The following is a 115,343-nucleotide window of genomic DNA, read 5'->3' on the forward strand; positions in this document are numbered from 1 at the left end:
TATTTATAGACAAGGGCTACAAGGATGAAATTATGAAATTGTCGCATTGCACAGGTTTAGCATTGGTTCTTTTACCTTTTAGCCTCTTTGCTGATGACCAATTCTATTGTCCGGAGAACCATGCCTACATTAGCATTGGTATGACTCCAGATGAGGTTATTGCCGCCTGTGGCCAACCCATAAGTCAACAAGACTCGAATCAGCCCGTTTTAAGAAAAATTCCTGTACAACAGCTTATTTATAATAACAAAGGTGCCGCCACAGCATTCTACGGTGTATGGAACATCCCTACAGGTAATGGGGGTGCTCAGCTGGAAGTTGATATCGCGGATCAAAAAGTACGAAATATTAAATTAAACAGCTCTGATAGTAATTCCGTTTCTATTTGTAGTGGTAACAGTATTCAAATAGGCGATCCGGTGGAAAAAGTTTATTATTCCTGTGGTAGTCCCTCACTCACCAATAACACCTACATTAATGAAGTAGTGCCCACGGCAGAAAAACCTAAAGTGTGGATTTATCAACCTGGCCAATATCAACCAACAGTAACCTTGACTTTTGTTAATGGCAAACTACAATCCATCAACTAATTAACATGAGGTACCACTTGAATGACGGAAACAGTTGACGATATTACCATTGCCTTTAGCGAAAACGGTACAGAAGTAACTAAAGAACTGGATAAACAGGTATTAAGCAAAGGAGCCTGGACCACAATTATATTTAAGTACCAGGATTGGGATAATAGCAAAAACGATTTTGGACCAGTGAAATATACTATCCGCCGTTACCAAAAACGTAATAATCAGTACTGGCAGAAGTCTAAGTTTAATATTTCGAGCGCTGATCAAGCACAAAAGATTGTTGATATTCTTAGTGGTTGGTTGAAGTAAGCCCCCATTTTCCCTAAGAGAAGCCAAAAGTGTAGTCAGGATGCGGCATAGCGTAATCCGGAAGGTCATGAGCGAAGTGAATTCCTTATTGTAAACAAAGTGAAGCAATCCAGTACGATGCCTTATTAGAAATCAGTTCTGGATTGCTTCACTTCGTTCGCAATGATGGCGGTCGATGATTAGCGTTAACTAACCCACTCCAAACCTGTATGCCGGCGTTCAAAATAATTTGCCACCATGCTATCACTGACCATATCCAAGCTTTCTGGATTCCAATGCGGGTCCTTGTCTTTATCAATCAATAAAGCACGTACGCCCTCATAAAAATCCTTACCATGCATGAAATGGCTCACCAAAGTGTAATCCATTTGCAAACATTCAGCCAAGGTTAGTCCCTTCGCACGATTCAATTGTTCTAAAGTGACTTTAAGGCTCAATGGCGATTTTTGTGATAAGGCATTCTCAATACTAACAGGCCACACTCCTTCCTGATCCTGTAATGAGGCTTTAATCATTTCTATACTGGGGTGAGCAAAACATACATTAATCGCTGGTTTTATTTGGCTGGGCTCAGAATCAGAAGCTGATGCAGCATATTCATGCAAACATTGATCAACCGCTTTAGATGCATCTGCTGATAAATCGGCTTGCTGCAATGCCTTGAGTAGCGCAGGAATATGTTCTGAAGACATTACCTTCTTCACTAAACCCGCTTTCAACGCATCGTAAGGACCGAGTCGATTACCGGTTAATCCCAAATAAGTACCTAAATGACCAGGACAACGAGTTAATAAATAACTAGCCCCAATGTCGGGGAAAAAGCCAATACTGGTTTCTGGCATTGCAAAAACAAAACGATCACAGGCTACAGGATGGCTGCCATGCAATGAAATACCAACCCCCCCTCCCATAACCATGCCATCAATTAAAGAGATATAAGGTTTACCCAAGTGATGAATAAAATGATTTAAACGATATTCATGCCAGAAAAACTGCATTTGTTCTGAATCATTTAATCGGCCAGAAAAATAAAGTGCACGAATATCTCCTCCGGCACAAAAAGCATTCCCCGGTGCTGCTTGTACTACCACCGCACGAATACTGTCATCCTCTTTCCATAAACTTAATTGCCTTTGCATGGCAAGAATCATGGTTAAAGTTAACGCATTCAAAGCACCTGGACGATTTAATGTAATTAACCCTAACTGACCTTCCTGTGTAAAAAGCACGTCCTCAGTCATAATTATCTTCCTTTAAATTGTGCAGGTCGTTTACTCAAAAACGCAGAAACTCCTTCTTGCTTATCCTCTGAAGCACATGTTTTGGCAAAATGAATTGCTTCTAAATGTAAGGCATCAGTCAGTGATAAATCATAACCATGATCAATAACCTCCATCACTCCAGCAATTGCTAGCGGTGCCATGCTCAAAATACCTTGCAGCAGCTTTTTACCATGTTCAATTAAAGACTCAGGTGCAACCACATCGCTTACTAATCCCCAATTCAATGCAGTTTCTGCTTGAATAAAGCGACCAGTCAGACATAAATCTAAAGCACGACCTTTACCAATTAAACGCGCCAAACGTTGGGTGCCACCATAACCAGGAATAACCCCCAGTTTTACTTCAGGCTGACCAAATTGCGCCATAGTGGATGCAATTCTTAAGGTTGCTGAAATCGCTAATTCACACCCGCCACCAAAAGCAAATCCATTAACTGCTGCTAAAGAAGGTTTGCCCATAGTTTCTAATAAACGAAATACTTCCTGTCCACGACAAGCAAAGTCATAGCCTGTTTGCGCCGTGCATTCTGCCAAACGACTAATATCAGCCCCCGCACAAAAGGCTTTGCCATTACCTGTAATCATTAACGCCTTAACTTGGGGATTTTCTTTAGCAGCATGAAAGATTTCTGCTAATTCATTGAGTACTTCTGCACTTAAAGCATTCAGCTTATCGGGTCTATTTAATGTTAATAGTAAAATTCCCTGACTGTCTAATTCTTGTTCAACTACATTCATTGTATTACTCCTGATTTAATCCTGTTGATTAACGTAAAACAAAACCATCATCCAAACTAGCCTTCGCAATAATTTCGCGCATAATTTCATTCGTTCCCTCAAGAATCTGATGGACTCTTAAATCTCTAAAAATACGTTCAATTTGATAATCACGTAAGTAACCGTAACCACCGTGCAATTGCATCGCTTTGTCACTAATATTAAAAGCGACATCAGTGGCCATGCGCTTTGCCATAGCGCAATACATTGGTGCATGTGGCTCATCTTTATCCATCGCGGCCGCAGCGCGATAAACCATTAAACGAGCCGCTTCAAAATCCGTGAGCATATCAGCAAAATAAAAGCGTAAGGCTTGCATTTCACTTAATTTTTTACCAAATTGTTTACGCTCATGCATATATTGCTGAGATAAACGTAAACAAGCAAGTGCCCCCCCCAAGGAACAGGAAGCAATGTTAATTCGTCCACCATTCAAAGCATTTAAAGCTATTTTAAACCCCATTCCTTCATCACCTACTAAGTTACTTACCGGAACGCGGCAATTTTCAAAAAAGACCATTGAGGTGGGCTGACTATGCCACCCCATTTTTTTCTCTAGCTTACCAAAACTTAAACCTGGAGTACCTTTTTCGATTAATAAGCAGGTGATTCCATGATGGCTTTCGTCACCTGTACGCACCATACATAAATAAACATCACTGACCGAACCACCTGAAATAAATGATTTTGAACCATTGAGTACATAATGGTCGCCATCTTTAATTGCTTTGGTTTTTAAGGAGGCGGCATCAGAACCTGATTCAGGCTCCGTTAGACAATAACTGGAGAATACTTCCATTGCGGTTAATTTAGGACCCCACTTAGCTCTTAGCTCTTGTCCTGCATAGCGATCGACAAGGGTAGCAACCATATTATGTATAGAAAGATAGGCGCTGGTACTAATACAACCGGTTGCCAGTTGCTCAAATAACAATGCAGAGTCGAGTCGAGTTAATTGAGAGCCGCCAATATCTTCACGGGCCATCATACCAGCCATTCCTAATGCGGCTGCTTCACGTAAAATTTCAATTGGAAACTCGCTGTGCTCATCCCAATGTTCCGCCATAGGGGCCAATTTGTCACGAGCAAAATCCGCAGCCATCTCCTGAATCTCGAGATGTTCCTCTGTGAAATTAAAGTCCATAAACCATCCTTAGAAATTTTGTTATAATCAGTATATATCTTACAAAAAAAAGCAGTTGACTCATAACGCAAATGACTAATGTCCTGAAAAATTTTAAAATTCAATACACTAAACATTCGAAAGTAAGAGACCAACTGTTTTAGGTTTATATACCTGAGGTATAGAAACTCTATATTATTTCCAATTTTTTCGAGCCGGAAAAGAGTTATGTTGCAAATACTTTCTTTACAATACCATAATTATTGGCTTAACGAAGTCTTGGGCTAGGATTATGATGCGAAATGAACTCCTCCATCAAGGCTTGCACATGAACAAATTACCCCGTGTATTTTATGAGCGTGACACAGTCACAGTTGCCAAAGAACTTTTAGGCAAATACCTAATTCATGAAGACCGCATAGGAAAAATTGTCGAAGTTGAGGCGTATATAGGCCAACATGATCTTGCCGCACATTCGTCTAAAGGTCTCACACCAAGAACCAAGGTGCTCTATGGCACTGCAGGACATGCTTATATCTATCTTATTTATGGAATGTATTATTGCACTAATGTCGTTACCGAAACGGAAGGCATCGGTTCCGGAGTGCTTATACGTGCTTTGGAACCAATACAAAATATTTACGAACGAACCCAAGGCCCAGGTTTACTCTCTAAGGCCATGCGTATTGATAAGCAACTCAATGCGCATGATCTGACGAGTGATAATTTTTATATTGCCAGCCTCGAAAACCAAGAACCCTTCACTATCATGGAAAAACCACGAATCGGGGTACACTACGCCCAAGAATGGGCAGAAAAATTATTACGCTTTTACATCAAAGATAATACTTTTATTTCCAAGCCATGATGATATGATTGCAAGCCTTAAGGGCCTGTGAAAAACAAGAATAAGCATATGGAAACATTAGCGCCAACCATGTCTGCCAATAAAGAAGCACTGGCAGTACTCAAAGAATATTTTGGTTTTGACTCCTTCAGAACGCCACAAGAAGATATTATTAATGATGTTATTGCTGGACTTGACGTACTCGTATTAATGCCCACTGGCGGTGGAAAATCGCTTTGCTATCAAATTCCCTCTCTCGTCCGACCTGGCGTTGGCATTGTCGTATCCCCCCTTATTTCCTTAATGGAAGACCAAGTAACAGCCCTTAAATTGCAAGGTATTCGCGCAGCCTACTATAATTCATCGCTAAGCAGTGAAGAAGCAAAACAAGTCTTAGCCCAATTACATAATGATGAACTTGATTTATTGTATATTGCCCCGGAACGCATCATCAGTCCTGCCTTTATTGAACGCTTGCAAGAATGCCACATTTCCTTATTTGCCATTGATGAAGCGCATTGTATTTCACAATGGGGGCATGATTTTCGCCCAGAGTACGCTTCTTTAGGATTGTTAAAAAGCCATTTTCCTGGAATTCCGGTGATTGCTTTAACCGCAACTGCAGATAAACAAACCCGTCAAGACATTGTGGTTAAATTAAATTATGCACCGAAAAAATACATTGCCTCATTCAACCGTCCGAACATCCATTATAAGGTAGTACCCAAAACCAGTGTTATCAAACAACTAAACCAATTTTTAGAATCAGTAGAACAACAATCAGGTATTATCTATTGTGGTACCCGAAATAGCGTGGAAAACGTAGCTGAAAAACTACAAGACTTAGGGTTCAAAGCCCGCGCCTATCATGCAGGACTATCGCATAAAGAGCGAAAAGAGGTACAAAATTTATTCCGCTATGACCGCATTGATCTCGTTGTTGCGACCATTGCTTTTGGCATGGGCATTGATAAACCAAATGTACGCTTTGTCATTCACCATGATTTACCTAAAAACATTGAAGGCTATTATCAAGAAACTGGGCGCGCCGGACGTGATGGCTTACCCGCTAAAGCCCTACTGTTATACGATGCAGCAGACAGTGCCCGCTTACGCTCCTGGATCATGAGTACCCCAGGAGAGGAACAACGTCGGGTAGAAAGCAACAAGCTCAATCATATGCTTGCTTTTGCTGAAGCCTCTCATTGCCGTCGGCAAATCCTATTACGGTATTTTGATGAACCTTGGGATAACGAATGCAAATATTGTGATGTTTGCGATAGCCCACCCATAACCGCCGATGCAACAGAGGATGCCCAAAAATTTTTATCCTGTATTTACCGACTGCGTCAAAATTATGGACTTACTTATACCATTGAAGTTTTACGCGGCAGTAGTTCGGAGAAAATCAAACAATTTGGCCATGAGCAATTAAGCACATTTGGAATCGGCAAAGATAAATCTGCTCATTATTGGAAACAATTAGCATGGCAACTTATTCATAAAGATTATTGTTTCCAGGACATTGGCCATTTTAATGTACTGCGCTTAACGCAAAAAGCTATTCCCCTACTCAAAGGTGAGGAAAAAATTTCATTAACGATTCCTAACAATGATCTGCAAAGCACCAAAAAGAAAAAGAAAGAACGTTTGCCGTTTCAATCCAGCAACAGTCCTTTATTTGAAGTATTGCGTGCCTTAAGACGAAAGCTTGCTGATGAGGAAAATAAGCCGCCATTTATGATCTTCAGCGACGCAACCTTGCAAGCCATGGCTGAAGCGAAACCACAAAATACAGAGCAACTACTTGCCGTACCCGGAGTGGGCCAACATAAGTTAGCCCATTATGGTAATGATTTTCTTAAAGCCCTTAACGAATTTAACGAACACGGGTAATTGCACAGCCTAATACCTTGCGATATTCTAAATCTTGCTAATAAACACGTCATTCCAAGGGGCACAGCCACTAAGTCAAGGAAATTTTTTAATAATCTAGGCGGGGTGTATGGCCCAACATTGAAGTGTGCTTCGATGCCATGTTGGGTCATGGGCCAAACCTACAATGTATTAATATAATCCTTAACTAAATGCTAGTAAGCCTAGGGAGATTACGATAAGGCTTTTCTGAATAGAGCATGAACCAACCTAGGGTGTCTTATCCTATTCAGGAAATCCCTTACTTCGTTCGGGATGACGCTAATGCAGAAGTGAATACGATACTTCTGCCCCACAATCAAAGGAGATGTGTTCATGACGAGCTTAAAAGATTTAGTTAAAACAATTAATGAAAATGAAGAAATTGGGAGCTTTTCAAAATCACATAAAACTGTAGGTGGCAGCCACACATATAGAATCCCCTTTGCATTAAAGCCCTCCCAACAAATTATCGCAGCTCTTGGTGGTCCTGAAACCTATGATGATAAACACGTATTACTTACTGCTAAAAAAGATATAAAAACAACGGACAACCCCAAAGTAAAAGTAACCAGTTTTTCCCAGAACACATCCGAAAGTACATTAACTCTTAGTGGAAAACGCCTAGACCGCCTATTCAGCAGCGCTAAAATTTATGTAGATACCAGTATTTTTCCCTCTGGCCACTATAAAAAAACACTAACGGAAAAATTAGCCACGCAAAAAAAATTACCAAAAGAAAATAACAAAGTGGATTGGGAAAACCTTGCTGTTGCCGTCTGCCATGCACAAGAAATCGACTTACTAATAACAACCCATGTAAGTAGCCACGGAAGAGCTCATACCACCATTCGGCCCAATGCCAGCATTCATTCAAATGCCTCAGCGTTCCTTCTCCTTTCTAGCCCGAAACTTAATCTCAATAGCGATCACAGCAAAGCACTAAAAGAGAAAAGCGAACAATTAAAGTTTCTTACCAGCATGTATCGTAACCTCTTCAATGCAGCGGTTTCTGAGCAACGTGAGTATCTAGTGATGCCTGCAGCAGGACTAAGCAATCATGGTGGCAGTCCTCAGATGCACTTTAGTGCGCTAATGGTCGTAGCTCATGAATATCCAACTTTAAATATTATTTATAATGCGGATATCCATAAAGACGCTTTTGATAGCGCATTAAAGACTGCAAACAATCCTGCTAATGTCGCACGTACGACGAAAGATATTATTGCTGTTGCAGACTATTTAATGAATATTGAGGGGAAATCCTGTGCTATTTATAACCCTTCAAGCAGTAATGTAGTCTATGGGCTTAGTGATGTGGGAGAACACTGGCAATCTGCGCCTCATACTATAGGAGCTAATCCAGGAAAAACGTTACAAGCCTATATTGGTACTGTAACAACTGCTCCATTAAACAGTTATGGTATTAATCCAGAAGCCTTTGCAACCATCATAGAACGCAACTTGGCTCAACTTACGGCAGCACAAAAAAATGAGAGTAGCCCCGTAAATACTACTCCAAACACGATAGATGAAGCGGAAAAAACACCTATAGAACCTGAAGAGCACGATACCGTTGAAACACCTGCAGATCCTGTGCTTCCCCCACCTGTGCCGGTGAAGACTCCTATTCCTACCCGCCAAGATATACCTGTGACGAATGCTCAACCCTCTTCGGAACAAAAGCCAGTACCCTCTTCATCAATCGATATTCCAGTGATAGAACCCATTCCACCCCAAAGAAAATCCTCTTCAGGTTCCATTGGTATGTTTCCTCAGCCCAAATCAAGTAGCGATACCTCAGTTCAAAACTCATCATTAAATCCTGAACAACTAAATGAGGTTAATGATGCAATTAGTAGTTTGTTTAAAGAAATTCATAGCTGCTGGCCTTATCCTAATAAGGGTTTAAAGCAGACGAAAATGGATGCTCTTAATGCTCTGATAACTAACTCATATACGATGAGTGTGGCTAAGGCAGTGGAAAGGGTAAAAAATGACTATCCAACGGCACTATCTGGACATACCGTATTCGGACTTTCCAAAGCTGGATATGTAAGTACACGAACTCGAGATTTATTAGATAGGTTAGAAGCAGCGGAGGCTCGGTTAATGCTAGAGCAATAATACTCTAGTTGCTTGCTATGGATAGCGAGAGGGGTCTGATTGCAAGCACTTACTTAAAAAACAGAAGAATTCGCTGCGCTGTATCCAGGCTATATTTAAAATTGCCTGGATGCAGCGCAGCGAATTCCTTAAGCAGTGCCCTTAGTTGCAAGCAGCCAGGCTAGAATCAACTATTCCAAATCTTGAGCCACTTGTTTTATAAACTCTTTAAATGGTTGTTCCAATTCAGGACGTTTCAACGCGTAAGTTACATTTGCTTTGATATAACCTATCTTCGAACCACAATCAAAATGCGAACCATTAAAGCGATAAATGTGAACATTTTCTCGTGAGAGTAAGCCGTGAATTGCGTCGGTAAGTTGTAATTCATTATTCTTAGTTATGGTGTTTTTTTCTAATACACTAAAAATTTCTGGCGGGAGAATATAGCGACCTAATATTGCTAAATTCGAATCAATTTCATTAGCCGTAGGTTTTTCAATCAATGCCTCCACCTTAGTTTCATCGGGGTCATTGCTGCGCAAAGCAACAATTCCATAATGCTGGCGCATGCTTGGGTCAACCTCTTTTGTTGCTAAGACGCAAGAGATATCCTCATTCGACTCATATAATGAAATCATATTTTTTAAACAGGAGCTATTAGGTTCTTCCATCAAATCATCAGGCAGAATCACCGCAAAGGGTTCATTACCAATTAGTTTTTTGGCACATAAAATTGCATGTCCGAGCCCTAATAAATCGACTTGTCTTAGATAAACATTAGTTACATTTGGAGGTAATATATGATGGATTAATGAAAGTAATTGTGACTTCCCATCCTGACTTAATTTATTTTCCAAATCCGTGTTTTTATCAAAATAATCTTCAATATCAACTTTATTTTGACTAGTCACGAAAATAAGCTCATTAATACCTGCATCAATTGCTTCTTGAACGGCATATTGAATTAATGGGGTATCAATTACAGGCAACATCTCTTTTGGAATTGTTTTAGTGATAGGGAGAAAACGTGTACCAAACCCCGCTACTGGAAATACAGCTTTTGTAATAGAACCCTTCTGTCTCATGGAACGATACTCCTTTATCACCACAGCTTTAAACTGAGTATAGTTAACAGAAATGAAAGTGCCAAAAAAGAATAATATTATTTATTTTCAATCACTAAATAAGAACAAAACAAAATCTACATGATAAAAAAAAGAACAAATTAGCTAACTGATCTATACTTATTTTCATTGGTGTTTTTTTGAGCAATGATGATCATTATTAATTTGCCTCTCCGAGGTTTTGATCCTACAGAAACGGCAATACCTTGGTATTTTTTATCAAAAGCCAATATCCGAGTTGCTTTTGCCACTCCAGATGGGCAACCAGCACATGCAGATGAGCGAATGACCTATCAAGGACTTGGTTTATTGTCTCCCTTCTTAATGACACGTAAGAAGGTACTGCAACAGTACCAGGAAATGATCCAAACACAGGAATTCAAGAATCCTCTTTCTTACCAAGAAATCAATACTGATTCCATTATGGGAATGGTTTTTCCTGGCGGACATGGAGAAGGCATAAAATCCATGTTGGAATCGACCCTGTTGCAGCAAAAAATAGTTGAGTGTTTCGACCAAAATAAGGTGATTGCAGCTTTATGTACTGGGGTACTTACAGTTGCCCGCAGCATTGATCCTAAAACGCAAAAATCGGTTCTTTTTAATAGAAAAACAACTGCTGTAACCCGTTGGATGGCCAATGGAAAACATCTGCAAAGACAGCTCTTTTGCTGAACTGGGTTTTGACTCTTTGCTCATGGCCGAACTAATTAGCCGCTTAAAATTAGAATTGCCCGAACAGATTGAATTGCCCATACAAGACATTTTAGCTATTTCTGATGTAGCCTCTTTAATTGACCTCATCCAGAAACAACTGAAAGGCACTAATATTCCAGAAAAATCAATGAAACCCGCACTTCCTACCAAAGTTTATTCTTCGGAAGAACAACGATGGATGGAGTTAAAACACTTACCTGAATATCAAAAAATACAACAAACACGCACGATGCTGGGAGAGGAACTTGCAGCACAATTGTATTTTAATACCATCAACGGCATTTCTGATAATTGCATTCAGTTAGAACAAACAAGCCTCATTAATTTTTCTGGATACAATTATTTAGGTTATTCGGGTGATGAACGTGTCATCAAACTGACCTGTGATGCGATAAGTAATTATGGTACCTCCGTATCAGCAAGCCGATTAATTTCCGGGCAAAAACCAGTTCATATGCAATTAGAACAATCCATTTCCGATTTGATTAGTACTGAAGACACTGTCGTATTTTCTGCTGGACACGCGACGAATATTTCAGTTATTACCCATTTATTCGGCATGGAAGATGTTATCTTCCATGATGCCTTGATTCATAATAGTTCGTTACAAGGTGCTATTTTCTCCAAAGCCAAACGTATCCCCTTCCCTCATAATGATTTTAATACCCTAGCCAAATTAATGGCAACAGAGCGTTCGCATTACCGGCGAGCTCTAGTGCTAATTGAAGGCGTTTACAGCATGGACGGAGATATCGCAAATGTGCCTGAGTTTATCAAAGTAAAAAACCAATATAATGCGCATTTAATGATTGATGAAGCTCATTCTATTGGCGTGCTCGGTGAACATGGCGCGGGCATCTGTGAATACTTCAATTTGTCCGCAAATGATATTGAGCTGTGGATGGGCACCCTTAGTAAGGCCTTTGCAAGCTGTGGGGGATATGTTTCCGGTAAAAAAGAATTAATGGATTATATTCGTTACAGCTGTGCCGGTTTTGTCTTTTCTGCAGGCATATCTCCTGCGAACACCACCGCCGCGCTGGCTAGTATCCAACTATTAAGGAAGGAACCACATAGACCCCGACTATTACAAAAAAATGCACAAAGGCTACTGCTTGATTTAAAAAGCCATGGAATCAATACAGGTGCCAGTGAGAATACCCCGATTATTCCTATCATCATTGGAGATGAGAAAAAAACAGTACAACTCTGCCTAAACTTGCGTCAGCAAGGGGTCTATACACACCCAATTATTTATCCTGCTGTAGAAAAAGATATGGCACGCATTAGATTATTTATTAATTACATGCACACCGAAGAGCAATTAGCGTATACAGCAGAAATGATCTATAAATATTTAGCTTAAAACGATTAGTGAACGATGTTAATCGCATCGTTCACTAGTATAAAACCAACTCCCTTAATACCGCTGTTGCATAAGACCCCGCCGGTAAATTAAATGACAGCTCTGCGATCTGGTCTTGAATCACACAACCAAATTGTTGCACGTGCAAAATATTTGCCCGCCACGCTTCTTCTAATCCTAAACGTTCTAATCCAGCTAACCAGGATTGCCAATCAGCATAGATTTTCTCGATCAGTACCGAAGCTTCTCCTTGAAGCTTATGCTTACTTTTTCCCGGCAAAGGGCTAGCAGGGGAAATGTCCTTTTCCTTAATACGCTGCCTTAGTTCTTCTTGTACTTCATCAATAACAAAAATACTCTTTGAGCCACTAAGTTGCATCACATCACCTGTTAAAGGAGTATTCCAATTTTGCTCACGAACACGATGTGCCAAAATTAAATTGAAAATCCATGAGCGTGCGGCAGAACAATACATTCCTTTACGAAAACGGTCTTTTACTTTTCGTCCTTGCACCAGCATCTCTTCAGCGCGACGGAGATTGCCTGCATCATGGCCGAAACGTTGCTCACCAAAGTAATTTGGTACCCCTGTTTTTTTAATTTCTTCTACGCGCTGTAAAAAAGCTAACTCATCAGTCAGTTCACGCAAACGAATAACAAACTGGTTACCCGTTAAAAACCCCGGTTTAAGCTTTTTATGATGACGTGTACATTCTAAAACACGCCATCCAGGCGCGGAAAGCTGCTCAATCCCAGGAATTTCCTCTCCTGGCGCATGCACGCTTAGCCATTGAGTGGTTAATGCTTGGCGATCTTTTAGCCCAGCATAACTAATCATTTTAATTGGCTTATTAATTAAGGAAGCAAGCGATTTCACCACCTCTTCAGTATTCAAACCACTTTTCTCTATTCTTAAAAGAATATGCTCACCCTGACCACTAAAGGGTGTATCAAAGAATTCGTTAACCTGAAAATCTTCAGGTACGTATTTAAAATGTGCAGTAGATTGTGGTAAACCATAAACCCGTGCCCAATCCAAAGAATACATTATTACAACCACCTATCTAAAAAATATCGGAAAAACCACCTGAACTAACAAATTTAAAGTGCATAGTTTAAAAATAATCCGTAAAATCTATAGCATTTGCAGTTAACTCGGATAGATTAACATCGAAACCTAGGTAGAAACTAGGGGCTGTTACCCGTCGCCTTCGGCAACATATAACAACGAGAGAGAAAGAATGAATCGCCCAACTGAACTAAACTCATGGAAAAAGCTTAAAGGATGTGCCGCAAGTTTATCTAAATCATCTTTATCACAAAACGCATGCGTTTCAAGCGAACACCTTACTCTGGATTACAGCGGACAGCCAATTAGCGAATCAATATTAAACCTATTACTTGAACTTGCTCATGAAAGCAAATTGTCTGAGCATATGCATGCCCTACTTGAAGGTAAGCACGTTAATAATACAGAAAACCGCCCAGCCTTACATACTGCCCTACGTGCTCAGGCACACGATGCAATTTATGTTAATGGCCATAATGTTGTTGCTGATGTCACTGACGTGCGCCATAAAATGCAGGCGATATCCACCCAGATTAGAGAGGGAAAATGGTTAGGTTACACGGGTAAACCAATTACCGATGTAGTTAATTTAGGAATTGGCGGGTCCATGCTTGGTCCCTTCTTTTGTATCGATGCCCTGAGCGATTACGTTACGAATCAATTAAATTTTCATTTTGTTGCGGAAGTTGATCCGAATGCCTTTGCACGCGTCAGTGCCAAATTAAATCCTGAGACAACTCTATTCATTGTCTCCTCAAAATCATTCACCACACCAGAAACTTTATACAACATGGAAAAAGCTTTGGCGTGGATGAATCAAGACCAGCATGTAGATAAACATTTTATTGCCATCACCGCCAACGTAGAAAAAGCCGGTGAACTGGGCTTTAAACAAATTCTTCCTATTTGGGATTGGGTTGGCGGTCGTTATTCGGTTTGCTCTTCCATTAATTTAATTACCTGTATTGCTATAGGTTATGAGCATTTTTCTGCTCTGCTTGAAGGCGCCAACAGCATGGATCAGCATTTTAGAAGCACCGAATTTTCCAAAAACTTACCCATTCTTTTAGCTTTGTTAGGTATTTGGAATATCAACTTTTTAAATAATAATAACTTATTAATGCTGACATATTCTGAGGATTTAAAATACCTAGTTCCCTATCTGCAACAGCTGGATATGGAAAGCAATGGAAAGTCAGTGAATAAGCAAGGGCAGCGTGTTAATTACGATACAGGCCCTATTATTTGGGGAGGACCAGGAAATCATGCCCAGCACAGTTATTATCAATTACTGTGTCAGGGAACACGCAAAATTGCTGCGGATTTAATCAGCGTTAAAACCTTTGATCAAGAGCCCATTAACAAGATGTGTCTTGGTCACCGAAAAGTACTCACCCAAGGAGTTGCTACAGAGGATAATCCTTACAGCTATGTGCATGGGGAAGTTCCTGTAAATCATCTTTCCTTAGCAGATTCTTCTCCGAGAACACTCGGCGCGCTTATTGCCTTGTATGAACATAAGATTTTTGTGCAAGGAGTAATCTGGAATATTAATTCATTTGATCAGCCAGGAGTTGAAAGCGCTAAGAAAATATTTAAACAATACACCTAGGTATCCATATGAACAATCAAAAATCTATTTCTCTTATCGGCGCGGGCCATCTTGGCCGCGCGTTGCTGTGCGGATTAATCAAAAGTGGCTATCCCACTCAATCAATTACAGTCAGTAATCGTAACCAAGACAAATTAAATCGTCTGGTGCATGAATTGAATGTGTTACCCGCAAGCAATAATGACGCAGTCGATGCAGGCGAAATAGTCATCTTAGCAGTAAAGCCTCAATTTATGCAGGATGTATGTCAAGAAATCGCCGCTAAAGTGCAAATGAAAAAGCCTCTTATTATTTCACTGGCTGGAGTAACAGAAATAGAACAGATCGCTCAATGGCTTGGAGTCACTGATTTAAGCATCATCCGAGTCATGGCTAATACGCCTATGGAATTTTGCAAAGGAACCTCTGCCCTTTTTGCAAATTCATGTTCCTCAGATGCCCATAAAAAAATAACTGAAGCACTCTTTAACGCTGTAGGTTCTGCATTCTGGGTTGAGAAAGAACAACTTTTAGACCCACTCACAGCCGCTATTGGCAGTGCCCCAGCCTATGTATTCTTATTCATGGAAGCGCTACAAAAAGCGGCTGCCAGCCAAAATATTCCTGATGAGTTAGCAGAGAAAATAGCCATTGATGTAGTAAGTGGTGCTGCGGTCTTAGCAAAACAATCAAACTACTCTTTTGCTGAATTACGAGCCGGGGTAACAACCCCTCATGGCATTACCGAACACTCATTAAAAACCTTAGATATGGAAGATTTTTTTACCCGTTTTAAGAACATATATCAGGCTGCAAATGAGCGTATTGAACAAATTAAATCGAAGTAAAGCCTAGAGACCCCATAAAGGAGCTCTGTCTCATTCAAAAGCTCCTTCCTTACCCCTCTGGATGCCCTGTTCCTTTGCCTCTATAGAGCCCATCAGAAAAAACAAAATACAAGCACAAACTTTTATTATTGCTCTTTTGGTGTAAAATTAAATCAAATGCACATCAATAATGTCTCCCATGCCTAACTCTACCTTCGATGCCCGTTTTCTTCAAAGTAGCCACACTATAGCTCCAGTTAATCAACAACAGCTCTCCGCATTCTATAATGAAGCGGCACCGATTTATTTTGAGGCTACCGACGATCCGGATACAAACGCACAATTACAGGCCTTTAAAGCAAGCCCTTCGTACGAACCATTTCAGCAACAATACCAGTATCTATTAACCTGTATTAGTGAATGGTGCGTAGCTAATAATGTTCCACTAAAAGAGGTTTGGAGCGACGACAACGAGCCAAAAAGGCTTTCAGCATTTCAACTACTTGATACTCGTATGTTTGGCCCAGTGGATTTTTTCAGTACTCGAGCAACTATACTTTTTAGCGAAGGTAAGCAGTCTTTAGAAGAATTATACATTTTACTAAATGATGAACGAATTCCGTTTGATAGTAAAAAAAATGTGTTAATGAACTTCCAACAAGGGATGGTGGTCTGTGGCGATGGCTCTTTAACCAATATTGTTGATGCTAAAGATGATTTAAAGGCAGCAATAGGCCTTGATGCAACCATTGCAGCAGCTAAGAAAAAACTGATTCAGCAAGAAATATTGCATTTCATCCAGTTGAAACACTTCCACATAAGGCCAGGCAACGAAATACACCTTGTTAATGCATTCTATGATGTTGTAGCAGAAAGTTATGGGATGTCCAAAAGAAATGATAACGTTAAAATACCCGGCGCTGAAAAATATTCAGACCAGCTTGTAGCGCATCTAAATGCCCAACTAACTCCACAGATTGTCATTCGCCTTTTAACAGAACAAATACATCTAGATGTCCTGACTATCCAAGCAAACCTATTTAAAGGACGAGAATCAGTAGATTGGTCAGCTAGTTTCATTAATGAAGCAGAAAAACTGATTAACTCATTTAATGATCGGTATAGCCCTTTAATTACGATTGATATACACTCAATAATTCAAAGTGATGAAGACGCTTTGGTACTTGCACCCAAGCCAATTAATGAAACTGCGCTCCAAGTAACCGTCATAAAACAATTCCACACATTATTTTGTAAGCAGAATATGCTATCCAATGTCATAACACTGGCGGATGGGCCTAGAAGCCTAAACTATATTGAGTCATTTATCTGGATTGAAGAAGGCTCAGAAATAACAAGTTGTACACCCCAACAGTTTTTTGCGTCATATCTTCAAGCTAAAACTCCCTTTAAACGCGAGCAGCCCTCATGGCGGCCCAACATAGCGCCCCAAGGACTCATGCTACTGAACCAGTTATGGACCTACTACCCCACTTATAAAAATGAATTGCTGCAATGTCTTTATGAGCCTAATGTCGATGTTGCTTATTTGTTGTCGGGATCTAATGTGGAGCTCATAGAGGCAATCTTGCACAATCAACTTCAACCCCAAAACAAATTTTCATTTGTTGTAGATATGAATGTAGTGCGCTTATTGAATAGAACAGAAAGATTTGACCTATTGAAACAACTAAGTCAATGCGGAATAATTGATACCTATACACTAGTACTAAATAAAGAATATGCACTGCTAGACTCCTTGCTGCAGCACGAGGTATTAAGCCCAGCTCATTTTGAGCGCCACTACCACATCACAAGTTCTCTAAAAATATACGAAACCATATATTTATTAGCCTCTAGGAACCAATTTGACTTGATTGGCAAGCTATCCGATAAAGGCTTAATTTCCCAAGAAATGCTTCGATACACTTCAAACAATATTACAACCTCCGTATTAACTACATTATATGTTCAGAAAAAAATGGACCTTATTAAACAACTTTTTCGCAATGGCTCATTAACTACGTTACAACTTGCTACCGATAATAAATGGGAAATTCTTAGCTCATTATTAGCAGAAAATGCAATTAACTTGGAGCATTTGAGCTATAGAGCAGCGAGCGGTACTCATTTTCAACAAAACACTATTTTCATTTTAGTCATTAATAATCAAAAAGATTTGCTCTTGAGTCTCCTTAATCGGCAATTACTCATACCCGAGCAATTCGTTGCCAAAGCAGGGAGTGGTGTTTATAAAGGACGGACCGCTCTGGATTTACTTCTTCAAAAAGGTGAGTTTGATTTAATTAAATCACTGCTTGAGCAAAAAGTAATTAATATCCTAACGATTGCTGAACACAAAGAGTTTTCCGCATTAGATAAGTTAATCGATCTCCAAGTGCTAAGCCGCGACGATTTAAGTGAAGAAGTTAGAACAGCAAAAACCACTAAATCTACTCTCAAATTTATTGTTCGCCATCAAAGATATGATTTATTGCAAAAATTGGCTGATCAAGGTGTGTTGATAGAGGCTCATCTTTCTCTACAATTAGCACCAGGTAAGAATCTTGCACAACTGTTGCATGAAAATCAACAACAGGGTTTACTACAGCAATTAAACAGTGCAGCAGAAATACGCGAAGCTCCTACACAAATGGACGTGGATGAGAGAGGATATATTGAAAATCCTCCAAATAGGCCTAAGAGAACCAGAAACAAAGAAGAATTTGAGCTAGAGCTAGCACAAGATGCACCTGCAGTTAAAAGACCCCTTACCTTCTTTGCTGAGGTTCCTGAGCCTAATAAGGATGCTGCTCCATCTAATGATAGGGCAGCCGGCACTTATAAAAAGCGTTAAGTGACGATTGATTTATTGTTGGGCTGCCGTAGTGCCCAACAAGCGTAACTTGAAATAATCTCCATGCTGGGCTCTGTGGCAACCCCAGCTCCTAAGGCTAACACTAACCCAAGGTAGCAAGAGGTCGTACCCAAGGGTTAAGGCGCTTCAATGACGGTGGCAATTTTTTAATAGACTCCTGAGCATCAGTCATATTGCTGTATTCCCCAATCGTTAATACATACCAAATAACATTATGTTCTGTGTAATGGTTTAACTTTGCTGTGGAGTAGAGTAACTTATTGCTTTTGATATAGCGTTTCATATCAATTTTATCAGTGCTAGCAACCAATTGAATTGTATATAATTTTTCTTGCAAAGCCTGAGTAAGCGCGGCTTTGTTCTGCTCAATCGAGGCATGTCTTTGTGCCTGCTCAACAAGAGCAATAGTAGCTCCGTTAGCTTCTTTGCTAATCACATCTAAATTTTGTTTTACCGCTAAAGTATGCTCAACCAATTCTCGTGTAGCTTCCTCTTGCCATGAAGGAATTTGGCTAACTAATGTTGCTTGTTGGACCGGTTTAGCCGCTGCAGCAATTACCCTATTTGTAGAAGGCTCTTGATTAAACGCTTTGGCAATAAATAAACAGCAAAGTGTAGAAAGCACTGCACTCCCTACGGGAATACCGAATTTTTTCACTTTATCAAGTGTTGTAAGTTCTTTCTTATTAGCAAAGTTAAAAATGAATGATTCTAAACTCGAATTGATCTTAGCAACATTTCCCTTAGTTAGCTGATAAATTTTTTTAAACTGGGCTTCGGACAGTGGTTTGTTAATCAAACGCGAAGCGGTTGCCCGTTCAAGTACATAAGTTCTTGTCTCAGCTTCAGTTAATGCGTTCAACTCAATGGTATGCACTAAACCATTAAAGAATGATGCGGAGAACCCATTTAACGCAGCGACAATCGAATAATCGGACAATAAACATAGATGAAAGAAATTAAAACCTTCCTGGTTTTTAATTGCTAACATGACCTCTTTAATAAAGACTTCTGGTAAATGCTGAGCATCATCAATCAGCAAGAGAACATGTGCTCTACGCTCATTAATTTGTGCAACCAAGGAGGACATATCCGTATGTTCATCCTGCTTCAAATGAAATTGCTCAGCAATACTGCTGATAATATCTTCACGATTACAGGGGGCTTTTATGGTGATTAAGAGTGGATTTATTTGCGGATCTAAATGCTCTTGCAGTAAGGAAGCAAATGAAGTTTTCCCCCCAGCTTTTTCAGACAATACGGTAATCAACGTATTGTTAAAAAGAATCAAATGATTAATGAACTCAATCTTTGACAACCAAGAGTCTGGTTTTAACAATATTCTAGGTTGTATCACAGCTGCTAATTCAGACTGAAACAATCCATCCCTCATTTTTACTCTCCTTCAACTGCAACACTCAGCGTATCATATAAACTATCTTCTGTTACCTGCTCTTCCAGATAACAATCTCCTGGATTTCTAATCAGCACAAAACGTAAACAATTATTTTTAATTTTTTTATCTAAACTCATCAGCTCTCTTAATTTTTGCAAATCAATAGCTGCTGGAATTTTATGAGGTAGTCCCGCATCACGTAACATTTGTTCAACGAAATTAACGAGCGGCTCCTTAATCAAACCGATTTTATGAGACAACACCGCGGCGCAGTATAAACCTATAGCAACTGCCTCACCATGTAACCACTGCTGATACTGAGTATAAGCCTCTAAAGCATGAGCAAAGGTATGGCCAAGGTTTAATAAAGCACGCTGCCCTCTTTCTTTTTCATCCGTCTCCACAAAACGGGCTTTAATCTGGCAACATGCAGCAATAAGCTGCGGTAACTCTGGGCTCTTAGCAGTTAAACCTTGCTTTAATGCCTGGCTTAATTGCGCTAAAAAATCCCCGCCAGCAAGCAAACCATATTTAATTATCTCCGCAACACCTGCGCGAAACTCCCGTTCGGGTAAAGTATCTAAAGTAGCTGTATCAATCAACACAGCCTGCGGCTGATAAAAACTGCCAATTAAGTTTTTACCTTGAGGATGATTAATTGCAGTTTTTCCCCCCACCGAAGCATCAACCTGAGCCAATAAAGTAGTTGGTATTTGGATAAAACCAACCCCTCGTTGATAGGTTGCAGCAGCAAAACCAGCCATATCACCAACTACCCCTCCACCTAAGGCGATAATGGTGGTATCTCGATGATGTTTATTTTGAATTAATGCATCATAAATGGCAAACAAACTGTGTTGATTTTTATGCTGTTCTCCATCTTCTAAAATAACTACATCGCATTGAATCCCGCTCAATGCTGATTGTATGTAATTTAAATAAAGTGGAGCAACAGTGTAGTTCGTGACAATAAGTGCTTGAGGAGACTTCACGAAGGTTCGCAACCAATCAGTGCAGTCCAAACCATCGCGACAGATACTAATAGAATAACAATGCCCGGTTAATGAGACATCAACCTGCTCATAAACCTTAAAGTTCGCCATAAATATATTTTATTATATTATTTGCTACCGCTTTAACTGTTAATTTATCTGTTTCAAAACTTACATCGGCTAACTCATCGTAGAATGGCTCGCGCTCATCTCTTAATGATTCTAATCGTCCCTCAAGATCATTCGTTTGCAACAAGGGGCGTTTCGTATCACGCTTGGTTCGCTCAAATTGTTGCTGTAATGATGTTTTGAGGTAAATAACAGTCCCTCGTCCAGCAAGTGCGTTTCTATTTTCAGGCGTAATTACAACCCCACCACCAGTGGCTAAAACAATATTGGTCTTTTGCGTTAACTCATCAATAACTTTTTGTTCACGGCGTCTAAATCCTTCTTCGCCTTCAATATCAAAGATCCAAGATATATCTGCGCCAGCGCGCTCTTCAATGACCTCGTCTGAATCAAAAAATTCTAATTTGAGCTCCTTTGCCAAAGCACGACCAATTGTGCTCTTTCCAGCACCCATAGGCCCAATCAGAAAAATATTTCGTACTTTAACTATGCTCATTTTTTATTACATACCTCTTCTACTGTGATGTCATAAATTAAACATGTTATTATAACAATAAATCCCACTATCCGCAGTCATTAACTGGGCTATTTGTAGGAGAATTATCAACTATTCCTAAAACTACGTTGAATATTCTACACAAATACAGGACAAAAACCCATAAAATTATTTAATATGAGTTGGATATAACAAATAATACTATTTTTTATATCGATTTTGCGCCAAAATTGACAAACTAGACACCCCTCTCGCCCTCCTCTGAAGGCTAAATGACTGTCCTTATCCAAATCTTACTTTTCTCGGCGAGTGTTCACCAAGGAATTTATTATTTTCGGCGTAATGAAAATAAGCAACTCATCATTCTTCAATGAAACTTGCGTATTTCGAAATAAATTCCCAACAACAGGCAGCTGCCCTAAAAAAGGTATTCTTGTGATTGTCTTACTCTTGTCCTGCTGATAAATACCACCAAGGACAATAGTCTGACCATTACTTACTAGCACATTTGTCTTAATTTCCTTTGTAAGTATAGCAGGAACCCCGTTAAATAGTTGCGTTGATGCAGTATCTTGATTAATTTTTAATTCCATCAAAATTTTACTATCCGGAGTAATTTGTGGGGTTACTTTTAAGCTCAAGACCGCTTTTTTAAAAGATACTGACGTTGCCCCACTAGCCATCGCCTCCTGATAAGGAATTTCTTGCCCTGAATTAATTAAAGCGGGTTGCTGATTCGTCGCGATCAATCTTGGGCTAGATATTAATTCAGCGCGCCCCTCGCTTTCCAAAGCAGAAAGCTCCAAATCAAGTAAGATGTTGTCACTCAGTTTTGCAAGCGCGATTCCGACAGAAGCAGGATTCATTCCCGCAATGGGAACAGCAACCAAATCTAAATTTAATCGTTGCGAATAAGGATTTACATCCGCAGGTTGAATGCCCTGCCCCATTTGATTCACACCGGCCAAAGTTCCACTCAACCTGCCTGGTTTGGAAACGCCCCAGCGAATCCCTAGATCACGAGAAAAATCCTTAGATACTTCAACAATACGTGCCTCAATTAAAACTTGTTTGACTGGCACATCCAACCGGTTCACTAGCTGACGAACTGCTGCAATTTTAGCAGCGCGATCTTGAATCCAAATAGAGTTAGTACGCACATCAGCGCTAATCTTTCCCTCTTCAGAAAGCACAGAGTTGTGGCTATCGTTGACTAACGCCACAATATCAGTCGCTTTAGCATAATTAATTTGGAGTAACTCAGAGCGGACTTGCTCACTATGTTGTCGCTTTTTACTGTGTAGTGATCTAGGCTTAGCTTTCGATGCCTTGGTATCAATCAAGATGACATTATTTTCTGCATGCATCTCCAAACCATGAGTTGTTAAAATAATATTCAAGGCTTGCTCCCAAGGAATATCATTTAAGCTCAAAGTAATATTCCCATGGACTCGCTTACTTACCACAATATTCAAATGAGTGAACTCAGCAATTACTTGTAATACGGCACGAACACTGATGTTTTGAAAATTAAGCGAAATATGTTTGCCAGCAACACGACTTTTTTTATCTTCCTGTTGTAGAAGTACCGGTCGGCCAATTAGGTTTAGGGGATGCATACTATGCTGCGCAGATACCGCCGTAAAACTAGCAACTATTAAACTGATGAACACGACAATCTTTTGCACCATTACTCCTGTTTTTCTGTATACAATTTCAGAATAATTCTATGCTTTTCCCTAGCACCAGAACTGCTCTTGATGGTTTCCTCTAAGCGGATTGCATCCATGTTAATTGCTACAACACGCCCCCCACCTTTTCCCAGATAATCCCCAACATGCACTTGAGTAATCAATGCTTCAGGCCCTGCAATTAATCCTAAACGTCGCCTTCCTTGCATTAAAACTCCAACCAATTTTAATGACTGTAAGGGATAAGCCTCTAAGCACTTTTTTCCAGGCGGTAAACCTGGCTTTTGCAAACCAGTGGGGTTAAATGGATTCCGTTGCTTCATCGCATTGGGAGTTTTTAAAGGGGCTATCTGATTTAATAGAGGATTGGCAGGTACAGGCTTTTGTTTTCGGTGCGTCACCTGTTGTATATACTGCGCTAAATCATGATTATCATTGGAGCATGCCCCCAATAATAAGGAAAATATACAAACTAAAATTTGTGATTTATGATTCATTTATTGAGTACGGTAGCGGTATACTTTAGCTGTGACATTCATCACGAGCACATCTTCACAGGCTGGTTGATTACAACGTGACAGCCCCCCTTTAATGCGAAAATCATGAAAAGTAACAATACGCTCCATAGTTACTATTCGCCTTAGAAATGAAGCTAATTGAAAATAATCTCCCTCAATAGAAATTTTTATTGGCAAGATGGTATAAAACCCATGTACCTCTTCAGGTTGAGGTGCAAATAAGAGAAACTTAAGACCAGAAACCATTCCCGTTTTCGAAATCTCTTCTAATAAGCCATAAAGTTCATTTTCTGTGGGCAAGTACTTAAGTAAGGACGTAAACTGTTCTTTCAACTTAAACAGCTGATGACGATAAGCATCTAAATTAATCATCTGTCGTTGCTTAATTTCAAAATCTGCCTTCAAAGCAATTTCTTGAGCTTGTAACTCCTTGTAACTAATAAAATTACTATGAATTACCAAGCAATATCCCATAATAACAATTAAACTACTCAAGCCAATTAACAGTCCTGTTTTTACTGCTGCTGGCCACTGCCCTATGGTTTCTAAAGTGAGCTCGTGAAAAGGGATACGGCTCATGATTGTGTTCCAATTGAATGTTTAGACCCAAGCATAAATGTTAATTTAAAGCGACTACGTACTGACTGTTGCTTATCTTGTACTTGTTTAACAACGTGTAATATAGGGTGCTGAATCCATTCGTTGTGCTCCATATTTTGCAAAGCCCAAGAAACATCGATATTAGACTTAGCATAGCCAAATAAAGAAATCACATTATCCTTTTCTTCCACTTTACGCAGATAAATACCTGTCGGAACAACCCAAGTTAACTCATCAAATAAATGAACAATCAATTCCCGTCTTGAGAGTAATTGGTGTACCGTAGAAATTTGCGACAAGAACCTAACGCGAGTCTTTTCCAAAATTTTTAGTTCATTTATCTTACGCTCACAAACAGTCAGTTCCTGTCGCAGCATTTGGTTTCTGATACGCTGATTATTCGCTAAATTCAATACATAATAATTAATCGAGAGTATCGTTAATAAAGAGAGAGTGCCGCCAAAACTTAGTCGCCTGATGAAGGCTCTTCTTTCTTGCTGGCGTTTCTGATCACGCCAAGGTAATAAGTTAATTTGGACCATGATATTGAGCTATATTCCTTAAGGCTAATCCGCAAGCAACCATCAACTCTGGAGCGTCATGATATAGTGCACTCCGATTAACCCCCTCTCTAAAAATCATATGAGTAAATGGATTCGCAATAATTGCCGTGATTCCAATGTGCTCCTGAACCCTCCTTATTAACCCAGGGAGCCGTGCGAAACCTCCAGCCAATACGCTATGCGTCACTTTTGAGTCGTGATTTACCGAATCATAAAAGTGCAACGTATGTTTTATTTGCACAGCAAGATATTCTTCAAGAGCTTCTAGATCAGTAGGTACTTGCGTCCTAGCCAATGGTGTTTCTCTGGAGTAAACCAACTCCATTTTCTGTACTACTGACAAGTGGATGCACTGAGCATTAAGCTGAATAACCGCAATTATTTTATCGAGCATGTCGTCAGGTAAATCACGGCTCAATTGCTGTGTTGCACGAGCAACAGCATAAGAAGCAACATCGACACTATGCACTTGCAAGCCAGCCGTGTTCACCAAAGCAACCAGATTCATTACCTGTTCGGCACGTGAGGCAACAATGAGCACATCAACTAGAGAAGCATTCTTTCTTGAAGGCCCGATAATTGCAAAATCAAGATAGATTTCATTTATAGGGTAAGGAATGTATTTATCTGCCTCGAGATAAATGAACTCCTCAATTTCGGCATCATTTAAATAGGCCTCGATCTGGATTGTTTTGCTAATAATCACCGCATCAGGAAGCGCCAAAGCGACCAGCTTGCAATTAGGTTGCACCTGATGAACCAACTTTTTAATTGTATTGGGAACTGCATCAATGGTACCCAAAGCATTAGGCAATAAGAGTTCGCGCCCATAACATTCGACACAAAGAACTCCATCATCTTCAGACAGCGCCAACATAGTTATCGCTGTTGAGGTTATATCCAGTCCTATAATTGAATTTCGCTTAGGTTGAACCATGTCATGCAGGCCTCGTATTCCATTGAGTAACCTATGCATCACAAAAACTCCATAAATCTAGCAGCGAATAGTAACGTAACTTTATAACAAATTGAATATTTTTTTTTTACGTAGTAAACGTCTTGAACTCCAAGAAAACATTTAATATAGTAAGAAATCAATCTGTCATGGAATTTCACATTTGTTTTATGGAGGAAGAGTTATATGGCGCATTCATTAAATGATTTAATTACATCGCTTGCAACGATTTTAATTCGTTATCACGACAGCCAAGGAATCAATGTTTGTATTAAAGAAAGTGAACCAACCGCAATAAAAAAAGCCTCTCGTGAATACGCAATGAAATTGTTGCAATCAACTGATTTTGAGCAAGAATTTGAAAAGCTTAATGACGAATGCACAAAGAAATACACTGAACGCAAGGATTTACTTAAATTTATAAAAGATGAAATAGTGGAACTCAAAAAGATATCGGAACGAACCACTCCGTTTAGCGAAGGGGGTTCAGAAACTGATGAGTTAAGTGAATATAAAGACAAAGTAGCTCTATTACTCTTTGATTTTGTAAATTTACTGACTACTCTAAAAACCGCTATTTATCCTGTTCATGTCAAAGTACTTAATGGTCCGAAAGAAACGACTCTAGGTTTATTAGGAATGAAAATCAATACAGGCTTTATGTATGGATTTGGTATGATAAAAAGCTCTCCCTTATCTCCATTTTGTAACTCTGGAGATTTGCTCAAAGAAGAATTACTGGAACGATTCAACCTTTCTGAAAAATCGATACGCTCGGAGATTAAAGTGGTCGCCGATCTCATCTGCGAAGGCCATCAACATGCTCTAATGGCAGCGAAACATAAAGAATTACAAACCACCACTACAAGCAAACCAGAAGCGCAAGATGAACAAGAAATTAGTTCTTTAAATACCGAGATAAAACTTTTAGAAGCAAAGCTTAGCGAAAAAGAAGAAAAGTTGCTGCAATTACAAAATACTATTAATGAGCTACAACAGAAAATAGAAGTCGATGCGCAAGAGAGTAAAGTGCTAGAAAGTAAGCTTGTGGAAAAAGAAAAGGCATTAAAAGAGGCTGAGGTTACCATTGAAGAGCAAAAGCTCGCCATGGAAAAAATGCAAGAAGAGTTAAAATCCCTCAAAGAAGCAAAAGCAAGACCAAGCAATTCTAATAACATTCTTCCTCCCTTCTATACCACCAGTAGATTCCCATATCCGCTAATGTATGGCATCACTAAGGCTATGAGGGATGAGCCTAAGCAGGGTAATACATCATCCCCACTAGACGAGCCCCATGATGCAACGTTCGATCTTTAATTAATTCGTGATACGTAGCCATATTAGCCGCGCTAATATGGGCTACTCTTTCTAAATAATCTAACCTAATTGCAAAATTCTGCTCTTTTTTGTACAAAACTCGCAATCTTATAAGGAATCACGGTATAATGCGCCCCTAATTTCATTTTAAACAACATGACTCTATGAAAAAAATGGCATATTTCTGGCGTAAAGGTCTATGGGCGCTAACGAGCCTGTTTTTCCTGTTATTAGGTGCAGGTAGCCTGGTATACCTCTATCTAGAAAGCCAGCTCCCCAATGTAGACTCATTGAAAACAGTGCAATTACAAGTTCCCTTACAGATTTTCAGTAAAGAAGGTTTATTGATTCAAGAGTACGGTGAGAAAAAACGTATTCCCGTAACTTACGATGAAATACCACAAACACTAATCCATGCACTTGTTGCAACCGAAGATCAACGCTTTTTTGAGCATCCAGGCGTTGACATCATGGGATTAGGACGTGCCGCAGTACGTATGGTGCGCACAGGAACCAAATCTCAGGGTGGTAGTACTATCACCATGCAGGTAGCACGTAACTTTTTCCTGTCACGTAAAAAGACCTTTCTACGTAAATTCAATGAAATCATGCTGGCTATAAAAATAGACCGCGAACTCAGTAAAGAAAAAATCCTGGAACTCTATCTAAATCGTATTTATTTAGGTAACCGCGCCTATGGTGTAGGTGCCGCTGCAATGGTTTATTATGGTAAATCTCTAAAAGAACTTAATTTAGCTGAGTTGGCAATGCTTGCAGGGCTGCCTCAAGCACCATCTACACAAAATCCTATAGCCAATCCACTCGCCGCTAAAAAACGTCGCGACCACGTATTAGAACGCCTTCTGGAAGAAAAATACATTACTGAAGAACAATACCAAGATGCGATTAACCAGCCAATCACTGCAAAATATCATGGCACTGACATTAAAGTTAGCGCACCCTATGTTGCGGAAATGATTCGTCAATCTTTATACGATAACTTCGGCCCTGATGCTTACACTAAAGGGTACAAGGTGTACACCAGCATTGACGGTAATCTACAAAATACAGCAAACCAAGTTGTAGAAAAGAATCTGATTGCCTACGATCATCGCCATGGTTATCGCGGTCCAATTGCCACCATTGGTGAGCAAGACAGCAAGTCCTTGAGTGCAATCCAAAAAAACTTGGAAAAATACCCTGCCCTAAACCATCTAGTTCCAGCAGTAGTTACTGAAGTACATGACCGTGCAGCAACTGTAACCTTACAAAATGGGCATACAGTAATTATTCCTTGGGCCGGTTTATCTTGGGCAAGACCCGCTCTTAAAAGTGGTTGGATGGGTAAACCCCCAACTAAAGCAATGCAAGTTGTTGCGGTAGGTGACATAGTCTATGTGCATTCAACTAAGGAACATTGGGAATTAGCTCAAATACCTGAAGCTGAATCGGCTATGGTCGCTTTAAATCCTAACAATGGTGCCATTGAGGTATTGGTTGGTGGATTTAACTTCCAAAAAAGTAAATTTAACCGGGCTACTCAATCAAGCAGGCAACCAGGCTCCAGCTTTAAGCCCTTTGTTTATGCCGCAGCATTAAACAATGGTTATAGCTTGGCGACCTTAATCAACGATGCGCCGATTGTTGTTGATGATCCAAGCCAACCTAATTTATGGCGTCCTCATAATGTTAATTTAAAATTCAATGGACCCACTCGCTTAAAACAAGCTTTAGTTCAGTCGAAGAACCTAGTATCTATTCGTATTCTGGACGATATTGGGATTAATTATTCCATCGACTTCCTGTCTCGTTTTGGCTTTAACAAGAAAACATTACCAAGAGGCTTGTCTCTTGCTCTAGGAAGCTTATCAATTAGCCCTATGGATTTAACTGCTGCCTATGCCGTATTTGCAAATGGTGGTTATAAAGTAGAGCCTTATCTTATCGACCACATTACCGATAAAGATGGTAAAGTTCTGCTGCAAGCAAAGCCTTCTGTTGCCTGCTCTCAGTGTGATACGAATGTTGATCATTCAGCCTTAGCGCCTAGGGTAATTCCTGGAGACATTGCTTATCTAATGACTTCTGCATTAAAAGATGTAATTCAGCATGGTACTGCACGAGCTGCAAGAGTACTTAATCGTCAAGATATTGCCGGTAAAACGGGTACAACAAACGATCAAGTAGATGCGTGGTTTGCTGGATTTAATGGTGATTTAGTCGTTACTTCATGGATAGGTTTTGATAATCCCAAATCACTACATGAATACGCAGCGAGTCTTGCCCTCCCCTTATGGATTGATTTCATGAAGGTAGCACTTAAAGGTAAGCCTGAACATGACATGAAGCAGCCTGAGGATGTCGTTGCAGTTCGCATTGACCCAAGCAGTGGCCTCCTGGCTAGACCAAATCAACCCAATGGTATTATTGAGTATTTCCGCCAGAAGGAAATTCCTGCAGAGGAAGATCCAACTCTGATGTATAATGCGAGTAATGATCAAGGGCAAATGGCACCTGTCGAAGAAAGCTTGTTTTAATTCAAGCACCGCGAAGCCCAACATAGGGAGAATTGAAACTCCATTGTTGGGCTTCGTTGCATTCAACATCAATCCACGCCACCAATAGTCCAAAAAATAAACCGAATGCTCATAAATTAGAAAAAACTCGAAGTTCAACTATACTCACTTTGAGGATATAATAATCTAATAAAGGAGCAATTCTATGTTCATGTCCCATATGAAAAAAGTTATATTAGGCTTGGCTATTATCAGTTTTACCTCTACTAGTTTTGCAGCTTGGGTCACTAATAGAAACCATACTAATTGTACGGGCAATACATGTCACCATACTTCGGTTCATAAAACCTGCTACCATGGCAATTGCAAAGTGGTAAGGCATGGCAATACTTGGCATAGATAAGCTCAATGCAGTCATTAGCCAGTAGCCTTGATGTCGCGTAATCAAGGCTACTCAACAATGGAGATTCAATTCCACACCATATTGGGCTTCCCGCCAACTAGTATCCTAACTGAATTCTAGCGTAGATGTAGATGGCTCATCGGATATTGCTTTTGGTAATTTGTCTTTATAACAGTCCATTAATTTTTTATCACAGTCAGCTTTCCGGGCCAGAATATCTAACTTTGAGTCTTGCACCCGTTTTGCATCGTCCTTTTTTTCAGGCAAAACAACTGGAAATTCATTTACACTATCCAAATACTTTTTGAGGCTACTCAATGGTTGCTCATGTTTAATATAAGCCTCTGCAATGCGCGGATAGACCCAGAAATCTCTCAAATTGAAACTCAATTCATGTTTATGCGTCTCAAGCAGGTTTTTCATTGTTGCAAAATCTCCATGCTGCGCATAGGAGAGCATGCGCTCCCCTATCGATAATTCTTGAGAGACGCATAACAAATCCAGTGGGTCAATCTGAACATCATGAATCACTGGCTTCAACCCAAGCTTCATCGCACAGACATTAAGCGCCCTAATGTTTGCCGGTGAAAAATAAGCATGCGTATAATTTACTAACTGGGTCAAATCAACCTTTCCTCCAGCATGCACTGTGTTGAATAACTCTTGCGTGTATTTTCCAGTATCATGCTTAATTACACTCCCTATTTTAAACTGCCAATCTCCTTGCTCATCTTGAAAAAATAGAATATTTTCATATCCCATGGCATCCAAAATAATATTAGTGTCTTGATAAAAATCACGGTAATGTTCCAAAAATTCAATCATAACTTCTTTTAATTGCTCATCCTCATCCAAACGCTGCAAAATAGCCCCCATGCGCTCATCTAAGATTCCATAATCTTTTAGACTAAATCCATGCTCAGAGCCATTTGGCTGCATCAAGGCTTTATTTGCCTTAACAAATAACTCGTATTGATGCTCCATTAAATAAAGATCAAGCTCTATAGGCTCTATTTTGAAATCAAATTTATTATCCGCCTTGAAACATTTCTCATAAGAAACAATGGACAATGCTGCAATTCGAGGCTCTTCGCTGGGTAATTGTACCTCTGAAACCGTATGTTGTTCTCGTATACATCGTTGTTTGCCATTTTTGTCAAAACATTCGTATAAAACAGCATACTTTTTCTCGAGTTCTTCAAGTTCTTGAGTGGTGGAATTTTGTTTCATTAATTTAATAATATACGGAGCTTCTGGAAAGCGATAAAGAATATGCGTTCCCCCTTCAGCGATGCGCTCAGCCTGAGTCAAATCAATTGCCCCAGATTGAGTTTTGGGTACGGAAGCTAATAAGTTATTCATGGAATTTATCATTCTATGCTCACTTAATCTTAGATAGCCTGAAATTATACGGTAGATGAAATAAGCGATTTTTAACCAGTACATTAAATTTACATATCATTTACAACTCATTTAAATAGGTATTATTATGCAGATAACCTTGAAAGGAATATCAACTGGCGATGATAACACTACATGATGTTCACAAGTCATTTGATGACAATGTATCTTACGCAGTTAAAAACATTAACCTAAGCGTTGCTGATGGGGAAACATTAGTACTTTTAGGCTCTTCAGGCAGTGGGAAATCAACTCTACTGCAACTAATAAATAATACATTAACACCTAGCTCCGGTCGGATAGAAATTGATGGCAAATTAATCGGTGATTATCCTCAAGTGCAATTGCGACGTTCAATGGGATTTGTATTCCAACATACAGGCTTATTTCCTCATATGACAGTAGCTCAAAACATAGCCATTCTCATGCGCTTAATGAACATCAAAAAGAAGACACGAATTAGCCGTGTTCACCAATTATTAGAGTTAGTTAACCTAGACCCCAAGCACTATGTGAATCGCTATCCTGATGAACTCTCAGGCGGTGAACAACAACGGGTTGGTGTTGCGCGAGCCTTAGCAACTGATCCTAACTACATATTGATGGATGAGCCTTTTGCAGCACTGGATGCAATTACCCGTGACGCATTACAAAATGAAATCATTGCGTTAAAGAAAAAATTTAATAAAACCATTCTTTTTGTTACTCATGATATTAATGAAGCCTTTCGTTTGGCGGACAGAGTTGCCATTATGCATCAAGGCAACCTTGAACAAATTGGCTCGAAAAAAGATGTATTCACTCAACCTGCTACCGATTTTGTGAAGCAATTACTGAATAAAACAAATTATGGATAATTATTGGGATGTAATAAAAATACATTTACCTGAGCTCTATACTAAATTAATCGAACACATCTCCATATCGCTTTCAGCCATGCTCATCGCGATTATAATTGGTGTAAGTTTAGGGTTGCTTATTAACCACTACTCCAAATTAAGAACACCTATTCTCGCGCTTACTAATATATTTCAAACCATCCCCAGCATTGCATTACTCGGTTTCTTAATTCCCATAGTAGGAATCGGATTAGCTCCTACATTAATTGTATTAATAGTCTATGCCTTATTACCGATTACCAGTACCACCTATACCGGATTAAAAGAAATTCCAAACAGCTACCTGCATGTCGCAGATAGTTTGGGTTTTACCCGCTGGCAGCGCTTATACCTTGTTGAGTTCCCCCTAGCCCTTCCTGTAATCATGACTGGTATTCGAACCGCCATGGTAATGGTCATAGGAATTACAACCATTGCCGCCTTTATTGGTGCAGGTGGTTTGGGCGATTTTATTACCCAAGGGTTATCCTTAAATGATCCCCTGTTTATTTTATTAGGTGCAATTCCAGTTGCTTTACTTGCATTAAGTGTCGACTATGTCATGGCAACATTAACCACTTTACTATCAGGACGCCATCGTTTAACAGTGCGCTTTAAAAAAACGAAACTGATTTTAGTGAGTCTCATTACAGGAACCTTATTTTTGATTGCCGCCCAACCGCTAATCTCCTCATGTCTTCCAAAAAGCGTTATTATTATTGGCTCTAAAGACTTTACCGAACAATATCTATTAGGTCATTTGATGGCCGAGTTACTGGAGGTAAAAACTGATTTGCATGTGGTGAAAAAATTTAATCTAGGAAGCACAACGATTTTACATAATGCTTTATTAACAGGGCAAATTGACCTCTATCCAGAGTATACAGGCACAGCGTATCGTGTTGTGTTAAAAAAGGAGGATCAACTTAATCCGCAGCAACTCTACGATTATGTCAGCGCAATCTATAAAAAAAATTACGAGCTAATTTGGCTATCCCCCTTTGGATTTGACAACTCCGAAACCTTAGCCATCAAAAAAGAATTTGCCCAACAACACCACTTAGTCAATTTAAGTGACTTAAGTCAGATGGCAAATACACTAACGCTTGCCGTTCCCGCAGAATTTCTAAAACGTTCGGATGGCTTGCCAGGCCTTACTCGAACCTATGATTTTCATTTTCAGAAAATCATACAGGTGCAACCTAATCTGGTTTATCAAGCGATTAAAAATGATGCCGTACACGTCATCGCAGCCTTTACTACCGATGGAAAGATACCCGAATTTAATTTAAGCATCTTACATGATGATAAGCATTTTTATCCCCCCTATGATGCAGCCCCAATAATTCGCAATTCCACACTTAAAAACTATCCTCAAATCGCCTTAGTATTAGCTCCGTTATTGGGAACTCTAAATAATAAAACCATGCAGCATTTAAATTACCAAATCGATGTAAAAAAAATCCCCCCACAAAAAGTTGCTCATGATTTTTTGGTGAGCCGCAAACTTATTTAAGGCAGAAATATACAGTTGCAAGCAACCAGCCTACGTCTAAATTTAGCCTGGATGAAGCACAGCGTAATCCGGGAGGTCTTGAGCGCAGCGATTTCATTAAGTTACAATTCCGGTCAACCCTCCAGTATAAATCTATTTGATTCATCCCAACATAAAGCTTTATTATTCATACTTTCAATTAATTCATCGTTCATAAAACTTATGTTACATATTGTTCTTTACCAGCCTGAAATCCCTCCCAATACAGGGAATATTATTCGCTTATGTGCCAATACTGGCGCAAAATTGCATTTAATCCATCCTCTTGGATTTTCCTTAGAAGAAAAAGCATTAAGACGTGCCGGTCTGGACTATCATGAATGGGCCTCGGTTATTGAATATGAAAGTTGGGAGGCCTTTGTTCAACAACATCAGAATAAAACTATTTATACCTTGAGTTCTAAAGCAAAGACGACTTATAGCAGCGTTCAATATACTCAGGAAGATATGCTTTTATTCGGACCCGAATCTCGTGGCTTGCCGCGGGAAATAGTAAATCACTACAACTCGCTTTACATACCCATGCGGGAGAATAATCGAAGTTTGAATCTTTCAAATGCAGTTGCTGTTGTTTTATATGAAGCGTGGAGACAATTGGATTTTAAATAAACGACTGTAATCCGGGCGATGCTATCGTAGGACCACCATTGGGCTATTCCCAATGCTAGATAGACCTGACAAAACCACGCCCTATGCGTTACACTTAATATTTTTTGCCGAGATTGAAAAATGTTCCAAGATAAATGTTCCTCCAAAGGCCAAAAGGAAACCTATAGCTATCAAAGTGCGCAAGCAAAAATAGCTATATTACGCAATCAAGGGTATCACTTGGTTGGCAGTTTGCCAGATCAGGGAACGCCATGGAGTACCTTGAAAAGTGCTTGTTTCTTATTTATAAAAGACTCTCAATATTATCAATATCAGGGGAAATCGCTCTTATCAGACCTCCAACCCCATATTCGTTTTGATGAAACACAAACACTAGCGACTAAAGGATTTAGCAAGATAATGACGAATGATTACATTTATGTTATTTGTCCCCATAAAACGTTAAATAATGACCCAAAACCCATCTTCTTGTTAAGAAAAGGGGCCTTAATCTCTGGACACGAATTTTTAATCGCTCCTTATAAAATACACGCTCAAGAAGATAAAATTGTTGGTGGTGAACTTTATTACCTCAATGGAGCAATACTATTAATTAATCGAAAATCCGGAAGTTTCCCTACAAGTGAAGAAAAAGCCTTAACCTCAATTAGCGCAATTTTGGGACCCAAAGCCCAAGCAGCCTATCATTCTGCCATAGAAGAAGGAGAAGTCCTGGAAGAATTAAGAAAACGGACCCTAGCAAACGCGCCCGCTGCAGCAAGCTCCTTAGATCCCGCTCCTTGTTACCAAAACAAAAGTAGGGATTTACCCCAGAGTCACGAGTCACCTCAGTCCGTACACCACTCATTGCCAATATCAGCACTTAACCCCGCCACCCTCGCATTAAAGCATTCATTTAACCTAACATCTCCTAGTGACAGACTAATACCCGCACGAATCTCATTGGAAAACAATAACACGTCTAGCCAGCGTTTTTTTAATAAAAAATCAATGGCTAGCGCCAATCCCCCCCCTTCTTGTACGTCGTGCATAATACTTTAGGCCGGATTGCTCTGTGGTCATAAATGATGTTTATGGAGCGCGATTTTATTGTGAGTAATAAGTTGTCCGAAATGAGTTAAGGAGCGGTTATGAAAAGTAATTTATGGCGCTAGTTGCATATTAAGTTATTCTCCGGTATCAGGCAGCAATACGAATACCGTATCAATAAACTGCCATACTGCATCGATAACCATTGAATAATCCAAACCAACCCCTTATTGACTAATTTTTAGACACATATATAATACTGTTTTCTCTTTTGGAACGATTTACAGTGCTGAACAATACCTCGAATGAAAAAAGCTTCACTAAAAAATCATTTATTACGGTTTTTACCGAAACATATCCTTTATATAATGAATCAGGTTCTAAGCATTTAACTGAAGAGGATTATGAATATGTTTCCCAACCCTTGGTTGCAGTAACTTCTTTTTTTAATTTGCCTAATCATAAACGACATTCAAAAGAACTTTCGTTCTTCGATGTGTTAAAAAATATAATTCATTGGGATGTTGACGATGAAAAAAATAAAAAAATGGGATGGACAACAATCCCTCTAGCAGTACCGCGAACCATTTTTCATCTCGTTGTAGCACTCTTAGTTTTACCAAGTAGTACAGCAAAGCTCATTACCGAACTTCTACCAGGCCTTGCCGAAGAGTACTGTTACATTGGAAAAACTCAAACTAAATCGAATTACTTTCTCCAATCCGCTTACAAAGTTGGGCATTTCATCTTCAGTGGCGTGCATTTTGTTGGCCAATTAATCACTCCATCAATTAAAGGCTTTTTCCCAAGTATGCACGGAGAAAGCAGTATTGGTAAATTATTAAAATCAGCGGTTGTATATTACGGTCTACTTGCCTTGTTAGGAACTGCTTCGCTTATTGCATTAACAATTTTTGCCTTCAAACTACCAACCCTTGCCTGTGTAGGCATTCTAATTGCTGAAGCAGCTTTGATCACCTATGCTAGCCGCAGCATTTATAAGGGATGTTTTACTGCACCAAACTCACCGCAGCCCATCGAACATCCACAAGACGAAATAGAAATAATAGACAGCCCTACCGTTATGAGCACGATGATGCCAACTACACCTAAGGTTGAACAATCCTATTTCAGCTCGCTCTATAGTTATTTGTTTACATGTACTAAAAATGAAAAGAATCAAGAGACTCAACCTATTTTAGAACCCCGCCCCATGTAAAAATTAAATTTTTTTGTGATAATTGAGAAATATCTTACAAAAATTTAAGCATATTTTATGATGCATTTTTAATCGGTGTGTTCTAAACTTATAAAGTGAGAAGAGACAAAGGATGTCGCCACAGGGAGTACCAACGCCTCAGGGATGCGAGGTGGCGCCACAAGGATGTGGCATATTGTTTCCCCTTACCACACTCAGCATTTATCTGCTTGACAAAATCCAAAGTGAGAACCAAAGTTAAAATATCTTGTAATGAGATGTTCTTGATCTGGTGAGAATTTACAGTCTAATAAGGATATTTGTCATGAAAAAAGGTCTAATCTGTATCCTATTATTGCTCATTAGTTGCCATGTAAACGCCAAAAACTCTAATTTTACTGTATGTAAAAGTAAATTTGCTTTATGTACTACTGCCTTATGCGATCCCATACCCGGAAAAAAAGGTTGGGTTTCTTGCCATTGTAACGTTCAAAAAGGATATTCGGCTGGTACGGAATCTTGTGCAAGCTTAGAAAAAAGCACTAAAGGCTCGGCGATTAAATCACGTTATTATCCTATAAAATCCTATGCCATTTGTAAAAATGATCGTCCCTGGGCATGGTGCTTAGATAGCCCTTGTAAGATCGATAAAAAAGATCCACACAAGGCCGCTTGCCTTTGCTCGCTTGTCAAAGATAAAGGGGATTATGTTATTGTAACCGATACCTACAATGACAAAACCTGCACCACTGGAATCTATTCATCAGCGACCACTAAAGGAGTGAAAGAGGTTCGTGATTTCTTAAAAACCAATAAAAATCTGCAACCTTTTGATCTTAAAGTAGTAAATTAATGTATCTGTGAGATATATGCATGCGAGTACTATGTAGTTCAAAGAAAACCGAATTACTGTGGCTTGGCTACGGTAATTCGTGAGCATTATTTTTGAATATTCCATAAATGCAAAATGAATCAATATTGACCATTTTGGGATTTTTGTTATACTCCTGGCTCCTAAAATATTCAAATTAGAGGGCCTATGAACTACCATGATGAATGGACTGAATTAACTAAGAAGGGATTGTTACCAAACAAGGATTACCTTTCTCCTCAACAATTTACTACCCCTTTTTCTAACAGCGTGGAGTTTTGGTTTCATATTGGCTTCTCATGTGGATTACCTCTTGTAAATGGTTTAGCCACTTGTTATTACGCAACTCGTGCGGTGTGGGCGGTAATGCGTGCCGTTGGTAACTTATTAATATTAAAACCTCATTATACAGCAGAGGCTCTCAATGATGTTTGCAGTAATCTTACTCTAGGTTTTTGTGTTGGCGTAATGGCTCCAGTCCATTTGTTAACTCATTCAATGGAATTACTGACTCGACTCATTGCCTCCTGGATTGTCGGTGAAGAGCCTCGTGAGAACCTAAGCCAACGCGGATTCATCGACAAGATTTCTAAAAAAATTGGAGATAATCCAAATACTCTTCCCTCATCAGCTTATTTCAAAAAAGATAGGTTTTTTGCTCCTTATAACGAAGCACTAGACCTTATAAGCCAGTTTGCCTCTCCTGTAACAATCGCGCTTGCAAGTGGCTTTGAGTCATTAACTCATGCAGCTAAAGCCGTTACTGCAGCAATCGATTTAATTACTAATATAGCCATATGCAAACCAAGACATGCTCTGGAAAATGTTCGTGATATAGGCGTTAACTTTAGCTTATCTTTAGGCCTTGCCATTATGACACCAATCAATACCATAGTTGAAGGTATAGCCTTTATGACTCGGCTATTATCTACGTGGGTTCATGCTTGCGGTCCTGAAAAGCAAGAGAATAATTATCGACGCATGGCTCATAATTAATCGCGATTAATCTTATAATATGTACTGGGTCGTCCGTCAGGCCCAGTACATATTTTACACCACTTAACCTCATTACCTTACTCTTTTGGTGGCGTAGGCGATGTTTTAAATGGATTAAATGAACCCTCTTCTGGGCCTGTCATTTCACTCATATGAGAAGACTCCATGCCCATGCGCTGTGTTCTTTCCGAAATGGCAGAATTAAATTGTTGTAAACCACTGATTAAATCATTTTGCTGCTTACTTCCAAAACCACTTCGTTGAATATCATTCTGGATTTGTGACTTGATATTACTTGCACTTCCTTCATAAAGAGTACCCGAACCTGATGAAAACATATAATTATCTAAGGTCTTAAAATTCACATCGCCTTCTATGCCATAGGACATGCCCATGCCACCACAACAAAATTGTGTGCAATTTTTCGCCTCTTGATCATAAAATTCTTTTTTCTGTTTTTCAAAAAACGATAAAACAGGTGGAAACGCATTTAAAAAAAGTTTTCGTTCACTATTAGGTGCTTCATCCTTCAAGTAAGCATCCTTATACCGGTCAATAAAAGGAGAACTCTGCGTCCCTGGAACTAAGTTTTGAAAAAAAATTAACTGTTGACTATCTAAGTTATTTTGGCTCATTTTTTTCCTTCTAGTAATCAATTACTATTGAGTATAGCTCTACTTCAAGCTATATGAACTACTTTGACCATGATCTTTATCTCCTGTTGCTAGTAACGGCGCTAAAAATCCGTACTGATGCAAACCCAGTTTTGGATTTAATGGCTGATGCTCGATAACTTGTCCGTGACATGAACTTAAAATAAGTTGCCCCTTCATATTAAAGACAGAGAAATTATTAGCGTCCGGCAAATTTTTTATCGCTTCATTTGATAAAGAGCCCATTCTAGGATTAGTAATCAGTGCCGCATACAAGAAGTCCATCTTTTGTTCTGCTGTTGCCTGAGGCATCGCTTCAAAATATTTTTGTGCACAAAGGGATAATGGAGCCGCACTGCCAGCAAGCATTTTTACCAAACCTTTTTCACCAGTAGGCAAAATCCCTTCTTTCATCAGAAAATCACCGGTTCCATTCGTCAAATAAAAACTAGCCTGATCTTGGCAAATATCCAACGAACCTAATTTATATAATCCATTTTTACACCCTGTAGGGCCTAAAGCATCGGTTACAAGAATAATCTTATTTTTAATCGTGCTGTGAACAAGTGAAATAAATGAGGCAGATAAATGCACCCCATCCGTAATTAACTCAACTCCCGGGGGGCAGCGTTCAGGATTATTAAGTACCCATTGAACAAGGCGGCTTTTAGCATCATGAATACTTAGCTCGCGCGTATACCGGCTGCATGATTCTTGGCATGCATTTCCCAGATGGGTAAATCCACAAGCTCCTGCATCAATGGCACGCTCAATAGACTCCATTGTTTCCGGATTGCAATGGCCAATAAAAACCTTTACGAAAATACCTTCTTGCTCAAGTGCTTTGCATTGTTCAATAAATTCCTCAGCCCCCAACAAATCAGGAGCCAGGGTTATTTTCCAATGTTTGATATTCGGTGCTATATCAATAATATCTCTAAATTGGCTCATAGAAATGCTTTCCTGTAGCACATCTTCAGCATGAGCTCCTTTACAATATTTGGAGATAAATGGGCCTTCCAGATGCACCCCAAGAATTTGGGTCCACCCAGGAACAGGATTTTGTTCCTGTTTCTGAATAAATCCATTAATTTTTATTAATGCCTTTTTTAAGGAAGCGATAGGCATCGATACTAATGTTGCCAAGGCATATGGAAGACCTGTCGCTCCCAGCGCCATAACGATGCGTTCTAAACGTTGATCATCAACCTCATCACCTAAATCAGCAAAATCAATGCCACCCTGCCCATGAACATGGGAATCCAACATTCCCGGTATTAAAAAATAACTCTCCTTCGAGTCAACAACATCGGAGTCTTGAAGCTGAGATACATCCGTATCGAGATTCAAAATCACTTGCTCTCCATTATTAGTAATCAGCACATGCTTTAATTCTCTAATTCCTGTCGCGTTATAAACGTGGATGTTTTTAATTAGCATTGAACGAACTCCCATAATATCCCTATAAAAGGCTAGTCAAGCTTGTATCTTGCGCCAGTACATCGGCTTGTTTTCTTCGTTCTTGGCATATTGGTTTATCAAAAAAACCATTCCCTTGTCTTGATGTCGCCTGCTCTTTTTGCTCAAGTAATGAACACATCACATAATTTAAGCTTAGAACCATTTTGTATATATCTGCAAATCGGGTATAGCCATAATGCGCTGTGACACGGATATTATTGGGTGGGCGTACATCAACTTCGAATCGTCCTAAATCATTTTTATGTTTCAATAAAGCTTCGACCTGCCCCACATCATCAATACCATGTAGACGAAAAACCAGCATAGCACCACGCTGCGAAGGTACTTCAGGAGTAATCCACTCAATGTGCTCCCCCATATGCTGCTGCAACACACTATGCATATAACGTGTAAGGCATTCTGATTTGACTTGAAGTTTATCCCAACCTATCTGACTCATCGCTTTGACGTAGGTTTTTACTGGGGCAAGATCTACAGGTGATGGATTACTGCAACGAAATGCCCAAGCGCCTTTTGACATCATAATTTGCTCATCATAGCCATCAATAACCCCAAAAACCTTTTCTGACACAGCAGCCTTCCATCCTTGAAGCGGTGGGTATTTTTTTAAGTCGGTTTCCTTATTCACATAAATGCCAAAACCACTACCCGCAGAACCACAGAGATGTTTGTAACTACAACCTACAGCATAGGTAACCGGTAGGTCGCGTAGCATTAATGTCCTATTCCCAACCGTATGCGCTAAATCCAAACCAACAATAATCTGGTGTTGTTCAATAATCTCTTTTAGTTCAGTGAAGATGTGTTTTAGATCAAGGCGTTGACCAGTACTAAAAACCACGTCCGATAAATGGATAATTTGAATTTGCTCAACATTTTTTTTAATAAAAGCAATAATTGCTTCTTCAGAATAAAGCCCTTTTTCATCAGGAAGGATTTTTAGGGTTAGTTGTTCCGGTTTAGGAGTAAATGTTGATTGGGCAAAAACACCAAAATTTTTTGCCTGCTGTATTCCTCTTTTTAAAACGGATTCAATAATTGCCTGATCCGAAAAAAACTCCTTGCCTAAATGACAAATCGCTGTTTTCCCCGACTGCCAATCAGTTAACGTTGGCCGGTAAAATGTATCCAGCAAACGACCAAGATTAGCCGACAAGCCCTCTTGGGTGTAGAGGAATTCATAAGGCTCCGAAAAACCTAACATGGCTTGCATGGCAGAAATAGCATCCTGCTCAATATCACAATCAAACCAATTTCCACTTTCTTCTTTAGTTTCAGAAAAATGTCCCTCATGTAACTGCATTGCTTGTAATTGGTGTATGCGCTCAATTTCGGCAACCGCAGGCTTGAATACTGGCCCTAAAGAATGGCCTGCAAAAGGAATCAAATCGGCATAGGAATAGAGTTCTTGCGTGCTTTTTAGCGGATCAATTTCATCCAAATAAGCAGCATACTCGAAGGAAAAACCTTCGGGGTTTTCTGAAAGTAAACGAATAAACTCATCAGGATTAGTGGTTATAGCCTGTATTAATTCCCTCATAATTCCCTCTATAAATAGTACGATTTGAGCTGGTTCCGAATTGTAAAACACTTCCTGTAAATCGAATAGAACCCCCATAAAATTAACCTACTATAAACAAATAAAATTATGCTATAGAATGCGCGCACAAGAGTTTTAAGGTAGATTAACGTGACCTATCGTCCAGATATTGATGGATTAAGAGCGATTGCGATCCTGTTTGTTTTACTGTTCCATAGCGGCCTTAAATTAGTTCCATCAGGCTTTATTGGGGTTGATATATTTTTTGTCATTTCAGGATTTTTAATTACCAGTATTCTGCATAATTCTTTGCAAAAAAATCGTTTTTCATTCGTCGAGTTTTACAGCCGAAGATTATGGCGATTACAACCCGTCTTTATTTGTTTAATTATTACCACCATCTGTATCACTCTTCTTTTTTATTTACCTGAAGATTTAGTAAATTATTTCAACAGTGCACGCAAAACAACCCTGTTTACGTCCAATGCTTTTTTCGAAAGAGCAACCAAAGGGTATTTTTCAGCTAAAGCAAATGAATTACCGTTATTACACACCTGGTCATTATCCATAGAATGGCAATGCTATTTGATCTTACCCATTATTATGTATGCATTGCATCGTATTTTTCCCCTACGACAACTTAGTAAGCTCATCTACGTACTCACCCTCTTCTTTTTGGCACTTGCTTTATATTATTCAGCTAAGGAACCCAGCAAAACCTATTACTACCTATCTAGCCGGATCTTTGAATTTTTAATCGGCTCATGCGTTGCCTTTAGCTCGAACCGCTTTTCATTAAACAAATACATTTCAGAATCGCTCAATGTCGCCGCACTGTTAGTCATCTTTTATGTTGCAACACGCAGTAACATTAGCTTGGGCTTTCCCAATGGTTACGCCTTTATTTTATGTGCTGCAGTAAGCATTCTCATCGCAGCAGGTAAAAATAACCCACAATCCCTTCTTACCCGGTTACTTTCCATAAAACCATTAGTATTTATCGGCTTAATTTCTTATTCATTATATATCTGGCATTGGCCTGTATTTGTATTCATACATTATTTGGGAATAGCCGAAACAGCACCAGTTTTCGTGTTAGCCTTTAGCTTTATTTTTATCATTTCCTTTTTATCCTGGAAGTTTATTGAGAAACCAGCCCAAAAATTCAATACACTGAAATTCGGTTATAGCCTGATTCTTTTATTCATCACTCCGCTTGCCTTAGTTTATATGGGGAACTCTTTAGTCAAACACCACGAAGGCTATCCTCAGCGTTTTGAAGAAACAGCTCGCATTGCGAGCCAACTTAAGCGTTTCAATAATCCCCAAAGACCATTATGTCTTGGCGAAAAAAATGTGGCAATCAATGCCAATTGTGTTCTTGGAGCACGCCATTCCAACAGCAAAACCGGCTTTTTGTTTGGGGATTCTCATGCCAATCATTTCTGGGGATTTATAGATACACTAGCCCAAAAAGCTAATTTATCAGTTCTCTCTCATGCAACTTCAGCGTGTCTTTCATTACCCGGAATACATCAATATGATTGGAATGCCCAAGATTACACCGCCTGTTATGAACAAACTCAACGCTACTACACGCTGATCAAGAAAAACCATTACGATTTTGTGATCTTAGCCCAAAATTGGGATGGTTATTTAGGGAATATATTAATTCCTAAAGAACCTGCTGCGATGGTAAAAAAACGCATTGAGCAGGCATTAGATGAAGCACTGCAAATTATTATTGATTCCGGAGCAAAACCAATTTTAATTAAATCCATTGTACCAAAGGATTCATATCATTGTTTTCTACATCACATAAAAACACGCACAAACTATGACCGGAAGCAATGTGAGTTTGATATCGATTCGAATAAGTCACAGTGGCAAGATGAGCTATTTTCGCGTCTGCAAAATAAATATTCTCAGTTAATTATTATCGACCCAGCAAAAGTACAATGCCCTCATGGCAAATGTAAAGCCGAGATAAATGGCATACCATTGCTCCGTGATAAGGGGCATCTAAACGATTACGCATCGTATCATTTAGCAACTAGCTATTTAAAACATTATAACAACCCTTTTACCGCATAGAACCTCTTAGGAACCACGTCATTCTGGCCGCCATTTGGAATGACGTGTTGAGATGAAATCTTGTCCCAACCCCTCTAATGCTCTAAAATAAATCAAGGCAGTCAAAAATAAGTTTCACTGTAAAAAAATAGAAGAGGCAGGGGTTATGGCTAAATTAACTCATCGTGACCTATATCGCTTAGGTAAATTACTTGATTATCAGTTATCAGAAAATGGTTTATGTCACGGTTTTACCCTTATGTTGATACAAGCTATCCTTGCAGAAGATGAGCAAAACTTTTTTAAACGGCTTGATTTTATTGCGTCTTACAATCCTGATTTTCATAAGTTAAAAGAAGACCTCGAAAAAGCGAAAGAGAAAATCCAATCAACCCAAGATCAACCTGTTGATGAAGAAAGTGAGAAACTACTTGAGATATTGGCTTTTTTTGATGGATTAGAATTGTATTTAGTGCCTGCCTATCACCCTGAGTTTTTTGAGCAAGCCGCCTCGCAAGAGGACATCGACACAATTTATTCGCTCATTCGCCCAGAAAGGCTAAAAGACACTGAACTAACCCATTTATTAAATAAACCCTATGCTTGTGATAAACAAAACCTAAAAAATTATTTAAATGATTTAGCAGACATATTTAACAATATGAATACTTCGCCCCCTATTCTGTTAAGAAATATCGACCACTCGATTTGCCTCAAATACAATCAAAAGAACAGCTCCTGGCTTTATGTAGATATCAATGACTTTGAGCGAGATCTAAAGAATGCCGCTTATTTCCGCAACCTAAGTAGTGAAGAACTTAGCGAGAATATTTTTAAGTCATTTGCTCCAGAACAATACCCGCATGTCGTTATTAATGTGGAAATACTAGCAAACAAGGCAAATCTAATACTCAAATCAGCACTTGAAGATTGGCATGCTAAACATCCAATAACCACTGAACAAGCTAAGATGCTCGATCATTTCAACACCGGATTGCTTTTTCTTGCATGCCGACATGGGCATCTTAATGTCGTTCAAGATTTATTAAAACACCCCGATGCGATGATTAACACGAAAACCCCAAAAGAAGAAACTCCTTTATTAATTGCCTGTGCAAAAGGGCATCTTGAAATTGTCCGAAAATTATTAGCCCACCCCCAGACAGAAGTTAATGCAAGTAATTTAAAAAAACAAACACCCTTATCATTTGCCTGTGCAAAAAAATATACTGGAATAATTCAAGCAGTTTTAAAACACCCGCAAACATTGGTCAACGAAGCAAACAACGAAGGGGAGGCTCCCTTGCACAGGGCGTGCCAGCATAACGATAGTGATACGGTTCAAGCATTGTTAGACCACAAACTAATTGATGTAAATCTAGCAGTTGCAGACCAAGGTAAAAAAACTCCCTTGTATATCGCGTGTGGGTATGGACATCAAGAAATTGTCCAAAAATTAATCGATCGCGACGATATTTTAGTAGACCAAGGTGAGGCTGAAGGTATAACCCCCCTATGTGCGGCATCTTCACTCGGATTTGTTGAGATTGCTTGCATATTATTAAAAAAAGCAAATGTTAACCAACCCTCAAATGCGGGAAATACCCCTCTGCACTATGCCTGTGCATCCCTCCCCAATTCAGAGGAGAATAAGCAGGTAATTCAACTCTTATTAGAGCATGGAGCGAACTTAACTGCTCAAAACCACACAGAAGAAACGGCAATAGATGTTGCGTTGGATATGGAAAATACTACAGCTCTTTATATATTGTTGCAATTTACGAAAGAAAAAGGACTTGCCCCTGGCAAAGTGATGTCTACCGATACTTTTGAGGCACTAGAAGATTGGATTCAAGAGAACATCCCTGATTTTATTAACTATATGCGCCATTTTAATCAGCAAGAAAAAGTAAGTGAACTCTCCTTTTTTAACCATGCTGTAGATACTGAAGTTGTTTATGACACTGCCTATGATAATAGCAATAGAGCCCCAAAATAAAAAAACGTGTAAATTGGACCCATGGCCCAACCTACAATTTATGAGCGACGACAATACCGCCAAAACTCCAAATTTTTCTGAGCCGGTTGGCTCATAACCCAACATGAAACTCTGGCGAGCCAGCCCCTTTAAAAATTAAATAAATTTCTTTTCCATGCGTACAAATTTTAAAGAAATAGAGTTTGGAAGCACAACCCGTTCATTTGAAACAGCCTTATAAGCAAAAGCAGCATATAATTTAACCCCAGCAAGTGTTGCCATCATTTCAAAATGAGTAAATCCATGCAAACCAGCATCTTGCTCACAATGCTGTAACAGCATACTACCTAAACCCTGTCTGGCAAATTTAGGATGAATAAAAAAAGCCCTAATTTTGGCCGCATCCATTGTTGGGTCAAGATAGGCTGGTTCCTCTCTTGCTGAAAATTGATTCCCGCCAAACAAGGTTTTACGCCTACTCCATCCCCCACACCCCGCTATTTCTCCATTTTTTTCGATAACAAAATAAGTCTTATCATGAAGCAATTCCGTGTCCACCCCAAAGATGTACTGAATAGCCCCTTCAATTTCTTGTTTTGAATAAATATCGCGGCTTAATTCTCTAGCTGATAAGGTAATTAATTCATTTAAGTTTTGAATGTCATCAAAATTAGCCGCCCTTATGTGGATCATAATATTCCTTGATTTTTATTGGAAAACAAATCTAACATAAAATTTAAATTAAAAAATTTCTTATTTATTTTATAAAAATTACTTTTTATAATGATTTTTTGTTAAATTAGGTAATATATGAAAAAAAGCTATGATTCTCCACAAGCCAAATTGAATAATAAAACCTCTGTGCATGAATTATTAGATAAAACCGATAGAAAAATTCTTAATATCCTGCAAAAAGATAATCAGATTACTAATCAAGCACTTGCAGATAAAGTGGGCCTTTCGGCGCCACCTTGCTTTAGACGGGTAAAACGCCTGCGTGATGAGGGAATTATTCTCAACGATGTTTCATTAGTTGATCCGTTTAAAGTTGGCAAGCCGCTAATTGTCTTTGTAAATATTACCTTAGAAAAACAAAGAGAAGACCTTTTAGCACATTTCGAACGGAAAATGGCGGAAGAGCCTGAAATCATGCAATGCTATTTTGTCTCCGGGGATACGGATTATTTACTTATTATTCATGTGAAAGATATGAATGACTATAATGAGTTTGCACGAAGAGTATTTGCGAATGAGCCCAACATCAAACAATTTCGCAGCAGTTTTTGTCTTAATCGCACCAAATACAACACACAAGTTGTTTTATCAGAAGATTAAAAAATGAACCATGAATGCATGTATACTTTGCTGTATTTTTTTATCTTGTTTTTTATCTCAGGCCTTATTCATCGTGCGTATAAAAAAGAGCCGAGAACCCAAACAGCTGACGGTAGTATTGTGATGGCTATAGGGATATTTTCCTTTGATGCATTGCCAAGAATCCCTTTTATTCCCGCAGTGATTAAACAATTGATTATCCTGGAATTACTGATTATTTGCTTGCACTTAGTTATGAGTTACCTTGAGCAATATCGAGATGGATATTTCAGCCGTAACATTCAGCTTAAAAAAAATCAATTTGGTGTTGGAACCTGGGTTGCTGGTTCGTCTTTGCTTGCTGTATTGTTGTTCCAGACAATTCCTTGCTTTCATGTTGTAGTCTGGGGAAGTGCCTTTATTGCTGTTCTTATTTGGTTAGTTTATGTATTTTGCTCCTGCATTAACTTAGTACAACTGATTATTAAAGAAGGCAGAGTAAATGTTGGCATTATTTTATTACCTACCGTAAGCACACAAGCAATAGCTTTGTTATGTTACTCTTTATTTCCCTCTCTTCCGCTGCTGCTCTATCAAACCCTAATTCACCTAGGCTGTCTCCTGTACGTAACCGGTTTTTTTATCATTACACGCCATCTGTTGAGCCTGCGCTGTAAACGCATCATTTTAGGTTGGAATAGCACCAATAGCATTCTGCATGGCGCGTTATCCATTACAGGATTAGCAGCAACCACCACAGCCGCTTTGAATGATACGCTGATTATCGGTACATGGTTTATCGCTACCTGCTTTTTCTTTCTTGTTGAAAGCATTGCATTACTCAAAAGCATCTACCGGTTTAAAGCGGCTGGTTTTATGCAAGGGCTTTTTATTTACGATACAGCACAATGGGCCCGGGTATTTACCTTTGGCATGTATTACACCTTTAATTTAAATCTAGTAACCCATCGTATTTATGTGAATGATTTGATTGGCATGATTATTGATTATGGGCAGTATGGGGTTTTGGCACTTTTATTATTTGAGCTAGTTAATTACCTATGGCATCAATTTAAGAGGTAGAAACCAACCCCAACGCGCAGCCCTACTTTCCAAGTAGTCACACCTTCGCCAAGAGCATCAATCCAACCCGCAATTTCATGCCCTGGAACATCTGTGTGACATAGCCCAGCGGCTTCCACTCGCACACGAACTTGGCCAGGTCCTGGCTCACGAACAGGTCGCGCAACAATATTCAACTGACCAGGAGTCGTAATTTCTACAGCTTTATACGTTTTCATTGGAACTCTCCTTGTTGCTTCGCTGTTTATTATAAAAACTCTAGACCAATTACCTCTGTTTGCAATTCAGAAGTCCCTGTGCTTGTTTGATTTATGGTATATAATTGATATAGATGTCTTTTTTGTTGTTTTCCCTACACGCTGATGAATATAGAGACTGAGAATGAAATGGACCATTTTAGCATTAACAATTTTATCGCTTCAGGGGTGTTGTCTTAGCTCTGAAATTATATGTAGGGAACGTGCCTCTGCCACAGTGGTTGAACCACTGATAAGGTATCCATATAGAAGCCCCGTTGATATCACTACGACCACCATTGATTTTTATTAAAGGATAGCCTGTTTTACAAAACAGGCTATATCATATCATTACCGCGAATTGCTGAATTCGGATTCATCACTATCAGTATCTCCAAAACTAAAATCTGCCCCCTCGCTCTCCGTTTCGACAAAACCCAAATTCATAATCAACGAGACACCATAATCACTGTTCATATGTTCCTTATAGGAGTCAAGCGCCTTAATATCTTTCGGAATTACTTGTTCATAAAAAGCGAATAAACTATCTTGCTCTTCAATAAAACCAGTCAGAAAACTCAGTGGTCTTAGCACCTCAAAAAAGGAATGATGCCCTAAAGCAACCGTTGCTGAAGCAATTAATAATCCCAAGAGTTTATACTCTTTAGAAGAAAGAAAGCACAACGCGCTTATAGCGCTGACTGTCTTACCAGTAGTGCCTGAGGCACCACTAATCACAGGTAAGTAATGTTCACGAAGCCAATCAGCCATTTCACTGTCTTCTTTGGGTGCATACACTTGCTTACTGGGGTAATTAGCAAACGTTAAACCATTAACAAGGGGCTTAGGAATTGTTGTATTCTTATGTTCAGATAAAATCCCTATATTAAAACTTGGTTTTACCTTAGCATTATCCACGTCAACACACCCTCTATGCTCATCTGAAAACAAATAGTCCGGGCGCATTTTTTCCAATAATAATTTCTGGGCCTGAGCAGGGCTTTTGCTAAATAAACTATAATGTGTCAACGCTTTAAGAGATTCGGTAGGATTTACTGTTTTTAACGGAGGATAGTTCAAATCCGGCATAGTCATGACGAACTCTGAGAAAAACTTTAAAAATTCATTCCATACAAGCACTGAGCCTGACTCTTTTATTGCATTTAAATCAGTCATCGTGGGATGGCTTTGCGTTACTTCGCTAAGCACGATAAACAGTCTTCGATCAAAGTCCGTATTCCCTTCATTGGCTTTGAGAAAAGCATCTAGTGCACTGTACATCTTATTAAAGAGCGTATCAAAAATTTCTGGATGCTCAAGAAAATACTTCGCTAAGAAACTTTCAAAAATACAAACTTCAACAATGTTATTTTTGTCATCAAAGGTCACAACAAGCCCTCAATAAAATTGGAAATAAATCACATTGTACTTTATTTTCGCACTCAATCCTACAGTTTTTGACCACTTTTATTCCTTTAACTAATTAAAAAAAAGAGCATAAAAACCAAACTCAAAATAATCACTAAAGGATTCAATTTTTGCCGGGTAAAAAGCTTCAAAACAGTATAAAGAATAATTCCGCCCCCAATACCATTAGCAATCGATGAAGTAAAAGGAATCATCATGATTGTAGTCATGCTTGGAGCTGTTTCGCTGATATCCGTTAATTTCATATCAGTTAAATGTTTCATCATACAACAAGCCACATACAATAATGCCGGCCCTACCGCATAAGCAGGAATCATTTTTGCCAAAGGAAAGAAAAACAACATGAGAATAAATCCCAGAGCAATAACTAAAGACGTTAGCCCTGAGCGCCCCCCTGCCTCAATACCTGTAGCCGATTCAATATAGGGAGAGGTACTCGCTGAGCCTAAAAGGCCCGCTAAGGTTGAGGCTGCAGCATCAGCGGTCAATGTATAACTAATGCGACGGGCATAATCTTCTTTCTGCTTAAAAATGGTAGGATTAAGTAAACCAATTAAAGTTCCAGTCGCATCAAAAATAGCAATTAAGAAAAAAGTGAATATAGCTTTTAAAGCCACTGCTGTCGTCATGCCGGAAAAATTAAGTTGTAAAAAGGTTGGTTCGATTGAAGGAGGCACATCAAATACGCCTTGCCATTGGGTGATTCCCAATATCAAGCTTAAAATGCTAATACTAAGTATGCCAATAATAATCGCTCCAGCAATACGATAATAATCCAGCACAAGAATGATTAAAAATCCCAAAAAGAATAAACCAATTTCAGGTTTACGAACATCACCTAAGCGCATTAAATTATGAACATCATCCACAATGATGTGGTTGGCTTGAAGAGCAATTAATGCGATTAGTAAACTAATACCAATCAGAATTGCTATTTGTAAATTATAAGGTATTGCCTCAATTAATAAACGCCGAACCCCAGTTAAGGTCACGAAAAAAAACAAGACTCCAGAAATAAACACCATAGCCAGCGCATGTTGCCAATCAATCCCCATTCCCTGCACCACGCTGTAGGAAAAATAAATATTTAAGGCCATTCCAGGAGCAATCCCAATCGGGGTATTGGCAATAATACCTGTTAAGGCACAAGCAAATGCAGTCACCAAACAAGTGGCAGTAAACACGGCACCTTGATCCATACCCGCATCATGTAAAATCGTTGGGTTTACAAAGACAATATAAACCATCGTTAAAAAGGTGGTAATACCGGCCAGAATTTCTTGTTTTAGGGTTGTTCCGTTAAGAAAATAAGATTTTAAATAGTTCATGACGCAGATGGATGGAAGTAAAAATTAATCCTACACAAAGCATAGGGATGTTTGCAACAACTCATTTATGTGAACATCAGTCCAAATTATCATGGCGTACTAATTAGATGCACCAAACATTCACGAATTTCCCTCCTTAAGCCATTTCTCCACTAAAGTCGCAACCCCCATTGATCCACAAATTGCAAACATTACGGGAGCTAGAAAGACAAAATCAACCCGAGTAAATTCAAAAATTATAATGGTCGCTGTTAAAGGCATTTTCTGAGCTGCAGCAAGAAAAGCAGCAGCGCCAATTACCGCGTAAGCTGCCAATGGAGCACCTGGCCAAATAAAATTCCAGATCCCTCCTAGAAACACGCCAAATAATGCACCATTAGCTAAGGCAGGGGTTAATAGCCCACCCCAGGCGCCAGAACGTAAGCTACTCCACACAATAAAACTTCTTAAGAGCAAAATCAAAGCGCTCATGCCTATTGATAATAACTGGCTAAATTCCAGCTGTGCCGCACTTTTCCCATTCCCTAATAATGAAGGAAAATAAATGGCCAGAAAACCGATCATGATGAAATTTGCGAAGCATGCAAAGAACATAGGCCAACCATGAAATGCCTTAGTTCGTTGCCTATTTGCAATTTCAATAAACCAAAAAGCAAAAAAACCTAAGAGAGGGCCTACGACGATAGACCAAATAGCTAAAGAAGCACTAATCGAAGTTAACTCAGGAATTTGATAAGTCGCCTCCTGCCCCAGTCCCCACCAAGACACCACCGTAGCAATGGCAGAAGTAGTGAATGCAGGAAGTAAGATAGACCAATGAAAATTAAACAGAAGTACTTCCATTACAAAAACTGCGCCGCCTAGAGGCAGATTATAGACTGCCGCCAAACCTGCACCTGCGCCACAAGCAAGCATAACTTTCGTTTCATCCACAGAAAGGCCGGCTTTATGAGAAAGCCAAGTAGCAAATACTGCAGAAGCTTCTCGCGGAGCAACCTCTCGCCCCAAAGGGGAGCCTAATGCAATCGTAATGATCTGGACTAGAGCATGGCATGTCGTAGTTAACGGAGGCATTATTTTGCCAGTTTTGATGGATTGGGCAATACTCACTAAGGGCTTACCAAAACGCTGGATCATTAACCAGCCGCCTCCGGCGACTAAGCCACAGGCTCCCAAAACGAAAAGCCTACGTGTTGGGCTAGAAGCACTCACTCCCTCTAAAAAACTTTCAGGACTGATAATGTGTAAAGGGCTATAGCCATAAGCAATATGTTGTAAATAATGGAGTAATAACGCCAATGACATGCCAATTAAACCAGAACCAATACCTACCCCAATGGTTACTAAAATTAGAACGCCTATTGATGTCTTGGAATTTGTGCTCTGTTCCTCTAATAACTCCATTCCTGCTAGTCCTTTGGGGCGTTTTTTATTTAATGCGTCATTAAAATTAATCAAAATATAAAACTGGGTCAAGATAAATGCGGATATCTAGGAAAAATTAACGCAAATAGCGTCGAGCCAGTATTACGTTGCGCTAATACGCGCTACGTCTAATGAGCTTTTTTTAAGCTTATACTGCGTAGTATAAAAAAGAATTTTTTCAAGCTGTCTTTTCATTTTTTTTTTTGTTATCATGCCGGGGCAGAATTCTTAATCCATGCGCAATATCTGTGAATAACTTCTAAATTCTCCCCATCTTTTTTTAAAGAGAAAATCTAAAAATATCCTCTAGCCCTTTATTCATATGACATTTCGTCCAGCATCATGCCAATTCTTCCTTAAAAATTATCCACAAAATCTGTGGATAAGTCTGTTAACAGAGGCTGAAAAGATTGGTGAAAATACTTAAGTACCCATCTGGGAACACCATCAAGCGAGACTAAATATAGGGATCGCTCACCCGTAACCTATCAGCTCAATCTGATTCAGTTTACAAACAACACTTTATAGACTACATAATTAATTACCATAAGGACTACTATAAAAATAATCATGAAAAAATGGATTGGGTTGTTCTCTCTCGTTGTAATCGTTCTCATCGCTTATTACGTTATGGGAAACATGGCAAAAACCACGTTAACCCGGAATATCGATTCATTTCCTAAATCGTCCGTAATAACCTTACATTTGGATCAATACCAACAAGGCTGGTTTTCATCTAAAGCTCTATTAGATGTAAAAATGCATATACCTGCCCAAAAAATTACGGATACAAACGGCATTGCAAAAATGGATACGCCTCTTGATCTGGATATAAGTATTCCCATCCATATCAAACATGGACCATTCATCTGGACTGATAATGGCTTCCGTTTTGGTATTGCTGAAGTAGCGACACGCCCAGAGACGCACTATAAGGCCTTAATCAATTATTTAAGGGAAACCGTAATTAAATATTCCCTCCCCTCTTTTGATCTAAAAGGCAATGATGGCACTGCTGATGGAGCGGTACAAATCAATTGGAAGGGTTTAACAACAGTACTTGGTGTCTCATCAAATCTTGACAAAATTAATGCCAATTTTAGCTTATATGGCCTCAGTGGCTCCGCCAGCAATATTGAATTTAATTTTTCAGAATTAGAGCATGATGTGCAATTATGGCGTCATCAAGAGTGGCTATGGCTCGGCCAATCTCATTTAGGCCTTACTTCTGCAACGATTAATGCGCCTGACGAGCAACATTTTCAACTGCAAGGACTCGATCTACGATTTAATTCCGATGTAACCGAAAATAAAATGGGAATTGATTGTAAGTTATCCCTAGAAAAACTCGTCGTCGATAATCAAAACTATGGTCCTGGCGTTTTTAAACTCAGTATTAAAAATTTAGACCCGAATGTAATGGCCAAACTCAATCAGCAAGAAGCCAATATGGTTGAGAATAATGTGGATCCTAATCTTGCGATGCTGGCTATAGCTGCAGAATTACCTAAGCTACTTACCAAAGGCCCGGTTATCGAGCTTGCTGAAATGAACTTAACTTTACCTGAAGGCCAAATTAACGGTAACTTTAAAATATGGCTGCCTGAAAATGAAGCTAAAGACGCATCTCAAGCAATGCAAAAAGTCCGGGGTGAAGGTCATTTTAAAGCGCCTATTCGCTTGGTAAAATCACTAATAGTGGCCTCAATAAAGAGTGATCTGACGAAGAAAGTCCAGCAGCAGCAACCTGCCTCAGTAACTAATCCAATAGCCGCCTTCCCTGCCCCTGTAAATCCCGATGCAGAGGCACAAAAACAAGCAGAGCAACTCGTTGCTGATTTAACTAATAAAGGATTTTTAAAAGTGGATGGCGATAACTATGTGGTTGACTTTACATTGGAAAATCAAAAATTACAGATTAATGGAAAACCTGTGAATCTCTGAACTTAACCCAATCAATCGTGAGCTCAGCGAAGCGTGGATTGCTTCGCCAAGGCTCGCGAAAGTGTGTGTCATAGTGACTACATACGTCGAGAAGGCGCCGAAGAAGAAGACGACGACGTAACAGCTGAGGGAGAACTCTCACTTATATCGGCATCAATACCCGCATCAATGAAGTCATCAAACTCAGGATCATCGTAAGATGAAAATAAAGAAGAGAACTCCTCAAACATTTTCTGTTTCACCTGCTCACGAATCTTATTCCAAATAGGCTCGACATCGTAACTTTTTTTAAACATGCCATTAACTAAAAGTGCGTTCGTTTTATACCAGGATAAAGCCACTTCTTTCACTACTGCATTTAACTTTAATGAAGCAACATCTTTGGTAATAAAATCGATTTTAACATCAGGGTGAATACCAACTAGTTTTTCCACTAGTTTATTAAACATCCCGGGTTCACAGACCTCTTCATCCTCTCCACCTAAATCAACTCCACCATTCGATAAGTTATATCCTCGCTGCAATTCATAAAGCCCTTCTTGGAGCATAACAAGTCCATCATCTATGCTCGTTTTTCGTTGCAATGCGTCATGAATAGCCATCCAACAAAAAAGTAAAAGCTCTTTCAGAGAAACTCCTGTTTCTTCGTGAGTTATCGTAGCGCCCTCTAAAATCGAGGTTAATGCTCTTTGAGCAGCATTAGTTGTAGCATCAGCTACCTCTAAACGTTTTCCCCAAGCCAGCAAATCACATGCCATTTGATCCTTATCAGCTGGTGAAAACCGCCCCCCATAACGATTTTTAAGCCGCACGATTGATTCTGCAACGGTGCGATCCACGCTGCTTACGTGGGTGCTTTGTTTGGTACTAAGAGGAAAAGCTATATTCATTGTTACCATTTTCTGACGCAGAATATTTGCTAAAGCAGTATGGCCGTGGCGTTCCGCTTGGGAGATGTATTCTTCTTCTGCAACAGGCTTAAGATCAGCCCCTTTATCCAATAACTTTTTTACTATATTCAGATCACCAATAGAAATAGCTATTTTTAATGGCAAACTCTTTTGTGTACTAACATCGGCACCCTCCGCTATCAAATAGTCAACGCATTGAGATTGACGATGGCGAATAGCGAGGCATAACGCCTCATCATTACCAACATGTATATCAAAACCATGCTCACTTAAAGATTGCAAAACAGGAGTGAAACCACCTGAGGCAGCACTCATAATTGGGCTTGGATCGAGTTTATTAAGTTTATTAGTGCTCGCTAAAATCATCCGGGAAAGTTCATTATTACCCACATCACAGGCGGCTATAAGCGCTTCCTGAGAGGGAAGTTTTAATGAAAGAAGCTCGTTCATTAAAACCATGCTCTTAGTCTTGGATTTCGCTGCTAACTCAGCAGCTCTTGTTAATTGAACCTCCGACCAAATTAAAGCAAGCTGTTTCAGCTCCCGAAGAGCCCCATCATTTTCTGTCAAACAACACGCTTCGAGAAGGTTATAATTCCTGGAAACGTTGCCAACTCTCACAAGTCCAGACATAAGAACTACAATTTTTTCGGCTGTAAGCGCCTTTAATTCCTGATGAAACTGCTTTATATCGTTACTTTCAATTGCCTTAAAAATGGCAGGAGAGTTCTTAAAAATCACAAATCGCCCCTTAGTGAGTACATTTAATCCATTTTGTTCTATTATTATAGAATAAGAACCATTTTAATCCATAGTGATTCTTTGCAAGCATTAAACATTGTTAAATTTTATACAATCATGCGCTAAGGAGCAAGTCATGGGCAAAAAAACTAGCGATTTAAAGAAAATGTTGTCCTCTAAAAACATAGATACTTCTGATTTCATTTTGATTGCCTTAGACATACTCCACAATGAAAAATCCACGTCTAACGAGCCAGAACAACTGACTAGTCTAATTAAAGAGTGCAAACAAAATTATTTAGACCTTGATTATGAGGCAACAACAGAAAAACTCATTACCGTGGCAAGAACTCTAGCTGATAAGAGTATTGCAGGTTTATTAGAATCAACTGCCAAAAGAGCAGCTAAAAATAGCAACCCTGAAAAAGTTCAAAGTAGACGCTATTTTGAAAATCACCTAGTCAATGAGCAATGGGCTTCTCTGAACAACGAATCCCATAAAGACAGTATGGATCGTTTTGCCAAATTCATGGCAGGTGCTAATTTACTTTACTCCGAACAGGAAAATTTTGCCAAATTGAAAAAAGTGAATAACCTGGAAGACATGGAAATGGTTATTGCAGCAATGAGGGGCTTTGGTGAAAAAACTGAATCTATTTTGTCCCGCGAATCATCCATGAGAAAAGAAGAAAATGAGCCTTTGTCAAAATTTAAAGACCGAGGAAGAAAACGTGATAGCAAAGACGTTGGCGACACCTTAAATCCTGGTATTATTAAAGCGAACACGCCTACGCCAGTAGATGAGCTTCGGGAAAAAGCGGTTACGGGAAGTATTACAGACAGTTTTTTGATTAATAAAAAAATTGAAAGTGGTTATTCATCAACAAACGTAGATGTTCCTTTTGTAAACTCTGTTTCAGGTACTGCATATACCTTAGCAGCCGTATTGGATCAATATATTGAACAAAACTCGAAAGAACCTAATTTACAAACTGACGTCAATAACATTGTACAAGTCTTCGTTTCATTTACTTGCAAGTCTGGTTTTCATAGTTTATCAGAAATGGCTGATGTATTGCGAAGCCCAGAGGTAGAAGAAGTATTTCGCAAACATAACCTAAATATTAATTATTCTTGTCCTATAGAGATACTGGATGAAACCATAAAGGCATCAACACAATATGCAGAAACACGAGCCGCTCAAAAAATGTCCTTACATGAGCTGCACAGCCAATCACTCTTCAACAGACACTCAGGAGAGAAACCCACTGGCAAAGCATATCCTCACGAGTTGCAAATGCTGGTACGAGAAGAAAAACAAAGCGGTCCTAGAGTAGCTAGAGCACTAAAAGAACTGTATCAAAATGAAAAATATGGGCCAGATGACTGCAAGGATATAGCACAACGATATTTAAATTATGCAACAGCAAAACATCCTCATGCGAATACCCGAGACGTTAAAGAATTTATTAAAGAAATGAATACTGCCATCACGAAACGTATAGATACAACGGAGGATCGTATCGAACACTTATCTCCGGGCGGTATGATATAACCCCATTAAACGTTCCGTGGATTTTCCATGGGATCTATTAAAAAATCAACCTTCATTGCAGTGATTGCAATGAAGGCGTTTTCTATTTTAAATTTCAAAATTTACATCTCTTTGGCGGGTGCAATTAGCGGAATTTATTAACGTAGGAATGAGGTTTGCACTGCAGGATCAGGTACATCTGCATTCATGTTATTTTTTAATTCCAGGATAAACCCATATAATTTATTTTTCACTACCGTATTAAAGTATGCTTTATCCTCACTACTTAGATTGGAAATAATTAGTTCTGGTTTATTTAAAAAAATAGTGATGGGCTCCAGTTCTTTAGGTAAATTAGCAATCTCAGCACCATCTACTATTGCTTCTAAATTACTAATCAGTTCCGCATAAGAATGGTGATTTTTTTTTAATTGGTTGAATAAAACCTGTAATAAATTCTGTACCGAATTGATTTCGGTGAAAAATTTATAACTATTCGTATTTGTTTTTGTCATAAGAATCTTCTATCTTTTACTTTGCAGAAAGGAAAAAAAATATTAACCTGATATAATTATACATTAATTTGGTCAAAAATTTTATGAATTTTAAAACTGAATTTTCTTTTTTTCAAAAAGACAGCCAACAGCTCACTATGGATGACTTTGATCTGTATTTTAGAAAACTAGTACTCGATTCCTATGAAAAACGATTTGATAGCGTAGCGGATGCTAAATTTCATCTTGCACTGCAAGGATGTGATTTGCAGACTATGGTAAACGTGTTGCTCTTGTTTGAAAAACTGGGCGTCTTGGAAAAATCGATTGAACAATCGCTATTTTACCCTGTGGGCTGTGGTGACATCGCAAATGCTTTCTGCAATATTCTGACCAAAAGTACGCTATTTACTCCCCTTACGGAAAAACCACCACAAATTTCCTCTTTAGCTAAAAAATTAGGTAAAGATTTACCTAAAATCATTCGCATCGATATCCCAGGACATTCCTATGTGATGCTCGCATGTGAAAAGATTGAGAAAGAAGTTTTCGGCTATATTTATCAATCGAATATTGCTGAAGGTATGGAGGACAACTCATTCTCACTGAGTGCCTGGCTCATGGATGCTCGCTCACAGAAAACGAACTTAACTAAGCATTTAAACAAAGTGATGCAACTACTTGATGTCGGTACTGATAATGAAGAAAAGATCTCTATTTATGAGGAGTTATTTATTGCTACCCCCATAGTAACAGTCAAAAATCAAGCAGATCTCAATGCAATAATTAAGCACATCAATGAGCACCCTAACTCATCTAGGTATAAAGCACAGCACGTTACTCCTAAAAAGGTAATTAGCACCTTACAACGTTTTGAACAAGAGTACAGTGGAACTCATACTGAACATAAACAATTATTAGGAGACTTCATAGAACAAAGTCGAGTACTTATGAAAGCACGTGAGCAGGAAGTACAAGACCCAACAGCAGAGCTTGATTCACCTAAACTATAAACCTCGTTGTGGAGATTCAGCTGCAATTTGCTCCATATTGCGCACAATATTTTTCACAATATGATGTAATGGCAAATCATTATCGCCTTTTCCAAAAGGCTCTTCCAATTCTTCAGATAAAATTTCCAAACCCAGTAGAATATAGACAATCATCACCATCATCGGGATCACCAAGAAACCAAAGGTATTCACCCAACCAAACGGGAAAATTAAAGCATAAAAGAGTAAGGCTTGCTTCACAAAGAAAGCAAATGGTGGCGGCACATGTGTATTGGCAATGCGTTCGCAACCACCAACAAGCTCCATTAGATTAGCCATAGGCGTATCTAATGCCAAATATTGTTCTAATTGTAATTTATTTTCTTGGCGCAATTGATTGAGAATGACGTACATCCTCTGCATTACCAATAGCACTGGATTCTTTGAATCTAACTCATGAACACATAAAGATAACAATTCCGTTTCCAACTCATCCGTTTCTTTACGCAAATGTGCTTTGATAACAATGGGTAATTTAATGAGTAGCGCATAAAAATCCTGATGCTTATTTAAGCCAATAAATGCATCAAACTTTAGGGCTAAATTCCGGCAGTTATTGTTAATTCCTCCCCACAATATACGACCTTCCCACCAACGGGCATAACTGGTATTCACTCTAAAACTGATAACGATCGCTAAAATAAAGCTAAAGATCAGATGAAATTGTCCTATATTGTATTTTTTTGCATTTTCAAAAAAACATAGAATTAACACCGCATAAATAGTAACAATTGCAATAATCGGCAATAATTTTCGAAATACCTTTTCTTTATAAAATAAAAAAAGATGAGGCACCCAAGTTAATAAATTATATGATTTTAGCTTCACGAATGCTCCCTAACCAAAACATCATTCACCGTTCCAATGGCATACATAAAAACATAGCAGATTACACACCCAACAATAAACGCCTTATCAACTAGACCAAGAATTAATATGCTCCTATAGCAATGGAACCTTTATACCATGAACGAAAGGAAAGAGCAGCAGCTTGCCGCAGATTCATTTGGAGTAGGTAAATCTATTGTCATGGGAACTGCAGGTGCGCACCAGCATTTAGTGTCTCTGCAGCCATCGCATCACTTGTAGTAACCGTAGAAATTTTAACACCCGCCAGCATTTTATATTGTGGGCGAATCATGTTGGGAATTTCCTTAGCCCCTGCTCTGTATCCCGTGGCCTATCCGCGGGATCCAAGAGCTCTATATTAGAACACTGGCCCTTGGTCAAGCCTCAATATTCATGATTTAACAGCTCTTACTACCATAACCTAACTCGTCGCTCCACCTCCAAAGACAAGGCACGATGAGCCATATCTGTTGGATGTACCGTATCAGCAAAAATATGACCATTTGACGTCGTATCACAGACAATCGCAGGCAAAGTTCCACATACTGGCGTGTTGTAATTAGTAAAGAAAAAGGACTGCCCATTAATCACGGTAGGCTGCCCCAACTTGGCATTATCAATCAAATTATCCAACGCAGCATAGGTATCAAAATATAATATTTTAGCTCGATGTCTCTTTTGTACAGCACCTAATTTCTGATTCATAAAGGAATCAAACAAGAAACTGTAGTTTTTTATCTTTCCAGGAATTGTAGGATCACCTGTTTCCAATGCCAATTCACTAGCAAATGGCGTAGAACCTACATTAGGAAGCGACATCACCACGATTCGCTTCGCCCCTCGCGCAGCTAAAGTAGAAACCTCTTGTACTACCTGAGTACTGGTTGCATCCGCTACGTGTAACAATTGAGCTGATGTAGGCAGAGGCATAGAATCCAAAGCAGCTAATAAATCATTGGCCCCTGACCAAACAAAATACACCGCTTTAGGGTCAAGCTGCTTAGGTGCCGTAGATAAATACTGCTGAAGTTGCTGATGCAAGGATGGAGCCCAAATAAAATCAACTCCCGGGTTAGTATTAGCCCGACTGCCACCACAAGCATAATTAATTCCAGTTAAATCAGGAATAACATAAGGAACCACAGGGCTAATGGGGGTAGTATTATTAGTGATCTTATCAGCTAGGATGGGGAATGGACCGGTAGGTAAGGCAAAACCTTTAATGTCATGTGCCACATACTGGGACCAGGTGTAACCATTTAAGGTAGTAAAGGTGGGTGCCTTAGCAGAAAACCCCATCAGCGCCGTATAATTATTATTAAAACCGCTATCTGTTAGACTATCCCCAAAGAAATAAACCTGGCTAATCTCAGTAAATGGAATTGCTTGTGCACTCTGTGACACCATACCAACGGCTGAAACTATGCACATCAATGCCAGTACATGCTTTTTACCCTGCACTCCTATTTTACGTAACATTAAAATAATCTCCTTATTAATTAGCGCTATGAAGTAAATGAAGGGATAGAGTTTCACTTTTTATAATCAAGATCAATAATCGCCCTATTTTTAAATTCATTAAAACCCAGCTAATATAAGATCTCTTTAAAAATCATAAGAAAGGATTCCAAATGAGTGATTTTTTTCAATCGCCCCCAAGCTTAAACAATCAATACGATGATGATGTGCTGCTCAAAAACTACCTAGAGTGGAAGCTTCCGACTACTATGTTGAGTGAAATTCAACCTGAATTACAGCATTTGGGGCAACGGGTTATTGGGGAAATTTACCAGTTAGGCCAAGAAGCAGAAGCAAATCCTCCCAAGCATGTTCCTTATAATCCTTGGGGAAAACGAATTGATCATATTGAAGTACATGCAGCCTGGAACGCATTGGATCGTATTTCAGCCGAAGAAAAACTCATTGCTATTGGTTATGAACGTAAGCATGGCGCACTCTCACGTATACATCAATTTGCCAAACTTTATTTGTTTCATCCCTCCTCTGCGATTTACACCTGCCCACTCGCAATGACCGATGGCGCAGCACGTGCTTTAGAACTGTATGCAGATGACTCGCTCAAACAACGTGCTTTTTCACATTTAACCTCGGCTGATCCCTCTCAATTCTGGACCTCTGGGCAATGGATGACCGAGCGTACCGGCGGCTCCGACGTAAGTGGCACTTCGACTATTGCGAAAGCAGATGGAGCCCAATTTCGTTTAAATGGTGTTAAATGGTTTACTTCCGCAACGACCTCACAAATGGCCATGACCTTAGCGCGTATTGAAGGAGCCCCTGAAGGCAGTCGGGGATTAAGTTTATTTTATTTGGAACTGCGTGATACTCAAGGCATGCTCAATGGTATACGTATCAACCGCTTAAAAGAAAAACTAGGAACTCGCGCCCTCCCCACCGCAGAATTAACGCTGGATAATGCGCAAGCCACGTTGGTTGGCGGCATAGGTGAAGGGGTAAAAAAAATATCCTCGCTGTTTAATATTACCCGCATTTACAATGCGTGCTGTGCGGTGGGTTACATGCGTCGCGCACTTGCCCTTGCTCGTGATTATGCCAATAAGCGTGTTGCTTTTGGTCGCCCGCTGTCCCAACATGGCCTGCATCTGGAAACCTTAGCCCACATGCAACTGGAATTCACGGGGGCCTTCCATCTTGTTTTCCATGCAATTGAATTGCTCGGTAAAGATGAAGTAGGTACGGCTAGCGAACGTGAACGTTCCCTATTAAGACTGTTAACACCGCTTGCTAAATTGTACACAGCGAAGCAAGCTATTGCCGTAGTCAGTGAAGCACTAGAAGCTTTTGGTGGCGCAGGATATATTGAAGATACCGGGCTTCCTCAATTATTGCGTAACGCCCAAGTCTTATCTATTTGGGAAGGAACCACGAATATTTTAAGTCTTGATGTCTTACGAGCCATTGAAAAAGAAAATGCAGCCACTGCCTTTTTCGAGGACGTAGCCCAACGTCTTGACGTGATCACCCATCCTAAACTTCAGTTAGCCAAAAACAATACTGTAGAAGCAGTACAAAAAATTCAAAGCTATATGAAATCTATGGCTCAGATGAATCCTGAGGAGCAGCAAATAGGTGCCCGTCATTTTGCTTTTTCCTTAACGCAAACCTACATAGCTAGCCTGCTTTTGGAATATGCCGAATGGGCTTTACAAAAGAATAAAGATCCTCTTGCCCTAATTAGCGCCACACGTTGGTGTGCCAAAAATCTAACTAATTTACTTGAACCTTCCGAAACGCATAAAAAAGAGTCTTATCTGTTGGCGATGAATCAACTAGATAAGCTGTATTAACGCACTGAAATTTTTACCCCTAGCTCCCGTAATACGGCATTGTCGAATACGAGATACGATCATCATAAATACTCTATGAGCAAAAAATAGATCAAAAAAGTCTCGATTGTTAATATTTTGTTAATTTTTACTTCATACAATAACGGCCGATTTTAACGCTAAATGTAGAGGTTTATTATGCCAGGCGATTCTACAAAACCTGCCAATACAGACAAACAACAAGAACAATTACCAAAATCTGGCTCCCTTCCAATAACCATATCTCCTACTGCCTGGTATGCCAGTAATTTATTTACCGTTGCAGCAGCAACTAATATTGCCATACTTAGTGTGCAAAGCCCAACCAAAACCCTACTAGCACGCATGGCTGCCCAAGCTCCGGCAGTACCATCTATGTCAGGCGGTACCTTTGGCTTTTTTAGAGCACTCTATGCAGGAACAAAAACGAGCATATATGGCTCTGCAGCCCGAACTACTTATGTCACTACTACTAAAAATAATAGACCTACTGAGAATTTAATCAGCGAATCAGTTATACGAGAAGAAACAGCCCTTGAAGAATCAATCAGACCGACACAAAAAATCCCATTCAGTTATACAATGCATGCAGCGTTTTGGGATCTGGCAATAACTCAAATACCGGACTCATTGTCGCAAATGAAAAAAACCCCCGGTCTTTTGCCCCCTAATTTTAAATGGTATGCCCCTTATAATATCCGAGCACTTTTATTAAATGGCTTCTCAGCACGCTATGCCTCTGGAATTATCAATTTCACTGCCATGTTACAATTTGAAACATGGATGGCAAATCAATTAAACATGCAAAATTCAGCATCCAAACATGCTACAGCGGGAGCAATTAGTGGTGCTGTTGGCGCTTTAGCAGCCTATCCTTTTGCCTCGCTTAAAGATTTAACTTTAGCACGAACTAAAGTGTCTCATAACGGACTATTAGTTAACGAAACAACGTTTAATGTGTTAAAAAGTCTTTACAATGATTTTCACCAAAACCCAGCAAAAGCCGTTAAGGATTTTTTTACTTATTCAGGAAAACAAATTCCATTAAGAATGGCACTTTCAGCAATGATATTCTCGATTATTGCCGGTGTTGGAGAAAAACTAGGCCCTACTCCCCTAGAGAAAGTAGTTCCACAGAAGTATCAACCGGATACAGAGGCATTAAAATCGTGTGGCCTTTTTGCCACCAAAGAGAAAGCACAGGAGGCTAAAACTGTTCCCGAAGTATCTCCTACGCGACCAGGACCTAAATAATAAACATAACCCTATGTCGCGCGTAATCTAAGGGATCAACGTCCAAAGCGAGATCTCTAGATTACGCGAACCAGTCGTAGAGGCATGAAGGCAAAACGCCCTAAAGAAGTTCTAATTGTAAACTCGGTATGCTTATTCGCTCACAGGCGGGAAAAAGTGTAATTTTTATCACTTTAAAGATATAATAGCAGCATTTCAATAAGGGAAATGAATATGCAAAGTCTATTTTGTAAAGCAATGGCCAATACAGGTATAATGGTAGCCTCTACAACAATCGCACAGGTAACTTATTCTGGTGCCCACTCTTTATCCAATCTTATTCAAAATAGATATGTTCTGTGGCAACGCGCTTTACCCATATGTTCAGAATCCAATTCTTCTAAAAAAGAAGCAAAAGATGTGAATATAGTTACGCCCTAACTAATTTATTTTTATAATAAAAGCATCAAAAATGATGCTTGAACTCTTGAAGAATTCCCCCTATGATGACCTTCGAAATTTAACTCATTAGGGAAATTTTTATGAAAAAAATACTAGGATTTATCTTATTAGCTTGTTGTGTACCACTGGCATTAGCAGCAGACCAATTAAAAGTCGGTGTGGTCAATGTTACCGAATTGTATAACAAATCAGCATTCATCCAAAACAGCAGTAAAGCCTTACAAGAAGACATTAAAGGCATGGAAGAAAAATTACAGGCTCAAAAAGCTAAGATACAAGCATTAATCGCTTCTTATGAAAAAACCAGCGATGACAAAAAGAAATCTGTAGCTCAGGAAATTACTGCCGAACAAACGCAATTAAATAAAATGAGCCAAACGTATCAGAAAAAAATTCAAGAAGCACAAGCTACTGGACTAAAAAAATTCACTGATTTGGTAAAATCAACCGTTGATAAAATAGCCAAAGAAAAACAACTTAACGCAGTGTTAAACTCGAACTCAGTGGTCTTTTCTGACAGTTCTTGGGTTGATATTACCAATGATGTTGAAGCGGCTATGCCTAAAGAATAATTTGTTTTTTTAGCTTCTCCAGCCTCTCCTCCGGGGCAGTAGTAATAACGTGTTGGGCCATTGGCCCAAGCTACAATTTATTAAAACCTGCCCTATCTAAAAACCGCCTCACGGCAAGCAAATCAGCATAGGTCTTTTTCTTATCTACAGGTCTTCTCAACAAATATGCAGGATGATAACTAACCATAAACGGTATCTTTTTATAATAATGAATCTTATTACGTAATTGGTTTAACGCCACAGGTTTATTAAGTAAGAACTGACCAGCAAAACGCCCCAAAGCCAAAATAAGCTCCGGCTGGATCAAGTCGATTTGCTGCTCTAAATACGTACTGCATTGCTTAATTTCCTCTAATTGAGGATCACGATTATTAGGAGGGCGACATTTCAAAACATTAGCAATATAAAAATCATTCTCAGACAAACTCACACTGTGCATCATTTGGTTCAATAAACCACCCGCTTTTCCCACAAAAGGTTTACCTTGTTGATCCTCATAAAAACCAGGAGCCTCTCCAATAATCATCAGTTTCGCTTGTGGGCTACCACGAAAAAAGACAGTTTGCTTTCGGGTTTTATGAAGAGGGCAACGAGTACATCCCGCAACCTCTTTTGCTAATGCAGATAAAAGAGCTTCACAGGAAGGCTCGGCTTGAGTTTGAACATCAGACATGAAACACTCATAACATCAGAATAACACGGCGATACACTATAAGAAAAAAAGTGACCAAGCAAGATTTATCGGCATCTTTACCTAACCGCTGGTATGTTTTCTGTCGGCTTGATGCAGCACAGCGTAATCAAGGATGTGGTGGCGAAAGCTTAGTGTACAACAGGCGACTAAAGTAGCCCTACCGAAAAAATTATTTTATACTGCGCGCAAGCAAAACTGCGAGACATAAGCCATGGCATTAGAAACACAAATCAATCCCCATTCAGCAGATACAGCATTAAGTGACGGTCGATTACGCCAAGCTCAATTAAAAATGCTAACCATGCTGGAAGCTATCGATGCTATTTGTCAAAAGTATGGTCTGGATTATTGGCTTGATGCTGGCACACTTTTAGGTGCAGTGCGTCACCAAGGATTTATCCCTTGGGATGATGATATGGATATCGCGATGCCCCGAGCGAGCTATGAAGAATTCTTACGTATTGCCCCACAAGAATTACCCGAGCATATTTGGCTACAAACCATCCATACTGATCCAGGCTATTTTAATATGGCAACTCCATTAAAAATTAGAGATCGTTCAAGCCGTTATATTGAAAAACATGAGCACGGCGATGAGCCCTATGTGCAAGGGATATTTATTGATGTTTTTGTTTATGACCGCATGCCTGAAGATCAAAAACAACGTAAGCGCTATAAGTTTCTGGCCAAAAAAATTTCGCGTTTTCTAAGCACTAAATATGGCGCAGTTAGCATTGGCCATCATGCGGGAGTCTATAAAGTGCTGGGGAAGTTTCTTCCTAAATCCATGTTGGAATCGCGCTTGAACAACATCATTCAAAAAGCGAATAGTAGCAACAGCCCTTATTGGGGTCGCGGTTACAACTGTGTAGGAAAAAACTTCTTAAAACAAGAAGACATTTATCCATTAAAAAGAGCTGTATTTGAAACCGGTTGTTTTAATATTCCCAATAACGCAGCAGAACTATTAACCCAACAATTTGGTGACTACCTTACCCTGCCGCCAGAGGATCAGCGGATAATGCGTCATTGTAAAGAGTTAGTTCCGAATTTAGAGCCATCATTGTAAACTGGGCTACCACAAAGCCCTGCATCAAATGTGGTATGAACCCTGTTTGCTGGATACTGCAACAGCTCAGCTTACGCGCAAGTAATTGACAAGCCCTCATCCATTGATTAACATAATCGCAGTCAGATCTTATCAATGAGGCTCGAACACATCATGAACAAAGTTTCTTAAGTACGCCCTAATCCGGGCAAGGTAATTAATCGCCCTTTAGAACACTTAAGAGAGTTTATGATGCATAAGCCAATTCAATTTGAAAGCCTAAGTCTTTCGTTCCCCCATAAAACCTGTTTTGTCGATTTTTCTGGCCAAATTCCCTATGGCAGTCGTATTGCGATCATTGGGCGTAATGGTTCTGGGAAATCCAGCTTACTGAAACTATTTGCCGGCGTAAAAACTACCGTTGAAGGCACACTGTGTCTTCCCAACGCTCTTTCCTCCGGATACATCCCACAAATCGTTGATGTGTTTGACTCACTCAGCGGCGGACAATGCTTTAATAGATTATTAACTCAGGCTCTAGCACATACACCTGATCTGCTTCTGCTTGATGAACCAACGAATCATTTAGATAGCCACAATCGACGCACGTTGATGCGAATGCTCACTAATTTTTCAGGCACATTAATTATGGTTACCCATGACATTGAATTATTACAAAACACGATAGATACAATTTGGCATATAGAACAAAACCAAATACAGGTCTTTACGGGATGTTATAACGACTATATGCGAGAACAAGCTCAACGACGAAGTGCCTTAGAAAACGAAATAAGTCATATCGCCCGAGAAAAAAAACAAATGCATACTGATCTGATGAAAGAGCAAGCACGTGCAAAAAACAGCCGCCAAGTGGGTGAAAAACAACTGAAACAAAAAAAATGGCCTACCCTCGTCTCCGGAACCAAAGTAAGAAACGCCCAAGAAACCTCAGGCCGTAAAAAACAAGCATTAAACAATAAAAGACAAGAACTAACTGAACGTTTAACAGAATTGCATGTAGAAGAAATTATTACCCCCAAATTTGTGCTCCATGGTCAGCCATCCAATCAAGCTGTAGTGACAATTAGCGAAGGTAGCGTTCGTTATGCAACAGGCCCATTCATTTTGCAGAACATTAGCATTGTCGTTAAAGGTCAGGACCGCATTGCTATTCAAGGCAATAATGGCTCCGGCAAATCAACCTTAATCAAAGCGCTGTTAACTTCCCCTACCATAGAGCGAACTGGAATGTGGTATCTACCTCATGTAAAAGACATAGGATACCTAGATCAGCATTATCATAATTTGAGTATAGAAAATACAGTATGGCAAACATTGAGTTGTTTGTTACCCAATCGATCCTATACTGAAATCAGGAGGCATCTGAATGATTTTCTGTTTCGTAAAAATGAAGAGGTGGACGCTTTAGCTGGAACACTTTCTGGAGGAGAAAAAGCTCGGCTCTCTCTGGCGCAGATTGCTGCGATGACTCCTAAGCTACTGATTTTAGATGAAATAACCAACAACTTAGATAGAGAAACACGCGCTCACGTCATCCAGGTTCTTAACGCCTACCCAGGGGCATTAATCGTTATTTCACATGACCCTGATTTTTTAGCAGCGATTGGTATCACCACCAGCTATGAGATTAGGGACGGATTATTAAGATGAATACACAAATTTCGCTTTATCAATTTTTTATTAGGTTATTAAAACCCCATAAGTACTATGTTATCTCATTACTGTTGGTGGCTTCTTACTGGGGAATTAATAATACGCTCTCGCCTTATGTACTTAAACTTATTATTGATAAAGTAACTGCTTTTGAAGGAAATAGAGCGGCAGTATTCAATGCCGTCCTCCCCGAAGTAATTCTCTACGTGGCATTATGGATAGTAATTGCCATTGATATGCGCTTAGTAGACTGGATTCGTTTGCAGTTATTCCCCAAGTTACGCTATGACATTGTCGATACCATGTTTTCTTATTTGAATCGGCATTCACATCGTTATTTTCAAAATAACTTTGCCGGTAGTCTCTCAAATAAAATCTCAGATATGACTACCGGTACTATTACCATTTTTACCACCATTGATGATGCATTAGCGCAAATCATTGGTGTGGTGATTGCAATTATCAGCATGCTGCTGGTACATCCTATATTTGCTCTTATTCTCTTACTATGGACTATATCCTTCCTCACGATTGCCGCGGTCTATTTTAAGCCCGTTCGTGATATGTCCAATATATTTGCTGCCAGTAAAACCACATTGGTAGGAAAAATCGTGGACAGCATCAGCAATGTCACTAACCTGCGTCTGTTCTCCAGATCAAGCTATGAAAATAAATTAATCCAAAATGCAACCCAAGATACGGTCGTCACAGACCAAGCCATGCAATGGGTTATTCTTAAAATGCGTATCTATTGGGATGTGAGTATTATTGTCTTAATTGCCGCCAATTTATACATGCTCGTGGTGATGTATAGTAAAAATCAAGTCTCTGTAGGTGATTTTAGTTTTATCATTGCCCTATCCATCAGTATTTTTTATAACCTCTGGTATCTGGCTAGCCAATTTGTGCTCTTTGCTGAAGAATTAGGTAAATGCCGCCAAGCGCTAACCTTAATTACTGAACCTCATGAAATTACGGATAAACCTAATGCTAAGCCTCTCATTGTCACCCAAGGAGGTATTGAGTTTAAGAATGTAAGTTTCCATTATGATGAATCCGCACATCTATTTAAAAATAAATCCATCGTGATTGAACCTGGACAAAAAATTGGTTTGGTAGGATTATCTGGCTCAGGGAAAAGTTCCTTTGTAAATTTAATTCTGCGCTTATTTGATGTGGAATCAGGGCGCATTTTAATCGATGGACAAAATATCAAGACAGTAACCCAAGATTCATTACGCGAGCACATCGCTATGATTCCTCAAGATGTCACCTTATTTCATCGCAGCCTGATGGACAACATACGTTATGGACGAATTGATGCTTCTGATGCTGAAGTGATTGGCGCCTCTAAAAAAGCTCATTGCCATGAATTCATTACTCAACTTCCTGAAGGATATGACACTTTAGTAGGTGAACGAGGAATAAAACTCTCAGGCGGACAAAGGCAACGAATCGCCATAGCCAGAGCCATCTTAAAAAACGCTCCTATTCTTATATTGGACGAAGCAACCTCGGCTTTGGATTCGCTTACAGAAAAGCTAATCCAAGATGGTTTACATTTAGTAATGCAAGAACGTACAACCATTGTTATTGCTCATCGTCTATCAACCTTATCCGAAATGGATCGCATTTTAGTTTTTGAAAAAGGACGCATTATTGAAGATGGCTCTCACCACGAATTGCTTCAGCAATCAACTTATTACAGCCGCATGTGGAAAATGCAAGCCGGTGGCTTTTTGCCCGATAAGTTGTAATACCAGTATTTTTACACAACATCCCGTATTACGACTTCTCCTAATACGGGCCGCAACCCCATTCTGATCAAAATACAATCAAACAAAGACATTTCTTGTGAATTAATCATTTTTTTATTAATAAACAAGGTGGCTAATTCTAAAACACCTCATCTATACTCAAAATGTGAGCCATCACAATGTGATCCGCCAAGGATGCAATATAAGGCTACAGAAAAAGGAGTTTGCTATGAAATTTAATTATTTAGTTGCCGCGCTTGTTTTGGTGCCGCTTTTCGCATTTAGCCACCCGAATGATAATCATCAAATCATGTTACTAACCCAAACCCCAGAAAAAAATACTCAAACGATGAGTTACTCTAATGAGTCGGCAGCCCCCAGCCAACTAAAGTTACTCACTCGAAGCCAGGATTACCCAACTCAAATTATTCGTATGGACAGTGAGATAAAAGATCAACAAATAACCTGTAACGAGGTTCATAACCAAATCAATAAACTCTTGGTAGACAACATAACTAATGAGCACTTTATTTATGCTATTTATATAAGCTGCCATTATGATCCTCAAACGTATCTTGCCAAACAATTCATAATCAATAGCTATTTTGATCCTATAAATGATGAAGCTATCGCTTATTTAGAAGACTACCTCCATGAATATAATGGCACTAACCTATTTGGCTCGCAATTCAAAGTCGAGCCTGCTAAAGGTCTTATTATTTCTTTAAGCTTTGCTGCAGGAATGAAAAAAAACCCCATTAAACCACCGTTTACTGAATACCGACGGGATCGCAGTAATTTTTATTTCAAAAGCAATTATGAAATGAAAAACAAATTATTTACTGATGTGTATGAAAACTTTTACTCAAATAATGCCGAGAAAGTTCTTCCCTTCCTCGATAAATGGCTATTTGCCAATGCCGGTTCTTTATACAAAGGAATCTTAAGAGATTCCAATTACGCTGAATTGCAACCTGAACGCGTTTTTCTTATGGGCAATGGTGAGACCATATTTGTTTCTGGATTAAAGCAATATTTTACGAATCACTGTGAAAAATATGATAACCACCGATGCTTGCAACCGACTCCCAAGCAATAAAATCCATGATTATTGTTCATTAGGTGAAGAAACTCCTTTGATAGCTCCTTGACCTAGCCACATATCCACCGACTACCGTAAAGTCGGTGGCCATGAAAATGAATCAATCAAGAAGAACATTGAGAATACACACTGGATGTTCATTAACAAAGGTTATATGATAGCGTTTTTCTTCCACTTTTTTTCTTAATATGGGAAAAATTAGCACTATTTGTTCTATTAAAGAACCTGATTCTATAACTGATGAGAAGCTCAAACAGTTTTATGCTGATGTGGCTATCGGATTTATGGAATTAAATCGCTTAATAGAAAATTATAACTGTGAAGAGAACTACCATAAAAAACGTTTATTTCTATATCAAATCTACCAGGCGCAAAAGGCATTAAGTAGACGGTTCCCACAAAAAATCATCGCCTCCTGTCCTGAATATCAACAAGTGATTTACCATAAGTTATTTAAAGAAATTAAAAATGAATTTACTGCTTTGGATATTAGTTCCCTACAAGAGCATACTTTAGAGGCTCAACTCGTTTCAATATCATCAAATTTTGATCCAACATCATTACCTGAGCTTCTAGCCAACATGCCTCCGGAGAAAGTAGATTCTTTGTTAAAAATTCTTTTTGATGGCGCAAACTTCAATCGAGCAGAGCTCATCGAGCTCTATTTATCCCACGAAGAAGGTTATGAAGACTTTCAAATGTTTCTACGCACTCACACAATAATGAGTTTAGGTGGTGGAAACTCCCATAATTTTAAAATAACCGATATGCGTAACAGGCAAAGCTTAGTTCTCAAAATCGATTTTCGTGAAAAATATCCTCGCCATGCAGACATCTACCTAAGAAAACGCTCATTAGAAAAGGTTTGCACTCCAATATGGGCTGAGCGTGATGCTAGTTTTATTAATCAGAAAAACCAACTTATAACTCGCTCACTTCTCGTTACCGATTATTGCCAGGGCTCTGATTTGGAAAGCCATGCCCAGTTATCACGCCCTATCAATGAGCTAATTTCTTTAGCACTAAATATTTACCTGCAAATGGCAAGTCTTTTAAGAAATATTATTCGTGATGGCTGCGCCTTTACCGACATGAAAAATTCTAATTGGCTTATTGATAAGGGGGTCTTAAAACTAGCAGATACCAAGTCATTTTTATTTATTGATAAATCCGGGCTCCTCGATATGACAATCCCGGAAAATTATTGGTTTTATGGTATTACAGGCACAGTGGATCTAATCCCCCCCGAATTAAATTGCCGCAGACCTCCCCCAAGCTCCGCAGATAAAGCCCATACCTTCATGTTCGGAAAGAACCTCTATCAGTTTTTAACTAAAGCGCCTGATCTAGATGATGTAATTGGGAATAAGACCGATTTTTCTGCTCCAGTTTTTCTCACGCCATCTGGTGCTTTATTAAAAGCACTTATAGAAAAATTAACTCAAGAAGACAGTACACAACGACCGTCAATGGATGAGGTCATTAATGAGCTAAATCAAATAAAAGTTACGCATGAGTTTTTCTTAAATTTAGAACACTATAAACTTTATATTTCTCAATTTAAGCAGTATCGACGTGGTTTCAATGACTTAGAAATAGATAAAGCCATTAAGACAGCTTTAGAATATCTTGGCCAAATAAAGAATGCCAATGATCTCCCTCTTTTAGAGCAAAGACTAAACGTTATGAAAGACACGATTTGTGAAAATATGCAATTTGGCGAGCTGAAAAATGCCTGTGTATCCCTATTAAAAAAAATAAAAACATTCCAATTTGGGAAAGCAGATTTAGAGATGGCACAGTTCAGAGAGAATAATTTGCGTGATATTGGCAATGCAACAACAATAGAAGAACTGAAACAAATAAAATTACAATTAAAAAATCATGTAACGCAAATGGCGAGACATCCTGTAATTAAAGAACTGCATGATATTATTACTAAATTTCGTAATGAAAGCCGTTTTTATACAATAGGCATGAAAGCAAAAGCACAACGAATTGAAGAGGCTATGGCTAAGGTACCTGTTTTAGAGCGATTTCATATTGCGCACAAAAAATCAGCTCTAGGCAACATGGTACTTCAAGAATTAGCATCTCATCGTCATCCACTTAGAGAGAACCCAGTGAATAAATCAGGGGAGTTTGATACCATTCAAGCCGCCCGGACTTATAGGTTATTTGCTGAGAAATTTCCTCGTCCTCAGTCTGAAGAGATACCTACATCGGTGGCCAGAATGATTTCCAGTAGGTGTTAAGTTTTACACTGCTCGGATTATCATAGCCTGCCCCCATAAGGCTATATTTGCTGGGCCCTACGGCAGCCCAGCCTACTATGACTAACCTAATTCCGCGACAAAAGAAGAACGGCGTTTGGGTTGCTGCTCCACATGCTCCTCAGCCAAAGCCTTATCATTAACAATCTTCGTGACACAGGCATCAGACCAAACATTAAGCGCAGTTTCCAACATATCAATTAAACCGTAGAAGGGCAAAATGATCCCCATCAATTCAACAGGAACATTCATACTAGACAACAGGCTAATACTAAGGAAAAAACATCCCATAGGCACACCTGCATTACCAATTGCCGCAACAGTAGCTACCACGACCCAAAGTGCCATTGTGGCATAAGTAATAGGCATCCCATGATTTTGCATCAGGTAAATTACAGTAGCAAAAATAAATGCAGCACAACCGTTCATATTGATGCTCGTGCATAATGGTAAAACGAAACGACTCACGCCCGGTTTCACCTCTAGATTATTTTCTATGGTGTTCATCGTCACAGGTAAAGTTCCGACCGAAGACTTAGAAAAGAATGCTACAGATAAAGCAGGTAACATAGCTCGCATTGCTGCAAAAGGCTTAATTTTATTTTTCTTAAGCCATAAAGGCAGAACAACAAATCCTTGAACCAGGTTTGCCAAGACAATGATTAATAAGTATTGCCAAATTCCCTTAAGATCCTTACCTGAATGTAACTGAACCACCGTGGACGTCATAAATCCAAATAAACCTAAAGGAATAATTGCTATAATCCAGCGAGTCATGACTAAAAACATGCCATGAGCACCACGGAAAAAAGAAGTCAATGTCTCGCGTGCACCATCTTCAGGAATTTGACGAACCGCAATACCAATAATAATACTCAAAAATAAAACACCCATAACCTGTTGCTCAAGGAATGGAGCTAATAAGTTAGTAGGAATAATATTTGCCAAATGTCCAACGTATCCCAAACTATTAGCTGATTGAGCAATGTGTTGCGCATTGATATTTACTTGTACTGAGCCAGGATGAATTAAGATATACAAAAGACAACTAATCGATGCTGCAATAATAGTCGTTGAAAACGTGTATTTAATCGTACGTTGCCAAATTTTTTTCATTAATCCATCAGTTGTATAGTTCGCTAAGGTCACAATAATGGATAAAGAAATAATGGGTAAGCTAATGCACTTAAAAAGTTTAATAAATAAGTCAGAAACTAGTAAACCAATATCTTTTAAAAATGGGATACCCGACATACCGCTTAAAATCCCCAAACCGATCATCAATGCATAGATAATTGGGGTACTTAACATGACATTTTTCTTTTGATGGTGTGCTGCACACATATTAAATCCTTAAATAAACAGGTAAAAACAGAAAAAAACTAAATGTGATTAACAGCAGCAACAACAAGAAGAAAGGAACTTAGCGTTTAAGTTTCTAGAGTGAAAAATCATGTATCGGGTGTGTAGATGCATATAAACCTTTGATCTGATTAAAATATGTACAACGAGTGCTTATTCTAACACATCCTACGCCAGCGTCAAGAGAATTTAATGCGACTCGTCAATATATTAGGCTCTGTTTTAAGCGTATAACCCGTCGGTAAGCCTCTTCAATGCGGTGAGGATGGATCTTTTGAGTTAACACTAAGTGTTCTATCCGTTCAATAACCTCAGGGGCAGTAATTGTATCCCATTGATTTGAAAAAATTATCATGTCTGATCCCGCATTAATTGTCAGATGCAAGGCCTCATCCAGGGAATAGTGAGCGGTAATTGCTTGCATTTGCAAGTCATCACTAATAATGACCCCATCATATTTCATTTCTTTACGTAATAAGTCAGTCAATATTGCATGAGATAAAGTAGCAGGCAAGCCTTGTGGGTCTAACTTTTTGTTAATAACATGAGCCGTCATAATCATGGTTGGCTGATCAACATCCCTTACTAGCTCATAATATGGGACTAATTCAGCATCTGAATAAGTCTCAGTTACATCAACAAAACCCTCATGCGAATCCCCTACAGCACTGCCATGACCTGGGAAATGTTTATAACAGGTCGCAATACCATAACGATGAAATACTCGCACAAACTGACGTGCAAGACGGATAACTATTTCCGGGTTGTCTGAAAAACTGCGTTGCATCGCGCCAATAATGCCTCGCTCATCATGCATGTGTAAATCCACCACTGGAGCGAAATCTAAATTAAATCCCAGAGAGCTAATAGTTTCTGCCATTTGACTAAGTTCAGCATCCAATGCATCCTCTGCTAAATGAGCCATGTTTAAGGCAGACATCGTGGCCATGCAGTCTTCAACATGAGCTAATGGATCAATAGTTCCTCCTTCATAATCAATCGCGGTAAATAAGGGCATCCGATTATTATCTTCATCATAGTGTTGTGCAGAATAATGATTCAGCTGATGAATTAATTGCTTTATTTGTTGAGGATTCTTTAAATTCTTGCCGTAATCACCACTGGCTATATCGCGATCAAACAATATTACCCCACCTAAACCATCTTGTGATAACCATTCTGCAACAGGGCTTCGATCATGAATTTCACTGCCAGCAAATCCCATAATCAGCATTTGACCAATTTTATTTCTTAACGTAATCAATTTTTTGGCGTCCTCGTAAATAGTGAGTATCATTCTCATCGATGCAGGAATGACAAATCTTTAACTTAATGGCAATGCCCCTTTCCCATAGCTGGGAAAGGAATTTGGAGATTATAATTGTTTTGGCGGAATCGGTGGAATATTAGCAAAATCACATTGGCAATTATTTGTTGCTTCAGGAGGTAATGGCACTGCAGCAAAGTCAGATGGGTAACATACTGAAACATTCCATGCTGAATCTCCAGGTTTTACCTCATGAGGCAAAGACCAATAATTTTTCGCCGAATAAACCTTTCCTTTTTCACTTTCCCAAAAATAAGGAGAATAGCGAGCACGATACATTAACTTCTGTCCATTAGTTTCACAGGGGAAGGTAACTCGTCCCCAAGCTTCACCTGCAGGTACCGTAATTGTAGTTAAAACTTTTGCGCTTATGGCGTCCATTACCTCAACTGTCACGTCATATTTTAGCCAGCAATTATCTTTTGCTAAAGTATAATAGCAAGTAATTGCCCACAACGGGCTTACGAATAAATACGTCAATGACAAAATAACAAGTCGCATGAACATAATTTAATTCCTTTAAAACCATTGATCATCTTCATTTTAGTATACACGATATACAAATATAAATATTCAATGCAATAAAAACATGCATTCTGAGTGTATAAGGGTTGATTTTATTAGCTGACATGTATAAGCTTGCCGCAATGGAGAGATGGCCGAGCGGTCGAAGGCGCACGCCTGGAAAGTGTGTATACGGCAACGTATCGAGGGTTCGAATCCCTCTCTCTCCGCCAAAAACAAGGGTCACTGCCCCTATTCCCAGCAGATATAAACTAATGCATTTAGGGATAAAACAATGAAGAGATACTTTGCACAACTATCTACTGCGGTAGGAATTTTGTTTTCATTCACTAGCCACGCAGTAAGCTACATACCGACACTCACGTCTCAAGACCAGCCATGGTCAGTCACAGCTAGTGTTGGCAGTGCTCATTACCAAGTTGTTGCGAATGATAAAAACTCTGCCTTAGGCAGATTGGCTCTGGGTAACGAATTGTTACTAGCCGGTGATATCGCATTAGGCCTTGAGTTAGGGCTGCAAACAGGTAATAAAATTTGCCTCACTATCCCTAAAAAATCACTGAACCTTCTACGTGCGACTCCGGTACATACCACATTATCTCCTGTTCTAGATCTATTAATTACCACCAAAACAGATCCTTTGTTTAATAGTGCATTTTTCGCACAGCTAAAAGGCGGTATTGCTTACCGACATTGGAAAATTAATCGTATTCCAGTTAATGAAATCTCTCAATTAGCAGGTGAAGTACAAGCCGGGTTTGGTTACCCAATTACTGCTTTAGCCAGTTTAAACTTGTTATATCAAGGAATTTACGGAAATAAACCCAATGCTCAGTTGGACCCATCTTCTAAAAGAACAAATCTAGCCAATATCCCTACCCTGCATGCAGTTTTAGTAGGGCTTTCTGTTAATTTGTAACTCGCTTATGACGTCATTGCTAACTAAGTGAAGCAATGACGGAAGAACATTAAAAATCGTTCCTATAAATAATGCCCCTCTTCCACATGTTTTCTTAGCACAAAAGACTATATTTCTAATATATGGTCTATTTTCGAACAAATAGGTGTTATCATGAAAGAAAATCATTTTGCCTATAAAGTAACGCGCGGCTCTTGTGGCTTTCTTTATCCTCATTTCGAGCTACAAAAAGAAAAAATGGTGGATTTACTTTCTGAAATAGAAAAGCAACACTATGATGGGTTATTTTGGGTGTTTAAACAATTTAATAACAATCCCCAAGAGCAATTATGCATTGTCGATTGTACGAATAACCGAATCTATTATCATTTTTCCGGCGAAGTTGAGAATTTGCAAGAAACCATTAAACGATTAACACACTAGACTATTGATGATACCCCTCTCACGCTCATTAACGTGAAGGTTTGCGATTATAAAAAAGTGCCTCCTTAAGAACAATGTTTACGATTAAAAGCCGTAGGCTGTATTAGCGGCGCTAATAAGGAATACATCACGTAAAAGCTCCGGCAATGAACTATTAGATTGATTTTTATCATGCCCAAAAAAACACCCACCTTTTGATCAAAAATAACCCATCCAAACTCTAGACAAATGATAGATTTTTAGTCACCATGCGACCCCAGACATAAATCAAGACAGGTGAGTCAGTATGCATTTTAAAAAATATTTACGCTTTATTTTCGGCTTCATCGCATTAGTATTCTTATCTAGCGCTTATGCAAACACCAAACCACAAGTCGTGGAAAGTGAAACCGCCATTCAGAACGCGGTGTTAGTTCATATTAATACCTATCGCAAACAACATGGTTTACCTCCCTTAAAAATGGATAACAACATGGTACGAGAAGCCAAACAGCATTCACTAGATATGGCTGCTCATAGAATGCCTTTTGGCCACCAAGATTTTTCCAAGCGCATAACTCGTCTGCACAAGCAGATAAAAAACACGGGCGCAGGCGCAGAAAACGTTGCTTATAATTACAAAAATGCTCAGATCGTAGTTCAGCAATGGCTACGTAGCTCAGGCCATAAAAGAAATATTGTAGGAAATTACGATCTAACCGGTATTGGCGTGGCTCGCGACAAGCAAGGCAAGCTTTATTACACGCAACTATTCCTACGTACAACCAAAGAAACCCCTCGAGTTTCTACCCATGCAACCAGAAGAGCCCCCTTCGGCGTTTCATTTGGTGGCATTTCATTTAGACGGAGTGCCTAAAGACAATAAAAAGGCCATTACACAATCTTTGCAATAAAATGCGTGAATTTATTGGCATTCCCATACAGACTGACCTATGATTGAAGCATAGACGGTACACATTGTTCAGCCAACATCACGACATTGGGAGCCAGATTGAGAGTGTTGTGTGCATGCTTAGAAGGTGTAAGAAGCCTAAAATACTCCGGAGGAGTCCACCTTAGTGAATAAGGACTGTACTCAATCTTACTGTCTATACCAATTCGGACAAAGGGCGTAGTGATACGCCCTTTCTTTATTTGGAACACAGGCTATTTATCGATAGGACCCGTTTTCATTTCGCTAGTCCGAGCCCAAAGAAGTTGATTGTCGAGCACCAAAGGGCAGTATAGGCCTACTAGGTGAGCATCGGAGCACAAAAATCAACTCATTTTGGCCGGGATAGTAGAAAGGCAAATAGGCCCTAGAAAAAGAGATTAAATTACAATAAGATAAAAACTTAATTTAGGTAAAGGATTTGCCATGATTATCGCAGCCCTATTGGAAAAAGGTCACGAAACACGAGTAGCGATTACTCCTAATTCTGCAAAGCACTATATTAAATCAGGATTTGAAGTAGTCATTGAAGCAAATGCAGGCCAAGCTTCTGGCTTTGCTGATAAAGATTACGAACAGGTCGGTGTACAAGTCAGTAAAAACCGAAAATCAATCCTGGAAAAAACGAACGTTCTCCTTTCTATTAATGAACCCAGCCCCAAAGATTTAGCAGGCTTACCTGCTGGAGCGCTGATCATTGGCCATATTGATAATGAACCCCAAGCTGAACTCATTACCTGGTGTTTGCAACACAAAATTAGCCTATTATCAATGAACTTAATTCCAAGGATTAGCCGTGCTCAAAGCATGGACAGCCTATCATCCCAGGCAAATCTCGCTGGATATCGGGCAGTATTGGAGGCCACCAACCAATATCAACGCGCAATTCCAATGATGATGACCGCAGCAGGAATGATCCAACCTGCTAAAGTACTTATTCTTGGCGCTGGAGTTGCAGGGTTACAAGCTATTGCGACAGCCAAACGCTTAGGTGCTGTAGTTTGCGCCTTTGACGTACGGCGTGCAGCTAAAGAGCAGGTTGAAAGCCTTGGCGCAGAATTTGTGGAAGTCAGCCAAGAACAAGACAGCGAAACTAAAGGTGGTTATGCGTCTGAAACCAGTGACGAATATAAAAAACTTCAAGCAGAACTTATCGATCAATACGCAAAAATGGCTGACATTGTTATTTCTACAGCCTTAATTCCCGGCAAAAAAGCCCCTATTCTCGTGTACAAAAACACAGTAGAAGGAATGAAGCCTGGCTCCATAATTGTTGATCTAGCAACCTCACGAGGCGGAAATTGCGAGCTCAGCGTAATGGATGAAACAATTAAACATGGAAACGTTACCATTATCGGTCTTAGTAATATGGCGGGTCTGGTACCTGCGACAGCTAGTGAGCTCTATGCGAATAACTTGGTTCATCTCATGAATTTATTAACGGATAAATCCACTGAGGTACAATTTAATCCAGAAGATGAGATCATTCAGCAAGCAATTCTTTGCCATCAAGGTCAATATTTACCGTTCCAGGCAACTAAGGAGACACAAAATGCATGAGAGTTATGTTACCGTACTCACCATTTTCGTTCTGGCATGCTTTGTAGGATATTACGTGGTATGGAAAGTAACTCCTGCGTTACATACTCCATTAATGTCAGTTACTAATGCGATTTCCAGTATTATCATTTTAGGCGCCCTCATCGCGGCCGGAAGTCAATTTATAGGGCAAATAACCTGGATAGGTGGTTTTGCTATATTTATCACGTCAATTAATATTTTTGGTGGCTTTGTGGTCACACAACGCATGCTAAGTATGTATAAAAAATAAGTAGTACGTCACCCAATCTACCTACGTCTCGCGGTACGTAGGTACTCGGAGTGACTTTTTATAAAAATAAAAATAAAGGATGGATTCTTATGACAAACCTGGTTCCCCTATTTTACTTATTGGCGGCTATATGCTTTATCCTAGCGCTTAAAGGCTTAGCCAGCCCAGTCAGTGCACGAAAAGGAAATCTACTGGGAATCACAGGGATGATTTTGGCAGTAGGTTCCACGCTGATGATGCCAACAACACACCATCATCTAATACTAATATGTTTAATCATTGCCGGGGGTATCATAGGTACCTTTATTGCCTTAAAAATTAATATGACCGCCATTCCACAATTGGTAGCCGCCTTCCACTCATTAGTGGGTATGGCGGCGGTTCTCGTGGCCTTCTGTGCTTTCCTTGCCCCTGAGTCATTTCACATTGGTTCTGCTGGCGATATTGCCAGAGCAAGCCTTGTCGAAATGAGTTTAGGCTTAATTATTGGAGCGATTACCTTCTCAGGCTCAGTAATCGCATTTTTAAAATTACAAGGCATCATGTCCGGGGTGCCCGTAAAATTTCCAGGCCAAAACGGTGTAAACCTGCTTATTGCACTAGCAATTTTAGCCACCTTAGTTGTATTTTTTATTAACCAAACACTAACCTTCTTTTGCATCATGGCGGGTTTGTCTTTTTTAATTGGCGTACTACTCATCATCCCAATTGGTGGCGCAGACATGCCGGTGGTAATTTCCATGCTAAACTCCTATTCAGGATGGGCTGCTGCGGGTATTGGTTTTACATTAAATAATAATCTTTTGGTAATTACTGGAGCCTTGGTTGGTGCCAGCGGGGCAATCCTAAGTTATATCATGTGTGTGGGCATGAACCGCTCTATATTCAATGTGATTTTCGGTGGCATTCAATCCTCTGGTAGTTCAACCCAGGCGATCGCCGGAGCTGAATCACGCAACGTTCGTCAGGCGAATGGTGAAGATGCCGCGTTCCTACTCAGCAATGCTAAAGACGTGATTATCGTACCGGGTTATGGTATGGCTGTAGCTCATGCGCAACATGCTGTAAAGGAACTGGTTGATGCCTTAGAAAAGCGCTCAATTCGCGTACGCTTTGCGATTCATCCAGTAGCAGGCCGTATGCCTGGCCATATGAACGTATTGCTTGCAGAAGCGAATATTCCTTACGACCGAGTGTTCGAACAAAGTGAAATCAACCGTGATTTTGCAACCTGTGATGTAGCCTTTGTCATTGGCGCCAATGATATAACCAACCCCGCTGCAAAAACAGATCCCAGCTCCCCCATTTATGGAATGCCTGTTTTAGAAGTAGAAAAAGCGAAAACTGTACTATTCGTAAAACGTAGTATGTCACCAGGTTATGCTGGAGTAGAGAATGAGTTGTTCTATCATGATAATACCTACATGCTCTTCGGTGATGCCAAAATGATGACGGAGTCCATTTCCAAAGCTCTGGAAGAATTATAATAAAACCCTAACCCGTATTAGCACAGCATAATACGGGTTACAAATTGGTTCAATTATAAGCTTGGTCTCTTATAAATAAGCTCCAAGTTTGCCAAATAAACAAAAAAACGGTATCTTAACCAGTTATTTTTACTTTGGAGTTATTTATGCTAAGAAAAATAGGCTTCGGTTTATTATGTATGGCTGCCTCTTTAAATACTCATGCTTATTCTTTAGAAAATAATGAAATTCAAGCACGTGCGATTACTGTTGAGTATGAATTTCTACCCAACCAACCGCTAGTGCTGGCAAATTACATGTTTTGGACTATAAACGCTAATTGCATAATTACTACTGAAAATTCCAGTGCCCCATTGAATGTCATAGCTTTAGCTAAAAAAGGTAAAATTAATGATATTCCTGTAACTGCGGGTGACTCTATGCAGGTTCCAGTATTTAACGGGGAAACGTTGAGATTAAGCGCCGATTCAGGGGCTCGTGTTGAAATTACTAATTTAGGCGAGCTTACTGTTAAAGCAAGTTGTACAACATCTTAACTGTAGGTTAGGCCCATGGCCTGAAGTATCGACTGGTTTTATTTGAACAATTTTTTGGATGAACTATTTTCAAATAGAAAACGTATCATCCTCTAAAAAGCGGAAAACTATCCATAATTAAGCCATATTTTTAAATATGACACGTGGATTCTGTCTTCATGAAAACGATAATAAAAATGAGTCGATACCTCAGGCCCAACCCGCAAGATACCAATATAATCCCTAACGAATCCCATTAGCCCGGCAAATATACCGCTCAATATCCTGATTCACCCCATTAATCACATCCTGCTCATCTCTATCCGGCTGAATCAAATCATACAACTCAGAACGTATAGTTTCTTCATTCCCCTGATTAAAACTACGCGATACAGCCTCTTTAAGAGTACTTCCCTCTTTACTCACAAACAAGGCACATAAGGCCTTTATTTTTTCTGTATTAGGTTGCTCAACACTCTTTAAAATAGAACGATAAAAACGAGCTCGACTTAGTTCTACCGGGCTATGATATCGTGGACTAAAGCTGCCATTATGGAAAAACTGGACCCCAGGGTTTTTATGATCTTCAAGATAGGTTTCTATTCCACGAATCGCTCTCTGCAATACGTTAGGTAAATTTCTTTGATTAATTTCCAGTACGGATAAATTAAAGCGCTGTACCTTTTCCAAGTAAGCAGCAAACATTAGCGATGAGTCAGTCCCTGATGGGGCTGAGTATGCAGAATCATCAAATTGATATTTATTGCCCTCAAACTCAATTTCACCATTCTTAGCTAAGCGTCCTTGCTCAATAACCAATTGCCGATGCGGTACCACCAGTCGAGGAATAATCTGCTGCACCATTATTTTTTCATTAACCAAATTAGCAAGAGGCATATATTCAGGCTTAAAAACATCGCGTGTACGAATAACTTCCAGTGTATCGGCCATATTCACCAAGTGCCTTAAAAAATCGATTTTAGAGTGAATATGCTGGTATTTACGTTGAAATTCTTTAGGGTCATCCTTATGACGAATGGTGTCGGCTATTAGCGTTGCTAAATCAGCACGAATATTCATTTGCATTATAAAATTACGACAATTATCCGCACTTTTAGCATCCCATAAATCAATGCCATCCCCTTCTCGACCTGAATCATGCAATAAAACCGCAATACGAATTAAATCCAGTAAATAGTCCTGACCAATGCGATACGTTTGCGCAATCTCATCTAATGCAACCGTATATCCCTGAACATATTGAATATAAATCTCATCAATCTGGCTAATTAGTTCTGCCGCTGCAAGCACGTGCAGTAAACCATGGGAGGAGCGAATACGAAATAAATATCGTTTATCGTCTGAAATCAATTCTCTTAAAGGTTGAGGAAGCGGAATTTGCAAACGTTTGAAATTAACAACCGACATGGGTCTGGAGTAGAAATAATAATTAATACCCTCAATTAATTCATTCTCGTTTTGAATTTCGCTAAAAATTGGCATTTTCCCCCCAACCGCCATTGATTATTAAAACATAACAATAATTGTAGTCGTAGTTGAGACGTACGGAAAGGTAAAAAACATGAATGAGGCAGATCACGTAACTCAGATTGGACGAAGTCATAATACGGGGCATTGTGGCACCAATCCCCGTATTAGATTGAAAAATTAATGTTCTCGTGTAGCGTGGAATTTAATTTTTGGATAACGTTCTTCAGCCATAGTTAAATTAACGCGCGTTGGTGCAAGATACATCAGTGCATCACCGCCATCTAACGCCAAATAATCATAAGCCTTAGTGCGAAACTCCGCCATCGCTTTATCATCTTCAGCATAAACCCAGCGTGCACAAGTAATATTAGCGGCTTCATAGACACAATCTACTTTATATTCATGTTTTAAACGATGTGCAACTACATCAAACTGCAACACCCCTACAGCACCTAAAATCAATTGGTTACTGTTTAAAGGTCTAAATACCTGGGTTGCGCCCTCCTCGGATAATTCAATTAACCCTTTTAATAAAGCCTTGCTCTTTAAAGGATCGCGCAAACGAACTAAACGAAATAATTCGGGAGCAAAATTCGGAATGCCCGTGAACTTTAATTGTTCTCCTTGAGTGAACGTATCTCCAATGCGAATTGTACCGTGGTTATGTAAACCAATAATGTCACCCGCTAGTGCCATTTCGGTGTGCGATCGATCGCCGGCCATAAAGGTTAAGGCATTAGAAATCTGCACTTCTTTACCAATACGTAAATGGGATAACTTCATCCCTTTCTTGTAAGTACCAGAGCATACTCTTAAAAAGGCAATTCGGTCGCGATGTTTTGGATCCATATTCGCTTGAATTTTAAATACAAAGCCAGAAAAAGCCTCTTCATCAGCAGAAACCATACGCTCTTGAGTCGCTCGTGCCTGTGGGCCTGGGGCATAACTAACATAATCATCTAAGAGCTCTTTAATGCCAAAATTGTTGATTGCCGAACCGAAGTAGACTGGTGTCATTTTACCAGCCAAATACTCTTCTAAATCAAATTCATGCGATGCACCCTTAACGAGTTCAATTTCATCACGCAACTCTTGAGCACTATCTCCAAGTAGCTCATCTAATTGGGGGTTATTCAACCCTTTGATTTGTAAGGCATCTTGCTTTTGGGCATTCTTACCTGGTTCATAAAGATAAACCGTATCTTGATAGCGATGATAAATACCTTTAAAGCGCTTACCCATCCCAACTGGCCAGGTTACTGGAGCACATTTAATACCTAGAACTGATTCCACCTCATCCAATAAATCAATAGGCTCACGACCCTCGCGGTCCAATTTATTAATGAACGTCATAATGGGTGTATCGCGTAAACGACATACTTCCATTAATTTAACGGTTCTATCCTCAACCCCTTTAGCCACGTCAATAACCATTAGTGCCGAATCCACCGCAGTTAGGGTCCGATAGGTATCTTCCGAGAAATCTTCGTGCCCTGGAGTATCCAGCAAGTTCATCACATGCTGGTTATGCACAAACTGCATCACCGAGGTCGTAATCGAAATTCCACGCTCTTTTTCCATTTCCATCCAATCTGAAGTGGCGTGTCTATCTGCTTTACGGCCTTTAACTGTCCCAGCCAACTGAATAGCACCCCCGAATAACAATAACTTTTCAGTCACGGTGGTTTTACCAGCATCAGGGTGAGAAATGATCGCAAAAGTGCGTCGTGTATTGAACTCCTGATAAAAATCAGACATGAAACTCTCTACATAAAAAGGTATTTAACATAGAGTGAATTTTAAGACATTCCCCATTAATTACAAGGAAAATCCCCTCTCCTGGAAGCAGAAAGAGGGGTAAAGAAGGATTCGTAAACCTGTTTTTTACAAATAACAGCCTATACCATCGTAACCAACGATTTGGCAGGATTTGTAAGCAGTTTGATCGAGACGATAACTAACAGAACCATATGACGCAATTATACTTCCATCTTTATGCTGTACAAGCTGTGGTTTTTGGTAATTTATTAGGGGTTCACATCCTGCGTGTACCTGTACCCAAACAACCTCCCCATCCTGGATACGTTGTGCCGCTGCAGATAGACCATTAGCACCACAATCTTGAGTTACTAATTGTTTTATCTTAGGAGAAGTGAAGAGCACATCATAAGCAGCGATTGCAGCCTTCACAGCATTTTCAGCATCTAAAATTCCATGCCCACAAGGTTTTTTACCCACACATGATTTATTAGGGTCTGCACTGACGCCAAAACCATGAGTAGTAGTAAATAGAATTTGTTCTATTTGTTCTGGGCTTAAAACTTTATCGCTGGCAGAGAAAATTAATCCCGTCACGCCTGCCACATGTGGTGTTGCCATGCTGGTGCCTTGATAATAATCAAATCCTGAACCATTGTAGCCACCACCTGGATTTACTGTAGATAAGATGCCACCCCATAAGCCATAACGCTTATCGCCACCTGGTGCAGCCAAAGTAATTCCTGGGCCATAATTTGAGAAATAGGAGCGTAATCCTTCAGGACCAGTGGAGGCAACTTTAACTACGCCATTACAGACGGCAGGAGCGTTATAATGTTCCCAACGATTATCATTTCCTGCGGCAGCAATAAGTACCGCCCCTTGATTGCGCGCAAAAAAGACAGCTTCTTGCAGTGCCTGATCACAAAAATCAATTTCGTCCTTAGGACCTCTATCGACCCCAAAACTCATATTAAGTACTTTAGCGGGATGAACATTGTTGGGTATTCCAGGAACTTCACCGCCAACAGACCAATAAATTGCATTCACTACAGCACTTTCATAAAACATACCTGAAGCCGCAGGAATTTTCAGTGGTAAAATTTTTAGATCTTCACCCATGCCACTCATCACATTACCATATCCAGCAATCGTTCCGGCAACATGAGTTCCATGAAATGACTTAGTTTCATCGTTTAAATTATTATTGTTTGCAGCAAAATTCCATCCCCAAACTTTGCCCTCGCTATCTTTAACTAAATTATTGATTAAACTATCATGCATGACAATTCCGGTATCCAATACGGCAACCACTATTGGCTTTTTAGCTAATCCAGTCGTATAAGCCCATGCACCATCTCGTGAACCCGGCTTCGATTCCAGCATCACGCCTGCAGGACGCTCAAACTCATCCCATTGACTTTCATGAGTTAGTAAATCAACCAAGTTATACGTTTTGGGATCTGGAACTGGCGTAAAGTGACCTATTCGGTCTTTTACCGCATATAACACGTCTGGGTTTTTACGAAGACGTTCGAGCACAAGGGCGGTAGGATCTGTTTTGTCTTGAGTGAGGCTCGCTGGAGTATCCAGTATTAACGAATACGCTCCATTAGCCATTGGTTTGAGTTCTTTAACAGGTAACTGTGCAAATTGAAAAATTTGTGATTTTAATGAAGCTGTATTTTTTATTTGTTGTTTGTATTTAATAATAATGTGAATGCCGTCTTGATTAGGAAGAGCGAAAACCCCATGAGTCAAGGACAAAAGCCCTAAACCGACAATCCCTGCTTTAATGTGCATACCCCAATCTCCTTATAAAATGGATAAAGCGCAACTCAGTATAAGATAAATCGCAAAACAAGAATAGGGTCTGAATTTGTCTGATTAGGGTTCAAAAGAAGAACCATCTGGCTCATTCTTTAGTTCATCGTGCGACGATTTTATAGTGTGGAATTCGGCTTTAAAACGCTGGTTATTAAACATCGAGGTTACTTGCATTCGTTCTAATATTTGGTACAAATCTTTAGTTATCGTCGTTATTTCTGCTTCATTATCAGTTTGCGCAATTACTTCCCGCTTCTCAATGAGGAATTGATCCATGTTCACGTCATTTTTCGCGTATTTCTCAATGCCATGTAAAAAGGTTTCGCATACTTTTTTTGCTTGATCAACCACATGATTACTCACGATTTTATTTAAAATAGACTCCATGCTTACCTGAATTTCATCAAGTTCTGTTTCATTCCGGGCAGCATAAATTTGTTCATGTGTCTCTTGAACCAATTTATTAACAGATTGGTTATTGTAGGAAAAGTTCAGAACAACCAACTCATCAATATATTCTTGGCAATGTTCTTTAGCACGACTTAAATCATCCAAATCTTTGAGTTTTTGCAGATAGTCCAGCCCTTCCTGCACTGAATTATATCTCGTGGGATTGATTTTATCATTTAAATAATGATCCTTTTTTAGAGACATAGGCATTAGCTCATATTTAGTTACCCTATGATTTAAGTTTAGCCGCAATGTTTTATTTTACAACCAAAGAAAAAATAAGTTTGCTAGGAACAAAAGGGAATGTCGGGCCATGGGCCTGACATTCCCTCGCAGGGACACCATGAGCACCGAGAATTTCTTAAATTTTTAATAGCGATAATGCTCAGGTTTATAAGGTCCTTTAACATCAAGACCCAAATACTGCGCTTGCTCTTGAGTTAATTGCGTTAATTTCGCACCGATGCGTCCCAAATGCAGACGCGCTACCTTTTCATCTAAAACTTTAGGTAAAACATAAACCTGTTTTTCGTAGTTCGCAGCATGTTGGAATAATTCAATTTGCGCTAGAACCTGATTAGTAAAGGAGGCTGACATTACAAAACTTGGATGTCCGGTTGCGCAACCTAAATTAACTAAACGTCCTTCCGACAATAGAATAATACGTTTACCATCAGGGAAAATAACATGGTCGACCTGGGGCTTAATATTTTCCCATTGATACTGCTTTAAGCTGCGGACATCAATTTCAGAATCAAAATGACCAATGTTACATAAGATGGCTTGGTTACGCATACGCATCATATGCTCATGAGTCACTACATGATAGTTACCTGTTGCGGTAACCACGATGTCCACTTGCTCAGCCACATCATCTAAAGTAACGACTCGATACCCTTCCATTGCGGCCTGTAATGCACAAATAGGATCAATTTCAGCGATAAAGACCGTTGCTCCCTGTCCCCGTAGAGCTTGTGCACAACCTTTACCCACATCGCCGTAGCCTAAAATCAAAGCAACTTTACCCGCAATCATCACATCGGTTGCACGCTTTAATCCATCTAATAAAGACTCACGACAACCATAGAGGTTATCAAATTTAGATTTAGTCACCGCGTCATTCACATTGATCGCAGGCATTTTTAAATCGCCTTTTTTCGCCATTTCATAAAGGCGAGCGACTCCAGTCGTTGTTTCTTCAGAAACGCCTTTTATTCCTTCCAAAAGCTCAGGATGTTTTTCATGGATGACTTGCGTTAAATCACCGCCATCATCTAAAAGTAAATTAGGAGTCCAGTTACCAGGCCCTCTTAAAGTTTGTTCCACACACCACCAATACTCTTCCTCAGTTTCCCCTTTCCAGGCAAAAACAGGAATTCCTTCCGCAGCAATTGCTGCGGCCGCATGGTCTTGAGTAGAAAAAATATTGCATGAAGACCACCGAACTTCAGCACCCAGTGCTACCAAAGTTTCAATCAACACCGCAGTTTGAATGGTCATGTGCAAGCAACCTGCAATACGAGCGCCTTTTAAAGGCTTCGTTACCCCAAACTCTTCACGTAAAGCCATCAAACCAGGCATTTCCGTTTCTGCAATTGCAATTTCTTTACGTCCCCAAGACGCTAAGGACATATCGGCTACTTTATGATTCATAATTCCCTTAGTTACTAATTCCATGATTATATCCTTATAGTTAAATCCTTACAGTGCTTTCTGCAATAGAGCGACCTTATCTAAACGTTCCCAAGGAAATTGCTCACGTCCATAATGTCCGTACGTTGCAGTTTCTCTATAAATTGGGCGCAGTAAATTATGATGTTCAATGATACCTTGAGGAGTTAAATCAAAATGAGCATGAATTAACTCAATTATTTCATTATTAGCTAAACGGCCTGTGCCAAAAGTTTCCACAAAAACGGAAGTAGGTTCAGCAACCCCAATCGCGTAAGAAACCTGGATTTCACACTTATCAGCTAAACCAGCAGCCACAATATTTTTGGCTACGTGACGCGCAGCATAAGCAGCAGAGCGATCTACTTTTGAAGGATCTTTACCTGAGAAACATCCACCACCGTGTCTGGCTGTTCCACCATAAGTATCAACAATGATTTTACGACCAGTTAAACCACAATCCCCTAGTGGACCACCAATCACAAAACGGCCAGTAGGATTAATAAAATAACGTGTCTTATCAGTTAACCATTCTGCAGGTAAGGTCGTTTTAATAATTTCTTCACGTACCGCTTCCACTAAATCTTGATGGCTCACGTCTTCAGAATGTTGCGTTGAAAATACTACAGTATCTACTTCAACCGGCATACCATGCTCATAACGTAAAGTCACCTGGCTTTTAGCATCCGGACGTAACCACGATAGCTCACCTGATTTGCGTAATTGCGCTTGTTTTTCCATCAAACGATGGGCATAAGCAATCGGTGCGGGCATGTAGACATCGGTTTCACGGCTAGCATAACCAAACATAATACCTTGGTCACCGGCTCCTTGAAGTTTGGTTGTTGTATTATCCACACCTTGAGCGATATCTGGTGATTGTTTACCAATTGCAGACAGTACCGCGCAAGACTCCCAGTCAAACCCCATTTGGGAGCTGTTATATCCAATTTCCTTAACTACATTTCGTGTTACAGCCTCAACATCAACCCAAGCTTTAGTGGTAATTTCCCCACCCACTAAAACCATGCCTGTTTTAACATAAACCTCACAAGCCACTCGAGCTTTAGGGTCTTGTTCAAGAATAGCATCTAAGATCGCATCAGAAATTTGGTCTGCGATTTTATCTGGATGTCCTTCAGAAACCGATTCGGAAGTGAAGACAAAGCTTTCGTTCATTGTAAATCCTCTTTAAAGGGGGTTATCCCATTAACTTAATAAACTCATTAAATATTATTTCGATATCATGTGGTCCAGGGCTCGCCTCAGGATGTCCCTGGAAACCAAGTGCTGGTTTTTCTTTATGACGAATACCTTGTAAAGTTCCATCAAACAAAGAACGATGAGTCACTGCCAAACACTCTGGCAAGCTGTTTTCATCCACTGTGAATCCATGATTTTGGCTGGTAATAAATACGCGCTGGTTACCCTCAGTTTCAATAACTGGATGATTTGCTCCATGGTGGCCAAATTTCATTTTTTTGGTCTCACCACCACAAGCTAAAGCCAAAATTTGAAAGCCAAGGCAAATACCAAATACAGGAATACCCTGTTTTAAAAACTCTTGAGTTGCTTTAATTGCATAGTCACAGGCTTCAGGGTCCCCAGGACCATTCGATAAAAATATACCATCGGGTTCCATTGCCAATACCTCTTCAGCAGAGGTTTGTGCCGGAACAATCGTGAGATGGCATCCTTTATCATATAAAATGCGTAAAATATTGTGCTTTACACCAAAATCATAGGCAACCACGTGAAACTTTTGTGGGCGAGAAGCAGGCCCCCATTCTCCCCGTCCCTCATGCCAACGCTCCGTGGTTTTTCGAGACACCTCCAAAGCTAAATCCATACCTTGCAGTCCAGCAAATGATTTTGCCTTAGCTAAAACCTGTTCGGGATTGCTTACATCGGTACTAATACACGCACCGATTGCACCATGCTCACGCAGTCTTAGGGCTAAATCGCGTGTATCAATCTCAGCAATAGCCACTACACCGTGCGTCTTAAGCCATTCGCTAAGCGATTGTTCTGCACGATAATTACTGTGGGTAATGGCATAATTCCTCATCACTAAACCGGCTGCCCAAACGGTATTAGATTCCATGTCCTCATAAGTACAACCAGTATTACCTACATGGGCAGAAGTCAGAGTAATAATCTGGCGGGCATAAGAAGGGTCACTAAGCATTTCCTGATAGCCAGTTAAGGAGGTATTAAAAACTAGTTCACCAACACAGTCACCACTAGCGCCTACAGAAATACCTTCATACACCGTTCCATCAGCTAACACTAAAATTGCTGGTTGATTCATCATGGACACACTCTATGTTGTGTGTAATTCAGCCAACATAGTTTTAATCCTAAATAAAACTATGTTGACAGCACAAAAATGTGCATAAATTACACATAAAAATAATGCGCCATTGTAACTTAATTAACTTAAAATTTCATGTCTTCAAAAAATTTTTTCACTCCCGCAAACCATGAGCTAGTACGTGGTGAATGATTTGCCTTAGCATTTTCTAAAGATTCTTGTAATTTGGTTAATAAGTCCTTCTGCTCGCGAGAAAGGTTAACCGGAGTTTCAACAACGACTTTACATAATAAATCACCCTGACCATGCCCTCGTACAGACTTCATTCCTTTGCTTCTTAAACGAAACACTTTGCCTGTTTGAGTTTCCTCAGGAATCTTTAGCGTAACTCGGCCTTCAAGAGTCGGAACTTCAATAGAGCCTCCTAATGCAGCCGTGATAAAACTAATGGGAACCTCGCAATGCAAATCATTATCTTGGCGCTCGAAAATTGCGTGTTTTTTAACATTGACTTGCACATACAAATCACCAGGTCCGCCCCCATATATTCCAGCCTCACCTTCGCCAGTCAATCGTACACGATCACCGTTATCAACACCTGCGGGAATTTTAACTGTTAATTTCTTACTTTCACGGATACGACCTTGGCCATGACAGCCTGTACATGGGTCAGTAACTATTCTACCCTCTCCATGGCAACTTGGACAGGTTTGTTGAATTGAAAAGAAGCCTTGCTGAATTCGAACTTGCCCCATGCCATTACAGGTTTCACAAGTTTTTGGCTGAGTACCTGGTTTAGCACCCGAACCATCACAGACATTACATGCACCTTGTCTAGGCACAGTGATCTCAACGTCTTTGCCTGTAGCCGCTTCTTCTAGCGTTAAAGTGATGTTAAATTGTAAGTCCGCACCACGCTGGCCACGTGATTGGCGCCCTGCGCCACGGCCGCCAGAAAAAATGTTTTCAAAAATATCTTCGAAAACATCGCCAAAACCACCAAAACCACCACCGCCACCTCGTGACGGATCAACTCCAGCATGACCAAATTGATCATAGGCTGCACGTTTTTGTTGATCGGAGAGGATGCTGTATGCATTTTGAATTTCTTTGAACTTTTCTTCTGCGGAGGAATCACCGGGATTGCGATCTGGATGATACTTCATCGCCAGCTTACGATATGCTTTTTTAATTTCTGCATCACTCGCAGTTCGACTTACTTCTAAAAGCTCATAATAATCCCGCTGTTCCATAACTACTCACATATATAGATAAAATTAGTTTTAAAACCGTCTCGTAAAACGGAGTTTGGGCCGAAGGCACCAACAATAATCCCTATTCATTGCATTATAGCCACGAATAGCAATTATTGCTGGGCCTCTCGGCCCAATCAAGGTTTTACAAAACCCATTGAATAAACGATTACTTCTTATCGTCCTTAACTTCTTCAAATTCAGCATCCACAACCCCATCATCTGCTTTTGCAGATTCATGAGCGGGCTCTTCCGGTGCGCCACCTTGCTGAGTTTGACCTTCTGCTGATTTTTTCGCGTAAACACGCTCTGCCATTTTCGCAGAAGCATCAGTTAAAGTTTTTAATTTCGCTTCAATTTCTGCTTTATCAGTGCCTTGAACTGCTTCTTTTAATTCAGCAACTGCAGTTTCAATGCCTTTCTTCTCATCATCAGAAAGTTCCTCAGCTAAATCTTTCACTGATTTTTCACAGCTGTGGATCAAGCTATCAGCCTGATTACGAAGCTCTGCTAATTCTTTAAACTTCTTATCTTCTTCAACATGAGATTGCGCATCTTTAACCATCGCATCAACTTCTTCATCACTCAAACCACTGGAAGCTTTAATGACAATAGATTGCGCCTTACCGGTTGCTTTATCTTTAGCAGAAACGTTAAGTATACCATTCGCGTCAATATCAAAAGTTACTTCAATTTGTGGTACGCCACGTGGTGCAGGAGGAATATCACCCAAATCAAATCGACCTAAAGATTTGTTCGCAGATGCTTGCTCACGCTCGCCTTGCAATACGTGTACAGTTACTGCAGTTTGGTTGTCATCTGCAGTCGAGAACACTTGGTTTGCCTTAGTAGGAATTGTTGTATTTTTCTCGATGAGCTTGGTCATAATGCCGCCCATTGTTTCAATACCTAAAGACAATGGAGTTACGTCAAGCAAGAGAATATCTTTCACTTCACCAGACAATACTGCTGCTTGAATTGCAGCCCCCACAGCTACTGCTTCATCAGGGTTCACATCTTTACGTGGTTCTTTACCGAAGAACTCTTCTACAGTTTTTTGTACTAAAGGCATACGAGTCTGACCACCAACCAAAATAACTTCATTGATTTGTGATACAGATAAGCCTGCATCTTTCAATGCTGTTTTACATGGTTCGATAGTACGCTCAACCAATTTTTCAACTAAAGATTCTAACTTCGCACGAGTTAACTTAATGTTTAAGTGTTTTGGCCCCGTAGCATCTGCAGTGATGTAAGGCAAATTAACATCTGTTTGTTGTGCTGAAGACAATTCAATTTTTGCCTTTTCAGCAGCTTCTTTCAAACGTTGTAATGCTAATGGATCATTATGTAAATCAATGCCTGAATCTTTCTTGAATTCTGCAGCTAAGTAATCAATCAATGCTAAGTCAAAGTCTTCACCACCAAGGAAGGTATCACCATTCGTTGCAAGTACTTCGAATTGGTGCTCACCATCAACCTCAGCAATTTCAATGATGGAAATATCAAACGTACCACCACCAAGGTCATATACAGCAATGATGGAATCACCACGTTTTTTGTCCATACCGTAAGCAAGAGCAGCTGCAGTAGGCTCGTTAATAATACGTTTTACTTCCAGACCAGCAATACGGCCTGCATCTTTAGTCGCTTGACGTTGTGAATCGTTGAAGTAAGCAGGTACAGTGATAACCGCTTCTTTCACTTCTTCACCTAAATAATCTTCTGCAGTCTTTTTCATTTTACGTAAAACTTCAGCAGAAATTTGTGGTGGTGCTTTATCTTGGCCTTGTACTTTAACCCAAGCATCACCGTTGTCCGCTTTGATGATCTTGTATGGAACCATCTTAATGTCTTTTTGTACGACACCATCTTCAAAACGACGGCCAATTAAACGCTTAATCGCGAATAATGTTTTTTCAGGGTTGGTTACTGATTGGCGTTTTGCAGATTGACCAACTAGGATTTCACCATCATCAGTGTAGGCAACAATTGAAGGCGTTGTACGATGACCTTCACCGTTGTCAATAACACGAGGCTTATCACCTTCCATTACCGCGACACATGAATTAGTTGTACCTAAGTCTATTCCAATAATTTTTGCCATTCTATTCTTACTCCAAATTAATATTTTTCACTATGTGATGAAATTCATATGGGGTATATCCCCCTGATTTCAACCCATTTCCTGATTTATTTTTTTGATACAATAACGCGTGCAGGTCTAATGACGCGATCATTGAGCTTGTACCCTTTCTGGAATACGGCAATAACTGTATTCGGCGCAACATCAGGTGCATCTTGCATAGTCATTGCTTCATGTTCTTGAGGATCAAAAGGCATTCCCATCGGATCCAGTTGCTGTACATCAAATTTCTGCAATACATCGACAAATAATTTCATCGTTAATTCGAGACCTTCACGCATCGCAGTATCCTCTGCTTTAGCCGCCAATTGCAGAGCTTGTTCTAAGCTATCAATAATCGGTAATAAAGCGCTGACTAGTTTTTCAGCACCATATCGATGAGCATTAGCAATCTCACGTTCAGCACGACGACGAACGTTGTCTAACTCAGCCATAGCACGTACAGACTTTTCCCAATTTTCATGGGCTTTTTGCTCAGCAAGAGTTAATTGCTCGCTTAATTCTTTATAATTCGCATGCTCCAAGCCTTCTTCATGATAAACTGGCTCAGCAACATCACTTTGTTCTTCAGTAGGTTGCTCCTCGTGAGCTTGGTGTTCTTCTTTAAATTTATTCCAATCTTTTTTCTCGTGTTTGCTCATCCAAATAACTCCTGACTAACCTGAACTCTACACATGGGGACAATAACTAGAAATTTCAAGGCCTGATTTTAAAATAAGTATTGAATGGCTGTTTGCCTATCCAGGATGTAGCCCGTATTACCGCAGCGTAATACGGGATTGTCCCCCCTACTTACGACTTCGAAGAAAATGGAGACATAATGAGCAAGGGCCGGTCTACATTTAGCTAGCTTGAGCCTCAATGCTCCGATTTCTGGATACCGAAACTCAGCATACACCAACATGTGAGCATCGGAGCACGGAAATCGGAGCACGGAAATCGGAGCATTGAGGCCTAGAGAGTAGAAATGTAGGCAGGCCCTGTTGCAGTATGTGTCCATTTATTCCATACTTAGACACCGAAAAAGTCACTTGGATTTATTATGCAAAAATGGTCGCCGACTTCCTGGCTCCAGCGCTCCTATTTGCAAGCTGCAAACTATGCTGATGAAACCCAGCTAAAAAAGGCTGTGGATCAATTGGGCCTGCTGCCACCACTGGTTACCAGTAGTGAAGTAAAACATTTAAAAAGAGAAATTGCTCGTGCGGGACGAGGTGAAGCATTTATTCTTCAAGGCGGTGATTGCGCCGAGTCATTTAATGATTGTCGTCCAGAGATTATCAGCAATAAGTTGAAAATCATGCTGCAAATGAGTTTGATCTTATTACATGGTCTGCGCAAACCCATTATTCGCGTTGGCCGCATTGCCGGGCAATACGCTAAACCACGTTCTTCTGATTTTGAAACAATTGATGGAATTACTTTACCCAGTTATCGCGGTGATTTGGTTAATTCGCCAGAATTTACCGCAGAAGCTAGAGAACCTAATCCTAATTTATTGCTTCAGGCATACAGTTACTCAGGCATTACCTTAAATTTTATTCGTGCTTTACTGGATAGTGGTTTTGCCGATTTGAATCATCCTCAACGTTGGGATTTAAGCTTTGTAGAACATTCTCAACAAAAAGAAGAATACAAAACCTTGGTTAATTCAATTAGCGATACTTTAGATTTTCTGGAAACTATTGATGGTATTCAATCCAGTAATTTATCGAAAGTTGATTTTTATACCTCACATGAAGCACTGCATCTGCATTATGAGCAAGCTTTGACTCGACAATTAGAGGATGGTTTATGGTATAACTTATCCACGCATCTGCCCTGGATTGGTATGAGAACAGCCCAAGCTGACAGCGCTCATTTAGAGTTCTTACGCGGTGTACAAAATCCTTTGGGCATAAAAATTGGCCCTAGTGCTACGCCAGAGTGGCTGCAAGAGGTACTAGAGATTGCGAACCCTAATCGGGAAGAAGGTCGTCTTTTATTGTATACGCGTTTGGGCGCACAACAAATCGATCGTCTATTACCTCCACTGATTGAAGCAGTGAAAAAAACGAACATTCCCGTGACTTGGTCTTGCGATCCGATGCATGGCAATACTGAAAGTACTGCAGATGGCATTAAAACACGTCATTTTGATAATATCCTTTTAGAGTTACAACAAGCCCTGGAAATTCACCGTAGCATGGGCAGTTATCTAGGTGGGGTTCATTTTGAACTAACTGGCGATAACGTCACTGAATGCATTGGCGGGGCCCGCGGTTTAGCAGCTGATGATCTGAAAACAGCATACCATAGCTTGGTGGATCCTCGTTTAAACTATGAACAATCAATTGAAATGGCATTGCAATTGAGTCGTCAGTTTAGGGGCTGATAAACCCCTCTCCCCATAAGGTGTAAGTTGGGCCATGGGCCTAACTTACACATATAGATTCCACGAATACGCCGCAAAACGTCCTTCACTGGTGATAAAAAGGACTAAACTCATGCACCGCCTCAACCATCGCAGCCACATGCGCGGGAGGCACATCTGGAGTAATACCATGTCCTAAATTAAATACATGCCCAGAACCATGTCCATAAGATGCTAATACCTTTTGAACCTGTTCACGAATACATTTCTCTGAGCTTAACAATACAGAAGGATCTAAATTACCTTGTAAAGCTACTTTATCCCCTACTCTACGACGTGCTTCACCCAAATCACAGGTCCAATCCAAGCCCAAAGCATCACAACCTGTAGCCGCCATACGCTCTAACCATTGGCCGCCCCCTTTAGTAAATAAAATAACTGGGATCTCAGGATAATTAGCTTTCAACTGTTGGATAATTTGCTGCATGTAAGCCAGTGAAAATAATTGGTAATTTTCTGGGGTGAGTATTCCACCCCAAGTGTCAAAAAGCATTACGGCATTAACACCTGCCTTGATTTGCTCTCCCAAATAGTCCGCTACAGATACAGCCAGTTTCTGCAATAAAAGATGAGCTGCATCGCTTTCGGTATAAATCAGCTTTAGAATACGCTTAAAATCTCTGGTGCTCTGCCCTTCGACCATATAACAAGCCAAAGTCCATGGACTACCCGCAAAACCAATCAGAGGAAGTTCTTGAGGCATTTCCTTACGAATTAGACGCACAGCGTTCATCACATAAGCTAAAGATTCAGTGGTTTCAGGTACTTGTAACTTTTTAATTGCCTCAAGGTCCCGTACTGGGTGCTGAAAACAAGGACCTTCTCCTTCAGCAAAATACAAACCCAAGCCCATCGCATCAGGAATAGTTAAAATATCAGAAAATAAAATCGCGGCATCCATCGCATACCGTCGCAATGGTTGTAAGGTTACCTCGCAAGCTAATTCTGGATTCTTACATAGACTTAAAAAATCACCAGCCTGTGCTCGTGTTTGTCGGTATTCTGGTAAATAACGACCCGCTTGACGCATCATCCATATTGGTGTTCTTTCCACAGGTTGGCGTCTTAACGCTCGGAGAAATAAAGATTGGTTTAGATCATACATAGTGCGACCCCAACATTATTAAAAATGTGCATATCTTATCATAAGCAATACAAATCAGACTTAATTAAGAAAGAAAATTTAGGTAAAATAGTTACAAACCAAATGAGTAGGAAAAAAGTGGATACTTTACATATTAAAGGCTTAAAAGCAAACACCCGCATTGGCGTATATACCTGGGAACAGCACATTGACCAACAATTACTTATTGATATTAGTATTGATACCGACTTAAGTTCATGCGAAGAAGACCTTAGTAAAACTATTGATTATGCAGCTCTTTGTGAAACAGTCACTCAATTTGTAGAGTCGAACTCATTTCAACTTATTGAAACAGTGGCTAATCAAGTAGCTCAATTCGTCCAGGGAAATTTTAAAGTAACTCAACTTACTGTAGGTGTAAGTAAACCTCATGCAATAAAAAATGCGGATAATATTCAAGTCGTTGTGCGCCGCTAAGTCTTATTAAATCGAGATCACAAAGTAAAAAAATACACATCAATGCCTAAGAATGATACTATCGCTCCCCTATTGGCTAGAAGAGAGTCATTGTGTTTTCATTTATTGTTAGCGGTATTATCGTTTTAGGCAAAATCTTATTAGGTTTGGCACTTACAGGCATTGCTGTGGCAATCATAGCTCTGATAGCGAGTATTATTTTTTCTAACCAGTTACCTCCCCGCCAAAAAATTCAGCTCACCGATGGACGTGTCATGGAAGGCCCCGATAAAGTACTCGGCAAAGGGGCATTTGGAGCAGTACATCAATATCAGCTCGAAAATAAACCCGTAGCAGTTAAAATGCCTCAAGATCCTGAATATGATACGCAACAACAACATGAGCTTGCCCTATTAAAAAAAGCAACCCCTCATCCTCAAATCATCAGATTAATAGGTGAAGCCCAAGTAAATAATACAACGTGGATCGTTACAGAACTCATGCGAGGTTCACTTCGTGATTTATTAGATAAGCTCCCCAATTTATCCTGGAAAACTAAATTATCCATCGCGATTCAAATTGTAAAAGGAGTAGTACATTTGCATAACATATCGCATGGTATATTTGCACGAGAGGTGATTGTTCATCAAGATTTAAAACCAGAGAATATCCTGGTTGATCGAATTGAAGATACACCTGAGATTAAAACCAAAATTAGTGATTTTGGTATTGCTAAAGAAGTTAAGGCACTAACTATTCCGATTCTAGGCACAACCATTGCCTCAGGCATAGTGCGAGGAACAGAAGGCGGAACCCCAAACTATGCGGCCCCAGAAACGGTAAACGCATTAATAAAGGGTAAAGGAAGCGCAGACACCAAATGTGATATTTTTAGTCTAGGTATTATCTTATGGGAGCTGGCCACTGGACGCTCCCCTCGAAGAACGGAAGAAGAGATTATAGAAGGTAGATTTGATAAATTTACGAAAGAAGAACAAAAACATCGTCGACCCGGTACTCAAAAATCCTTCCTTGGTTCTGTTAAAAGAACAACTGAGCCCACTTATCCTAAATGCGGCTTTTTTGGCCCAGTCATTAAATCATGTATTGATCCAAAACCAGAAAAACGCAAAACAGCACAAGAATTACTACAGAAGTTGGAACAAGTATCAATTTAAAATGGCTGGTTAATGTAGATAACGTATCCCGTATTAACGCAGTAATATGGGATACGTCAGGGGTTCACTAACCCGCAGTAACCATCCCTCGTAAACGTGAATTTCGCGCTAAATCACCTTGCGCTCGTTGTGCTAAGGAGCGATTTGCATAAGGTCCAACGACAACACGGTACCAAATCCCTTTCGAGGCATGATTAATTGGAATCACACTCACATTAAACCCTTTAAGTGTTAAGATTCCTTTCATCTGCTCCGCATCACGGCGGGCCTTGAACGCTGCAACCTGCACTGAAAAAGAACCCCGGCTAACCGCGGGTGTGATAGGCCGTACCTCAGCAACCTGAACTTTAGCTACCGCAGGGGCAGACTTGGGTGCTGATGCTGATGCTGTTACTGTAGTGGCAGCTACCGCGGTTTGTGCTGTTGTGGCGGTAACATTAGGCGCAGCTGCAGTAGGTGTTGCTGCGACAGTCGTCGTGGCCGCAGGTCGAGCTGCATTGTTTGCGGCTTGTTGCGAACTAGGAGTTTTTTCATTGGTCAATAACGTATAAAACTCAAACTTCGGCTTAGGAGGAATCGCAGCCTGACGCTCAGGTTGAGGCTTTGGCGCTTCTTTGCGGGCCTCATGATGAGCCAAAACCTGGGAATTAACCCAATGACTAATTGCGTCAACATCAAAAACAGTCGCAGTAAAGTAACCTAGCAAAAAACACACTGCCATTACTAAAATCTGTTGCGGCGCACTAGTGTGCGCCCGTCCAGACCGCTTAGTTTTATATTCTCTTCCCATTACATACTCTCAGGAGCGGACACGCCCAATAAATCCAGACCATTGTTTAATACCTGACGTACAGCCTCTAACAAACATAAACGCGCATAACGTAATTGCTCATGTTCGCATAAAAGTTGTACCGCATTATAATAGCTATGTAATCCATTAGCCAATTCACGTAAGTAGTAAGCGATTTGATGAGGTTCACATTGTATAGCGGCCTGTTCCACAACCTCAGTATAACGGCCAATTAATGCAATTAATGCAACCTCGTGAGGCTGATCTAATAAATTAATATGCTCAAGCCCAACGGCTTTATCCCAAGATAAGCCACGTTCGTTTAATTGTCTTAGTACCGAGCAAATACGTGCATGAGCGTACTGAATGTAGTAGACCGGATTATCACTGGACTCTGATTTTGCTAAATCCAAATCAAAATCCATATGTTGCTCTGATTTTCTCGCTACATAAAAGAAACGCGCAGCATCATTACCCACTTCATCACGCAGCTCCCGTAAGGTAACAAAAGAACCGCTACGAGTAGACATTTGAACCCGATCACCGCCTCGATAAAGAATCGCGAACTGCACCAATAATACAGTCAATGCATTCTCATCATGGCCCAGAGCTTTCACTGCAGAACGTAAACGCGTTACATAACCGTGATGATCGGCGCCAAAAATGTTGATTACCCGATCATAACCACGATCATATTTGTTCCAATGATAAGCTACATCCGAAGCAAAATAAGTTTTTTGTCCATTAGCGCGCACAAGCACTCGGTCTTTTTCATCACCAAAATCAGTAGCCTTAAACCATAAAGCCCCTTCCTGTTCATAGGTATGTCCAGCATCTTTAAGTGCTTGAATGCCCTTTTCTATAGAACCATCTTCAAATAAAGACTGTTCTGAAAACCAATTGGTGTAGTGCACGCCAAATTCCGTCAAATCATCTTTAATATCATCTAAAACTGTATTCAATGCATGCTGATGAAACAGCGTAAAGGCATCTTTTCCTATTAATGATGCGGCACGTGCGATCATTGCATCAATATAAATTTCTTTATCGCCACCTTGCGGTTCATCTGCTGGCATGCCTTCAAGCACCTCAGCCCAAGGGCGTACAAATTCCTTACCATGCTCTGACCATAGGATTTCGGCGATTTCAATAACGTACTCACCTTTATAAGCATTCGCAGGGAAAACAACTGGCTCAGCAGCTAACTCCAAGTATCTTAACCAGACGCTAGCGGCCAAAATATTCATTTGCCGTCCTGCATCATTAACGTAATACTCTGCGTTAACATCATAGCCAGCAGCGCTTAAAACATTACATAAGGTCGCACCAAAAGCAGCGCTACGTCCATGGCCAACATGTAAGGGGCCAGTAGGGTTTGCAGAAACAAATTCGACCAAAACTTTTTGATTTTGGCCAATAGTGCTACGTCCAAACCCATCAGTCTTCGTTAAAACATCAGTAATAATTTGTGAACGCGCATCATTACGAATAAAGAAATTAATAAAGCCGGCACCGGCAATTTCTACCTTTTCTATAGACGCATCTTCAGGTAAGGCTTGAACTAAAAGCTCTGCAATGTTACGAGGAGCCTGGCGGCAGGGTTTAGCTAATATCAATGCCAAATTACTGGCATAGTCACCATGAGCTGAATCCTTAGAACGATCCACTTTAATATCTACGTTCAATTCAGCAGGGACTTCTCCTGATTGTTGCAAAGCGGCTAAAGCCTGTCTTAAAAGATGCTCTACGGTTTGTTTCATGCGACTTATTTTCCATCAAAAAAATGATGGCTATTATGCTCTTTTTCGTGCCAGATGAAAAGGTTTTAAGTAAATGCCCTTTGGGTATCGACGGTTCTATTATTAGCATCAAAAACCAAAAAAAAATCGATTTGATACAAATAAAAGCAAAGATACTGATAAATGACGTATAATTTTAATAAAACTAGCTTTTCAGAAAATTATGTTTGAACGTTTTAAAAAATGAATATCCGACTGGCAAAAACATAGCGAATTTGTAGGACTTACTTATGATAAATAATACCAGTATTAATTAAAACAACAGAATGCTTGGGCATTGTAAAACCACTTTATGCATAATAAAGGGGCTGGGTTGTGCTTTAATAAACCAACCAGATCAATAAGCACCAAAAAGACAGGCAACTGTCATAAACTGAAATTTCAGGTTAAACTGCACGCTAAAAATTTTTATCATTAATAAATATTGTGCTATCCAACTCTTGTGACTCATTGACTGGTGTCGGCCCTGCGCTAGCAGCCAAATTGACGAAATGCGGCATTCATACCGTACAGGATTTACTTTTCCATTTGCCCTATAAATATCAAGATCGCACCCGTATTACCCCTATTCAAGATTTACGGCCTAATGATTGGGCAGTTATTGCTGGGCGAGTGTGTAAAACAGAAGTGAAATCGGGTAAGCGCTCGATGTTACATTGCTACGTGGATGATCAATCAGGGATAATAAAGCTGCAATTCTTTCATTTTAACAAACAACAAATCGCAGGCCTAAACAATAGCACTATGGTTCATGCTTTTGGGGAAGTGCGTGAATTCAATGGGCAATTAACAATGACCCACCCAGAATATCAATTATTGGATGAAAATGAAGAATGCACTGTCAACGAAACCTTAACCCCCATTTATCCTTCAACTCAAGGCTTAAGCCAAGCCCGAATTAGACAAATAGTGCTTATTGCTCTGAACCAATGTGCCCAGGAACTACAACAATTAGAATGGATGGATGAGGCCTTATTGCAGACACATCATTTTTATCCCTTAGCGGAAGCAATTAAGTTATTACATAATCCGCCCCCGGATATTTCAGTTCTATCCCTTGAAGAAGGAAAACACCCTGCCCTAAAACGCTTAGTCTTTGATGAATTGCTGGCTCAGCGTCTTAGTATGCAATTTGCTCGCGAGTCACGTAAAGCTTTACGTGCACTCCCTTTACCAGTGGATAATGCCTTAAACCAACGTTTTATTGATTCATTACCGTTTCCTCTCACTCAAGCACAACAACGTGTTGTGCAGGAAATCAGTCAAGACTTAGCCCAAAAAAAACCCATGTTACGTTTAGTACAAGGAGACGTCGGCGCAGGAAAAACTATTGTAGCCGCACTGGCAGCATTGCAAGCCGTAGCGAATGGCCAACAAGTTGCCTTTATGGCTCCTACTGATTTATTAAGCGAGCAGCATGCAAATAATCTAATTAAATGGCTTGAGCCTTTAGGCATAACGATTTACAGGCTAAGTGGCAAAATGAAAATAGGTGAACGCCGCAAATCATTTGCCGCCTTAGCTGATGGCAGTTGCCAACTGATTATTGGTACTCATGCTCTATTTCAAGAAGAGGTCACTTTTGCACGCCTAGGCCTAGTTATTATTGACGAGCAACATCGATTTGGTGTGGAACAACGATTGTCCTTACAACAAAAAGGACAGCGGGATCAATTTATTCCGCATCAATTATTAATGACCGCAACACCAATTCCTCGAACCTTGTCCATGACTCATTTTGCTCATTTAGATAGTTCAATTATTGATGAATTACCGCCAGGACGCATTCCGGTTGCTACTGCAGTCTTAAGTCAAAATAAACGTGAAACAATTGTTGAGCGTTTACAAATTGCCATCGCCGATGGGCGCCAGGTGTATTGGGTATGTACTCTCATTGAAGAATCAGAGAAACTTCAATGCATGGCAGCGACTGAAACGGCCGAAAACCTGCAGGCTCAACTTCCCAATGCGCGAATTGGCTTGGTGCATGGACGAATGAAATCGATTGAAAAAGAAGCAACCATGGCGGCATTTAAATCTGGTGAAATTAATTTATTGGTTGCAACCACCGTCATTGAAGTAGGCGTTGATGTGCCCAATGCCAGCTTAATGATTATTGAAAATGCTGAGCGCTTAGGCTTATCTCAATTACATCAACTACGCGGACGCGTTGGTAGAGGTATCGCTCAATCACATTGTATTTTACTGTATCAATCGCCCCTATCCCCTCAAGGAGCAGAACGTTTAAAAATCATGCGCGCTACCAATGATGGATTTATTATTGCTGAAAAGGATATGGAGTTACGCGGCGCAGGAGAAGTCTTAGGTACCCGACAAACTGGATATCGCCAGTTTAAAATTGCCGATCTCAATCGTGATCGAGAATTATTAGCTCTTTTACCACCCATTGCTAAAAATCTAGTACGAAATGCACCAGCCACCGCCAAAATGATTACCCAACGTTGGTTAGGTAATTTCGAACAATTTTTGCAAGGCTAATGAATAGATATAGCCTGGTTAGCACTTAACAAACAGACGAATTCGCTATGCTCATCACTCCCCGATTTCGCTGCACTGCATCCAGGCTGCATTCAAAAATATTTTAAAAATATACCAAGTCAAGACTGTTTTTTATTTTTTTCTTTGTTAATATACCCAACCCTGATTTCCATACTTAGCAAATCCTTCTGTGGATATCTCTTCTACGCACAGCGAATATTAAAAAGACATTTTTTATTTTAAATACTAACAACCTTTATTTTACTAGGCTATAACCCCTTTTTTTGTCATAAAACCTTAAAATACTTATCCACAGTTTCTGTGGATAAGTCTGTGTATAGGATGTAAAACAACATGTATAGAACCATGGTTTTTAAATTTTAATATAAAATAATTGCTAACCATGTTTAAATAACTGCAGACAAAAAAACAGACCCATCTATGACACAACAAGACAGATACTGGCAAGCTAAAAAAGTTACCATTATAGGCGGCATTTCTAATGCACTATTAGGTGTGCTTAAATTAACCGGTGGTACTTTATTCCATTCTCATGCACTGATTGCAGACGGATTGCATTCCTTTGCTGATCTCATTACCGATGGAATGGTATTATTAGCTTCCAAATACGGCAGCCTAGACGCGGACGACACCCATCCTTACGGCCACCAGCGTATTGAAACAGCAGCAACATTCTTATTATCTTTATTGCTTATTCTCGCGGGAATTGGCATTGCCTGGGATTCTGTATACGAACTCATGCATGCAAGCTACACAATGCCACAATGGCTCTCCTTACCCGTAATATGTATCTCTATTCTGGCAAATGAAGCCTTATTTCATTACACCTTACTTATAGGCAAACGCATTAGCTCTAAATTAATCATTGCCAATGCCTGGCATCATCGCACCGATTCAGCCTCCTCTTTAGTCGTACTAATTGGACTAATAGGTAGCTTAGCTGGATACACTTATCTCGATACGATTGCTGCCATTGTTGTAGCACTAATGATAGCCAAAATGGGCTGGGATTATGGTTGGCACAGCATTAAAGAGCTGGTCGATACCGCGGTAGGTCCTGGACTCTTGGCTCAAATTGAACACGTAATTCAAAATGTACCTGGCGTAGAAAAAATCCACCAATTACGTAGTCGTTTTATGGGCGAAAATGTACTTATCGATGTACATATTTTAGTTTCTCCCAAAATATCAGTGTCCGAAGGGCATTACATCGCACAGCATGTGCATCACGCACTAATTAACCAAATTGATAGTGTTAGCGATGTGATTGTGCATGTTGACCCTGAGGATGACGAAGTTTCAAGCCCATCCCTACACTTACCAAGTCGCAAAGTAATCTATGAGCAATTACTCACTGAAGTACATCTTAATTTCCCCCATATACTCTTTTGGAATTTGCATTATCTGGATGGAAAAATCAGCATTGACATTGTTTGTAAAGAACACTTTACGCAATGGAACGAACTGCACGAAGAAGTAATCTTAGCTCTGAAACTACAATCAGATATTAAAGAGATTCGGCTGTTTAGTTTGCATGACGTCATGCACCAGAAATAAATTGATTAAGTTTTTCTCTCAAATTACTGCAGAATAAAAAGCAAGCCCAATCATCCCTCGAGCCAATTCAATGTACAGTTGGTGTGAGCGTAGTATTCTGCCCTAGCTATATTTACGTGACCTCCAGCCTTTTTTTAGGTAAAATATGCCCCCAAAACTTTACGATTTCCAAGATAGGCATGATTCATGTTCTCTGCTACCAGTTTAAAAATAATCTTTGCATGTTCCATTTTCGTCGTGATTTTGCTGGCTGGCTGGTACCCCTTTAAAAAACGCATTAAAGACGATAAGCATATTGATTTTCCTGTTGGAGAAACTCTAGCAACGGGAGTATTTTTAGGCGCAGCCTTATTGCATATGTTGCCTGAAGCGAACTCCATGTTTAACACCATGGGTTATAACTATCCTTTTGCTTTCATTATTACCGGAGCCGTCTTTCTAGTTTTCTTATGGTTTGAACATTTAGGTAAAGAGCTCTACCATCACCACAATGCAGAACATCCCGCCTTTGCCTTATTAGCTTGGGGAATGCTCTCCGTTCACTCCATTATGCTTGGTGCTGCTTTGGGTTTAGCTCATTATAACTCGGTAATCATTATGCTGTTTTTGGCAATTATCACCCACAAATGGGCTGAGAGTTTTGCTATTGCAGTGCAACTGAATAAAAGTTCAATGACGATGAATCAAAACCTACTCTTTTTCATTCTGTTTAGTTTTATGACCCCTTTAGGAATTTATTTTGGCTGGTATTTTGGTCATGGGGTAGAAACAAATTCCATTTTTGATCCGATTTTAATGGCAGCTTCAGCAGGAACCTTCCTTTATTTAGGTACCCTACATGGTTTAGAGCGCTGTGTTATGGTGGAGCGTTGTTGCAATCTGAGGGACTTTAGTTTTGTAATTATTGGTTTCTCATTAATGGCTACGGTAGCTATTTATGTCTAAGTTTTTATGGCAACAACCGATAATCCTTGCCTCAGGTTCCAATATACGCAGCAAATTGTTGCAATCGCTAGGTATTGAGTTTACGGTTATCCCCTCTCATTGCGATGAAGAAGCACTTAAAGAATCTTTCGATAGCCCCAACACACTCGAATTAGGTTATTTACTTGCGGCTCACAAGGCACTGGATGTAAGCCTGCATTATCCAGAACATTTTATTATTGCCGCCGATCAGTTATGTGTACTCGGTGAAACCTTGCTCAATAAACCACTGAATCATCAAACAGCAATTGAACAACTAAGTCTCTTAAGCGGCCAAACTCATCAACAAATTTCTTGTCTTTGTATTGCAAAAAATAACCAAATAGTTTGGCAACACCACGAAGTAGCTGATTTAACCGTGCACCAATTAAACAAGCAAACCATCGAGGCATACCTCGCGAGCGAAAAACCTTATCATAGTTGTGGCTCGTATCACTATGAAACTCAAGGTAAATGGTTATTTCAAGAGGTAAAAGGAAATGAGGACACTATTCTTGGACTTCCTTTATTTCCATTAGCACAAGCTTTAAGAAAATTAGGTGCTGTACGTTTGTAACGCTGTCATTGCGAACGTTTACGCATGTTTTTAGGCTGGAAGCTGTTTCATTCCGACCAAAATAGTAGAACTACAAATAACAAAAACAATAATCGGGAAACAACATGCAAATAACTAAAATACATGCCCGTGAAATCTTAGATTCACGAGGTAATCCTACAGTTGAAGCAGACGTTATTTTAAATAATGGGCTCATGGGAAGAGCAAGTGTGCCTTCTGGAGCCTCAACCGGGAGCCGCGAAGCCTGCGAATTGCGCGATAATGATTCCAAACGTTATGGTGGCAAAGGAGTACAACAAGCGGTTACTTCCGTAAACAGCGAAATTAATCACGCGTTAAAAAATAGTTCTGTCGAAGATCAAGAAGCTTTAGATCTCGCTTTATGCCAATTAGATGGCACTGAAAATAAATCACGTTTAGGCGCCAATGCACTCCTAGCCGTTTCCCTTGCCGCAGCCAGAGCTCGAGCAAGTACGCTTAACCAACCTTTATACGTCGCGTTAAATCAAGGCGAAATGATGAGTATGCCCGTGCCCATGATGAATGTGCTAAATGGCGGTGCACATGCTGATAATAACGTGGATATTCAAGAGTTTATGATCATGCCGGTGGGCGCTTCTGATTTTCCAACAGCCTTACGGATGGGCACAGAGATTTTTCATGTGCTGAAATCGGTATTAAAAAAACAAGGTTTAAATACTGCTGTAGGTGATGAAGGTGGTTTTGCTCCAAACATAAAGTCAAATCGCCAAGCTTTAGATCTGCTTAGCGAAGCGATTAGTAAGTCCGGCTTTAAATTGGGCGACGAAATAGTACTTGCCCTTGATGTTGCTGCCTCTGAGCTTTATAAACAAGGCAACTATCATATGGCCTCAGAGAATCAACAATTTAGCTCAGAACAATTAGTTAGCTATTATGCCGATCTAGTTTCCAACTACCCAATTGTCAGTATTGAAGATGGTCTGGATGAGAAAGATTGGACCGGCTGGAAGGAATTAACGCGCCAACTTGGTGGAAAAATCCAATTAGTTGGTGATGATGTATTCGTTACTAACCCTAAAATTCTACGCGAAGGAATTGAGCAAGGTATTGCCAATGCAATTCTTATTAAAGTAAATCAAATAGGTACCCTGAGTGAAACTAGACAAACCATTCAATTAGCCCATGCAAATGGCTATCGTTGTGTAATGTCGCATCGTTCTGGAGAAACAGAAGATACGTTTATCGCAGATTTAGCTGTTGCAACCGGTTGCGGCCAAATTAAGACAGGCTCTTTGTGCCGTACTGACCGAATTGCCAAATACAATCAATTACTGCGGATAAATGAAATTTCTTCCCTGCCTTATCTAGGAAAAGCCGTACTAAAAAGATAATTCCGCGACAAAAAATCTACTCGTAACCCGTATTAGACGAAATCGTAATACGGGTGTTGAGGTAAAAACACCATATTGCTACAAAAATACAAGCATTAACTCTCTTTATTTATTAATTTCCAATCAAAATAAAAGAAATACAATCAAACAAAAGAACGAAAAGAAAGCTAAATGACGAAATTAAAATCAAAATAACCTGAAAAATCACGCCCATTGTTCTATACTCCATATCATAGTCTCTATAATCTTGTAGCGATGGTTGTTTGATGAAAGAAGTTGCTGTAGAAAACTATATCCCTATCGAAGCACGTAAACAACATATTGTTAAATATCCAGTTTTTTGTTTGCTGCCCCCAGAGTCAATCCATCAACTCGCCCTATTAGTAGAGGAAGTTTACGTGCAACCTAATGAAGTTATTGTCAACGAAGGAGATTATTTTGATGGCTTCTTTCTCATTGTTTCAGGAACAGCATCTGTATCCAAATCATTAAGAAGAATCAGAAAAACCAATCCCCGACATATCATCACCTTAGGTCCTAATAACGCAATTGGTCTAAATGATTCTGGATTTCATTCCCCACAGGGAATGAGGATGGCATCAGTTATCGCAAAAACAGATATGGTTTTATTACGCGTTGACATACTTAGTTTTTATAACTTTTTAAAGGCTCATCAAACCCTCTATCCTTCACTCCAAAAAGTTAGTGAACGATTTGTCTTCATGAATCTAGTGCGACATGCACTAAGTAATTTACCAACAGAAAAGATTAAAGAACTGATAGAGAAAACTCAAACTCATATAAATCCAGTAGCTAATGAGAACACTCAGCAAAATCAAAATGTTGTTTTTCTACAGGAACAAAATAAACCTAATATTTCTCGTCTTGAGCAGGTGCTTTTTAAACAAATTAATGCTAAAAATACATTAGAAAATATATTAAATAGTGGATTAATAGAATTAAATAATGATGAAATTTATGTAATCATGGTAAAACTGCACCATTTGGGATTTAGGGATTTTGATTTAATTGCAAGTTCAGTTGAACCGCCCTCAACCCCGATTTTGAAAAAATTTATCAAAAAGATAACACATTTTTGGAAAGGATAATCCATTTGTGAAAGCGAACACATGTCGAGTTTTTCTCTTAACTCTTATTTCTTGTTTGACACTTGCGAGTTGTAAACACGACAAGCAGGTTTCATTGCCTGGCTATGTTCAAGGAAAGTTTACTTATATTTCTGCTTATTATGCCGGGGAGCTAAGACAACTCAATGTAACCGCTGGGGATACGGTTAAACAAGGACAACTGCTATTCACCTTAGAGCCCTCCCCCGAAAATACAGAACTACTCGCTGCCAATGCACGTGTACAACAAGCTCGCGATGAGCAAAAGAAACATGAATCAAACTACTCTTTGCAACAAAAGAACCACGAACGAAATCTATTTTTATTCAAAAAAGAGGTAATTTCCAAAGAAGAGTTGGAAAAAAGCAGTGATGACTTAACTACAGCAATTGCCAATAAAAAAGCAGCTGAAGCCAATCTATTAGAAGTACAAGCCCAACAAAGCCAGGCACAATGGTCATCAAAACAAAAAGCCGTCACCGCACCAGTTAATGCACTAGTATTTCAAACCTATTTCTCCGAACATGAGCAAGTACCAGCCAATAAGCCCGTACTGTCATTACTGACCTCCGGCTCATCAAAAGTAATTTTTTATGTTCCTGAACCATTACTCAGTATCATCAAGCTAAACCAGCAGGTCCATGTTGCTCGCGATGGGCAATCCGAAACCATCAAAGCAAAAATCACCTACATATCTCCAAAGGAAGAATACACCCCACCGGTGATTTTTAGTGATGCAGAGCGAACTAAACTAGTATTCCGAGTTGAAGCCCTTCCACTTACAGAAAATAAGGTGGCGATCCATCCTGGCCAACCAGTTACTGTATTTTTGGATAACAATAACTAAATATGGACGAAAATAATTTAATTATTGATGTTAAAAACTTAGGGAAAAATTTTGAGCATAGGCCTGCTGTTGTTAATGTAAGCCTACAAGTCAGACCTGGAGAAATCTACGGCTTTCTAGGACCCAATGGTTCCGGAAAAACAACTACCATTCGTATGTTATGCGGCCTTTTAACTCCCGATCACGGCTCAGGAACATGCCTTGGCTATGATATATTGACTCAATCCAAAACAATTCGCCGACATGTGGGATATATTCCTCAGCATTTCAGCTTATATAAGCAACTTACGGTTTACGAAAATGTCTTATTTATGGCGGAGCTCTATGGAGTTTTTAATCGTAAGCGCGCCACTCAACAAATAATGGCCCATCTCGGGCTTAGCTCAAGGAAAGATCAATTAGCAGGAGGGCTCTCCGGTGGCTGGAAACAACGCCTCGCACTTGCTTGCGCGTTAATACACCAACCCTTTTTATTGCTCTTGGATGAACCGACAGCAAGTGTGGATGCCGAATCGCGCATGGATTTTTGGGAAATCATGCGTGATTTGTCTTCAGAAGGAATGACCATATTGCTCAGTTCTCACAATATGGATGAAATTGAACGTTGCCATCGTATTTCTTACATTTCCGAGGGAAATTTACTACTCAGTGGAAAAATTAACGAAATCATTCGTGACATCAACCTAACCACATGGAAAGTACAAGGAAAGAATCTTCTGTTACTAGCCAAACAGCTCGAAGTGCTTCCAGAAATAGAGCAAGTAATTACCTTACTGGATACGCTCCACATCAGCGGGAAAAATAAGGAAGCCTTAAATAAAGCTATTCAGCCTTTTTTAGCAAACCCAAACTTCACCTGGCAAATGATTCAGCCTTCGTTGGATGACGTATTTGTCTGGATGACAAAACATCAAGTAGGGAAATCCTAAGCTATGGACTTTACAAATTATCGCTCTCTACGGCTATGGGGCATGTTCAAAAAAGAGTTCAGGGTAATATTGCGTGATTACCGCACCTATATCTTCGTGCTGATTACTCCCTTTTTACAGGCCGTATTGTTTGGCCTAATTATTGATCATGATGCGCGGCATATTCCGACTATTGTGGTTGCCAAAGATCAATCCCCAATAACCGACAGTCTGATTCAATCATTTCGCAATACCAGTTATTTTAAGATTCAAAACGTCATTCAGGACGAAGCTGAAGCGGATAAATTATTAAAACAAGGGGTTGTTCGTTTTGTCATTCACATTCCTCAAGACTTTACTCGTGATCTGATTCGCAATGATTCACCTCATATTCTTTTAGAAGGAGATGCCAGCGATCCAACTGTGATTAATAATGCCTTTCATGCTTCCGCATCGATCGTTAAAAACACCTTAAAAGAAATTGCCCAGGGGCCTTTAAAATATCTTGAGCCACAAGAACCTGCTTTTGTTATCGATACCCATGCCAAATATAATCCCGCAGTTAAAGCTCAATACCATACCCTCCCGGGCTTATTAGCAACCATATTAACTATATCTCTGGCTTTAGTAATGGCGATATCCATTACCGGGGAATACGAAA

The 115,343-nt window shown here is 39.7% G+C and carries 97 protein-coding genes, 1 tRNA gene and 1 pseudogene (1 of these 99 cut by a window edge); 56 read left to right on the top strand and 43 right to left on the bottom strand.

All coding sequences use genetic code 11. The features are described 5' to 3' along the window. Nucleotides 1-32 precede the first annotated feature (32 nt). Together J2N86_RS11390 and J2N86_RS11395 are read left to right on the top strand one after the other, a co-directional pair. Nucleotides 33-590: a DUF2845 domain-containing protein gene (locus J2N86_RS11390; protein WP_252579587.1), complete on the top strand. Its 558-nt coding sequence runs from the start codon at nucleotides 33-35 to the stop codon at nucleotides 588-590. 21 nt (nucleotides 591-611) lie between these two features. Next, nucleotides 612-893 (top strand): hypothetical protein, encoded by a 282-nt coding sequence (locus tag J2N86_RS11395; protein WP_252579588.1) that lies wholly within the window; start codon nucleotides 612-614, stop codon nucleotides 891-893. A gap of 185 nt (nucleotides 894-1,078) precedes the next feature. Here the strand turns inward: J2N86_RS11395 and J2N86_RS11400 are convergent, their stop codons facing one another. From J2N86_RS11400 to J2N86_RS11410, 3 genes are read right to left on the bottom strand one after another with little or no spacing between them, the layout of a single operon-like run. Beyond that, a complete protein-coding gene (locus J2N86_RS11400; RefSeq protein WP_252579589.1) occupies nucleotides 1,079-2,134 on the bottom strand; it encodes an enoyl-CoA hydratase/isomerase family protein in 1,056 nt (351 codons plus the stop codon). A gap of 2 nt (nucleotides 2,135-2,136) precedes the next feature. After that, nucleotides 2,137-2,913 (bottom strand): enoyl-CoA hydratase/isomerase family protein, encoded by a 777-nt coding sequence (locus J2N86_RS11405; protein ID WP_252579590.1) that lies wholly within the window; start codon nucleotides 2,911-2,913, stop codon nucleotides 2,137-2,139. Between the two features lie 28 nt (nucleotides 2,914-2,941). Continuing rightward, the gene (locus J2N86_RS11410; protein WP_252579591.1) at nucleotides 2,942-4,096 is read right to left on the bottom strand and encodes an acyl-CoA dehydrogenase family protein; all 1,155 of its coding nucleotides are present in this window, start codon (nucleotides 4,094-4,096) and stop codon (nucleotides 2,942-2,944) included. A 307-nt stretch (nucleotides 4,097-4,403) separates the two neighbouring features. On the opposite strand from J2N86_RS11410, the gene J2N86_RS11415 reads away from it, so the two are divergent. The 3 genes from J2N86_RS11415 (at nucleotide 4,404) to J2N86_RS11425 (ending at nucleotide 8,963) form a co-directional block, all read left to right on the top strand. Beyond that, a complete protein-coding gene (locus J2N86_RS11415) occupies nucleotides 4,404-4,943 on the top strand; it encodes a DNA-3-methyladenine glycosylase (RefSeq protein WP_252579592.1) in 540 nt (179 codons plus the stop codon). Between the two features lie 48 nt (nucleotides 4,944-4,991). Beyond that, complete coding sequence (recQ, locus tag J2N86_RS11420) at nucleotides 4,992-6,818, top strand: DNA helicase RecQ (RefSeq protein ID WP_252579593.1); 1,827 nt, start codon at nucleotides 4,992-4,994, stop codon at nucleotides 6,816-6,818. A gap of 354 nt (nucleotides 6,819-7,172) precedes the next feature. Then, on the top strand, nucleotides 7,173-8,963 hold the full coding sequence (locus tag J2N86_RS11425; protein ID WP_252579594.1) for a hypothetical protein: 1,791 nt from the start codon (nucleotides 7,173-7,175) through the stop codon (nucleotides 8,961-8,963). A 170-nt stretch (nucleotides 8,964-9,133) separates the two neighbouring features. Here the strand turns inward: J2N86_RS11425 and J2N86_RS11430 are convergent, their stop codons facing one another. After that, nucleotides 9,134-10,030: a UTP--glucose-1-phosphate uridylyltransferase gene (locus J2N86_RS11430; RefSeq protein ID WP_252579595.1), complete on the bottom strand. Its 897-nt coding sequence runs from the start codon at nucleotides 10,028-10,030 to the stop codon at nucleotides 9,134-9,136. Between the two features lie 186 nt (nucleotides 10,031-10,216). On the opposite strand from J2N86_RS11430, the gene J2N86_RS11435 reads away from it, so the two are divergent. After that, nucleotides 10,217-10,744 (top strand): type 1 glutamine amidotransferase domain-containing protein, encoded by a 528-nt coding sequence (locus J2N86_RS11435; RefSeq protein WP_252579596.1) that lies wholly within the window; start codon nucleotides 10,217-10,219, stop codon nucleotides 10,742-10,744. Continuing rightward, the gene (locus J2N86_RS11440; RefSeq protein ID WP_252579597.1) at nucleotides 10,710-12,152 is read left to right on the top strand and encodes an aminotransferase class I/II-fold pyridoxal phosphate-dependent enzyme; all 1,443 of its coding nucleotides are present in this window, start codon (nucleotides 10,710-10,712) and stop codon (nucleotides 12,150-12,152) included. The genes J2N86_RS11435 and J2N86_RS11440 overlap by 35 nt, the downstream gene beginning before the upstream one ends. A 34-nt stretch (nucleotides 12,153-12,186) precedes the next feature. Here the strand turns inward: J2N86_RS11440 and truD are convergent, their stop codons facing one another. Next, the gene (gene truD, locus J2N86_RS11445; protein WP_252579598.1) at nucleotides 12,187-13,200 is read right to left on the bottom strand and encodes a tRNA pseudouridine(13) synthase TruD; all 1,014 of its coding nucleotides are present in this window, start codon (nucleotides 13,198-13,200) and stop codon (nucleotides 12,187-12,189) included. 193 nt (nucleotides 13,201-13,393) lie between these two features. On the opposite strand from truD, the gene pgi reads away from it, so the two are divergent. The 3 genes from pgi to J2N86_RS11460 all read left to right on the top strand — a co-directional run bounded on the left by pgi (nucleotide 13,394) and on the right by J2N86_RS11460 (nucleotide 18,496). Further along, the gene (pgi, locus tag J2N86_RS11450) at nucleotides 13,394-14,833 is read left to right on the top strand and encodes a glucose-6-phosphate isomerase (protein ID WP_252579599.1); all 1,440 of its coding nucleotides are present in this window, start codon (nucleotides 13,394-13,396) and stop codon (nucleotides 14,831-14,833) included. Between the two features lie 8 nt (nucleotides 14,834-14,841). Next, nucleotides 14,842-15,660: a pyrroline-5-carboxylate reductase gene (gene proC / locus J2N86_RS11455; protein WP_252579600.1), complete on the top strand. Its 819-nt coding sequence runs from the start codon at nucleotides 14,842-14,844 to the stop codon at nucleotides 15,658-15,660. Between the two features lie 178 nt (nucleotides 15,661-15,838). Further along, nucleotides 15,839-18,496 (top strand): hypothetical protein, encoded by a 2,658-nt coding sequence (locus J2N86_RS11460; RefSeq protein WP_252579601.1) that lies wholly within the window; start codon nucleotides 15,839-15,841, stop codon nucleotides 18,494-18,496. Between the two features lie 103 nt (nucleotides 18,497-18,599). Here the strand turns inward: J2N86_RS11460 and J2N86_RS11465 are convergent, their stop codons facing one another. The 8 genes and pseudogenes from J2N86_RS11465 to pilM form a co-directional block, all read right to left on the bottom strand. After that, nucleotides 18,600-19,910 carry an AAA family ATPase gene (locus tag J2N86_RS11465; protein ID WP_252579602.1) on the bottom strand — a complete coding sequence of 437 codons (1,311 nt, stop codon included), beginning with the start codon at nucleotides 19,908-19,910 and terminating at the stop codon, nucleotides 18,600-18,602. A 2-nt stretch (nucleotides 19,911-19,912) separates the two neighbouring features. Continuing rightward, entirely contained in the window at nucleotides 19,913-21,016 is a 1,104-nt protein-coding gene (gene aroB / locus J2N86_RS11470; protein WP_252579603.1) for a 3-dehydroquinate synthase, read from the bottom strand. Further along, nucleotides 21,003-21,530 carry a shikimate kinase AroK gene (gene aroK / locus J2N86_RS11475; protein WP_040534720.1) on the bottom strand — a complete coding sequence of 176 codons (528 nt, stop codon included), beginning with the start codon at nucleotides 21,528-21,530 and terminating at the stop codon, nucleotides 21,003-21,005. Before aroK ends, aroB begins: the two co-directional genes overlap by 14 nt. Nucleotides 21,531-21,823: 293 nt before the next feature. Continuing rightward, nucleotides 21,824-23,110 (bottom strand): annotated as a pseudogene (locus tag J2N86_RS11480) (type IV pilus secretin PilQ); the annotation flags it as partial. 110 nt (nucleotides 23,111-23,220) lie between these two features. Next, a complete protein-coding gene (locus tag J2N86_RS11485; protein WP_252579605.1) occupies nucleotides 23,221-23,718 on the bottom strand; it encodes a pilus assembly protein PilP in 498 nt (165 codons plus the stop codon). Beyond that, on the bottom strand, nucleotides 23,719-24,318 hold the full coding sequence (locus tag J2N86_RS11490) for a type IV pilus inner membrane component PilO (protein WP_252579606.1): 600 nt from the start codon (nucleotides 24,316-24,318) through the stop codon (nucleotides 23,719-23,721). Further along, entirely contained in the window at nucleotides 24,315-24,881 is a 567-nt protein-coding gene (locus J2N86_RS11495; protein WP_252579607.1) for a PilN domain-containing protein, read from the bottom strand. Before J2N86_RS11495 ends, J2N86_RS11490 begins: the two co-directional genes overlap by 4 nt. Further along, nucleotides 24,868-25,878, bottom strand: coding sequence for a type IV pilus assembly protein PilM (gene pilM / locus J2N86_RS11500; RefSeq protein WP_252582447.1), 1,011 nt, complete (start codon nucleotides 25,876-25,878; stop codon nucleotides 24,868-24,870). The genes J2N86_RS11495 and pilM overlap by 14 nt, the downstream gene beginning before the upstream one ends. A gap of 165 nt (nucleotides 25,879-26,043) precedes the next feature. Here pilM and J2N86_RS11505 point away from each other — a divergent pair, with 165 nt between their 5' ends. After that, the gene (locus tag J2N86_RS11505; protein WP_252579608.1) at nucleotides 26,044-27,174 is read left to right on the top strand and encodes a coiled-coil domain-containing protein; all 1,131 of its coding nucleotides are present in this window, start codon (nucleotides 26,044-26,046) and stop codon (nucleotides 27,172-27,174) included. Between the two features lie 164 nt (nucleotides 27,175-27,338). Further along, nucleotides 27,339-29,711, top strand: a complete 2,373-nt coding sequence (locus tag J2N86_RS11510) for a penicillin-binding protein 1A (RefSeq protein WP_252579609.1) — start codon at nucleotides 27,339-27,341, stop codon at nucleotides 29,709-29,711. A 487-nt stretch (nucleotides 29,712-30,198) separates the two neighbouring features. On the opposite strand, the gene J2N86_RS11515 is transcribed toward J2N86_RS11510, so the two are convergent. Beyond that, complete coding sequence (locus J2N86_RS11515; protein ID WP_252579610.1) at nucleotides 30,199-31,455, bottom strand: hypothetical protein; 1,257 nt, start codon at nucleotides 31,453-31,455, stop codon at nucleotides 30,199-30,201. A gap of 161 nt (nucleotides 31,456-31,616) precedes the next feature. Here J2N86_RS11515 and J2N86_RS11520 point away from each other — a divergent pair, with 161 nt between their 5' ends. From J2N86_RS11520 to J2N86_RS11550, 7 genes are all read left to right on the top strand, one after another. Beyond that, complete coding sequence (locus J2N86_RS11520) at nucleotides 31,617-32,351, top strand: ATP-binding cassette domain-containing protein (RefSeq protein WP_252579611.1); 735 nt, start codon at nucleotides 31,617-31,619, stop codon at nucleotides 32,349-32,351. Next, nucleotides 32,344-33,888 (top strand): glycine betaine ABC transporter substrate-binding protein, encoded by a 1,545-nt coding sequence (locus J2N86_RS11525; protein ID WP_252579612.1) that lies wholly within the window; start codon nucleotides 32,344-32,346, stop codon nucleotides 33,886-33,888. The genes J2N86_RS11520 and J2N86_RS11525 overlap by 8 nt, the downstream gene beginning before the upstream one ends. A 201-nt stretch (nucleotides 33,889-34,089) precedes the next feature. Next, on the top strand, nucleotides 34,090-34,536 hold the full coding sequence (trmL, locus tag J2N86_RS11530; protein ID WP_252582448.1) for a tRNA (uridine(34)/cytosine(34)/5-carboxymethylaminomethyluridine(34)-2'-O)-methyltransferase TrmL: 447 nt from the start codon (nucleotides 34,090-34,092) through the stop codon (nucleotides 34,534-34,536). 120 nt (nucleotides 34,537-34,656) lie between these two features. Beyond that, complete coding sequence (locus J2N86_RS11535) at nucleotides 34,657-35,577, top strand: hypothetical protein (protein WP_252579613.1); 921 nt, start codon at nucleotides 34,657-34,659, stop codon at nucleotides 35,575-35,577. Nucleotides 35,578-35,851: 274 nt separating this feature from the next. Next, complete coding sequence (locus J2N86_RS11540) at nucleotides 35,852-36,784, top strand: hypothetical protein (RefSeq protein WP_252579614.1); 933 nt, start codon at nucleotides 35,852-35,854, stop codon at nucleotides 36,782-36,784. Nucleotides 36,785-37,088: 304 nt separating this feature from the next. Next, nucleotides 37,089-37,616 carry a hypothetical protein gene (locus J2N86_RS11545; protein WP_252579615.1) on the top strand — a complete coding sequence of 176 codons (528 nt, stop codon included), beginning with the start codon at nucleotides 37,089-37,091 and terminating at the stop codon, nucleotides 37,614-37,616. 186 nt (nucleotides 37,617-37,802) lie between these two features. Further along, nucleotides 37,803-38,630: a type IV secretion protein Dot gene (locus J2N86_RS11550; RefSeq protein WP_252579616.1), complete on the top strand. Its 828-nt coding sequence runs from the start codon at nucleotides 37,803-37,805 to the stop codon at nucleotides 38,628-38,630. A 77-nt stretch (nucleotides 38,631-38,707) separates the two neighbouring features. Here the strand turns inward: J2N86_RS11550 and J2N86_RS11555 are convergent, their stop codons facing one another. Genes J2N86_RS11555 through J2N86_RS11565 form a run of 3 tightly spaced genes read right to left on the bottom strand, consistent with a single transcriptional unit; the run spans nucleotide 38,708 to nucleotide 42,305 of the window. Next, nucleotides 38,708-39,265, bottom strand: a complete 558-nt coding sequence (locus J2N86_RS11555; protein ID WP_252579617.1) for a hypothetical protein — start codon at nucleotides 39,263-39,265, stop codon at nucleotides 38,708-38,710. A 39-nt stretch (nucleotides 39,266-39,304) separates the two neighbouring features. Further along, complete coding sequence (locus J2N86_RS11560; RefSeq protein ID WP_252579618.1) at nucleotides 39,305-40,723, bottom strand: N-acetylglucosamine-6-phosphate deacetylase; 1,419 nt, start codon at nucleotides 40,721-40,723, stop codon at nucleotides 39,305-39,307. Nucleotides 40,724-40,745: 22 nt separating this feature from the next. Beyond that, complete coding sequence (locus J2N86_RS11565; protein ID WP_252579619.1) at nucleotides 40,746-42,305, bottom strand: aminotransferase class V-fold PLP-dependent enzyme; 1,560 nt, start codon at nucleotides 42,303-42,305, stop codon at nucleotides 40,746-40,748. Between the two features lie 150 nt (nucleotides 42,306-42,455). Here J2N86_RS11565 and J2N86_RS11570 point away from each other — a divergent pair, with 150 nt between their 5' ends. Beyond that, nucleotides 42,456-44,399, top strand: coding sequence for an acyltransferase family protein (locus J2N86_RS11570; protein WP_252579620.1), 1,944 nt, complete (start codon nucleotides 42,456-42,458; stop codon nucleotides 44,397-44,399). Nucleotides 44,400-44,544: 145 nt separating this feature from the next. Next, nucleotides 44,545-46,377 carry an ankyrin repeat domain-containing protein gene (locus tag J2N86_RS11575; RefSeq protein WP_252579621.1) on the top strand — a complete coding sequence of 611 codons (1,833 nt, stop codon included), beginning with the start codon at nucleotides 44,545-44,547 and terminating at the stop codon, nucleotides 46,375-46,377. A 135-nt stretch (nucleotides 46,378-46,512) separates the two neighbouring features. Here J2N86_RS11575 and J2N86_RS11580 read toward each other — a convergent pair whose 3' ends face one another. Beyond that, nucleotides 46,513-47,049 carry a GNAT family N-acetyltransferase gene (locus J2N86_RS11580; RefSeq protein ID WP_252579622.1) on the bottom strand — a complete coding sequence of 179 codons (537 nt, stop codon included), beginning with the start codon at nucleotides 47,047-47,049 and terminating at the stop codon, nucleotides 46,513-46,515. A 117-nt stretch (nucleotides 47,050-47,166) separates the two neighbouring features. Here J2N86_RS11580 and J2N86_RS11585 point away from each other — a divergent pair, with 117 nt between their 5' ends. After that, nucleotides 47,167-47,691, top strand: coding sequence for an Lrp/AsnC family transcriptional regulator (locus tag J2N86_RS11585; protein WP_252579623.1), 525 nt, complete (start codon nucleotides 47,167-47,169; stop codon nucleotides 47,689-47,691). 3 nt (nucleotides 47,692-47,694) lie between these two features. Next, a complete protein-coding gene (locus J2N86_RS11590) occupies nucleotides 47,695-48,753 on the top strand; it encodes a hypothetical protein (RefSeq protein ID WP_252579624.1) in 1,059 nt (352 codons plus the stop codon). Here J2N86_RS11590 and J2N86_RS11595 read toward each other — a convergent pair. The 4 genes from J2N86_RS11595 to J2N86_RS11610 form a co-directional block, all read right to left on the bottom strand. Beyond that, on the bottom strand, nucleotides 48,738-48,971 hold the full coding sequence (locus J2N86_RS11595; protein WP_252579625.1) for an alcohol dehydrogenase catalytic domain-containing protein: 234 nt from the start codon (nucleotides 48,969-48,971) through the stop codon (nucleotides 48,738-48,740). The genes J2N86_RS11590 and J2N86_RS11595 overlap by 16 nt on opposite strands. 369 nt (nucleotides 48,972-49,340) lie before the next feature. Beyond that, on the bottom strand, nucleotides 49,341-50,378 hold the full coding sequence (locus J2N86_RS11600; RefSeq protein WP_252579626.1) for a hypothetical protein: 1,038 nt from the start codon (nucleotides 50,376-50,378) through the stop codon (nucleotides 49,341-49,343). Nucleotides 50,379-50,464: 86 nt separating this feature from the next. After that, complete coding sequence (locus tag J2N86_RS11605) at nucleotides 50,465-51,745, bottom strand: NCS2 family permease (protein WP_252579627.1); 1,281 nt, start codon at nucleotides 51,743-51,745, stop codon at nucleotides 50,465-50,467. 120 nt (nucleotides 51,746-51,865) lie between these two features. Beyond that, nucleotides 51,866-53,149, bottom strand: a complete 1,284-nt coding sequence (locus tag J2N86_RS11610) for a chloride channel protein (protein WP_252579628.1) — start codon at nucleotides 53,147-53,149, stop codon at nucleotides 51,866-51,868. Between the two features lie 591 nt (nucleotides 53,150-53,740). Between J2N86_RS11610 and J2N86_RS11615 the strand changes: the two genes are divergently transcribed. Next, nucleotides 53,741-55,114 carry a YdgA family protein gene (locus tag J2N86_RS11615; RefSeq protein ID WP_252579629.1) on the top strand — a complete coding sequence of 458 codons (1,374 nt, stop codon included), beginning with the start codon at nucleotides 53,741-53,743 and terminating at the stop codon, nucleotides 55,112-55,114. 77 nt (nucleotides 55,115-55,191) lie between these two features. Here J2N86_RS11615 and J2N86_RS11620 read toward each other — a convergent pair whose 3' ends face one another. Then, nucleotides 55,192-56,766 carry an ankyrin repeat domain-containing protein gene (locus J2N86_RS11620; RefSeq protein WP_252579630.1) on the bottom strand — a complete coding sequence of 525 codons (1,575 nt, stop codon included), beginning with the start codon at nucleotides 56,764-56,766 and terminating at the stop codon, nucleotides 55,192-55,194. Nucleotides 56,767-56,902: 136 nt separating this feature from the next. Between J2N86_RS11620 and J2N86_RS11625 the strand changes: the two genes are divergently transcribed. Then, nucleotides 56,903-58,321 (top strand): hypothetical protein, encoded by a 1,419-nt coding sequence (locus tag J2N86_RS11625; RefSeq protein ID WP_252579631.1) that lies wholly within the window; start codon nucleotides 56,903-56,905, stop codon nucleotides 58,319-58,321. A gap of 137 nt (nucleotides 58,322-58,458) precedes the next feature. Here the strand turns inward: J2N86_RS11625 and J2N86_RS11630 are convergent, their stop codons facing one another. Beyond that, a complete protein-coding gene (locus J2N86_RS11630) occupies nucleotides 58,459-58,815 on the bottom strand; it encodes a hypothetical protein (RefSeq protein WP_252579632.1) in 357 nt (118 codons plus the stop codon). 83 nt (nucleotides 58,816-58,898) lie between these two features. On the opposite strand from J2N86_RS11630, the gene J2N86_RS11635 reads away from it, so the two are divergent. Beyond that, nucleotides 58,899-59,807 carry a hypothetical protein gene (locus tag J2N86_RS11635; RefSeq protein ID WP_252579633.1) on the top strand — a complete coding sequence of 303 codons (909 nt, stop codon included), beginning with the start codon at nucleotides 58,899-58,901 and terminating at the stop codon, nucleotides 59,805-59,807. Here the strand turns inward: J2N86_RS11635 and J2N86_RS11640 are convergent. Beyond that, a complete protein-coding gene (locus tag J2N86_RS11640; protein WP_252579634.1) occupies nucleotides 59,802-60,674 on the bottom strand; it encodes a bestrophin family protein in 873 nt (290 codons plus the stop codon). The genes J2N86_RS11635 and J2N86_RS11640 overlap by 6 nt on opposite strands. Nucleotides 60,675-60,812: 138 nt before the next feature. Between J2N86_RS11640 and J2N86_RS16115 the strand changes: the two genes are divergently transcribed. Continuing rightward, nucleotides 60,813-60,935, top strand: coding sequence for a hypothetical protein (locus J2N86_RS16115; RefSeq protein ID WP_289781832.1), 123 nt, complete (start codon nucleotides 60,813-60,815; stop codon nucleotides 60,933-60,935). A 171-nt stretch (nucleotides 60,936-61,106) separates the two neighbouring features. Here the strand turns inward: J2N86_RS16115 and J2N86_RS11645 are convergent, their stop codons facing one another. Beyond that, nucleotides 61,107-62,174 (bottom strand): SGNH/GDSL hydrolase family protein, encoded by a 1,068-nt coding sequence (locus tag J2N86_RS11645; RefSeq protein ID WP_252579635.1) that lies wholly within the window; start codon nucleotides 62,172-62,174, stop codon nucleotides 61,107-61,109. A gap of 152 nt (nucleotides 62,175-62,326) precedes the next feature. Here J2N86_RS11645 and J2N86_RS11650 point away from each other — a divergent pair, with 152 nt between their 5' ends. The 4 genes from J2N86_RS11650 (at nucleotide 62,327) to J2N86_RS11665 (ending at nucleotide 66,309) form a co-directional block, all read left to right on the top strand. Continuing rightward, on the top strand, nucleotides 62,327-64,024 hold the full coding sequence (locus J2N86_RS11650) for an acyl-CoA dehydrogenase family protein (RefSeq protein WP_252579636.1): 1,698 nt from the start codon (nucleotides 62,327-62,329) through the stop codon (nucleotides 64,022-64,024). A gap of 177 nt (nucleotides 64,025-64,201) precedes the next feature. Beyond that, nucleotides 64,202-65,296, top strand: a complete 1,095-nt coding sequence (locus J2N86_RS11655) for a hypothetical protein (protein WP_252579637.1) — start codon at nucleotides 64,202-64,204, stop codon at nucleotides 65,294-65,296. A gap of 213 nt (nucleotides 65,297-65,509) precedes the next feature. After that, nucleotides 65,510-65,716 carry a hypothetical protein gene (locus J2N86_RS11660; protein WP_252579638.1) on the top strand — a complete coding sequence of 69 codons (207 nt, stop codon included), beginning with the start codon at nucleotides 65,510-65,512 and terminating at the stop codon, nucleotides 65,714-65,716. A 101-nt stretch (nucleotides 65,717-65,817) separates the two neighbouring features. Then, a complete protein-coding gene (locus J2N86_RS11665; RefSeq protein WP_252579639.1) occupies nucleotides 65,818-66,309 on the top strand; it encodes an OmpH family outer membrane protein in 492 nt (163 codons plus the stop codon). Nucleotides 66,310-66,379: 70 nt separating this feature from the next. Here J2N86_RS11665 and J2N86_RS11670 read toward each other — a convergent pair whose 3' ends face one another. After that, nucleotides 66,380-66,982, bottom strand: coding sequence for a uracil-DNA glycosylase (locus J2N86_RS11670; protein WP_252579640.1), 603 nt, complete (start codon nucleotides 66,980-66,982; stop codon nucleotides 66,380-66,382). Between the two features lie 232 nt (nucleotides 66,983-67,214). Between J2N86_RS11670 and J2N86_RS11675 the strand changes: the two genes are divergently transcribed. The 5 genes from J2N86_RS11675 to J2N86_RS11695 all read left to right on the top strand — a co-directional run bounded on the left by J2N86_RS11675 (nucleotide 67,215) and on the right by J2N86_RS11695 (nucleotide 74,842). Then, the gene (locus J2N86_RS11675) at nucleotides 67,215-68,072 is read left to right on the top strand and encodes a LicD family protein (protein ID WP_252579641.1); all 858 of its coding nucleotides are present in this window, start codon (nucleotides 67,215-67,217) and stop codon (nucleotides 68,070-68,072) included. Nucleotides 68,073-68,300: 228 nt separating this feature from the next. After that, nucleotides 68,301-69,725, top strand: coding sequence for an ATP-binding cassette domain-containing protein (locus tag J2N86_RS11680; protein WP_252579642.1), 1,425 nt, complete (start codon nucleotides 68,301-68,303; stop codon nucleotides 69,723-69,725). After that, nucleotides 69,722-71,485, top strand: coding sequence for an ABC transporter ATP-binding protein (locus J2N86_RS11685; RefSeq protein ID WP_252579643.1), 1,764 nt, complete (start codon nucleotides 69,722-69,724; stop codon nucleotides 71,483-71,485). The genes J2N86_RS11680 and J2N86_RS11685 overlap by 4 nt, the downstream gene beginning before the upstream one ends. 229 nt (nucleotides 71,486-71,714) lie before the next feature. Then, nucleotides 71,715-72,584: an Lpg0189 family type II secretion system effector gene (locus J2N86_RS11690; RefSeq protein ID WP_252579644.1), complete on the top strand. Its 870-nt coding sequence runs from the start codon at nucleotides 71,715-71,717 to the stop codon at nucleotides 72,582-72,584. A gap of 191 nt (nucleotides 72,585-72,775) precedes the next feature. Continuing rightward, nucleotides 72,776-74,842, top strand: coding sequence for a hypothetical protein (locus J2N86_RS11695; protein WP_252579645.1), 2,067 nt, complete (start codon nucleotides 72,776-72,778; stop codon nucleotides 74,840-74,842). Nucleotides 74,843-74,923: 81 nt separating this feature from the next. On the opposite strand, the gene J2N86_RS11700 is transcribed toward J2N86_RS11695, so the two are convergent. The 3 genes from J2N86_RS11700 to J2N86_RS11710 all read right to left on the bottom strand — a co-directional run bounded on the left by J2N86_RS11700 (nucleotide 74,924) and on the right by J2N86_RS11710 (nucleotide 78,056). Continuing rightward, nucleotides 74,924-76,204: a dicarboxylate/amino acid:cation symporter gene (locus J2N86_RS11700; RefSeq protein ID WP_252579646.1), complete on the bottom strand. Its 1,281-nt coding sequence runs from the start codon at nucleotides 76,202-76,204 to the stop codon at nucleotides 74,924-74,926. Nucleotides 76,205-76,424: 220 nt separating this feature from the next. Further along, nucleotides 76,425-77,486, bottom strand: coding sequence for a glycoside hydrolase family 3 protein (locus J2N86_RS11705; protein ID WP_252579647.1), 1,062 nt, complete (start codon nucleotides 77,484-77,486; stop codon nucleotides 76,425-76,427). Nucleotides 77,487-77,597: 111 nt separating this feature from the next. Further along, nucleotides 77,598-78,056, bottom strand: a complete 459-nt coding sequence (locus J2N86_RS11710) for a hypothetical protein (protein WP_252579648.1) — start codon at nucleotides 78,054-78,056, stop codon at nucleotides 77,598-77,600. A 142-nt stretch (nucleotides 78,057-78,198) separates the two neighbouring features. Here J2N86_RS11710 and J2N86_RS11715 point away from each other — a divergent pair. From J2N86_RS11715 to J2N86_RS11750, 8 genes are all read left to right on the top strand, one after another. Then, nucleotides 78,199-78,286, top strand: a tRNA-Ser gene (locus tag J2N86_RS11715). Nucleotides 78,287-78,348: 62 nt separating this feature from the next. Next, nucleotides 78,349-78,993 carry a hypothetical protein gene (locus J2N86_RS11720; protein ID WP_252579649.1) on the top strand — a complete coding sequence of 215 codons (645 nt, stop codon included), beginning with the start codon at nucleotides 78,349-78,351 and terminating at the stop codon, nucleotides 78,991-78,993. 153 nt (nucleotides 78,994-79,146) lie between these two features. Beyond that, on the top strand, nucleotides 79,147-79,416 hold the full coding sequence (locus tag J2N86_RS11725) for a hypothetical protein (RefSeq protein WP_133135837.1): 270 nt from the start codon (nucleotides 79,147-79,149) through the stop codon (nucleotides 79,414-79,416). Between the two features lie 286 nt (nucleotides 79,417-79,702). Then, nucleotides 79,703-80,272, top strand: a complete 570-nt coding sequence (locus J2N86_RS11730; RefSeq protein ID WP_252579650.1) for a CAP domain-containing protein — start codon at nucleotides 79,703-79,705, stop codon at nucleotides 80,270-80,272. Nucleotides 80,273-80,773: 501 nt separating this feature from the next. Continuing rightward, a complete protein-coding gene (locus tag J2N86_RS11735; protein WP_252579651.1) occupies nucleotides 80,774-81,907 on the top strand; it encodes a Re/Si-specific NAD(P)(+) transhydrogenase subunit alpha in 1,134 nt (377 codons plus the stop codon). Further along, nucleotides 81,900-82,178: a proton-translocating transhydrogenase family protein gene (locus tag J2N86_RS11740; RefSeq protein ID WP_133135840.1), complete on the top strand. Its 279-nt coding sequence runs from the start codon at nucleotides 81,900-81,902 to the stop codon at nucleotides 82,176-82,178. The genes J2N86_RS11735 and J2N86_RS11740 overlap by 8 nt, the downstream gene beginning before the upstream one ends. 89 nt (nucleotides 82,179-82,267) lie before the next feature. Continuing rightward, entirely contained in the window at nucleotides 82,268-83,665 is a 1,398-nt protein-coding gene (locus J2N86_RS11745) for an NAD(P)(+) transhydrogenase (Re/Si-specific) subunit beta (RefSeq protein ID WP_252579652.1), read from the top strand. A gap of 146 nt (nucleotides 83,666-83,811) precedes the next feature. Beyond that, complete coding sequence (locus tag J2N86_RS11750; protein ID WP_252579653.1) at nucleotides 83,812-84,201, top strand: hypothetical protein; 390 nt, start codon at nucleotides 83,812-83,814, stop codon at nucleotides 84,199-84,201. Between the two features lie 222 nt (nucleotides 84,202-84,423). On the opposite strand, the gene J2N86_RS11755 is transcribed toward J2N86_RS11750, so the two are convergent. The 10 genes from J2N86_RS11755 to grpE all read right to left on the bottom strand — a co-directional run bounded on the left by J2N86_RS11755 (nucleotide 84,424) and on the right by grpE (nucleotide 97,731). After that, the gene (locus tag J2N86_RS11755) at nucleotides 84,424-85,683 is read right to left on the bottom strand and encodes a hypothetical protein (RefSeq protein ID WP_252579654.1); all 1,260 of its coding nucleotides are present in this window, start codon (nucleotides 85,681-85,683) and stop codon (nucleotides 84,424-84,426) included. 165 nt (nucleotides 85,684-85,848) lie between these two features. Then, on the bottom strand, nucleotides 85,849-87,429 hold the full coding sequence (locus tag J2N86_RS11760) for a peptide chain release factor 3 (RefSeq protein WP_252579655.1): 1,581 nt from the start codon (nucleotides 87,427-87,429) through the stop codon (nucleotides 85,849-85,851). Nucleotides 87,430-87,555: 126 nt separating this feature from the next. Beyond that, nucleotides 87,556-89,232 carry a S8 family serine peptidase gene (locus J2N86_RS11765; protein ID WP_252579656.1) on the bottom strand — a complete coding sequence of 559 codons (1,677 nt, stop codon included), beginning with the start codon at nucleotides 89,230-89,232 and terminating at the stop codon, nucleotides 87,556-87,558. An 84-nt stretch (nucleotides 89,233-89,316) separates the two neighbouring features. Beyond that, nucleotides 89,317-89,910 carry a hypothetical protein gene (locus J2N86_RS11770; RefSeq protein ID WP_252579657.1) on the bottom strand — a complete coding sequence of 198 codons (594 nt, stop codon included), beginning with the start codon at nucleotides 89,908-89,910 and terminating at the stop codon, nucleotides 89,317-89,319. Nucleotides 89,911-90,075: 165 nt separating this feature from the next. Beyond that, nucleotides 90,076-91,383, bottom strand: a complete 1,308-nt coding sequence (ahcY, locus tag J2N86_RS11775; protein ID WP_252579658.1) for an adenosylhomocysteinase — start codon at nucleotides 91,381-91,383, stop codon at nucleotides 90,076-90,078. A gap of 24 nt (nucleotides 91,384-91,407) precedes the next feature. Continuing rightward, nucleotides 91,408-92,556 carry a methionine adenosyltransferase gene (gene metK / locus J2N86_RS11780; RefSeq protein WP_252579659.1) on the bottom strand — a complete coding sequence of 383 codons (1,149 nt, stop codon included), beginning with the start codon at nucleotides 92,554-92,556 and terminating at the stop codon, nucleotides 91,408-91,410. Nucleotides 92,557-92,578: 22 nt separating this feature from the next. Then, on the bottom strand, nucleotides 92,579-93,691 hold the full coding sequence (gene carA, locus J2N86_RS11785; RefSeq protein WP_252579660.1) for a glutamine-hydrolyzing carbamoyl-phosphate synthase small subunit: 1,113 nt from the start codon (nucleotides 93,689-93,691) through the stop codon (nucleotides 92,579-92,581). A gap of 125 nt (nucleotides 93,692-93,816) precedes the next feature. After that, nucleotides 93,817-94,944: a molecular chaperone DnaJ gene (dnaJ, locus tag J2N86_RS11790; RefSeq protein ID WP_252579661.1), complete on the bottom strand. Its 1,128-nt coding sequence runs from the start codon at nucleotides 94,942-94,944 to the stop codon at nucleotides 93,817-93,819. A gap of 169 nt (nucleotides 94,945-95,113) precedes the next feature. Continuing rightward, nucleotides 95,114-97,051 carry a molecular chaperone DnaK gene (gene dnaK / locus J2N86_RS11795; RefSeq protein WP_252579662.1) on the bottom strand — a complete coding sequence of 646 codons (1,938 nt, stop codon included), beginning with the start codon at nucleotides 97,049-97,051 and terminating at the stop codon, nucleotides 95,114-95,116. Between the two features lie 86 nt (nucleotides 97,052-97,137). After that, nucleotides 97,138-97,731 (bottom strand): nucleotide exchange factor GrpE, encoded by a 594-nt coding sequence (gene grpE / locus J2N86_RS11800; protein ID WP_252579663.1) that lies wholly within the window; start codon nucleotides 97,729-97,731, stop codon nucleotides 97,138-97,140. 401 nt (nucleotides 97,732-98,132) lie between these two features. Here grpE and J2N86_RS11805 point away from each other — a divergent pair, with 401 nt between their 5' ends. Then, nucleotides 98,133-99,464 (top strand): 3-deoxy-7-phosphoheptulonate synthase class II, encoded by a 1,332-nt coding sequence (locus J2N86_RS11805; RefSeq protein ID WP_252579664.1) that lies wholly within the window; start codon nucleotides 98,133-98,135, stop codon nucleotides 99,462-99,464. A gap of 85 nt (nucleotides 99,465-99,549) precedes the next feature. On the opposite strand, the gene hemE is transcribed toward J2N86_RS11805, so the two are convergent. Then, a complete protein-coding gene (hemE, locus tag J2N86_RS11810; RefSeq protein WP_252579665.1) occupies nucleotides 99,550-100,608 on the bottom strand; it encodes a uroporphyrinogen decarboxylase in 1,059 nt (352 codons plus the stop codon). Between the two features lie 117 nt (nucleotides 100,609-100,725). On the opposite strand from hemE, the gene folB reads away from it, so the two are divergent. Further along, on the top strand, nucleotides 100,726-101,064 hold the full coding sequence (gene folB, locus J2N86_RS11815) for a dihydroneopterin aldolase (protein ID WP_252579666.1): 339 nt from the start codon (nucleotides 100,726-100,728) through the stop codon (nucleotides 101,062-101,064). A gap of 92 nt (nucleotides 101,065-101,156) precedes the next feature. Further along, nucleotides 101,157-102,221, top strand: coding sequence for a protein kinase domain-containing protein (locus tag J2N86_RS11820; RefSeq protein WP_252579667.1), 1,065 nt, complete (start codon nucleotides 101,157-101,159; stop codon nucleotides 102,219-102,221). A gap of 67 nt (nucleotides 102,222-102,288) precedes the next feature. Here J2N86_RS11820 and J2N86_RS11825 read toward each other — a convergent pair whose 3' ends face one another. Beyond that, nucleotides 102,289-103,011, bottom strand: coding sequence for an SPOR domain-containing protein (locus tag J2N86_RS11825; RefSeq protein ID WP_252579668.1), 723 nt, complete (start codon nucleotides 103,009-103,011; stop codon nucleotides 102,289-102,291). Further along, nucleotides 103,011-104,771 (bottom strand): arginine--tRNA ligase, encoded by a 1,761-nt coding sequence (gene argS / locus J2N86_RS11830; RefSeq protein WP_252579669.1) that lies wholly within the window; start codon nucleotides 104,769-104,771, stop codon nucleotides 103,011-103,013. Before argS ends, J2N86_RS11825 begins: the two co-directional genes overlap by 1 nt. A gap of 465 nt (nucleotides 104,772-105,236) precedes the next feature. Here argS and recG point away from each other — a divergent pair, with 465 nt between their 5' ends. The 9 genes from recG to J2N86_RS11875 form a co-directional block, all read left to right on the top strand. Further along, on the top strand, nucleotides 105,237-107,309 hold the full coding sequence (gene recG / locus J2N86_RS11835; RefSeq protein ID WP_252579670.1) for an ATP-dependent DNA helicase RecG: 2,073 nt from the start codon (nucleotides 105,237-105,239) through the stop codon (nucleotides 107,307-107,309). A gap of 441 nt (nucleotides 107,310-107,750) precedes the next feature. Further along, nucleotides 107,751-108,887: a cation diffusion facilitator family transporter gene (locus tag J2N86_RS11840; RefSeq protein WP_252579671.1), complete on the top strand. Its 1,137-nt coding sequence runs from the start codon at nucleotides 107,751-107,753 to the stop codon at nucleotides 108,885-108,887. Nucleotides 108,888-109,073: 186 nt separating this feature from the next. Further along, nucleotides 109,074-109,832 (top strand): ZIP family metal transporter, encoded by a 759-nt coding sequence (locus J2N86_RS11845; RefSeq protein ID WP_252579672.1) that lies wholly within the window; start codon nucleotides 109,074-109,076, stop codon nucleotides 109,830-109,832. Then, on the top strand, nucleotides 109,825-110,427 hold the full coding sequence (locus tag J2N86_RS11850) for a Maf family protein (protein WP_252579673.1): 603 nt from the start codon (nucleotides 109,825-109,827) through the stop codon (nucleotides 110,425-110,427). Before J2N86_RS11845 ends, J2N86_RS11850 begins: the two co-directional genes overlap by 8 nt. A 104-nt stretch (nucleotides 110,428-110,531) precedes the next feature. After that, entirely contained in the window at nucleotides 110,532-111,800 is a 1,269-nt protein-coding gene (eno, locus tag J2N86_RS11855) for a phosphopyruvate hydratase (RefSeq protein WP_252579674.1), read from the top strand. Nucleotides 111,801-112,066: 266 nt separating this feature from the next. After that, on the top strand, nucleotides 112,067-112,909 hold the full coding sequence (locus tag J2N86_RS11860; RefSeq protein ID WP_252579675.1) for a cyclic nucleotide-binding domain-containing protein: 843 nt from the start codon (nucleotides 112,067-112,069) through the stop codon (nucleotides 112,907-112,909). Between the two features lie 7 nt (nucleotides 112,910-112,916). After that, complete coding sequence (locus tag J2N86_RS11865; RefSeq protein ID WP_252579676.1) at nucleotides 112,917-113,774, top strand: HlyD family secretion protein; 858 nt, start codon at nucleotides 112,917-112,919, stop codon at nucleotides 113,772-113,774. A gap of 2 nt (nucleotides 113,775-113,776) precedes the next feature. Continuing rightward, on the top strand, nucleotides 113,777-114,703 hold the full coding sequence (locus tag J2N86_RS11870) for an ABC transporter ATP-binding protein (protein WP_252579677.1): 927 nt from the start codon (nucleotides 113,777-113,779) through the stop codon (nucleotides 114,701-114,703). Between the two features lie 3 nt (nucleotides 114,704-114,706). Further along, a protein-coding gene (locus J2N86_RS11875; protein ID WP_252579678.1) for an ABC transporter permease crosses the window boundary here: on the top strand, nucleotides 114,707-115,343 show its 5' portion. The gene runs 479 nt beyond the window's last position; the window shows 637 of its 1,116 coding nt (coding positions 1-637); the start codon lies at nucleotides 114,707-114,709; its stop codon lies beyond the right edge, outside the window.

Origin of the sequence: Legionella lytica (genome assembly GCF_023921225.1) — a bacterium.
In the GTDB taxonomy this organism is placed as follows: Bacteria; Pseudomonadota; Gammaproteobacteria; order Legionellales; family Legionellaceae; genus Legionella; species Legionella lytica.

Excerpts from the sequence above, each read along its gene's own strand:
- J2N86_RS11390 (WP_252579587.1), top strand. The coding sequence starts at position 33 with ATGAAATTGTCGCATTGCACAGGTTTAGCATTGGTTCTTTTACCTTTT.
- J2N86_RS11395 (WP_252579588.1), top strand. The coding sequence starts at position 612 with ATGACGGAAACAGTTGACGATATTACCATTGCCTTTAGCGAAAACGGT.
- J2N86_RS11400 (WP_252579589.1), bottom strand. The coding sequence starts at position 2,134 with ATGACTGAGGACGTGCTTTTTACACAGGAAGGTCAGTTAGGGTTAATT.
- J2N86_RS11405 (WP_252579590.1), bottom strand. The coding sequence starts at position 2,913 with ATGAATGTAGTTGAACAAGAATTAGACAGTCAGGGAATTTTACTATTA.
- J2N86_RS11410 (WP_252579591.1), bottom strand. The coding sequence starts at position 4,096 with ATGGACTTTAATTTCACAGAGGAACATCTCGAGATTCAGGAGATGGCT.
- J2N86_RS11415 (WP_252579592.1), top strand. The coding sequence starts at position 4,404 with ATGAACAAATTACCCCGTGTATTTTATGAGCGTGACACAGTCACAGTT.
- recQ (WP_252579593.1), top strand. The coding sequence starts at position 4,992 with ATGGAAACATTAGCGCCAACCATGTCTGCCAATAAAGAAGCACTGGCA.
- J2N86_RS11425 (WP_252579594.1), top strand. The coding sequence starts at position 7,173 with ATGACGAGCTTAAAAGATTTAGTTAAAACAATTAATGAAAATGAAGAA.
- J2N86_RS11430 (WP_252579595.1), bottom strand. The coding sequence starts at position 10,030 with ATGAGACAGAAGGGTTCTATTACAAAAGCTGTATTTCCAGTAGCGGGG.
- J2N86_RS11435 (WP_252579596.1), top strand. The coding sequence starts at position 10,217 with ATGATGATCATTATTAATTTGCCTCTCCGAGGTTTTGATCCTACAGAA.
- J2N86_RS11440 (WP_252579597.1), top strand. The coding sequence starts at position 10,710 with ATGGAAAACATCTGCAAAGACAGCTCTTTTGCTGAACTGGGTTTTGAC.
- truD (WP_252579598.1), bottom strand. The coding sequence starts at position 13,200 with ATGTATTCTTTGGATTGGGCACGGGTTTATGGTTTACCACAATCTACT.
- pgi (WP_252579599.1), top strand. The coding sequence starts at position 13,394 with ATGAATCGCCCAACTGAACTAAACTCATGGAAAAAGCTTAAAGGATGT.
- proC (WP_252579600.1), top strand. The coding sequence starts at position 14,842 with ATGAACAATCAAAAATCTATTTCTCTTATCGGCGCGGGCCATCTTGGC.
- J2N86_RS11460 (WP_252579601.1), top strand. The coding sequence starts at position 15,839 with ATGCCTAACTCTACCTTCGATGCCCGTTTTCTTCAAAGTAGCCACACT.
- J2N86_RS11465 (WP_252579602.1), bottom strand. The coding sequence starts at position 19,910 with ATGAGGGATGGATTGTTTCAGTCTGAATTAGCAGCTGTGATACAACCT.
- aroB (WP_252579603.1), bottom strand. The coding sequence starts at position 21,016 with ATGGCGAACTTTAAGGTTTATGAGCAGGTTGATGTCTCATTAACCGGG.
- aroK (WP_040534720.1), bottom strand. The coding sequence starts at position 21,530 with ATGAGCATAGTTAAAGTACGAAATATTTTTCTGATTGGGCCTATGGGT.
- J2N86_RS11485 (WP_252579605.1), bottom strand. The coding sequence starts at position 23,718 with ATGAATCATAAATCACAAATTTTAGTTTGTATATTTTCCTTATTATTG.
- J2N86_RS11490 (WP_252579606.1), bottom strand. The coding sequence starts at position 24,318 with ATGAGCCGTATCCCTTTTCACGAGCTCACTTTAGAAACCATAGGGCAG.
- J2N86_RS11495 (WP_252579607.1), bottom strand. The coding sequence starts at position 24,881 with ATGGTCCAAATTAACTTATTACCTTGGCGTGATCAGAAACGCCAGCAA.
- pilM (WP_252582447.1), bottom strand. The coding sequence starts at position 25,878 with ATGCATAGGTTACTCAATGGAATACGAGGCCTGCATGACATGGTTCAA.
- J2N86_RS11505 (WP_252579608.1), top strand. The coding sequence starts at position 26,044 with ATGGCGCATTCATTAAATGATTTAATTACATCGCTTGCAACGATTTTA.
- J2N86_RS11510 (WP_252579609.1), top strand. The coding sequence starts at position 27,339 with ATGAAAAAAATGGCATATTTCTGGCGTAAAGGTCTATGGGCGCTAACG.
- J2N86_RS11515 (WP_252579610.1), bottom strand. The coding sequence starts at position 31,455 with ATGAATAACTTATTAGCTTCCGTACCCAAAACTCAATCTGGGGCAATT.
- J2N86_RS11520 (WP_252579611.1), top strand. The coding sequence starts at position 31,617 with ATGATAACACTACATGATGTTCACAAGTCATTTGATGACAATGTATCT.
- J2N86_RS11525 (WP_252579612.1), top strand. The coding sequence starts at position 32,344 with ATGGATAATTATTGGGATGTAATAAAAATACATTTACCTGAGCTCTAT.
- trmL (WP_252582448.1), top strand. The coding sequence starts at position 34,090 with ATGTTACATATTGTTCTTTACCAGCCTGAAATCCCTCCCAATACAGGG.
- J2N86_RS11535 (WP_252579613.1), top strand. The coding sequence starts at position 34,657 with ATGTTCCAAGATAAATGTTCCTCCAAAGGCCAAAAGGAAACCTATAGC.
- J2N86_RS11545 (WP_252579615.1), top strand. The coding sequence starts at position 37,089 with ATGAAAAAAGGTCTAATCTGTATCCTATTATTGCTCATTAGTTGCCAT.
- J2N86_RS11550 (WP_252579616.1), top strand. The coding sequence starts at position 37,803 with ATGAACTACCATGATGAATGGACTGAATTAACTAAGAAGGGATTGTTA.
- J2N86_RS11555 (WP_252579617.1), bottom strand. The coding sequence starts at position 39,265 with ATGAGCCAAAATAACTTAGATAGTCAACAGTTAATTTTTTTTCAAAAC.
- J2N86_RS11560 (WP_252579618.1), bottom strand. The coding sequence starts at position 40,723 with ATGCTAATTAAAAACATCCACGTTTATAACGCGACAGGAATTAGAGAA.
- J2N86_RS11565 (WP_252579619.1), bottom strand. The coding sequence starts at position 42,305 with ATGAGGGAATTAATACAGGCTATAACCACTAATCCTGATGAGTTTATT.
- J2N86_RS11575 (WP_252579621.1), top strand. The coding sequence starts at position 44,545 with ATGGCTAAATTAACTCATCGTGACCTATATCGCTTAGGTAAATTACTT.
- J2N86_RS11580 (WP_252579622.1), bottom strand. The coding sequence starts at position 47,049 with ATGATCCACATAAGGGCGGCTAATTTTGATGACATTCAAAACTTAAAT.
- J2N86_RS11585 (WP_252579623.1), top strand. The coding sequence starts at position 47,167 with ATGAAAAAAAGCTATGATTCTCCACAAGCCAAATTGAATAATAAAACC.
- J2N86_RS11590 (WP_252579624.1), top strand. The coding sequence starts at position 47,695 with ATGAACCATGAATGCATGTATACTTTGCTGTATTTTTTTATCTTGTTT.
- J2N86_RS11595 (WP_252579625.1), bottom strand. The coding sequence starts at position 48,971 with ATGAAAACGTATAAAGCTGTAGAAATTACGACTCCTGGTCAGTTGAAT.
- J2N86_RS11605 (WP_252579627.1), bottom strand. The coding sequence starts at position 51,745 with ATGAACTATTTAAAATCTTATTTTCTTAACGGAACAACCCTAAAACAA.
- J2N86_RS11610 (WP_252579628.1), bottom strand. The coding sequence starts at position 53,149 with ATGGAGTTATTAGAGGAACAGAGCACAAATTCCAAGACATCAATAGGC.
- J2N86_RS11615 (WP_252579629.1), top strand. The coding sequence starts at position 53,741 with ATGAAAAAATGGATTGGGTTGTTCTCTCTCGTTGTAATCGTTCTCATC.
- J2N86_RS11625 (WP_252579631.1), top strand. The coding sequence starts at position 56,903 with ATGGGCAAAAAAACTAGCGATTTAAAGAAAATGTTGTCCTCTAAAAAC.
- J2N86_RS11630 (WP_252579632.1), bottom strand. The coding sequence starts at position 58,815 with ATGACAAAAACAAATACGAATAGTTATAAATTTTTCACCGAAATCAAT.
- J2N86_RS11635 (WP_252579633.1), top strand. The coding sequence starts at position 58,899 with ATGAATTTTAAAACTGAATTTTCTTTTTTTCAAAAAGACAGCCAACAG.
- J2N86_RS16115 (WP_289781832.1), top strand. The coding sequence starts at position 60,813 with ATGAACGAAAGGAAAGAGCAGCAGCTTGCCGCAGATTCATTTGGAGTA.
- J2N86_RS11645 (WP_252579635.1), bottom strand. The coding sequence starts at position 62,174 with ATGTTACGTAAAATAGGAGTGCAGGGTAAAAAGCATGTACTGGCATTG.
- J2N86_RS11650 (WP_252579636.1), top strand. The coding sequence starts at position 62,327 with ATGAGTGATTTTTTTCAATCGCCCCCAAGCTTAAACAATCAATACGAT.
- J2N86_RS11655 (WP_252579637.1), top strand. The coding sequence starts at position 64,202 with ATGCCAGGCGATTCTACAAAACCTGCCAATACAGACAAACAACAAGAA.
- J2N86_RS11660 (WP_252579638.1), top strand. The coding sequence starts at position 65,510 with ATGCAAAGTCTATTTTGTAAAGCAATGGCCAATACAGGTATAATGGTA.
- J2N86_RS11665 (WP_252579639.1), top strand. The coding sequence starts at position 65,818 with ATGAAAAAAATACTAGGATTTATCTTATTAGCTTGTTGTGTACCACTG.
- J2N86_RS11670 (WP_252579640.1), bottom strand. The coding sequence starts at position 66,982 with ATGTCTGATGTTCAAACTCAAGCCGAGCCTTCCTGTGAAGCTCTTTTA.
- J2N86_RS11675 (WP_252579641.1), top strand. The coding sequence starts at position 67,215 with ATGGCATTAGAAACACAAATCAATCCCCATTCAGCAGATACAGCATTA.
- J2N86_RS11680 (WP_252579642.1), top strand. The coding sequence starts at position 68,301 with ATGATGCATAAGCCAATTCAATTTGAAAGCCTAAGTCTTTCGTTCCCC.
- J2N86_RS11685 (WP_252579643.1), top strand. The coding sequence starts at position 69,722 with ATGAATACACAAATTTCGCTTTATCAATTTTTTATTAGGTTATTAAAA.
- J2N86_RS11690 (WP_252579644.1), top strand. The coding sequence starts at position 71,715 with ATGAAATTTAATTATTTAGTTGCCGCGCTTGTTTTGGTGCCGCTTTTC.
- J2N86_RS11695 (WP_252579645.1), top strand. The coding sequence starts at position 72,776 with ATGGGAAAAATTAGCACTATTTGTTCTATTAAAGAACCTGATTCTATA.
- J2N86_RS11700 (WP_252579646.1), bottom strand. The coding sequence starts at position 76,204 with ATGTGTGCAGCACACCATCAAAAGAAAAATGTCATGTTAAGTACCCCA.
- J2N86_RS11710 (WP_252579648.1), bottom strand. The coding sequence starts at position 78,056 with ATGTTCATGCGACTTGTTATTTTGTCATTGACGTATTTATTCGTAAGC.
- J2N86_RS11720 (WP_252579649.1), top strand. The coding sequence starts at position 78,349 with ATGAAGAGATACTTTGCACAACTATCTACTGCGGTAGGAATTTTGTTT.
- J2N86_RS11725 (WP_133135837.1), top strand. The coding sequence starts at position 79,147 with ATGAAAGAAAATCATTTTGCCTATAAAGTAACGCGCGGCTCTTGTGGC.
- J2N86_RS11730 (WP_252579650.1), top strand. The coding sequence starts at position 79,703 with ATGCATTTTAAAAAATATTTACGCTTTATTTTCGGCTTCATCGCATTA.
- J2N86_RS11735 (WP_252579651.1), top strand. The coding sequence starts at position 80,774 with ATGATTATCGCAGCCCTATTGGAAAAAGGTCACGAAACACGAGTAGCG.
- J2N86_RS11740 (WP_133135840.1), top strand. The coding sequence starts at position 81,900 with ATGCATGAGAGTTATGTTACCGTACTCACCATTTTCGTTCTGGCATGC.
- J2N86_RS11745 (WP_252579652.1), top strand. The coding sequence starts at position 82,268 with ATGACAAACCTGGTTCCCCTATTTTACTTATTGGCGGCTATATGCTTT.
- J2N86_RS11750 (WP_252579653.1), top strand. The coding sequence starts at position 83,812 with ATGCTAAGAAAAATAGGCTTCGGTTTATTATGTATGGCTGCCTCTTTA.
- J2N86_RS11755 (WP_252579654.1), bottom strand. The coding sequence starts at position 85,683 with ATGCCAATTTTTAGCGAAATTCAAAACGAGAATGAATTAATTGAGGGT.
- J2N86_RS11760 (WP_252579655.1), bottom strand. The coding sequence starts at position 87,429 with ATGTCTGATTTTTATCAGGAGTTCAATACACGACGCACTTTTGCGATC.
- J2N86_RS11765 (WP_252579656.1), bottom strand. The coding sequence starts at position 89,232 with ATGCACATTAAAGCAGGGATTGTCGGTTTAGGGCTTTTGTCCTTGACT.
- J2N86_RS11770 (WP_252579657.1), bottom strand. The coding sequence starts at position 89,910 with ATGTCTCTAAAAAAGGATCATTATTTAAATGATAAAATCAATCCCACG.
- ahcY (WP_252579658.1), bottom strand. The coding sequence starts at position 91,383 with ATGGAATTAGTAACTAAGGGAATTATGAATCATAAAGTAGCCGATATG.
- metK (WP_252579659.1), bottom strand. The coding sequence starts at position 92,556 with ATGAACGAAAGCTTTGTCTTCACTTCCGAATCGGTTTCTGAAGGACAT.
- carA (WP_252579660.1), bottom strand. The coding sequence starts at position 93,691 with ATGATGAATCAACCAGCAATTTTAGTGTTAGCTGATGGAACGGTGTAT.
- dnaJ (WP_252579661.1), bottom strand. The coding sequence starts at position 94,944 with ATGGAACAGCGGGATTATTATGAGCTTTTAGAAGTAAGTCGAACTGCG.
- dnaK (WP_252579662.1), bottom strand. The coding sequence starts at position 97,051 with ATGGCAAAAATTATTGGAATAGACTTAGGTACAACTAATTCATGTGTC.
- grpE (WP_252579663.1), bottom strand. The coding sequence starts at position 97,731 with ATGAGCAAACACGAGAAAAAAGATTGGAATAAATTTAAAGAAGAACAC.
- J2N86_RS11805 (WP_252579664.1), top strand. The coding sequence starts at position 98,133 with ATGCAAAAATGGTCGCCGACTTCCTGGCTCCAGCGCTCCTATTTGCAA.
- hemE (WP_252579665.1), bottom strand. The coding sequence starts at position 100,608 with ATGTATGATCTAAACCAATCTTTATTTCTCCGAGCGTTAAGACGCCAA.
- J2N86_RS11825 (WP_252579668.1), bottom strand. The coding sequence starts at position 103,011 with ATGGGAAGAGAATATAAAACTAAGCGGTCTGGACGGGCGCACACTAGT.
- argS (WP_252579669.1), bottom strand. The coding sequence starts at position 104,771 with ATGAAACAAACCGTAGAGCATCTTTTAAGACAGGCTTTAGCCGCTTTG.
- J2N86_RS11840 (WP_252579671.1), top strand. The coding sequence starts at position 107,751 with ATGACACAACAAGACAGATACTGGCAAGCTAAAAAAGTTACCATTATA.
- J2N86_RS11845 (WP_252579672.1), top strand. The coding sequence starts at position 109,074 with ATGTTCTCTGCTACCAGTTTAAAAATAATCTTTGCATGTTCCATTTTC.
- J2N86_RS11850 (WP_252579673.1), top strand. The coding sequence starts at position 109,825 with ATGTCTAAGTTTTTATGGCAACAACCGATAATCCTTGCCTCAGGTTCC.
- eno (WP_252579674.1), top strand. The coding sequence starts at position 110,532 with ATGCAAATAACTAAAATACATGCCCGTGAAATCTTAGATTCACGAGGT.
- J2N86_RS11860 (WP_252579675.1), top strand. The coding sequence starts at position 112,067 with ATGAAAGAAGTTGCTGTAGAAAACTATATCCCTATCGAAGCACGTAAA.
- J2N86_RS11870 (WP_252579677.1), top strand. The coding sequence starts at position 113,777 with ATGGACGAAAATAATTTAATTATTGATGTTAAAAACTTAGGGAAAAAT.